Raw genomic sequence first — 110,969 nt, 5'->3', positions numbered from 1 at the left:
AGGTAGACAAGCACACCCCCTTCACTATGGCGCGCGTTATTCTACGTGAAATCACGCTAAACGGCAGATCAAACCGAGTATCTTTGCGAATATTTTTTCACATTTGTGTCAAGTGGCTGTGAGGCGGCAAAAAATTCCCCCTGACCACCCGTGACACCGCACTGAGACAGCACCTGCCACTCACTGCGACTGCGAACGCCGGTTGCAAAAACCTGGACCGGCATGCCCTTACAGGCCTCCACCAGGCTCTGAACCAGCAGCTGGTTCTCACTGCGCTTTTCGATATTGCGCGACAGCCCCTGGTGCAGCTTAATCACTTCGACATCCAACTGCTTGATCCAACTGGTTCCAACCAGCGTTAATCCGGCCTGCACGACGGCGACACGAATACCCAGAGCATTGACCAGGCGCATTACCGGTTGTAAGCGGCCGATATATTGACAAACATCTGCCTCTGCAAGTTCAAAAATAATCCGTCGACGTTGCGATTTTTCACTCTGCATCAAGGTATCACGCAGCCAGCGCTGAAATCTCGGCCGGATCAATGACTCCACCGTCACCTGCAGCGCGAGGTTTTCCTCCGGCCAAAAACTTAAAAATGGCAGTAACCGCGTGATCTGCAGGCGGTCGTACTCTTCCGCCAGACCAAATTGTTGCACCATTGGCATATATTCTGCCGCGATCACCTCTTCCTTTCCGTCATACAACCGCGACATCAGTTCACGATGATGGACGCGTCCATCGCGGGTAACGGCCGGCTTCTGGTACAGTCGCGGCCCGCCGCGGCTGAGCATTTGTTCAATCAGCGTACGCCAGCGGACGTTACCGCGCCCTTTCTCCGGTAACGAGTCATCGTAGACGGCCCAGCTATTGCTGCCCTGTAGCACCGCATTGCGCGTCGCGGCCTCGGCGCGTTCCATCACCTGGGCCGTTGTCTGCCCGCTGCGGAAAGCGCAAAGACCGATGTGCATCATGTCATCGCGGTCAAGAATCCGCGTCGGCGGCAGCGCATCCACCGCTTTTAACAGCAACCCGGCGATGCTATCGGCCTCTTTTAAGGTACGGTGAGGAAGGAGTACGGCAAAATCACTGCGGTGGTAGCGCGCCAGCAGCGCCCCGGGATAGCGCATAATAAAAGTCGACAGCAGGTTGATGAGCGTGAAGTAGTGTTCTTCGGCAGCGGCTCGTCCCCAGTTATCACGTAGCAGATCGAACTCCGGCAGGCGAATCATCATCACGATACCGTGCGAACCCACTTTTTCCTGATCTTCCAGCAGAGTTGCCAGCTGATTATCAAAGAACAGACGATTATTCAGCCCGGTTTTCGAGTCTTGTGCAGCATAAGAACGAATCAGCGTATCCATACGACTACGCTGATCGCTGGCAAACTGCAGTTCGGAAAGCAGCATATCCAGCGCGCTGCTGGTGCTGGCCGGCCACTCATGTACCGACCCTCGAACCTGCGGCCCGCGTTCGCCGTTGAGGATTCGCGCAGCGCGCACCTCCAGCAGCTCCTGGCCTGCAAGCTGACGGCGAATCCAGCGTACGGAGAAAAAGATAACCAGAACCATCAGACCGATAGCTATCGATAAGGGCCCGGTGATGTGCAGCGAGCGGAAATAATTCACCATCGGGTCGAGGTAGACCACGTGAATCGTCATACCGGGATGTTTTAACGACGGTACCGTTATTTCACGATACTGATTCTTACTCCCCGGCGGACGATAGCTGTCGCTACGCGAGTGACCGTACACCGGCTTGCCGTTAAGCAGAAAATCGACCTGCACAATCTCCACCGGCGTCATCAACTCATCCATTTGCGGTTCGAGCTTATCGAAAGAGGATGAGATCAGGCGGTTATCCAGCATTGTCGCCACGGCCTGGACGCGATTCTCCATCTTCAGCTGGATACCGTTATAAAAACTCAGCGAAGCACCGATGAGCGTGACAAAGATGGTCAGGCTGGTAAGCAGCGTGACAAATGCTGAGAACTTCGTCGTTAATCGCATCCCTGTGTTAACTCCGCGAGTGAATGACCGCCCGATAGATTTTCAGGCTCGTGTACTGGCGCTTTACCTAAAGTAAGCACTAACTTTCTAAAGCGCGAGGCATACTATCAAAGCTGGCGTTTCTGGCAATTTATTGCGTTATATCGGCGTAATAATGTCGATAGCGAGTATAGTCTGCAGAAAAATTTTTCCAATCTTTGTACAAATAAGGACCCGCATATGCAGGCTTTAATATTAGAACAGCAGGATGGTAAAACAATCTCTTCGGTGCAAACCATCGACGCCGACCAGCTGCCGCCGGGCGATGTCACCGTCGATATTCACTGGTCGAGCCTTAACTATAAAGATGCGCTGGCGATCACCGGCAAGGGAAAAATCATCCGCAACTTTCCGATGATTCCTGGCATCGATTTCGCCGGTAGCGTTCACTCAAGCGAAGATCCGCGCTTCCACAGCGGCCAGAAAGTGCTGCTGACCGGCTGGGGCGTCGGTGAAAACCACTGGGGTGGTCTGGCCGAGCGTGCGCGCGTGAAAGGCGACTGGCTGGTCGCAATGCCGGAAGGTCTTGATGGCCGTAAAGCGATGGCGATCGGTACCGCCGGCTTCACCGCAATGCTGTGCGTCATGGCGTTGGAAGATGCCGGTATCCGTCCGCAGGATGGTGAAATCATTGTCACCGGCGCCAGCGGCGGCGTCGGCAGTACCGCCATTGCGCTGCTGCATCAGCTCGGCTATTCGGTCGTCGCAGTCTCTGGCCGCGAAAGCACCCATGAATATCTGAAAAGCCTCGGCGCGCAGCGCATTCTCGGTCGCGAAGAGTTTGCCGAAACCCGTCCGCTGGAAAAACAGCTGTGGGCTGGCGCGATCGATACCGTCGGGGACAAGGTGCTGGCGAAAGTGCTGGCGCAGATGAACTATGGCGGCTGCGTCGCCGCCTGTGGTCTGGCCGGAGGCTTTGCGCTGCCGACGACGGTAATGCCGTTTATTCTGCGCAATGTTCGCCTGCAGGGCGTCGATTCCGTCATGACGCCGCCCGCGCGTCGCGCTGAAGCCTGGCAACGTCTGGTGCGTGACCTGCCGGAATCCTTCTATTCAGCGAGCGCCACGGAAATTACCCTCGCAGAGGCCCCGGCATTCGCCGCTAAGATCATGAACAATCAGATCCAGGGGCGGACGCTGGTGAAGATCGCCTAATCTGCAATTTTTCGTGACATATTCGCGATAAATCGCCGCCTCCGTCATGCTTAGAAAAAAGCATGTCGGAGGATGTCATGAAACCTAAAAAACTCACGGAAGCCGATGTCACGGCAGAATCCGTATTTATGCTGCAGCGCCGCCAGGTGCTGAAGTCACTCGGGATCACCGCAACGGCCCTTTCTCTTTCCCCCACGGCGCGGGCCGATCTCCTGGACTGGTTTAAAGGTCACGACCGCCCGCCGGCCCCGGCAGGTAAAGCCCTGACGTTCAATAAACCCGCGGAGTGGCAAAGCTCGCTCACGCTGACGCCGGAAGATAAAGTCACCGGCTATAACAACTTCTATGAATTTGGTCTTGATAAAGCAGACCCCGCGGCCAATGCCGGCAGCCTGCGTACCGATCCCTGGACCCTCACGATTGGCGGAGAGGTGGCCAAACCGCTGACGCTCGATCATGACGATCTGACCCGGCGCTTTCCGCTAGAAGAGCGTATTTACCGGATGCGCTGCGTGGAAGCCTGGTCAATGGTGGTGCCCTGGGTCGGCTTCCCGCTACATAAACTGCTGGCGTTGGTTGAACCCACCAGCAACGCCCGTTTTGTCGCATTTAAAACCCTCTATGCACCGGATCAAATGCCGGGGCAAAAAGATCGCTTTATCGGCGGGGGACTGGCTTATCCTTATGTAGAAGGTCTGCGGCTGGATGAAGCCATGCACCCTCTGACGCTGCTAAGCGTCGGCGTTTACGGTAAAGCGCTGCCGCCGCAAAATGGCGCCCCTGTCCGGCTGACCGTCCCATGGAAATACGGTTTTAAAGGTATTAAATCCATCGTCAGTATCGAGCTGACGCGCGAGCAGCCCCCCACCACCTGGAATCTCGCCGGGCCGCAAGAATATGGCTTCTACGCTAACGTCAATCCGCACGTCGATCATCCGCGCTGGTCGCAGGCTACAGAGCGTGTTATCGGCTCTGGCGGCGTACTTGATGTTAAGCGCCAGCCGACGCTGTTGTTTAACGGCTATGCTGACGAGGTGGCATCGCTCTATCGGGGACTGAATCTGCGGGAGTATTACTAGTGCGTCTGAGCGTAAAACAGATTACCTGGCTGAAGGTGGTCCTCCATCTGGCCGGCCTCTTGCCCTTTATCTGGCTCTTCTGGGCCGGACAACAGGGCTACTTTAGCGCCGATCCGGCAAAAGATATCCAGCATTTTACCGGTAGGATGGCTCTTAAATTTTTGCTTGCGACCTTGCTCGTCTCACCGCTCGCGCGCTACGCTAAACAACCTTTGTTGATTCGTACCCGGCGTTTACTCGGGTTGTGGTGCTTTGCCTGGGCAACGCTGCATCTCACCAGCTACACGCTGCTGGAGTTAGGTATCAACAATCTGGCGCTGCTGGGTTCGGAGTTAGTCAGCAGACCTTACCTGACTTTGGGTTTTATCAGCTGGTTGATTTTGCTGGCGCTGGCCGCCACTTCAACACAAGCGCTGCAGAGAAAACTGGGTCGCCGATGGCAAACTTTGCACAACTTCGTCTATCTGGTGGCAATCCTTGCTCCCATTCACTACCTGTGGTCGGTGAAGATTTTATCCCCGCAGCCGGTGATTTATGCCGTGCTGGCCGCGTTGCTTTTAGCATGGCGTTACAAGAAGTTCCGTCAGTGGTGGCGATAATCATCGGATATGTGCAGTTTCCCGCAGATCTTTTATCAACCGCGATGCTTTGAACGATAGCGGTTGATAATCTTCCCTGATAAGACCAGTATTTAGCTGCCAAATGCTACGAAATCGTTATAATGTGCGACTTTGGTTTTCCTGACGGGGTTTTCGAGCCCTGAAAAGGTGACAAGCGCGCTTCGAAGGTATATTTTGTTTTTTACCCGAGAATGGCAGGAGATAGCCACACAATGGCTGACAAGTTTCGCATTTTGCTTTTAAACGGACCCAACCTTAACATGCTCGGCACCCGTGAGCCTGAGAAGTATGGCACCCTTAAGCTTTCTGAGATTGTTAACCGTCTGGAATCAGAAGCTTCGGCTCTGAACGTGGCGCTGGATCACCTGCAGTCCAATGCGGAGTTCGCGCTAATCGACCGAATTCATCAGGCTAAAGACACCGTGGACTATATCCTGATTAATCCGGCCGCGTTTACGCACACCAGCGTGGCTATCCGCGATGCATTGCTTGCGGTCAGTATCCCGTTTATCGAGATTCACCTGAGCAACGTACATGCACGCGAACCGTTCCGTCACCACTCCTATCTGTCGGATATCGCCTCGGGCGTCATCTGCGGACTCGGTGCGGACGGCTATTCATACGCTTTACAGACGGCGGTAAAACGCCTGTCACAATCACACTAAACAAAGAGTACGGAACCCACTCATGGATATTCGTAAGATTAAAAAGCTGATCGAGCTGGTTGAAGAATCAGGCATCTCCGAACTGGAAATTTCTGAAGGCGAAGAGTCTGTACGCATCAGCCGTGCCGCGCCAAATGCGGGCTACCCGGTCATGCAGCAGGCTTATGCCGCGCCGATGATGCAGGCTCAGGCACCGGTTGCAGCAGCACCGGCCGCCGCCGCTCAGGCAGACGCGCCGGCGAAAGCAGAAATCAGCGGTCACATCGTACGTTCCCCGATGGTCGGTACTTTCTACCGCACCCCGAGCCCGGACGCAAAAGCGTTCGTGGAAGTCGGTCAGAAAGTTAACGTGGGCGACACCCTGTGCATCGTAGAAGCGATGAAAATGATGAACCAGATCGAAGCCGATAAATCCGGCGTGGTGAAAGCCATTCTGATCGAAAGCGGCCAACCGGTAGAATTTGATGAGCCGCTGGTAGTCATCGAGTAACGAGGCGAACATGCTGGATAAAATTGTTATCGCTAACCGAGGCGAGATTGCACTGCGTATCCTGCGTGCCTGTAAAGAACTGGGCATCAAGACCGTCGCTGTGCACTCCACTGCGGATCGCGATCTAAAACACGTACTGTTAGCGGATGAGACGGTCTGTATTGGCCCGGCTCCGTCCGTAAAAAGCTATCTGAATATCCCGGCAATCATCAGCGCAGCGGAAATTACCGGCGCGGTGGCCATCCATCCGGGTTATGGCTTCCTGTCCGAAAACGCCAACTTTGCTGAGCAGGTTGAACGTTCAGGCTTCATCTTCATCGGCCCGAAAGCCGACACCATTCGTCTGATGGGCGATAAAGTGTCTGCGATCACCGCGATGAAGAAAGCGGGCGTACCGACCGTTCCGGGGTCTGACGGCCCGCTGGGCGACGATATGGATGCGAACCGCGCTCATGCAAAACGCATCGGCTATCCGGTTATCATCAAAGCCTCCGGCGGCGGCGGCGGACGCGGTATGCGCGTTGTACGCAGCGATGCTGAACTGGCCCAGTCCATCTCCATGACCAAAGCTGAAGCAAAAGCTGCATTCAGCAACGACATGGTATATATGGAAAAATACCTGGAAAATCCGCGTCACATCGAGATCCAGGTACTGGCTGACGGCCAGGGCAACGCTATCTATCTGGCGGAACGCGACTGCTCCATGCAGCGTCGTCACCAGAAAGTGGTCGAAGAAGCGCCGGCGCCGGGCATTACCCCGGAACTGCGTCGCTACATCGGCGAACGCTGCTCTAAAGCGTGTGTCGACATCGGCTATCGCGGCGCAGGCACCTTTGAGTTCCTGTTTGAAAACGGTGAGTTCTACTTCATTGAAATGAACACCCGTATTCAGGTTGAACATCCGGTCACCGAAATGATTACCGGCGTTGACCTGATCAAAGAACAGCTGCGTATCGCGGCTGGCCAGCCGCTGTCCATCAAGCAAGAAGAAGTCCAGGTTCGTGGCCATGCGGTGGAATGCCGTATCAACGCCGAAGACCCGAACACCTTCCTGCCGAGCCCAGGTAAAATTACCCGCTTCCACGCGCCAGGCGGTTTCGGCGTACGTTGGGAGTCTCATATCTACGCAGGCTACACCGTACCTCCGTACTATGACTCAATGATTGGTAAGCTGATTTGTTACGGCGAAAACCGTGATGTCGCGATTTCACGCATGAAAAATGCGCTGCAGGAGCTGATCATCGACGGCATCAAAACCAACGTCGATCTGCAGATCCGCATTATGAATGACGAGCATTTCCAGCATGGTGGAACCAACATCCACTATCTGGAGAAAAAACTCGGCTTACAGGAAAAATAATCCTGTATTCGCAGCAAAAGGCCGGATTATCCGGCCTTTTTTCTTTTTCTCTCCTCTTGCCAGCCCCTTAAGGTACAATCCCCGCTTTAAATTGACCCCGGGAGCCTTATGGACGCGCGTTTTGTTCAGGCCCACAAAGAAGCCCGCTGGGCGTTGTGGCTTACCCTCCTCTATCTTGCAGCATGGTTAGCAAGTGCTTACATTCCAGGTTCTCAGCAGGGCTTTACCGGCCTGCCGCGCTGGTTTGAAATGGCTTGTCTGCTGATCCCCCTGATTTTCATTCTGCTGTGCTGGGCGATGGTGAAGTTTATCTACCGCGATATTCCGCTGGAGGATGATGATGCAGCCTGAAGTGATCCTGCCGCTTATTGCCTACCTGCTGGTGGTGTTTGGCCTGTCGATTTATGCGATGCGCAAGCGTTCGACCGGGGCATTCCTCAACGAGTATTTTCTCGGCAGCCGTTCGATGGGCGGCTTCGTGCTGGCCATGACCCTGACGGCCACCTATATCAGCGCCAGTTCGTTCATTGGCGGCCCGGGCGCGGCATATAAATACGGGCTCGGATGGGTGCTGCTGGCGATGATCCAGCTGCCTGCCGTGTGGCTGTCGCTCGGGGTACTGGGGAAAAAATTCGCTATTCTGGCCCGCAGGTATAACGCGGTAACGCTCAACGATATGCTGTTCGCCCGCTATCAGAGCCGTCTGCTGGTATGGCTGGCGAGCCTCAGTCTGTTGGTTGCGTTTATCGGTGCGATGACCGTGCAGTTTATCGGCGGCGCACGACTGCTGGAAACCGCCGCAGGCATCCCTTACGAAACCGGTTTGCTGATTTTCGGTATCAGTATCGCGCTCTACACCGCTTTCGGCGGTTTCCGCGCCAGCGTATTGAATGATGCGATGCAGGGGCTGGTGATGCTGATAGGCACCATCGTGCTGCTCGTCGGTATCGTTCATGCTGCGGGTGGTCTGAACATGGCAGTGCAGACCTTGGAACATATCGATCCAAAGCTGGTGTCTCCCCAGGGAGCGGACGATATTCTGTCACCGACGTTTATGACCTCTTTCTGGGTTCTGGTCTGCTTTGGCGTTATCGGCCTGCCGCACACGGCAGTGCGCTGTATCTCCTATAAAGACAGCAAGGCGGTGCACCGCGGGATTATTCTCGGCACCATCGTGGTCGCTATCCTGATGTTTGGCATGCATCTCGCCGGTGCGCTGGGTCGCGCGGTGATCCCGGATCTGACCATCCCGGATCTGGTCATCCCTACGTTGATGGTGAAAGTACTGCCGCCGTTTGCCGCCGGGATCTTCCTTGCCGCGCCAATGGCGGCGATCATGTCGACAATCAACGCGCAGTTATTGCAGAGTTCCGCTACGATCATTAAGGATTTATACCTGAACCTGCACCCGGAACAGCTGAATAACGAGAAACGCCTGAAGCGGATGTCGGCGATGATCACGCTGATCCTCGGCGCGCTGCTGTTGCTGGCCGCATGGCGTCCGCCTGAGATGATCATCTGGCTGAACCTGCTCGCGTTTGGCGGGCTGGAAGCGGTCTTCCTGTGGCCACTGGTTCTGGGCCTGTACTGGGAGCGTGCCAACGCGGCAGGAGCCCTGAGCGCGATGATCGTCGGCGGCGTGCTGTATGCCGTGCTCGCCACCCTGAAAATTCAGTACCTGGGCTTTCATCCTATCGTGCCCTCGCTACTGCTAAGTTTGCTGGCTTTTGTGGTGGGCAACCGTTTTGGTCAGCCCGTTCCACCCGCCCCTGTTATGACTACTGACAAATAAAGAGTTTTGCTATGCCATGGATCCAACTGAAACTGAATACCACCGGCGCACATGCTGAAGACCTCAGCGACGCGCTAATGGAGGCCGGTGCGGTCTCCATCACCTTCCAGGATACCCACGATACGCCGGTATTCGAGCCGCTGCCGGGTGAAACTCGCCTGTGGGGAGACACCGACGTTATCGGCCTGTTCGATGCTGAAAGCGATATGCATGACGTGGTGGCTATCCTCGAGCAGCATCCGCTGCTGGGCGCCGGTTTCACACATAAAATCGAGCAGCTGGAAGATAAAGACTGGGAACGTGAATGGATGGATAATTTCCACCCAATGCGTTTCGGCGAGCGGCTGTGGATTTGCCCAAGCTGGCGTGAAGTACCGGATGCAAACGCGGTCAACGTGATGCTCGACCCGGGCCTGGCGTTTGGTACCGGCACGCACCCGACCACCTCGCTCTGCCTGCAATGGCTGGACGGACTGGATCTGACGGGCAAAACGATTATCGATTTTGGCTGTGGTTCGGGCATTCTGGCGATTGCGGCGCTGAAGCTGGGTGCCGCAAAAGCGATCGGTATTGATATCGACCCACAGGCAATTCAGGCCAGCCGTGATAACGCCGAGCGTAACGGTGTCTCCGATCGTCTGGAGCTCTATTTACCGCAGGATCAGCCAGAAGCGCTCAGCGCCGATGTGGTGGTCGCCAACATCCTGGCAGGGCCATTACGTGAGCTGGCCCCGTTAATCAGCGTGCTGCCCGTTTCAGGCGGTTTGCTGGGCCTTTCTGGTATTCTCGCCAGCCAGGCGGAAAGCGTCTGCGAAGCCTATACCGAACGCTTTGCCCTCGACCCGGTGGTGGAGAAAGAAGAGTGGTGCCGGATCACCGGCCGCAGAAAGTAACTCTGGAAAGCGGCCTGCGGGCCGCTTTTTTGTTTCCAGTAACCGCTGAATGACGTCAAGAAATGGGAGCCAGATCGCATTACGATGCGCTTTTTTGACTACAAAAACAGCGTTTTATGCCGTTAACAGTCCCATTTTTCTAAGAAAAATCGAGAAGTTTTGCGATTTTATAAATGGACACAAATTATCCACCATCGATTAAGATGATGATTAATAGGATAATTTATCCATCTCTTTTCTCCCGATGTGGGATTCATTGATCTGTGACAGAGGATTGCTCAAAGTTTGGCCTTTCATCTCGTGCAAAAAATGCGTAATATACGCCGCCTTGCAGTCACAGTATGGTCATTTCTTAACTCATGCGCATCGGACACTATCAGCTCAGAAATCGCCTGATCGCAGCGCCTATGGCTGGCATTACTGACAGACCATTCAGGACGCTGTGCTACGAGATGGGAGCAGGTTTAACCGTTTCCGAGATGATGTCCTCCAACCCGCAGGTTTGGGAGAGCGACAAATCCCGTTTACGGATGGTGCACGTGGATGAGCCCGGTATTCGTACCGTGCAAATCGCCGGTAGCGTACCGGAAGAGATGGCCGCAGCCGCCCGTATTAACGTGGAAAGCGGTGCCCAGATTATTGATATTAATATGGGGTGCCCGGCGAAAAAGGTGAATCGCAAGCTCGCAGGTTCAGCCCTCTTGCAGTATCCCGATCAGGTGAAGTTAATCCTGACGGCGGTCGTCAAGGCAGTGGACGTTCCCGTGACACTCAAGATTCGCACCGGTTGGGAGCCGGAACACCGTAACTGTGTAGAAATTGCCCAACTGGCTGAAGAGTGTGGCATTCAGGCTCTGACTATTCACGGACGCACCCGCGCCTGTTTGTTTAACGGAGACGCTGAATACGACAGTATTCGGGCAGTTAAGCAGAAAGTTTCCATTCCGATTATCGCGAATGGTGACATTACTGACCCGCTTAAAGCCAGAGCTGTGCTCGACTATACGGGGGCTGATGCCCTTATGATAGGCCGCGCAGCTCAGGGAAGACCCTGGATCTTTCGGGAAATCCAGCATTATCTGGACACTGGGGAGCTGCTGCCCCCGCTGCCATTGGCAGAGGTTAAGCGTTTGCTTTGCGCGCATGTTCGGGAATTGCATGACTTTTATGGCCAGGCAAAAGGGTACCGAATTGCACGTAAACACGTCTCCTGGTATCTACAGGAGCACGCCCCAAATGACCAGTTTCGGCGCACATTCAACGCCATAGAGGATGCCAGCGATCAGCTGGAGGCGTTGGAGGCATACTTCGAAAATTTTGCGTAAACAGAAATAAAGAGCTGACAGAACTATGTTCGAACAACGCGTAAATTCTGACGTACTGACCGTTTCTACCGTTAACTCTCAGGATCAGGTAACTCAAAAACCCCTGCGTGACTCGGTTAAACAGGCACTGAAGAACTATTTTGCTCAACTGAATGGTCAGGATGTGAATGACCTGTATGAGCTAGTACTGGCTGAAGTTGAACAGCCCCTGTTGGACATGGTGATGCAATACACCCGTGGTAACCAGACCCGTGCGGCCCTGATGATGGGCATCAACCGCGGTACTCTGCGTAAGAAACTGAAAAAATACGGCATGAACTGATACTAATCAGTTAATTGCTTGTTATAAAAGGCGCTCTTCGGCATGGGGAAGCGCCTTTTTATTATCTGACGTATTGAATTTCTCCGGCCGCCAGGCGGACATCGGTATTTCGCATCGCTGAAGTGCAGACCACTGATCAGCAGCCTGACTCTGCAATGCCACTTTGTCGAAGAGCGTGATATCAAATCCGGGCAGCCGTTTTATCAAATCACACCTGCCAGACCGTATACCCGAACATAATAGTCGATGAAGCGAAAGCAGAAGCCGCTGCACATCTCTCGCCTGTTGAGCATTAAGCGCTATCACAACTCAATATATCAGCCGGGAGAATGAGACTCCTGTTCCTGCCTGCTGATCATTATTGAACCCGCCAGGGCTACCAGTTTTAACTTTGCGCTTATCGTTCGGGTAACCCGACTCATCGCGCACTGACACCGTGCCGACAATCCACGTCCCGGTATCAATATCCGGACCCGCCAGTACGCATACCACCAAACGGGCTTGAGGGCACGTCGCATCTCCGGTGCGATATGCGCCTGGAACAGACTGGCTCCTCAGGTTGCGACAAAACCCTCTCTGATGCACCAGGAGCGCGCTGATGGCCTGCCGTTAAAGGAGATTCAGGTTGGTTCTGGCATCCTGTTGTGGTGGCTTCTGTGGCTGTATTCCAGGGGGGCGGCATTTGGCCCTGATGTTAAGTCACGGCCAGCAAGCGGGGTAGAAAATATTGCCAGCATAAGTAAGCACTCCGTTCACGCGCAGCGGTCGCTTCACACTTTTTTCGCCAGGCGGCAAATAGATGGATATGTTAAAAATCAATTTGTTATATTCTCGGCCGACGAATAATATGGCTCTCACTTCTCTTTCGTTATTTTATTCTGCATATTTTCCTCATCATTCCATCGCGATCTCCACGATATTTACGCTGAACATAAATTGATATTATTTCGGCCGCTGGCCTTGATATTACCGATGGTAAAATAGGCTATTCCGTCATATATCGACACCGGTACAACCCGACGGATTATTCAGAGGCCTACCATGAAAAAATTTATTTTAGTGACGCTGCTGACGACACTGCTCGCCGGCTGTGCCCATGACTCTCCCTGCGTACCGGTCTATGATTCTCAGGGGCGATTAGTCCATACTAATACCTGTATGAAAGGGACCACTCAGGATAACTGGGAGACAGCAGGCGCCATTGCAGGCGGTGCTGCAGCCGTTGCAGGCCTGACGCTGGGTATTGTGGCCCTGACCCGCTAAATTTTCATCTTAGCAGTATGCTGCACAATAAACGGCAGCTAAAACAAAGGGCCCAGTCGAAGACTGGGCCCTTTCTAGTTTAATAATCGTTCGTTTATCAGAATATTTGTGGCGACCATACGGGCCTGGCCGGGAGATATCCGGCTGCTTTACAGGGTGTACGCACGGTGCTGAAAATCAGAAAAGCAAAAAGGCCCAGTCTTTCGACTGAGCCTTTTGCTTTATTTGATGCCTGGCAATTCCCTACTCTCACATGGGGAGACCCCACACTACCATCGGCGCTACGGCGTTTCACTTCTGAGTTCGGCATGGGGTCAGGTGGGACCACCGCGCTCTCGTCGCCAGGCAAATTCTTTCTAAGTGCCAAACTTTAACCTAATAACTGGTGCTGATACCCAGAGTCGAACTGGGGACCTCACCCTTACCAAGGGTGCGCTCTACCAACTGAGCCATATCAGCACGCTAAATTTGATGCCTGGCAGTTCCCTACTCTCACATGGGGAGACCCCACACTACCATCGGCGCTACGGCGTTTCACTTCTGAGTTCGGCATGGGGTCAGGTGGGACCACCGCGCTATCGCCGCCAGGCAAATTCTGTTTTCACCCCGCATTCCTGCGCGATGATTTAATCTGTCATCAAGCTGAACATTCGTCTCTTCGCCAAAACAGCTTCGGCGTTGTAAGGTTAAGCCTCACGGTTCATTAGTATCGGTTAGCTCAACGTATCGCTACGCTTACACACCCGACCTATCAACGTCGTCGTCTTCAACGTTCCTTCAGGACTCTCAAGGAGTCAGGGAGAACTCATCTCGGGGCAAGTTTCGTGCTTAGATGCTTTCAGCACTTATCTTTTCCGCATTTAGCTACCGGGCAATGCCATTGGCATGACAACCCGAACACCAGTGATGCGTCCACTCCGGTCCTCTCGTACTAGGAGCAGCCCCCTCAATTCTCCAGCGCCCACGGCAGATAGGGACCGAACTGTCTCACGACGTTCTAAACCCAGCTCGCGTACCACTTTAAATGGCGAACAGCCATACCCTTGGGACCTACTTCAGCCCCAGGATGTGATGAGCCGACATCGAGGTGCCAAACACCGCCGTCGATATGAACTCTTGGGCGGTATCAGCCTGTTATCCCCGGAGTACCTTTTATCCGTTGAGCGATGGCCCTTCCATTCAGAACCACCGGATCACTATGACCTGCTTTCGCACCTGCTCGCGCCGTCACGCTCGCAGTCAAGCTAGCTTATGCCATTGCACTAACCTCCTGATGTCCGACCAGGATTAGCTAACCTTCGTGCTCCTCCGTTACTCTTTGGGAGGAGACCGCCCCAGTCAAACTACCCACCAGACACTGTCCGCAACCCGGATCACGGGTCTACGTTAGAACATCAAACATTAAAGGGTGGTATTTCAAGGTTGGCTCCATGCAGACTGGCGTCCACACTTCAAAGCCTCCCACCTATCCTACACATCAAGGCTCAATGTTCAGTGTCAAGCTATAGTAAAGGTTCACGGGGTCTTTCCGTCTTGCCGCGGGTACACTGCATCTTCACAGCGAGTTCAATTTCACTGAGTCTCGGGTGGAGACAGCCTGGCCATCATTACGCCATTCGTGCAGGTCGGAACTTACCCGACAAGGAATTTCGCTACCTTAGGACCGTTATAGTTACGGCCGCCGTTTACCGGGGCTTCGATCAAGAGCTTCTCCTTACGGATAACCCCATCAATTAACCTTCCGGCACCGGGCAGGCGTCACACCGTATACGTCCACTTTCGTGTTTGCACAGTGCTGTGTTTTTAATAAACAGTTGCAGCCAGCTGGTATCTTCGACTGATTTCGGCTCCATGAGCAAGTCACTTCACCTACCATCAGCGTGCCTTCTCCCGAAGTTACGGCACCATTTTGCCTAGTTCCTTCACCCGAGTTCTCTCAAGCGCCTTGGTATTCTCTACCTGACCACCTGTGTCGGTTTGGGGTACGATTCGTTGTTACCTGATGCTTAGAGGCTTTTCCTGGAAGCAGGGCATTTGTTACTTCAGCACCGTAGTGCCTCGTCATCACACCTCAGCGTTAAAAGAAGTCCGGATTTACCTAAACTTCCCGCCTACATGCTTAAACCGGGACAACCGTCGCCCGGCTAACATAGCCTTCTCCGTCCCCCTTCGCAGTAACACCGAGTACAGGAATATTAACCTGTTTCCCATCGACTACGCCTTTCGGCCTCGCCTTAGGGGTCGACTCACCCTGCCCCGATTAACGTTGGACAGGAACCCTTGGTCTTCCGGCGAGCGGGCTTTTCACCCGCTTTATCGTTACTTATGTCAGCATTCGCACTTCTGATACCTCCAGCAACCCTCACAGGCCACCTTCAACGGCTTACAGAACGCTCCCCTACCCAACAACACATAGTGTCGCTGCCGCAGCTTCGGTGCATGGTTTAGCCCCGTTACATCTTCCGCGCAGGCCGACTCGACCAGTGAGCTATTACGCTTTCTTTAAATGATGGCTGCTTCTAAGCCAACATCCTGGCTGTCTGTGCCTTCCCACATCGTTTCCCACTTAACCATGACTTTGGGACCTTAGCTGGCGGTCTGGGTTGTTTCCCTCTTCACGACGGACGTTAGCACCCGCCGTGTGTCTCCCGTGATAACATTCTTCGGTATTCGTAGTTTGCATCGGGTTGGTAAGTCGGGATGACCCCCTAGCCGAAACAGTGCTCTACCCCCGAAGATGAATTCACGAGGCGCTACCTAAATAGCTTTCGGGGAGAACCAGCTATCTCCCGGTTTGATTGGCCTTTCACCCCCAGCCACAAGTCATCCGCTAATTTTTCAACATTAGTCGGTTCGGTCCTCCAGTTAGTGTTACCCAACCTTCAACCTGCCCATGGCTAGATCACCGGGTTTCGGGTCTATACCCTGCAACTTAACGCCCAGTTAAGACTCGGTTTCCCTGCGGCTCCCCTATACGGTTAACCTTGCTACAGAATATAAGTCGCTGACCCATTATACAAAAGGTACGCAGTCACCTAACAAGTAGGCTCCCACTGCTTGTACGTACACGGTTTCAGGTTCTTTTTCACTCCCCTCGCCGGGGTTCTTTTCGCCTTTCCCTCACGGTACTGGTTCACTATCGGTCAGTCAGGAGTATTTAGCCTTGGAGGATGGTCCCCCCATATTCAGACAGGATACCACGTGTCCCGCCCTACTCTTCGAGTTCACAACGTGTGCATTTTAGTGTACGGGGCTATCACCCTGTACCGCCGGACTTTCCAGACCGTTCCACTAACACACGCGCTGATTCAGACTCTGGGCTCCTCCCCGTTCGCTCGCCGCTACTGGGGGAATCTCGGTTGATTTCTTTTCCTCGGGGTACTTAGATGTTTCAGTTCCCCCGGTTCGCTTCGTTAAGCTATGTATTCACTTAACGATAGTGTGACGAATCACACTGGGTTTCCCCATTCGGAAATCGCCGGTTATAACGGTTCATATCACCTTACCGACGCTTATCGCAGATTAGCACGTCCTTCATCGCCTCTGACTGCCAGGGCATCCACCGTGTACGCTTAGTCGCTTAACCTCACAACCCGAAACTGTTTCGTAAAACAGTCCGCGTTGCGAAAATTTGAGAGACTCGAACACACCGCTTTTCCTCTCTTATTACGGAGAAAGGAAACAGTGTGTCGTTTCAATTTTCAGCTTGATCCAGATTTTTAAAGAGCAAAATTTCACAATGCACTTCTCAGTACATTTTGAAATTTATCATTCATCAGACAATCTGTGTGAGCACTACAAAGGCAGGTTCTTTCAGGTAAGGAGGTGATCCAACCGCAGGTTCCCCTACGGTTACCTTGTTACGACTTCACCCCAGTCATGAATCACAAAGTGGTAAGCGCCCTCCCGAAGGTTAAGCTACCTACTTCTTTTGCAACCCACTCCCATGGTGTGACGGGCGGTGTGTACAAGGCCCGGGAACGTATTCACCGTAGCATTCTGATCTACGATTACTAGCGATTCCGACTTCATGGAGTCGAGTTGCAGACTCCAATCCGGACTACGACATACTTTATGAGGTCCGCTTGCTCTCGCGAGGTCGCTTCTCTTTGTATATGCCATTGTAGCACGTGTGTAGCCCTACTCGTAAGGGCCATGATGACTTGACGTCATCCCCACCTTCCTCCAGTTTATCACTGGCAGTCTCCTTTGAGTTCCCGACCGAATCGCTGGCAACAAAGGATAAGGGTTGCGCTCGTTGCGGGACTTAACCCAACATTTCACAACACGAGCTGACGACAGCCATGCAGCACCTGTCTCAGAGTTCCCGAAGGCACCAAAGCATCTCTGCTAAGTTCTCTGGATGTCAAGAGTAGGTAAGGTTCTTCGCGTTGCATCGAATTAAACCACATGCTCCACCGCTTGTGCGGGCCCCCGTCAATTCATTTGAGTTTTAACCTTGCGGCCGTACTCCCCAGGCGGTCGACTTAACGCGTTAGCTCCGGAAGCCACTCCTCAAGGGAACAACCTCCAAGTCGACATCGTTTACAGCGTGGACTACCAGGGTATCTAATCCTGTTTGCTCCCCACGCTTTCGCACCTGAGCGTCAGTCTTTGTCCAGGGGCCGCCTTCGCCACCGGTATTCCTCCAGATCTCTACGCATTTCACCGCTACACCTGGAATTCTACCCCCTCTACAAGACTCAAGCCTGCCAGTTTCAAATGCAGTTCCCAGGTTGAGCCCGGGGATTTCACATCTGACTTAACAGACCGCCTGCGTGCGCTTTACGCCCAGTAATTCCGATTAACGCTTGCACCCTCCGTATTACCGCGGCTGCTGGCACGGAGTTAGCCGGTGCTTCTTCTGCGAGTAACGTCAATCGCCAAGGTTATTAACCTTAACGCCTTCCTCCTCGCTGAAAGTACTTTACAACCCGAAGGCCTTCTTCATACACGCGGCATGGCTGCATCAGGCTTGCGCCCATTGTGCAATATTCCCCACTGCTGCCTCCCGTAGGAGTCTGGACCGTGTCTCAGTTCCAGTGTGGCTGGTCATCCTCTCAGACCAGCTAGGGATCGTCGCCTAGGTGAGCCATTACCCCACCTACTAGCTAATCCCATCTGGGCACATCTGATGGCATGAGGCCCGAAGGTCCCCCACTTTGGTCTTGCGACGTTATGCGGTATTAGCTACCGTTTCCAGTAGTTATCCCTCTCCATCAGGCAGTTTCCCAGACATTACTCACCCGTCCGCCGCTCGTCACCCGAGAGCAAGCTCTCTGTGCTACCGCTCGACTTGCATGTGTTAGGCCTGCCGCCAGCGTTCAATCTGAGCCATGATCAAACTCTTCAATTTAAGTTTGATGCTCGTGAATTAAACTTCGTAATGAATTACGTGTTCACTCAGAGACTTGGTATTCATTTTTCGTCCGAGGACGTTAAGAATCCATGTCACTTTGAGTGCCCACACAGATTGTCTGATAAATTGTTAAAGAGCAGTGCGACGGCGCTGAGCGCTCTGTCGCGAGGTGGCGTATATTACGCTTTCCTCTTTCAGAGTCAACCCTGAATTTCAGAATTTTTTCTCTGCCGACCCGGCTTACTCTGTGAACTCGTTCACATGTGCCGTGTCAGTGGGAGCGCATTATAGGGATCCCATTTTATTGCACAAGTCTTTTATCGATCTTTTTTTCCAAGTGATGTTTTTTCGCCCTTTTCGCGGCGTTATTGTTCAGATTGCTCAATTTTCACCACAATAAGGGGTTGCAGGTGGCAGCAAAAGCCACCAAAGTCTTCGTACAACCCAGGTTTATTGAGGTAACCATGTCCGCTAATTTACGTCCTTATAAAGATTTATTCCCACAAACCGGCCAGCGAGTGATGATCGATGCCACCAGCGTAGCGATCGGCGATGTCCGAATGGCCGATGATGTCAGCATCTGGCCGCTGGTCGCTATTCGCGGAGATGTTAACTACGTGGCAATCGGTGCCCGCACTAACATTCAGGACGGTAGCGTGCTGCATGTCACCCACAAATCCTCCTCTAACCCTGAGGGGAATCCGCTGATCATTGGCGAAGAGGTCACCGTCGGTCACAAGGTCATGCTGCACGGTTGTACTATTGGCAATCGGGTGCTGGTTGGCATGGGTTCGATTTTACTGGATGGCGTTGTGGTAGAAGACGATGTGATGATTGGCGCCGGTAGCCTGGTCCCGCAAAACAAACGGCTGGAAAGCGGCTATCTCTATTTTGGCAACCCGGTGAAACAAATCCGCCCCCTGACGGAGGCGGAGCGGGCAGGTCTGCTCTATTCAGCAAACAACTATGTGAAATGGAAAAACGATTATCTGGATCAGGAGACCCACACCCAGCCCTGATCATCTTCCTGCTGGTCGCGGATCAATGCTTCAGCTTCTTCTTCCAGATCCCAGCGATGGAGACAAAACGCGGCCAGCCACTGCTCAGGAGTATCACCGCCGAAGCGCTGCTGTAACGTTGCGCCTCTGATTGCACAGGTGAGCTGCATACCATTAACCAGCGCGGGAAAGGTGACACACTGCCGGTCGGCCTCCCACTCTTCTCTGTCAGGAAACTGAATCGCCTGATTCACGTATTCAGTTCCTTATGCAAAGCCTGAATAACCGGCGTAATCTCTGGCAGGACCCCATGCCAGAGCAGAAATGCGTGGGCGGCCTGCGCCACCAGCATACCCAGCCCATCGGCACACATTTTCGCACCATGACTCTGGCACCAGTGTAAAAACGGTGTGCAGCCCTTCTGATAAAACATGTCATAACAATAGACGTGCGTATCGATTAAGGACGCGGGAACTGCCGGCACATCACCGCTGATACCGCTGGAAGTTGCATTAATAATGAGATCGAACTCATGCCCAGCCAGCGATTCCATCTCAAGCGCGCATACACTACCGGTATGCGCAAAGAGCGTCGCCAGCTCCTGCGCGCGGGAATAAGTCCGGTTGACGATAGTGACAGCGCAATCCAGTGATAGCAGGGGTAACAAGACCCCCCGCGATGCGCCGCCGGCCCCAATAAGCAATACCCGATAGCCCGGTTTAATGAACTCCAGCCGCTCCAGATCGCTCAGCAGTCCAATCCCGTCGGTGTTGTCCCCCAACAAACGCCCATCATCCAGCCTCTTTAGGGTATTCACCGCCCCCGCCAGAGCCGCGCGCTCAGTCAGTTCATCCGCTCGGGCAAATGCTTCTTCCTTGAACGGAACGGTAACGTTAGCGCCCTTTCCCCCTTCGGCGAAGAAGGTATCCAGGGTATGGATAAAATCGTCCAGCGGCGCCAGAACCCGCCCATACGGATGTACAATCTGCAGCTGTTGCGCAAAGCGCTGGTGAATAGAGGGGGACTTACTGTGGGCGATCGGATTTCCGAAGACAGCGTAGGTTTGCATAAATTACCCCTGGCGAAAGAGTTCGCCCGTCAGGGCATCGCGAATTTCAGACGGATTCTGACGCCCCCCCGTTGCACCATCGACAACCGGGAAACTGGCGCCAAACTGAGCCAGAACTTCAGCCGTGGTGCGGCAAGGCGGCTGACCGGATAAATTCGCGCTAGTTGAAACCAGCGGTTTGCCATAGGCCTCACACAATTCGACCACCAGCGGATGATCGCTGACGCGTACCGCCAGGGAATCGAAGCGCCCGGTCAGCCAGCGTGGCGTTGTGGCACGAGCCGGAAAGACAAAAGTGACCGGCCCCGGCCAGCAGGAGAAGATCGCCGCTCGCTGTGTATCATTAAGCTGCGAATCATCAATATAAGGTATCAGCTGTTCGTAGCTGGCCGCGATCAGGATGAGCCCCTTCTCAACGGGGCGTTGTTTAAGCGCCAGCAGGCGCATGACCGCCGCTTCGCTGTCAGGATCGCAACCTACGCCAAAAACGGCTTCTGTTGGATAGGCGATGACATGTTCGTTATGCAGTACCGTCACGGCATGGGCGACGGTTTCTGAGTGCAGGTTCTTATTCACTGATTTGTTCCGCCGGGATCGGCTTTCCACATTGTTTACTGGCACAAAAGCGTCTGACGCCCTGCGCCGTTTTCTTTTCGATTAATAGCGGATAGTGGCATTCAGGGCATTCACCCGCTACCGGTTTGAAGTTGATAACGAACTGGCAATCGGGGTAACGATCGCAGGAATGAAAGGTTTTGCCGAAACGAGAACGGCGCTGAACCAGCTGCCCTTGCCCACACTGCGGGCAGGAAATTGCTGTTTCGTCAGGCTTATCAATAGTTTCAGTATGCTCACATTCCGGATAACGGCTGCAACCAATAAACATACCGAAGCGCCCCTGGCGCAACACCATAACGGCACCGCAAGACGGACACTCCTGCCCCTCCAGTACCTTTACGATATGTCCGTCCGCCTGATTTTTCAGCGGACGGACATAGTCACAGTCCGGATAGTGCGAGCAGCCGAGAAACGGCCCGTGTTTCCCGGAGCGGATTACCAGTTCAGCCCCGCACTGTGGGCAGGGCTCATTTTTACGCACCGAAAACAGTGCTGATTTGGTCATAACAACTCGATGTTGCCGCAATAAGATTAGTGCAGCATACCTTCATTTACTTCGAAGAGTAATTCTTCCATTTGTTGATAGGCATTTTCGCAGCCCGGAATATTAAACAGTACCATCAGGATCACCCATTTCAGGTCTTCCAGATCAAATTCTGCTGTATCCAGAGCCAGCACACGCTCTATCACCATTTCCCGCGTTTCGAGGTTCAACACCTGAATCTGCTCGAGGAATAATAAAAATCCCCGGCAACTGGCATCCAGACGCAGACACTCTTCTTCGGTATAAATCCGCAAAGAGAGCGGGTCAGAAGCAAGCTGCATGGGAGCAACGAGCCCCTCCTGATAGTCAGCCAGTTTCTCGAGCCACATCAACGCGTTGTAGATATCTTCCCGATCGAATCCTGCATCGGTGAGATCCCGGGTCAGTTTATCCTGGTCCACGCGCATTTCTGCTTCGTTTTGGATGTAAGTCTCAAACAAATACATGAGTACGTCGAACATGGCTTGCCCTCCTTAATCGGACATAGCCGCCGGGTACAGCTGCGATCCAGCCTGCTAACTCCAGTTCAAGTAGCTGAGCTACGGTCACTGGCACAGATTGGCCGGCACGTTCAGCGACAACGTCAACAGGTGTTACCTCATCTCCTACGTTAGCCAGGAGCTCTGGAAATGGCAATGCTACGGGAGGCGGATCCATGCAATTATTTATCTTGTCAGGCACATCCTGGAGCCATCGCAGCTCCTGCTGGCAATGGTCGATGATATCTTGCGCTGATGTCACGGGGATGGCGCCTTGTTTAATCAGCCAGTGTGGACCTTCGGAACCCGGATTACCTACCGGCCCGGGTAATGCAAAAACCTCTCTTCCTTGTTCCAGCGCACAGCGAACCGTCACCAGCGAGCCGCTTTTCAGAGCGGCCTCAATCACCAGCACGCCAATACTGAGTCCGCTGATAATTCGATTCCGACGAGGGAAATTTCCCGGCCACGGGGAGGTTGAAAGGGGAAACTCAGACAGCAATGCTCCTCCGCTTTCCACTATCTTTCCGGCTAATGCATGATGACGACGTGGGTAGATTGCGCCTAACCCATTGCCAAGTACGCCGATTGTCTTCCCGCGCGCCTCAAGTGCGCCGCGGTGAGCGACGCCGTCAATGCCGATCGCCAGGCCGCTGGTAATGGTGATACCAAGATGCGCCAGGTCTTCACTGAACTGTTTCCCCCACCGGGCACCGTACCAGGAGTGGGAGCGGCTGCCGACAACGGCCAGCTGTAAACTGCTTAACACGGCTAAATCCCCACAAACGAAAAGCGCGCCGGGATAGTCAGCGATGGCGCGCAGTCGGGGTGGATAATAAGGACTATCGGCCAGCAGCAGGTGGCGCCCGGGTTGCTCCAGCCACAATAGGGTAGACTCAAGCTCTCGTTGGCTAACGGATAGAAATTGCTTCGCTTGCGCTGCGCTCAGACCGCAGACGTACAATACTTCGCTATCTGGCACCGGGGCTGCATGCAGTATTCTGGCAGCCATCACCATCCCGTCACCATAAAGGCCGTTCACCTTCATCAGACGCAGCCAGATCTCCGTAGGTGCCATCCCTGTCCCCTGCCATAAGTGGCTTTAACAATCTTTGCGATTGGACAGCGAGACTGTCAATTACAGGGGGTTTTGTCTAGAATAGAGCTAATAATCTTATCAACTCCTGAATACGACTCTGGATCTTTATGGCAGTTTTGCAAGTGTTACATATCCCGGACGAGCGCCTTCGCAAAGTCGCTGAACCGGTAAAAGAAGTTAATGCGGAAATTCAACGTATCGTCGATGATATGTTCGAGACGATGTACGCGGAAGAAGGTATTGGTCTGGCCGCTACCCAGGTGGATATTCATCAGCGCATTATCGTTATCGATGTCTCAGAAAACCGTGAAGAGCAGCTGGTGTTAATCAACCCGGAGCTGTTGGAAAAAGACGGTGAAACGGGCATCGAAGAAGGTTGCTTGTCTATCCCGGAACAGCGTGCACTGGTGCCACGTGCCGAAACCGTGAAGATTCGTGCATTGGATCGCGAAGGCAAGCCGTTTGAACTGAATGCTGACGGCCTGCTGGCTATCTGTATCCAGCATGAAATGGATCACCTGGTAGGCAAACTGTTTATCGATTATCTGTCGCCGCTAAAACAACAGCGTATTCGGCAGAAAGTTGAAAAACTGGACCGTTTGCGTACGCGTGCCTGAGGACAAGGACTAACGTGTCACAATCACTACGTATTATCTTTGCGGGAACCCCCGATTTTGCAGCGCGTCATCTCGATGCGCTGCTGTCGTCTGGGCACCAGATCGTTGGCGTATTTACCCAGCCCGATCGCCCCGCTGGCCGCGGTAAAAAGCTCATGCCGAGCCCGGTAAAAGTGCTGGCTGAAGCTAACAATTTGCCGGTATTCCAGCCGGCATCCCTGCGTCCACAGGAAAACCAGCAGCTGGTCTCCTCGCTTAATGCCGATGTCATGGTCGTCGTCGCGTATGGACTGATTCTGCCAAAAGCGGTTCTGGATATGCCGCGCCTTGGCTGTATTAACGTCCACGGTTCTCTTCTGCCGCGCTGGCGCGGAGCGGCGCCTATACAGCGCTCACTCTGGGCGGGTGATGCCGAAACCGGTGTGACCATCATGCAGATGGATGTCGGTCTGGATACAGGAGACATGCTGCATAAACTCTCCTGCCCGATCGCTGCGCAAGATACCAGCGCCAGTCTGTATGACAAGCTGGCAGAGCTCGGCCCACAAGGGTTACTGGAAACGTTAACTCAGCTCGCAGACGGCTCAACTCAGCCGGAAGTCCAGGATGAGGCATTGGTGACCTACGCTGAGAAGCTCAGTAAAGAAGAAGCGCGCATTGACTGGTCTCTTTCCGCTGCGCAGCTCGAACGTTGTATTCGCGCCTTCAACCCGTGGCCCATGAGCTGGCTGGAAATTGATGAGCAACCGGTGAAAGTGTGGCAGGCATCCGTCATTGCTGAAACCAGCGGTGCTGAACCTGGTACGATCGTGGCCGCTGGCAAGCAAGGCATTCAGGTGGCAACCGGCAATGGCATCCTGAACCTCGAGTCATTGCAGCCGGCAGGTAAAAAAGCAATGAGCGCCCAGGACTTGCTAAATTCTCGCCGGGAATGGTTTATCCCCGGTAACCGTCTCTCCTGACGGTAGTCATTTCTAAGGCCCGGGTTTACCGGGCATTTTTATTTTGCGGTTATGAAAAAAAATCTAAATTTACGCAGTCTGGCGGCGAAAGCCGTTGAGCAGGTTGTCGAGCAAGGTCAGTCATTAAGTAACGTTCTGCCGCCATTACAGCAAAAGGTCGGGGAAAAGGACAAAGCGCTGCTGCAAGAGCTGTGCTTTGGTGTCCTGCGTACCCTCAGCCAGCTGGACTGGCTGGTTAACAAACTGATGGCTCGCCCGATGACGGGCAAACAGCGAACCGTTCACTATTTAATTATGGTGGGGTTTTATCAGCTGCTCTATACCCGCATTCCGGCCCATGCTGCGCTGGCAGAAACGGTGGAAGGCGCGGTAGCTATCAAACGCCCGCAGTTGAAGGGACTTATCAACGGCGTTTTACGCCAGTTTCAGCGCCAGCAGGAAGCTTTGTTGGCCGAATTTGCCCAAAGTGAGAGTCGTTTTCTTCATCCGGCATGGCTGCTCAAGCGTCTGCAAAAATCATGGCCGCAGCAATGGCAGGCTATTGTCGATGCAAATAACCAACGCCCGCCCATGTGGCTGCGCGTAAACCGCAGTCATCATTCACGCGATGAGTGGCTTGCGCTGCTGGAAGAGGCCGGACTGCACGGGTTTACCCACCCTGATTATCCGGATGCGGTGCGTCTGGCCACGCCGGCCCCCGTTCAGGCATTACCAGGATTCGACCCGGGCTGGGTTACCGTCCAGGATGCTTCAGCCCAGGGCTGTATGCGCTACCTGACCCCGGAAAACGGCGAGAGAATCCTCGACCTGTGTGCTGCCCCCGGCGGTAAAACGACGCATATTCTGGAAGTTGCGCCGCAGGCCAGCGTCCTGGCGGTTGATATTGATGAGCAGCGCCTGTCGCGTGTCTATGACAACCTGAAGCGACTCGGCATGAAAGCGCAGGTGAAGCAGGGTGATGGCCGCTATCCCGCTCAGTGGTGCGAAGACGAACAGTTCGATCGCATTCTGCTCGATGCCCCCTGTTCAGCAACCGGCGTCATTCGTCGTCATCCGGATATTAAATGGCTACGCCGCGATCGCGACATTGCCGAGCTGGCCCAGCTGCAGGCGGAGATTCTTGACGCCATCTGGCCTCACCTGAAACCTGGCGGAACACTGGTCTACGCGACCTGCTCAATTCTTCCGGAAGAGAATAGCCAGCAAATTGCTGCATTCCTGAAGCGTACGCCAGATGCAGAGCTCAGCCTCACCGGCACGCCTGAGCAGCCGGGCGTGCAAAATTTGCCCGGCGCAGAAGAGGGTGACGGGTTCTTTTACGCTAAGCTGATCAAACATCGGAAATAATGGATCACTGCTGATGAAGATTATTATTCTGGGCGCCGGTCAGGTAGGCGGAACTCTCGCGGAAAACCTCGTGGGAGAGAACAACGATATCACCCTGGTCGACACCAATGGTGACCGCCTGCGCAGCCTGCAGGATAAATTCGACCTTCGCGTTGTTCAGGGGCACGGTTCCCATCCACGCGTGCTGCGTGAAGCAGGCGCCGATGATGCCGACATGCTGGTTGCCGTAACCAGTTCAGATGAAACCAATATGGTCGCCTGCCAGGTTGCCTATTCACTGTTCAATACGCCTAATCGTATTGCGCGTATCCGTTCTCCGGATTATGTACGGGATGCCGAAAAACTGTTCCACTCGGAAGCGGTGCCTATCGATCATCTGATCGCCCCTGAACAGTTAGTTATCGACAACATCTACCGACTTATTGAATACCCGGGAGCACTGCAGGTCGTAAACTTTGCCGAAGGTAAAGTCAGCCTCGCGGTGGTAAAAGCCTACTACGGCGGTCCACTGGTGGGGAATGCGCTCTCGACAATGCGCGAACACATGCCGCATATCGATACTCGCGTAGCGGCCATTTTCCGCCACGACAGGCCCATTCGCCCGCAGGGTTCGACAATCGTTGAAGCCGGCGATGAAGTATTCTTCATTGCCGCATCGCAGCATATTCGTGCCGTCATGAGTGAGCTACAGCGCCTGGAAAAACCCTATAAGCGCATCATGCTGGTTGGCGGGGGGAATATCGGCGCAGGTCTTGCTCGTCGTCTTGAGAAAGATTACAGCGTTAAGCTGATCGAACGCGATCAGCAACGCGCCGCCGAGCTTGCGGAGAAACTACAGAATACGATCGTCTTCTATGGCGATGCCTCGGATCAGGAGCTGCTGGCGGAAGAACACATCGATCAAGTGGATCTCTTTATTGCCGTCACCAACGACGATGAAGCTAATATCATGTCCGCAATGCTGGCCAAACGGATGGGCGCTAAAAAAGTCATGGTGTTGATCCAGCGGAAAGCCTACGTCGATCTGGTGCAGGGTAGCGTGATCGATATTGCTATATCGCCGCAGCAAGCCACGATCTCCGCCCTGCTGAGCCATGTCCGTAAGGCTGATATTGTTGGCGTCTCCTCACTGCGCCGCGGTGTCGCGGAGGCCATTGAAGCTGTGGCTCACGGCGATGAAAGTACCTCCCGTGTAGTAGGTCGCGCGATCGATGAGATCAAGCTACCGCCGGGCACGATCATCGGTGCTGTCGTCCGTGGCAATGACGTAATGATCGCGAATAATAACCTGCGTATTGAACAGGGCGATCACGTCATTATGTTTCTGACCGACAAAAAATTTATATCCGACGTCGAGCGTCTTTTCCAACCCAGTCCTTTCTTCCTCTAATTGCACGGGCGCCTGTATGGCGCCCTTTTTGATTATCCTTTATATATCAGGGGATAATATTTTTTAGCAATTATTCAACAGCAATGGCAAATGGAAATACATTTGATAAACTTACTTCTGTTAGCGGGTTTATGGAGAATAAAATGAGTATTTTAAAAGAGTTTCGCGACTTCGCGATGCGCGGGAATGTTGTTGATTTGGCAGTGGGTGTCATCATTGGTGCGGCATTTGGTAAAATTGTATCGTCACTGGTTGCCGATATTATTATGCCGCCACTTGGCCTGCTGATTGGTGGAATTGATTTTAAATCGTTCGCCGTCACGTTACGCGATGCACAGGGCGATGTCCCGGCTGTTGTAATGCATTATGGGGTGTTTATCCAGAACGTGTTTGATTTCGTGATCGTGGCCTTTGCCATTTTTATGGCAATCAAGCTGATGAATAACCTGAATCGCAAAAAGGCAGAAGCTCCTGCTGCGCCACCGGCACCAACGAAAGAAGAAGTCTTGTTGAGTGAGATTCGCGATCTGCTGAAAGAACAGAATAACCGTTCGTAATCAGGCAACAGAAAGCAGAAGGCCAGTGGTAAAAAAGTGATTCACTCTTTTGCCACTGGCCTCCCGGTCATTCCGCCCCACATGTTTATCTTTACGTTGGTAGCTGCCTTTCCCCTTCCGGTTTTTCTCTACTCTCTGTCTGAATAACGGGTCATGTAGCAACGCCTCAATGGCATTGTCTTTTATTTGCCCTTTCGTATGTTGATAGCGGCTCATAATAGCTCCTGAATGTGAATGAGATCGGCGCGAGTGTAGATCCGCGCGATGAAAAAATCAACGTTCCACCGTAGCACTACTGGCTCCTTGCTCAAGGGCCTCGAGAATAGAACAATACACGCTGCTATGAGCTGTGCCGCAGCAGGCCTCATTGAGTCGTTGCAATGAACGGCGCATTGTTTGTAGCTCTTTAATTCGTGCGTCGACTTCGCTCAGGCGTGCCTGAACAATGCCTTTTGACTCCTGACAGGTATGATGCTCCGGATCGACACGGATCGACAATAATTCGCGGATCGCTTCAAGGGTAAACCCGAGCTGACGGGCATAGCGGATGAAACGCAGGCGCTGAAGGTCGTTCTCGGTATAGAGGCGAAATCCACCTTCTGTACGTACATCGTGAGCCATCATCTGCTGTTTTTCATAGTAGCGAATGGTATCGGGTGTGACATCAGCCAGCTTTGCGAGTTCACCAATACGGTACATACCTACTCCTCATCAATTTTATTCTGAAGCCTGTCAGCATATTCACCGCGTAAAAAATCAGTATTCAATCCTGCCTGGCGTAACTTCAGTTCCAGTAACGCAAGTCGGCGGCTGAGCTCTGCATAGTGCGGATCGTCCGGACGGGCCGCTTTTAATAAATCGACCAGCGCAACGGCTTCTCGTCGTTGCTCAAGTTCAGGAGGCAGACAGCCGGCATTTTTGAGTAAGCGGTAGCCCGCGCGTAGTTCAGGTGGCACATGCAGGTCATCGTCCAAAGTCAGTGGCTCTCCACGACCAGGAAGATCATCAAACTCGCCTTTGGTTTGTGCGTCAAGGATATGGCGTTCTGCCCACTGATCCAGCAACCACATCATTCTGCTCCGGGGATGAACAAAAAGAATACAGATATTGTAGTGAAGCAGCCGTAGCGAGGATATAAAAAAACCCGCCGAGGCGGGTTTTTTTACGTTACTACAGATTACTCTGCAGCAGCTTCTGCTTTCAGCTCAGCACGATCAACCAGCTCGATGTATGCCATCGGCGCGTTGTCGCCTGCACGGAAGCCACACTTCAGAATGCGAGTGTAACCACCGGCGCGGCTCGCGAAACGCGGGCCCAGCTCGTTAAACAGTTTTGCCACGATCTCGTTATCACGAGTACGGGCGAATGCCAGACGACGATTAGCAACGCTATCAGTCTTGGCAAGAGTAATCAGCGGCTCAACTACGCGACGCAGTTCTTTCGCTTTCGGCAGGGTCGTCTTGATGATTTCATGACGAACCAGCGAACCAGCCATGTTACGGAACATAGCCTGGCGATGGCTGCTGTTGCGGTTCAGTTGACGACCACTCTTACGATGGCGCATGACCTTATCCTTCTCAGTAAAACCTTAACCTGTGATCCGGTTACTCGTCAGCAATGCTTGCCGGTGGCCAGTTTTCCAGGCGCATGCCCAGAGACAGACCACGTGAAGCCAGCACGTCTTTAATCTCGGTAAGAGATTTTTTACCCAGGTTCGGCGTTTTCAGCAACTCAACCTCGGTACGCTGTACCAGATCACCGATATAGTGGATAGCTTCTGCCTTGAGGCAGTTAGCAGAGCGGACAGTCAATTCGAGATCGTCAACAGGGCGCAGCAGGATCGGATCGAATTCTGGTTTCTCTTCTTTCACTTCCGGCTGACGTACATCACGTAAGTCAACGAAAGCTTCCAGTTGTTCTGCCAGGATGGTTGCCGCACGACGAATCGCCTCTTCAGGATCGATTGTGCCGTTGGTTTCCATTTCGATGACCAGCTTGTCCAGGTCGGTACGCTGTTCTACACGCGCTGCTTCAACATTGTAGGCAATACGCTCTACCGGGCTGTAGCATGCGTCGACCAGCAGACGGCCGATTGGGCGCTCATCTTCTTCCGAATGAATTCGGGCAGAAGCCGGCACATAACCGCGACCGCGCTGAACTTTGATACGCATGCTAATAGCAGCGTTCTCATCGGTCAGGTGGCAGATCACATGTTGCGGCTTGACGATTTCGACATCACCGTCATGGGTAATGTCGGCTGCGGTCACAGGGCCAATGCCAGATTTATTCAAAGTAAGGATGACTTCATCTTTACCCTGAACTCTCACCGCAAGCCCTTTCAGGTTGAGCAGGATTTCAAGGATATCTTCCTGAACGCCTTCTTTGGTGCTGTACTCGTGCAGTACACCATCAATCTCAACCTCGGTCACCGCGCAACCCGGCATCGATGAGAGCAGAATACGGCGCAGTGCGTTACCCAGAGTATGGCCAAAGCCACGCTCTAAAGGCTCAAGGGTCACCTTGGCGTGCGTCGAACTCACTTGCTCGATATCGACCAGGCGCGGTTTTAGAAACTCTGTCACAGAACCCTGCATTGTGTCCTCTCTTTGGTACTAAGCTTTACTTGGAGTAAAGCTCGACGATCAGGTGTTCGTTAATGTCCGCAGACAGATCAGAACGTTCCGGCTGACGCTTGAACGTACCTTCCATCTTGCCAGCATCAACTTCCAGCCAGGTTGGCTTTTCACGCTGCTCAGCCAGCTCCAGAGCGGCTTTCACGCGAGATTGCTTTTTCGCTTTCTCACGAATGCTAACAACGTCGTTCGCTTTAACCTGATAAGAAGCAATGTTAACAACACGACCGTTTACCATGATAGCTTTGTGGCTAACCAGCTGACGTGATTCAGCACGAGTCGCGCCGAAGCCCATACGGTATACAACGTTGTCCAGACGACCTTCCAGCAGAGCTAACAGGTTTTCACCGGTGTTGCCTTTCAGACGTGCTGCTTCTTTATAATAGTTACGGAACTGACGCTCCAGCACACCGTACATACGGCGAACTTTTTGCTTTTCACGCAACTGCACACCATAGTCAGACAGACGCGGCTTACGCGCACCGTGCTGGCCAGGAGCTTGTTCAATTTTACACTTGGTATCGATCGCGCGAACGCCAGACTTAAGGAATAAGTCGGTGCCCTCACGACGGCTCAGCTTGAGCTTAGGACCCAAATATCTTGCCATTTTCTTTCTCCAACAATCCTAGAAACGAGCGCGTTATACGCGACGTTTTTTCGGCGGACGACAACCGTTATGAGGGATCGGAGTCACATCAGTAATATTAGTGATGCGGAAACCAGCGGCGTTCAGTGCACGAATGGTAGATTCGCGACCCGGACCCGGACCTTTGACCATAACTTCCAGATTCTTGATGCCGTATTCTTTTACGGCTTCAGCGCAACGCTCTGCTGCAACCTGAGCTGCAAACGGAGTGGATTTGCGAGAACCACGGAAACCGGAACCACCGGCTGTTGCCCAACCCAGTGCGTTACCCTGACGATCGGTAATGGTAACGATGGTGTTGTTAAAAGAAGCATGGACATGAGCCACGCCATCAGAGACTTGTTTTCTTACACGCTTACGTGCACGAACTGGTGCCTTTGCCATTATTCAATCACCCCGATTATTTCTTGATCGGTTTACGCGGACCCTTACGGGTACGTGCGTTGGTCTTAGTACGCTGACCGCGAACCGGAAGACCACGACGATGGCGTAAACCACGATAGCAACCAAGGTCCATCAGACGCTTGATGCTCAGGGTGATTTCACGGCGCAGATCACCTTCAACGACAAATTTACCTACTGCTTCACGCAGGGATTCAATTTGTTCTTCAGACAGCTCACTGATCTTAACATTTTCAGCGATACCCGTGTCAGCACAGATGGCTTTAGAGCGGGTCTTGCCGATACCGAAAATAGCAGTTAATGCGATTACGGTATGTTTCTGATCAGGAATGTTAATGCCTGCTATACGGGCCACTATGCACTCCTACTATTTAATATGTACGCACCATGCTGAAAAGCCCGTTTTCAGGATACTCAAATGGAAACGCACAGACATACAAAAGATTGGCTGGCTAATCTAGCCAGCTCAATCCAACTTTGCAAGAAAAATATGCGAAAAAATCAGCCTTGGCGCTGTTTATGCTTTGGCTCGGCACTGCAAATCACGCGGATGACGCCATCACGCTTAACGATTTTGCAGTTACGGCATAATTTCTTGACGGAAGCACGAACTTTCATTTTTACTCTCCGTAACTTCTCGGGCGCCCTGTTAGCGGCCGTAGCCTTTCAGGTTCGCCTTCTTCAATGCAGACTCGTACTGACTTGACATCATCAGAGTTTGCACTTGAGCCATAAAGTCCATAATCACAACGACAACAATAAGCAGCGAGGTTCCACCGAAGTAGAACGGCACTTTCATTGCATCACGCATGAACTCCGGGATCAGGCAGATAAAGGTAATGTATAACGCACCAACCAAGGTCAGGCGAGTCATCACTTTATCAATATACTTCGCCGTTTGCTCTCCCGGACGAATTCCTGGTACAAATGCACCGGACTTCTTCAGGTTATCTGCTGTTTCACGCGGGTTGAAAACCAACGCCGTGTAGAAGAAACAGAAGAATATGATTGCAGACGCATAGAGTAACACATAAAGCGGTTGCCCAGGCTGCAAATACAGCGAAATTGTTGTCAGCCAGTTCCAACCGGTTCCGCCCCCGAACCATGACGCGATGGTCGCAGGGAACAGAATAATACTGGAAGCGAAGATTGCCGGGATAACCCCTGCCATATTCACTTTCAGCGGTAAATGTGTGCTCTGTGCAGCATAGACACGACGACCTTGTTGACGCTTCGCGTAGTTCACCACAATGCGGCGTTGACCACGTTCTACGAATACAACAAAGAAGGTCACGGCAAATACTAATACTGCAACCAACAGCAACAGGAGGAAGTGCAGGTCGCCTTGACGCGCTTGCTCGATAGTATGGGCGATGGCTGGCGGGAGACCCGCAACAATACCAGCGAAGATAATGATCGAAATACCGTTACCGATACCACGTTCAGTAATCTGTTCGCCGAGCCACATCAGGAACATCGTCCCTGTGACCAGACTTACAACAGCGGTGAAATAGAATGCAAAGCCTGGATTCATCACCAGGCCCTGCATACCAGGCATATTCGGCAGACCGGTAGCAATACCGATCGACTGGAATATCGCCAACACCAGAGTACCGTAGCGGGTGTACTGGCTGATCTTACGACGACCAGACTCCCCTTCTTTCTTTATTTCTGCCAGCGGCTGATAAACAACCGTCAACAGTTGGACAATAATCGATGCCGAAATATACGGCATGATACCCAAAGCAAAGATAGAAGCACGGCTGAGAGCACCACCAGAGAACATGTTGAACATTTCAATGATGGTGCCTCGCTGTTGCTCAAGCAGTTTGGCAAGTACAGCGGCATCAATACCAGGGATCGGAATAAAAGAACCAATACGGAACACAATCAGCGCACCGATAACAAACAAAAGTCTGCGTTTCAGTTCGCCAAGTCCACCTTTGGCACTTTGAAAATCTAATCCCGGTTGCTTAGCCATCTGCTACTTATTCCTCAATTTTACCGCCAGCAGCTTCGATAGCAGCACGAGCACCTTTAGTCACACGCAGGCCACGAACAGTTACCGGACGAGCTACCTCACCAGACAGGATCACTTTCGCGAACTCAATCTGAATACCGATAATGTTAGCTGCTTTCAGCGTGTTCAGGTCGACTACATCGCCTTCTACGTGAGCCAGATCAGACAGACGAACTTCTGCAGTGATCATCGCTTTACGAGAAGTGAAGCCGAATTTCGGCAGACGACGGTACAGAGGCATCTGACCACCCTCGAAACCGCGACGTACGCCACCGCCAGAACGAGAGTTCTGACCTTTGTGACCACGACCACCGGTTTTACCGAGGCCAGAACCGATACCACGACCAAGGCGTTTACCCGCCTTTTTGGAGCCTTCGGCCGGAGACAGAGTATTTAAACGCATCTCTTACTCCTCAACTTTAACCATAAAGGAAACCGCGTTGACCATACCACGAACAGCAGGAGTATCCTCGCGTTCTACGGTGTGACCAATACGACGCAGACCCAGGCCAAGCAGCGTTGCCTTGTGTTTCGGCAGACGACCGATTGCACTGCGGGTTTGAGTAATTTTAATAGTCTTTGCCATGGTTTATTTCCCCAGAATTTCTTCAACGGATTTACCACGCTTGGCAGCGACCATTTCTGGAGAATTCATATTTTCCAGGCCATCAATAGTTGCACGAACCACGTTGATCGGGTTGGTGGAACCATATGCTTTAGCCAGAACGTTATGAACTCCAGCAACTTCCAGAACGGCGCGCATTGCACCACCGGCGATGATACCGGTACCTTCGGAAGCTGGCTGCATGAATACACGAGAACCCGTGTGAACACCTTTAACCGGGTGTTGCAGGGTGCCGTGGTTCAGCGCGACGTTAATCATATTGCGACGGGCTTTTTCCATCGCTTTCTGGATCGCTGCTGGAACTTCACGCGCTTTACCGTAACCAAAACCTACGCGGCCATTACCATCACCAACTACAGTCAGAGCTGTGAAGGAGAAAATACGACCACCTTTAACGGTTTTAGATACGCGGTTAACCGCGATCAGCTTTTCCTGCAGTTCGCCAGCTTGTTTTTCGATGTGAGCCATCTTACACCTCTACCTTAGAACTGAAGGCCAGCTTCACGGGCAGCATCTGCCAGTGCCTGGACACGACCATGATATTGGAACCCGGAACGGTCAAAGGAAACATCTTTGATGCCTTTTTCCAGAGCGCGTTCAGCAACAGCTTTACCCACAGCTGCAGCCGCGTCTTTGTTACCGGTGTACTTCAGTTGTTCAGCGATAGCTTTTTCTACAGTAGAAGCAGCTACCAGAACTTCAGAACCGTTCGGTGCAATTACCTGTGCGTAAATATGACGCGGGGTACGATGTACCACCAGGCGAGTTGCACCCAGCTCCTGGAGCTTGCGGCGTGCGCGGGTCGCACGACGGATACGAGCAGATTTCTTATCCATAGTGTTACCTTACTTCTTCTTAGCCTCTTTGGTACGCACGACTTCGTCGGCGTAACGAACACCCTTGCCTTTATAAGGCTCAGGACGACGGTAGGCGCGCAGATCTGCTGCAACCTGACCGATCACCTGCTTATCAGCGCCTTTCAGCACGATTTCAGTTTGAGTCGGGCATTCTGCAGTGATACCGGCCGGCAGTTTGTGTTCAACAGGATGAGAGAAACCTAAAGCCAGGTTTACTACATCCCCTTTAACCGCTGCACGATAACCTACACCAACCAGCTGAAGCTTTTTAGTGAAGCCTTCGGTAACACCGATAACTACTGAGTTAAGCAGGGCACGCGCGGTACCAGCCTGAGCCCAACCGTCTGCGAAACCATCACGCGGACCGAAGGTCAGTGCATTATCTGCATGTTTAACTTCAACAGCATCGTTGAGAGTACGAGTCAGCTCGCCATTCTTACCTTTGATCGTAATAACCTGACCGTTGATTTTTACGTCAACGCCGGCAGGAATAACGACCGGTGCTTTAGCAACACGAGACATTTTTTCCTCCGATTAGGCTACGTAGCAGATAATTTCGCCACCAAGACCAGCTTGGCGCGCTGCACGATCAGTCATAACACCTTTAGAGGTAGAAATAACTGCGATACCCAGACCCGCCATAACTTTTGGCAGCTCATCTTTACGCTTATAGATGCGCAGACCTGGGCGGCTGACACGCTGAATGCTTTCTACAACAGCTTTACCCTGGAAATACTTAAGAGTCAGTTCCAGTTCCGGCTTGATGTCGCCTTCAACTTTAAAATCTTCAATAAAGCCTTCTTCCTTCAGCACGTTGGCAATTGCCACTTTCAGCTTGGAGGAAGGCATGGTGACCGCAGCTTTATTCGCGGCCTGACCGTTACGGATACGGGTCAGCATATCCGCGATCGGATCTTGCATGCTCATCTGTCTTTACTCCCGTGATTCAATTGGTGACAATTACCAGCTAGCCTTTTTCAGACCCGGGATTTCACCGCGCATTGCGGCTTCACGGACCTTGATACGGCTCAACCCGAACTTCCGCAGGAAACCATGCGGACGACCTGTTTGACGGCAGCGGTTACGCTGACGAGACGGGCTGGAATCACGCGGCAGAGTCTGCAGCTTGAGAACGGCATTCCAACGATCTTCGTCGGTTGCGTTCACATCAGAGATGATAGCTTTCAGTTCAGCGCGTTTAGCGAAGAATTTATCAGCTAAAGCCACGCGCTTTACTTCGCGTGCTTTCATTGATTGCTTAGCCATTAAGTAACCCTACCTTACTTGCGGAACGGGAAGTCAAAGGCAGCCAGCAGAGCGCGGCCTTCTTCATCAGATTTCGCAGTAGTGGTAATGGTAATATCCAAACCACGAACGCGGTCGACTTTATCGTAGTCGATTTCTGGGAAGATGATCTGCTCACGGACACCCATGCTGTAGTTACCACGACCGTCGAAAGACTTAGCGGACAAGCCACGGAAGTCACGGATACGCGGTACAGCAATAGTGATCAGGCGCTCAAAGAACTCCCACATGCGTTCGCCACGCAGAGTTACTTTACAGCCGATCGGATAGCCCTGACGGATTTTGAAGCCTGCAACTGATTTGCGTGCTTTGGTGATCAACGGCTTTTGACCGGAGATTGCTGTCAGATCAGCTGCTGCGTTATCCAGCAGTTTCTTGTCAGCGATCGCTTCACCAACACCCATGTTCAGGGTGATCTTCTCGACCCGAGGGACTTGCATGACAGAATTGTAGTTAAACTCAGTCATGAGTTTATTAACTACTTCGTCTTTGTAGTAATCATGCAGTTTCGCCATCGTACTACTCCAAATTACTTGATAGTTTCGCTGTTAGACTTGAAGAAACGGACTTTTTTGCCGTCTTCGAATCTAAAGCCTACACGGTCAGCCTTGCCGGTTGCCGCATTGAAGATTGCAACGTTAGAAACCTGAATAGCAGCTTCTTTTTCAACGATGCCGCCTGGTTGGTTCAGAGCCGGAACCGGCTTCTGGTGTTTCTTAACCAGGTTGATACCTTCAACAATGAGCTTGCCGGAAGACAAGACATTCTTAACTTTACCGCGTTTACCTTTATCTTTACCGGTTAACACGATAACTTCGTCATCACGACGGATTTTCGCTGCCATGATTCGCTCCTTAGAGTACTTCTGGTGCCAGAGAGATAATTTTCATGAACTTCTCGGTACGAAGCTCACGAGTTACCGGCCCAAAAATACGCGTACCGATGGGCTGCTCGCTGTTATTGTTCAGAATAACGCATGCATTACCATCGAAGCGAATGACAGAACCGTCCGGGCGACGAACACCCTTCTTGGTGCGCACCACTACCGCCTTCAGCACATCACCTTTCTTGACCTTACCACGCGGAATTGCTTCCTTGATGGTGATCTTGATGATGTCGCCTACGCCTGCGTAGCGACGGTGCGAGCCACCCAGAACCTTGATACACATTACGCGACGTGCACCGGAGTTGTCGGCGACGTTCAGCATAGTCTGTTCTTGGATCATTTTAGTGCTCCGCTAATGTCAACTACTACTGAGACCCAAAGTCGGGCCGTTAAAAATCCCCATATCGAGGGCGCGGCATTATAACACCGGAAATCGGATATGGGTAGAAAAAATAAACGGCTCATCGCTGAGCCGTTTATCCGTTGAGAATGCAGGCTCTATTACAGAACTGCTTTCTCTACAACGCGAACCAGCGTCCAGGACTTAGTCTTGGACAGCGGACGGCATTCGTGGATTTCGACCACGTCGCCGATACCGCATTCGTTGTTCTCGTCATGTACGTGCAGTTTGGTCGTACGCTTGATGAATTTACCGTAGATCGGGTGTTTCACAAAACGTTCGATAGCAACAACGATGGATTTATCCATTTTATTGCTAACTACGCGACCTTGCAGAGTACGGATTTTATCGGTCATTACGCACCCGCCTTCTCAGTCAGTAAAGTCTTAACGCGTGCAACATCACGACGCACTTGCTTCAGCAGATGAGTCTGTTGCAGCTGGCCACTTGCAGCCTGCATACGCAGGTTGAACTGCTCACGCAGCAGGTTCAGCAGCTCAGCGTTCAGCTCTTCAACGCTTTTTTCACGCAGCTCTTTTGCTTTCATTACATCACCGTCTTAGTTACAAAGGTGGTTTTGATAGGCAGTTTCGCTGCTGCCAGGCCGAAGGCTTCACGGGCCAGCTCTTCCGGTACGCCGTCCATTTCATAAAGGACTTTACCCGGCTGAATCAAGGCAACCCAGTACTCCACGTTACCTTTACCTTTACCCATACGAACTTCCAGCGGCTTCTCGGTGATCGGTTTGTCCGGGAATACACGGATCCAGATCTTACCTTGACGCTTAACTGCACGGGTCATAGCACGACGTGCTGCTTCGATCTGACGTGCAGTCAGACGACCACGGCCAACAGCTTTCAGACCGAAAGTGCCGAAGCTAACATCCGTACCCTGCGCCAGACCACGGTTGCGGCCTTTGTGCACTTTACGGAATTTTGTACGCTTTGGTTGTAACATCAGCGACGCTCCTTATTTACGGCCTTTACGCTGCTGCTTTTTAGGTTGAGCAGCCGGTTCCGGTTGTTCAACAGCAGCCATACCACCCAGGATCTCGCCTTTGAAGATCCATACCTTAACGCCGATTACACCGTAAGTGGTGTGCGCTTCAGAGGTGTTGTAGTCGATGTCAGCACGCAGAGTGTGCAGCGGTACGCGACCTTCACGGTACCATTCGGTACGTGCGATTTCCGCGCCGCCCAGACGGCCGCTAACTTCAACTTTGATACCTTTAGCGCCCAGACGCATTGCGTTCTGTACAGCACGCTTCATCGCACGACGGAACATAACGCGACGTTCCAGCTGAGAAGTGATGCTGTCAGCAACCAATTTAGCGTCCAGTTCTGGCTTACGAACTTCGGCGATATTGATCTGTGCAGGAACGCCAGCGATATCCGCTACGACCTTGCGCAGTTTTTCTACGTCTTCGCCTTTCTTACCGATCACGATGCCCGGGCGAGCAGTGTGAATAGTCACACGGATGCTCTTAGCCGGACGCTCGATAACGATACGAGATACGGACGCTTTAGCCAGTTCTTTAGTCAGGAACTGACGTACTTTAAAATCGCTGTCCAGGTTGTCAGCGAATTCTTTGGTGTTCGCGAACCAGGTAGAGTTCCATGGTTTGACAATACCCAGGCGAATACCATTAGGATGTACTTTCTGACCCATTGCTAGTCTCCAGAGTCTCAGCGATCGGACACAACCACAGTGATGTGGCTGGTGCGCTTCAGGATGCGATCTGCACGACCTTTCGCACGCGGCATAATGCGCTTCATGCTCGGGCCTTCGTCTACGAAAATTTTCGCAACTTTCAGATCGTCAATGTCAGCGCCATCGTTGTGTTCAGCGTTAGCAATGGCAGATTCCAGTACCTTCTTGACCAGTACAGCAGCTTTCTTGTTGGTGTAGGTCAGAATATCCAGGGCCTGCGACACTTTCTTACCGCGAATCAGGTCAGCTACAAGGCGAACCTTCTGAGCAGAAGAACGAGCATGGCGATGTTGAGCTAAAGTTTCCATCTCTTCCTCCTACCTTATTTCTTCTTCGCTTTTTTATCAGCAGCGTGGCCGCGATAAGTACGAGTCGGTGCGAATTCACCCAGTTTGTGACCAACCATTTCGTCGGAAACAAAAACTGGAACGTGCTGACGACCATTATGGACAGCGATGGTCAAACCGATCATGTTAGGAAAGATCGTTGAACGACGGGACCAAGTGCGCAGGGGCTTCTTGTCTCCGCTTTCCACCGCTTTCTCTACCTTCTTCAGCAAGTGCAGGTCAATAAAAGGACCTTTCTTGAGAGAACGTGGCATGGCTTATCCTCTAAAATTATTTGCTACGGCGACGTACGATGAATTTATCAGTACGCTTGTTGCTGCGGGTCTTCTTACCTTTGGTCTGCAGGCCCCACGGGGATACCGGGTGCTTACCAAAGTTACGACCTTCACCACCACCATGTGGGTGGTCGACTGGGTTCATCGCAGTACCGCGAACGGTAGGACGAACACCACGCCAGCGTGCAGCACCTGCTTTACCCAGTACGCGCAGCATATGCTCAGCATTGCCAACTTCGCCCAGAGTAGCGCGGCAGTCTGCTTCGACTTTACGCATTTCACCAGAACGCAGACGCAGGGTGACATAAGCACCGTCGCGAGCAACGATCTGAACGTAAGTACCAGCGGAACGAGCCAGCTGACCGCCTTTACCTGGTTTCATTTCTACGTTATGAACGGTAGAACCAACCGGGATATTGCGCATCGGCAGGGTGTTGCCTGCTTTGATTGCAGCATCAACGCCAGACTGAATCTGGTCGCCAGCTTTCAGGCCTTTAGGGGCCAGGATGTAACGGCGTTCGCCATCTTTGTACAGAACCAGCGCGATGTTCGCGGAACGGTTCGGATCGTACTCAAGACGCTCAACAACTGCCGGGATACCATCTTTGTTGCGTTTGAAGTCAACAATACGGTAAGCCTGCTTGTGGCCACCACCGATATGACGGGTGGTGATACGGCCATTGTTGTTACGACCACCGGATTTGCTGTTTTTTTCCAGCAACGGAGCAAAAGGTTTGCCCTTGTGCAGCTCAGGGTTAACCACTTTAACAACGTGGCGACGACCCGGAGATGTCGGTTTACATTTAACAACTGCCATTGTATTACTCCTCCGACTTACTCAGCGCCGCCAACGAAGTCCAGATTCTGGCCTTCTTTCAGGGTGACGTAAGCTTTTTTCCAGTCGCTACGACGACCGATACGCTGTCCGTGACGTTTAACTTTCCCTTTAACTACCAGGGTGTTAACGACTTCGACTTCGACTTCAAACAGTTTCTGCACAGCAGCTTTGATTTCTGCTTTGGTCGCGTCTTTAGCAACTTTGAGAACGATGGTGTTTGTTTTTTCCATCGCAGCAGACGCTTTTTCAGAAACGTGCGGTGCACGCAGCACCTTCAGCAGACGTTCTTCACGAATCATGCCAGCATCTCCTCAACTTGCTTAACAGCATCAGCAGTCATTACGACTTTGTCGAAGGCGATCAGGCTAACCGGGTCGATACCAGTTGCATCGCGTACGTCAACCTTGTGCAGGTTGCGCGCAGCCAAGAACAGGTTCTCGTCCAGCTCACCGGTGATGATCAGCACATCTTCCAGAGCCATGTCTTTCAGTTTCTGTGCCAGCAGCTTAGTTTTAGGCGCTTCAACAGAGAACTTCTCGACAACGATCAGACGATCCTGACGTACCAGTTCGGACAGAATGCTTTTCAGCGCGCCGCGGTACATCTTTTTGTTAACTTTTTGACTGTGGTCCTGCGGACGAGCAGCGAAGGTTACGCCACCGGAACGCCAGATCGGGCTCTTGATAGAACCTGAACGCGCACGGCCGGTACCTTTCTGGCGCCACGGCTTTTTGCCTGAACCAGTTACTTCAGCACGAGTCTTCTGAGCACGAGTACCCTGACGAGCACCAGCTGCATAAGCAACTACAACCTGGTGAACCAGCGCTTCGTTGAAATCACGACCGAAGGTAGTTTCGGAAACAGTCAGCGCGCTCTGCGCGTCTTTCAATACTAATTCCATTGCTATCCCCTTACGCCTTCACAGCTGGTTTAACGATCAGGTCGCTACCGGTTGCACCCGGGACCGCACCTTTAACCAGCAGCAGGTTGCGCTCAGCGTCAACACGTACTACGTCCAGGCTCTGAACGGTGACACGCTCATTACCCAGCTGACCTGCCATTTTCTTGCCTTTGAACACTTTGCCCGGAGTCTGGTTCTGACCGATAGAACCCGGAACGCGGTGGGACAAGGAGTTACCGTGAGTAGCGTCCTGGGTACGGAAGTTCCAGCGCTTAACGGTACCAGCAAAACCTTTACCTTTAGAGGTACCGGTTACGTCAACTTTTTTAACGTCAGCAAACAGTTCAACGCTAATGCTCTGACCTACGGTGAATTCTTCGCCGTCAGCAAGACGGAATTCCCACAGACCACGGCCAGCTTCTACGCCAGCTTTAGCGAAGTGACCAGCTTCCGGCTTGGTTACACGGTTAGCTTTTTTAGCACCGGTGGTAACCTGAATTGCGCGGTAACCATCGTTAGCCAGGTCTTTGACCTGAGCAACACGGTTTGCTTCAACTTCGATTACGGTTACTGGGATAGATACGCCATCTTCAGTGAAGATGCGGGTCATGCCCACTTTTTTACCGACTAAACCAATCATTGTTTCAACCTCTCAATCGCTCGATGACCTGATTAACCCAGGCTGATCTGCACGTCTACACCGGCAGCCAGATCCAGACGCATCAGAGCATCAACGGTTTTCTCAGTTGGCTCAACGATGTCAACCAGACGCTTGTGAGTGCGGATTTCGTACTGATCGCGCGCATCTTTGTTGACGTGCGGAGAAATCAGAACGGTAAAGCGCTCTTTGCGGGTCGGCAGCGGGATCGGACCACGGACCTGCGCACCAGTGCGCTTGGCAGTCTCGACGATTTCCGCGGTTGATTGATCGATCAGACGATGATCAAACGCTTTAAGACGGATACGGATTCTTTGGTTCTGCATGAGACCAGAGCTCCAATTATTTATAGACGAAATGGTTACTCCTCATACCCATTACGATTGATGGGAGAGTGTAACCGTTCTTACATAGTTCCCCAATTGGGAACATTGTTTGATAGCTAAAAGCTCTATCAGGGTTCATATCGAACCAGCCTGCCAATTTTGACAGGCCCGCGCATTATACGCAAATTCGGGCTCGACGCAAGTGCTGCATACAAAATCAGCAATCATTTTTGCGTGCCGCGGCGAGCGGGCATAGAAAGTAGTGAAAACTGAGTTAATACCGCGGATGGCGCCTCGCGATAATGAATACGGGCCTTTGCTATCCCTCTCTTTTTCGACCAGACTCCGCGCATATCCCCATCGCCAGGGAACCTTATCGATGATGCCCCTCTTATTACTTCTCTATAGCGGTCTGTCGCTCGCCCTCTGCTGGTACGATCTGCGCTACGGCCTGCTTCCCGATCGCCTGACCTGCCCCCTGCTCTGGAGCGGGCTGTTCTATTATCTTTACTACGCTCCGCTACAGCTGGAGTATGCCGTTGGCGGCGCCATCGGCGGCTATCTGGCTTTCACGTGCCTCTATTGGCTCTATCGGGGGATTCGCGGTTATGAAGGGCTTGGCTATGGCGATGTCAAATTTCTGGCCGCACTTGGCGCGTGGCACGGTTGGCAAATGCTGCCGCAGCTGGTTTTTATGGCGACGGTCTTCGCCGGTGGAGTCATGCTGCTATTGATGATTCTCGGGAAAGTACAGCGCTCATTGAACAACCCGCTGCCTTTTGGCCCTTTTTTGGCTGCAGCGGGTTTTTGGTGCGGGTGGCAAACGCTAGTCAGTCAGCCACTTTGATTTGTGACTGGAGATAGTTTTGCAGTCCTAATTTACCAATCAGATCCAGCTCCGTTTCCAGCCAGTCAATATGGCCTTCTTCGTCTGTCAGGATTTCAATAAGCATGTCGCGACTGACATAGTCATGGACGCTGTCGGCATAAGCGATCGCCTCACGTAGATCTTTTGCGCCTTCGAGTTCCAGTCGTAAATCAGATTGCAGCATCTCCTCGACATCTTCACCGATGCCCAGCTTGCCAAGATCCTGCAGATTGGGGATACCTTCAAGGAAGAGAATGCGCTCGATGTACTTATCGGCGTGTTTCATTTCATCGATGGATTCATGATATTCAACATCATTGAGGCGCATCAGGCCCCAGTTCTTGAACATTCTGGCGTGAAGAAAGTACTGATTTATTGCGACAAGCTCATTTCCCAACAATTTATTGAGATAACTTATGATTTTGACATCACCTTTCATTATATAGTCCCTCCGCTTCCACTTATTGAAGCGTAGTTCGGGCTATAAAGATGTCAAAGAAAAGCCTGAGCTCTTAAGCGCTCTCCTGGTATTCCGGCATGCGGGTTAATTCATCTTCCATAATCTCACGGGCGGCACGGACACATTTACCGCATTGATTTCCAACAGGAATGAATTTGCGCAATTGCTGAAAAGACTGTGGATGAAATTGACGAACGGCCTGACGAATTTTTTTATCGTTTACACCATTACACAAACAAACGTACATACCGACTCCCGTTCAATTTATGCTCAAAAGTGTAAATGAGAATAGTTATAATTACAATAGTGCGTTGATTAAATACTCAAAGAGATGTTCTTTTTTCATACAAACATGATTTTGCTCGACGCCAGATGACGAGCAGCAAAAAGGGCGCCGAAGCGCCCTTTTTCATTCAGAACTAATAATTAGCCCAGAACTTTAGCTACAACGCCCGCGCCAACGGTACGGCCGCCTTCACGGATTGCGAAACGCAGACCGTCGTCCATCGCGATCGGGTGAATCAGGGTAACAACCATTTTGATGTTGTCGCCCGGCATGACCATCTCTACGCCTTCCGGCAGTTCGATGGTGCCAGTCACGTCAGTTGTACGGAAGTAGAACTGCGGACGGTAGCCTTTGAAGAACGGAGTATGACGGCCGCCTTCGTCTTTGGACAGAATGTACACTTCAGATTCGAACTTGGTGTGCGGCTTGATAGAGCCCGGCTTAGCCAGTACCTGACCACGTTCGATTTCTTCACGTTTGATACCACGCAGCAGAACACCAACGTTCTCACCAGCACGGCCTTCGTCCAGCAGTTTGCGGAACATTTCAACGCCAGTACAGGTAGACTTCGCAGTCTCTTTGATACCAACGATTTCAACTTCTTCGCCCACTTTGATGATACCGCGCTCTACACGACCGGTAACAACGGTACCACGACCGGAGATGGAGAATACGTCTTCGATCGGCAGCAGGAACGGCTTGTCAATCGCACGCTCTGGTTCCGGGATGTAAGAATCCAGGTAGCCAGCCAGTTCGATGATTTTCGCTTCCCAGTCTGCTTCGCCTTCCAGCGCTTTCAGAGCGGAACCACGAACGATCGGCGTGTCGTCGCCCGGGAAGTCGTACTGAGACAGCAGCTCACGGACTTCCATTTCGACCAGTTCCAGCAGCTCTTCGTCATCAACCATGTCGCATTTGTTCAGGAACACGATGATGTACGGAACGCCTACCTGACGACCCAGCAGGATGTGCTCACGAGTCTGCGGCATCGGGCCGTCAGTCGCAGCAACAACCAGGATCGCACCATCCATCTGAGCAGCACCGGTGATCATGTTTTTAACATAGTCGGCGTGGCCCGGGCAGTCTACGTGTGCGTAGTGGCGAGTCGGGGTGTCATATTCAACGTGAGAAGTGTTGATGGTGATACCACGAGCTTTTTCTTCCGGCGCGTTATCGATCTGGTCGAATGCACGAGCAGAACCACCGTAGGTTTTAGCCAGAACGGTAGTGATTGCAGCGGTCAGAGTAGTTTTACCATGGTCAACGTGGCCGATAGTACCGACGTTGACGTGCGGTTTTGTACGTTCAAATTTTTCTTTAGACACGGCTATATTCCTTACTATAGCGCTCTCCCCTTCAGGAGAGAGCACGGGATTTTGGTTTTAACCCTACGGCTTATTTACCACGGGCTTCAATTACGGCCTGAGCAACGTTGTTCGGCGCGTCATCATACTTCAGGAACTCCATGGAGTAAGAAGCACGACCTTTGGTCAGAGAACGCAGCTGAGTTGCATATCCGAACATTTCGGACAGCGGAACTTCAGCGTGAATCACAACGCCAGTAACGTTGGATTCTTGACCACGCAGCATACCACGACGACGGCTAAGGTCACCGATGACGTCACCAGTGTTCTCTTCCGGAGTTTCTACTTCAACCTTCATGATCGGCTCAAGCAGAACTGGTTTCGCTTTCTTAAAGCCATCTTTGAAGGCAATAGAAGCGGCCAGTTTAAACGCCAGTTCAGAGGAGTCAACGTCATGGTAAGAACCGAAGTGCAGACGCACGCCGAGATCAACTACCGGGTAACCTGCCAGCGGACCAGCTTTCAGCTGTTCCTGGATGCCTTTATCAACGGCCGGGATGTATTCGCCAGGAATTACACCACCTTTGATGTCGTTGATGAACTCGTATCCTTTCGGATTTGAGCCCGGCTCCAGCGGGTACATGTCGATAACAACATGACCATACTGACCGCGACCACCAGACTGCTTGGCATGTTTACCTTCGATATCGGTAACTTTCGCACGAATCGCTTCGCGGTAAGCAACCTGAGGTTTACCGACGTTCGCTTCAACGTTGAATTCACGCTTCATACGGTCAACGATGATGTCGAGGTGCAGCTCACCCATACCGGCGATAATGGTCTGGTTAGATTCTTCGTCAGTCCATACGCGGAATGACGGGTCTTCTTTCGCCAGACGACCCAGAGCCAGACCCATTTTTTCCTGGTCAGCTTTGGTTTTCGGTTCAACAGCGATGGAGATTACCGGCTCAGGGAATTCCATACGCTCCAGAATGATCGGGTGATCCGGGTTACACAGGGTGTCACCAGTAGTCACGTCTTTCAGACCGATAGCAGCAGCGATGTCGCCCGCGCGAACTTCTTTGATCTCTTCACGTTTGTTAGCGTGCATCTGTACGATACGACCGAAACGCTCACGTGCAGATTTCACGGAGTTCAGGATGGTATCACCAGAGTTAACCACACCGGAGTAAACGCGGAAGAAGGTCAGGTTACCCACGAACGGGTCGGTAGCGATTTTAAATGCCAGAGCAGCAAACGGCTCTTCATCGCTAGCGTGACGTTCAGCCGGGGTATCTTTACCGTCGTCCAGAATACCGTTGATCGCAGGTACATCAACCGGGGATGGCAGGTAATCAATTACCGCATCCAGCATCGCCTGAACACCTTTGTTCTTGAACGCAGAACCACAGGTTACCAGGATGATTTCGTTGTTCAGAACACGCTGACGCAGAGCTTTTTTGATCTCTTCTTCAGTCAGTTCTTCACCACCCAGGTATTTCTCCATCAGCTCTTCTGAAGCTTCTGCAGCGGACTCGATCAGGTTCTGGTGCCATTCTTCAGCCAGATCCTGCATGTCAGCCGGGATATCTTCATAGGTGAAGGTTACGCCTGCGTCTTCTTCGTTCCAGTTGATGGCTTTCATTTTCACCAGGTCAACAACACCGGTGAAACCTTCTTCAGCACCAATTGCCAGCTGCAGCGGAACCGGGTTCGCGCCCAGACGGGTTTTGATCTGACCAACAACTTTCAGGAAGTTCGCACCCATGCGGTCCATTTTGTTAACGAACGCAATGCGCGGAACTTTATATTTGTTTGCCTGACGCCATACGGTTTCAGACTGCGGCTGAACACCACCAACTGCGCAGTAAACCATTACCGCACCATCAAGCACACGCATGGAACGTTCTACTTCGATAGTGAAGTCAACGTGCCCCGGGGTGTCGATGATGTTAACGCGATGCGGTTCATACTGCTTAGCCATACCAGACCAGAATGCAGTAGTCGCTGCGGAGGTGATAGTGATACCACGCTCCTGCTCCTGCTCCATCCAGTCCATGGTTGCTGCGCCGTCATGAACTTCACCGATTTTGTGGTTTACACCGGTGTAGAACAGAATACGTTCGGTAGTAGTGGTTTTACCGGCGTCGATGTGCGCACTGATACCGATGTTACGGTAGCGTGCGATGGGTGTTGTACGAGCCATTTGATTCCTCGTTTATTTCTTTAGGCGTTCAGTTAAGTTATCCAGCACGGGCGACTTACCTGAAGCGCCCGCCTGGTGACTATGACTCCGAAGGGATTACCAACGGTAGTGAGCGAACGCCTTGTTGGCTTCTGCCATGCGGTGAACGTCTTCACGTTTCTTAACTGCAGTACCTTTGTTGTCTGCAGCGTCAGAAAGTTCGTTCGCCAGACGCAGAGCCATGGATTTATCACCACGTTTACGAGCAGCTTCTACGATCCAACGCATTGCCAGGGCATTACGACGAACCGGACGGACTTCAACTGGAACCTGGTAAGTAGAACCACCTACGCGGCGGGACTTAACTTCGACGGTCGGACGGACGTTGTCCAGAGCGACTTCGAAAGCTTCCAGTTCATTTTTACCAGAGCGCTGAGCCAGGGTCTCCAGCGCGCTGTATACGATAGCTTCTGCAGTAGATTTTTTACCATCTACCATCAGGATGTTTACAAATTTTGCCAGCAGTTCTGATCCGAACTTAGGATCTGGAAGGATTTTACGCTGACCAATGACGCGACGACGTGGCATGGAAATACTCCGTTGTTAATTCAGGATTGTCCAAAACTCAAAGAGTTTAGTTTGACATTAATATAAAACGTTTGGCCTTACTTAACGGAGAACCATTAAGCCTTAGGACGCTTCACGCCATACTTGGAGCGAGCTTGCTTACGGTCTTTAACGCCGGAGCAGTCAAGCGCACCACGAACGGTGTGGTAACGAACACCCGGAAGGTCTTTAACACGACCGCCACGGATCAGGATCACGGAGTGTTCCTGCAGGTTGTGACCTTCACCGCCGATGTAGGAGGTGACTTCGAAACCGTTAGTCAGACGAACACGGCAAACTTTACGCAGTGCGGAGTTCGGTTTTTTAGGAGTGGTAGTATATACGCGAGTACATACGCCACGTTTCTGCGGGCAGGCTTCCAGTGCAGGCACGTTGCTCTTTGCAACTTTGCGTGCGCGTGGTTTGCGTACCAGCTGGTTAATTGTTGCCATTAAATAGCTCCTGGTTTTAGCTTTTGCTTCGTAAACACGTAATAAATCGCCTCATATAATATGAGGACGCAGAATTTTAGGGCGGTGCCGAAAAGGTGTCAAGAAATATACAACGATCCCGCCATTACCAGGACAACTGTCCAGGATGTTTGACCGACATTCTGACGAAATCAGTATAGCCAACCCTGACGACACTGTCCGCAATTTGACCAGCCAGCCCGCGGGCATCGATATCGTCTTGCAGAGCATGAATGGTTATGGGGGCAGAGCGCAGGATTTCAAGGAAAGGTCCGCCGGCGATGGCCGCAATCACGCCATCAGAAAGCAGCAGGAGATCGTCGCCATCCTTTACCAGGCGTAGCATCGCGCGGAGATCGGTGTGCCACGGGGACGAGCTGAGTGTGTGGAGCATTCGGGCCTCAGAAACGTAAAATCACGTTGAAATCATCGAGTCGGGCGCGCAGCGCTTCGGGCTCAAGCCACTCGGCATCCACCACCCACGCCGTCCCGGCATTCAGGCCGCGTTCGCGGGCAGACGCTGCACATATCCAGCACGCGTCAATATCGTACAGCGGCAAGAGTTTAAAGGTCGCGATGTAATCGCGGGCAAGTACCGCCGACGGTTGTTGCCCGGGCAGCAGCTGAAAGACGCCGTCGCCGACAAAGAATACGCCGATCTCATCGCTCAGCGCGGAGGTCGCCAGCAGCGCATCCAGACCTTCCCGACCCGAAGCAGAACCATGCGGGGCAGAAGAAAAAACAAAAGCAACGCGTTTCATCAGAACTGCACCATCCGATCGCAGGTTAATGAGGCTTCCGCCAGCGCGCCCAGGCCGCTCAGCGTAAATCCGGGCTGCAGATTATGACCCGGTAACCCCAGCTGCTGAGCTTCTTGTTCATCGGTGACACCGCGACGCAGGGCCGCCGCCACGCAGATGTGCAGCGCGACAGCATGATCGTCATGCAGCCGCTGCCACGCGCGTACCAGATCAAATTCATCGCTGGCGGGCGCCGTCAGCTGGTTTGCGTTGTAGACACCTTCACGATAGAAGAAGACACAGACCAGATCATGACCCTCTTGCAAAACGGCCTGGGCAAACTGCCAGGCGCTGCTGGCCTGCTGCGTACCGTAGGCTGGCCCCGTTACCGTAATGGCAAAACGCATTACTTATCCAGCCCCTGGAAATCGCCGCTCTTGAACTGGCGAATATAGAGATAGACCGTATGTTTGGAAATATTCAGCCGATCGGCAACCTGGTTGATGGCATCTTTGATATCAAAGATCCCTTTCTCGTAGAGATTCAGGACAATCTGGCGATTTTTAGCATTGTTGGAAACATTACGATCGGCATTCACTTCTTCGATAGTGAACTCAAGGGTTTGAGCGACCAAATCATCGACGGACGAGGCAAAGTTAACCTGAGAGTTCACCTCCGGCGTTTCCGGCGGAATAAAGGTGCTCATTATCTGTGAGAACGGCACATCAAGGTTCATGTTGATGCACAGCAGACCGATGACCCGATGCTCACGGTTGCGAATGGCGATCGTGACGGACTTCATCAGGACTCCGCTCTTAGCCCGCGTAAAGTAGCACTTGGATACGCTGCTATCGGCCCCCGTCATATCATGCAGCATGCGCAGCGCAAGATCGGTTATCGGCGAGCCGATTTGGCGCCCGGTATGCTCACCGTTGGCGATGCGGATGGCGGAGCATTTCAGATCCTGTAAAGAATGCAGCACGATCTCACAATGGGAACCAATGAGCATCGCTAACCCGTCCACAACCGCTTCATAGGATTTGAGGATATCGAAGTCGGTCTGGTCGAAAGGACGTTGATCCAGCAGGTCAAGCTCACTGGTTTCGTTGGTTAAAAGCGACCTGGACATGAAAAAAAGCACTCCTTTTCAGGAGCCTGTCATTTTTTACACAAAACCGTTCAAGGTGCGCTGAGGGGTGCACGTCCGAGACATTCGTCACAACGAATTTGACCAGCCGTAAGCTGGCGAGGTAAGAGGCAAACATGTCTCTTATCACGTCTCAGGGCTGACTCCAGTGCGTAACCGGAATAAGCGGATGCAGCCAATGCAGAGGCAGCTTGAAAGATGAGGTGTAGCTTGTCAGGGCAGGCTCATCATCATTATTAAGCTAACTAAAGTAATACAGCGCTTGAGGCACTTTCCAGTTTTAATTATATCTGCCCCAAATAAAAAAGCCGCCGCCTTTAACGGCGGCGGCTTAGACCAGATTACTTCTTCGCGTCTGCGCTTTGCGCGTCAGCTTTGGCATCCGCCGCCGCTTCAGGCTTGGCATCGGCTTTCGGTGCCGGTTTGATATCCAGCAGTTCTACGTCGAAGACCAGCGTGGAGTTAGCCGGAATACCCGGGACGCCAGTTTTGCCGTAAGCCAGATCCGGTGGGATGACCAGCTTGATTTTGCCGCCTTTCTTGATATTTTTCAGGCCTTCGGTCCAGCCCGGGATAACGCCGTCCAGACGGAAGGAGAGCGGCTCACCGCGGGTGTAGGAGTTATCGAACTCTTTACCGTCAATCAGCGTACCTTTGTAGTTCACGACAACAGTGTCACTGTCTTTCGGCGCGTCGCCGGTCCCTTCTTTCTCAACTTTGTACAGCAGGCCAGATTTAGAGGTTTTTACGCCCTTCTCTTTTGCGAAGGTATCGCGATAGGCTTTGCCTTTAGCATCGTTTTCAGTCGCGTCTTTTTCCATTTTCTGCTGAGCAGCAGTTTTTACGCGGGTTTCGAAGGTTTGCAGAGTCTGCTCGATTTCTTGATCGGACAGTTTGCTTTTATTCGCAAACGCATCCTGAACACCGGCGATCAGCTGATCTTTATCCAGCTTGATACCCAGTTTTTCTTGTTCTTTCAGGGAGTTTTCCATGTAACGTCCCAGTGAAGCACCCAGCGCATAAGCAGATTTTTGATCGTCATTTTTAAATGCCGCTTTGCTATCCGTTGCAGGTGCCGTCTTCGCGGCAGTATCAGCCGCAAAGGTCAGCGGTGCATTCAGGGCGACAGCCATCGTGGTCGCCAGCAGCGTTACTTTAAACAGTGATTTCATCCATTTCTCCAGGGCCGGGGCATCTCACCCCAGGGTTATCGTAAAAAGCAAAAAAGGTACTATAGAACGTTGCAGAGCAAATCTACATACAGACCTTCCTGAATATCGCCAGTTTTGAGACTATTTTTGTATAAATAAGTTTCCTGTCTTACGCGAGGTTGCTGCGCGAAGGGTGAAAGTTGAGTAGAATCCGCTCGCGAGATAAGACAGAAGAGGTTACTCATGCACGACAGTACACTGGAGACTCGCCTGGCGGAGCTGGAAAGCCGGCTGGCGTTTCAGGAAATCACCATTGAAGACCTCAACAAGACCGTCACCGCCCATGAGATCGAAATGGCGAAGATGCGTGAACATATGCGCTTGATGGTTGAAAAACTGAAAGCGACCCAATCATCGCACATCGCATCACAGGCAGAAGAAACGCCCCCGCCACATTATTGAGGCGTAAAAAAAGCGGGTTTCCCCGCTTGACTATCTCCGGCAGCACTATGTCTACCGGATTGAATACCCTAAGAATGTCGAGTCGCAGAATGGCGGCAGGCTTGAGAACTCCCGGCAGCATAGAGAACGATGTCACCGGGGTTTGAAAGCCAGGCCAACGCGCCTGCGGCCTGAAAGACGATGGGTATTAGTGGCAACCGCAGCCGCCGTTACCACAACCACCTTTGCCATGTTCATGACCGTGGTCGTGATCGTGGCCGTGGCCGCCGCAGCAACCTTCATGATCGTGGTCATGATCGTGGCCGTGGGCACCGTGCACGTGACCGTGCTCCAGCTCTTCTGCAGTCGCTTCGCGAATCGCAACAACTTCAACGTTGAACTTCAGATTCTGGCCAGCCAGCATGTGGTTACCATCAACCACGACGTGCTCGTCGTCCACTTCGGTGATTTCAACCGGCACTGGACCCTGGTCGGTTTCCGCCAGGAAACGCATGCCAACCTGCAGTTCATCAACGCCCATGAAGACGTCTTTAGGAACACGCTGAACCAGATTTTCGTCGTACTGGCCGTACGCATCGTTCGCGCCGACTTCTACGTCAAATTTGTCGCCCACTTCATGGCCATCCAGCGCATTTTCCAGGCCGGAAATCAGGGAGCCGTGACCATGCAGGTAGTCCAGCGGCGCGCTTACCGGAGACTCATCAACCAACACACCGTCTTCTGTACGTACCTGATAGGCCAGGCTGACCACCAGGTCTTTTGCTACTTTCATGATATCTCCTGAGCATGGGAAGAATAGTGGCGCAGATTGTAGCGGAATTCTGCAGCCGTGTACCCTCTAGCTTAAAAAAAGGCGACAGATAACGCTAGTCCGGATGAAAAATGCCAATCACTTGTTCATCTTTACGGACGTGCTCCTGCGCCTCTTTATCCGCCTCACGCATCTGGTGGCCACACTTAACACACTCAACAATATCGACATTATTCTCACGCCACATTGCCAGAGAATCCTGCGCCTGACACGCCGGACATTTTGCGCCGGCAATAAAACGTTTACGCACTGCCATCATTATTTGACCCTTATTCAAACTCATCCCAACCGTCAAGCTGCCTGCTCTCTTTCTGCATCTCGCGCTGGAAAATCTCTTCCAGCTCCCGGCGAGCCTCCCGCACGCGTGATATCTGCAGCGTATCAGTATTCACGGGCATTAACTCACGCAGCATTCGCATATCCAGACGACGGAAGTGCAGCTGCGCGCGCTGCGCCTGATGCGGGTGCATGCCCAGGGTAATCAATGCTTTGCGCCCCAACTCCAGCGCGCTGGAAAACGTTTCACGCGAGAACTGCTTCACGCCGGCCTGCAGCAATTCATGCGCCTCAACACGCCCCCGGGCGCGCGCCAGAATATTCAGATGCGGAAAGTGTTGCTGACACATCTCCACCAGCTTCATGGTATCTTCCGGCTCGTTGCAAGTGATAACAATCGACTGCGCATCCTCCGCCCCCGCCGAGCGCAGCAGCTCCAGCTGCGTCGCATCGCCAAAATAGACTTTATAGCCATATTTACGCATCAGGTTAACCGCACTGATATCGCGCTCCAGCACGGTAATCCGCATTTTATTGGCCATCAGCAAACGACCAATAACCTGCCCGAAGCGGCCAAAGCCGACAATAATCACCTGCGGTTTATCGTCCTCAACCCACGGCGCTTCATCCTCTTCTTCCGGTTGGTTAAAGCGCCGGGAGAGAATTTGATCGATAAGCGTCATCAACAGCGGCGTTGTCATCATCGATAGCGTGACCGTGACCAGCAGCAGCGCCATCTGATCGTTTTCGAACAGTCGCAGCGAGGCCGGCAGTGAGAACAGCACAAACGCAAACTCGCCCCCCTGGCTCAGCACTCCCGCAAACTGCATCCGTTCCGAGCTACGCACCCCGTATACCCGCGCCAGGCCGTACAACACGAAACTTTTTACCGCCACCAGCACGGCAACGCTTGCCGCCACCCACAGTAAGTGGGTATAGAGCACGCCCAGATTCAATGCCATGCCGACGGAAATAAAGAACAACCCAAGCAAGAGCCCTTTAAACGGCTCGATGGCGATCTCCAGCTCATGGCGATACTCGCTTTCAGCCAGCAGAACGCCGGCGATAAAAGTACCGAGCGCCATAGACAGACCGAGCGCATCCATAAACAGGGCCGAACCCAGTACCAGCAGCAGCGTTGCGGCGGTAAATACTTCTCGCACCCCGGAGCCGGCGATAAACCGAAAAACAGGTCGCAGCAGAAAACGGCCGCCAATAAGCATCCCGGCGAAGGCCAGAACCTTCAGCCCGACGGTCACCCAGTTAAGATGGTCATCACCGGAACCGGCCAGCAGCGGTACCAGAGCCAGCGCGGGGATCACCGCCAGATCCTGAAACAGCAGCACCGAAAACCCCAGCTGTCCGGACTCGCTGCGACTCATTCCTTTCTCACGCATCAACTGCAGCGCCATTGCCGTAGACGACATCGCCAGACCAATACCGCCGACCACCGCCGCCTGCCAGGAAAACCCGGTCACAATGAGTAATCCGCCAAGAATACCCGCGCTGAGCACAACCTGCGCCGCCCCGACGCCAAAAATGGAGCTGCGCAGGCGCCAGAGCTTAGACGGATTCAACTCCAACCCGATGATGAACATCAGGAACACGACGCCCAGTTCGGAGAAGTGCAAAATCTCATCAACATCGCTAATAAAACCCAGCCCCCAGGGGCCAATCGCAATGCCGGCCAGCAGATAGCCTAATACCGCGCCGATGCCGAGCCGGGCGGCCAACGGCACCGCCACCACGGCAGAAAACAGAAACAGGACTCCCGCTAAAAGCAGATCAGCGCCCTCCATTTATGCCTCCTGCCGCGATGGGATTAGCCAGCCAGTCGCGATAAGCACGCGCGTGATTTTTCAGATCGGCAGGCGATTGTCGGCGAGCCCAGTAGACAATAATCGGGCTCATCCAGTGCATCCGGCACATGCCGGCAGTCAGTTCAAATGGGCGCAGGATGTCGTTCATGGGATAGCGATTGGCATCGCGTCGGTAGGCGCTCTCGGGCTCACCGGTGGTAATCACGCTACGCCAGTACTTTCCCGCAAGCTGGTTCCCTCCGGCGCCGCTGGCAAAGCCGCGGGTCAGCACTCTGTCCAGCCACTCCTTCAGCAATGCCGGGCAGCTCCACGTATAGAGCGGATGCTGGAAAACAATCACCTCATGCTGGCGCAACAGCTCCTGCTCGTGGGTAATATCGATAAAAAAATCTGGGTAGTGTGCATAGAGATCGTGCACGGTGACATTTGGCAACTGTAAAGCCGGTTCAAGTAAAACCCGGTTGGCCACGGAATCCTGGGATTCTGGGTGGGCATACAGCAGCAAAACCTTCGCTGTCTGAGACATCATTCCCCTCCCGAACGTCTTCTGGTGGCCTGCACAACGGCTGCGTCCCGACGCAACCAGAATGACTTTGTGTATCGTCTTCGTTTTGGGCTACCATTGCGGCCCGGTGGAGCAATTTGCTACCACATTACATTATCATAATGACAAACTAACATAGTCAGAACATACGGCGCCTTATGATTGTTTTCTCCTCGTTACAAATTCGTCGCGGCGTACGGGTCCTCCTGGACAACGCCACCGCCACCATCAATCCTGGCCAGAAGGTCGGCCTGGTGGGCAAAAACGGCTGCGGCAAATCCACGCTGCTGTCGCTTTTGAAAAACGAGATTAGCGCCGACGGCGGCAGTATGACCTTTCCGGGTAACTGGCAGCTGGCGTGGGTTAATCAGGAAACCCCTGCGCTGCCGCAGCCAGCCATTGATTATGTTATTGATGGCGATCGCGAATATCGCCAGCTCGAAGCCGATTTAAAACTGGCCAACGAGCGCAATGACGGCCACGCCATCGCGACGGTGCACGGCAAACTGGATGCCATCGATGCCTGGACCATCCGTTCGCGCGCCGCCAGTCTGCTGCACGGGCTGGGATTCAGTAATGAGCAGCTTGAAAGCCCGGTCAGCGACTTTTCCGGCGGTTGGCGTATGCGCCTGAACCTCGCGCAGGCGCTGATTTGTCGTTCCGATCTGCTGCTGCTCGATGAACCGACTAACCACCTCGATCTCGATGCAGTCATCTGGCTGGAAAAATGGCTGAAAGGCTACACCGGCACGCTGATTCTGATTTCTCACGATCGTGACTTCCTGGATCCGATCGTCGATAAAATTATTCATATCGAACAGCAAACGATGTTCGAATACACCGGCAACTACAGCTCGTTTGAAGTGCAGCGCGCAACCCGCCTGTCACAGCAGCAGTCGATGTATGAAAGCCAGCAGCTGCGCGTCGCCCATCTGCAAAGCTATATCGACCGCTTTCGCGCCAAGGCCACCAAGGCCAAGCAGGCCCAGAGCCGCATTAAAATGCTGGAACGCATGGAGCTTATCGCACCGGCTCACGTCGATAACCCGTTCCACTTTAGTTTCCGCGCGCCGGAAAGCCTGCCAAACCCGCTGCTGAAAATGGAAAAAGTCAGCGCCGGCTACGGCGAACGGGTGATTCTGGACTCTATCAAACTAAACCTGGTGCCCGGTTCACGCATTGGCCTGTTAGGGCGAAACGGCGCCGGCAAGTCGACGCTGATCAAGCTGCTGGCCGGCGAACTCCAGCCGCTGCATGGCGAGATTGGCCTCGCTAAAGGCATTAAGCTCGGCTACTTCGCTCAGCATCAGCTGGAGTTTCTGCGCGCTGACGAATCCCCGTTACAGCATCTGGCACGCCTGGCGCCTCAGGAGACAGAGCAGAAACTGCGCGACTATCTCGGCGGATTTGGTTTCCAGAGCGATAAGGTCAACGAAGAGACGCAGCGTTTCTCCGGTGGTGAAAAAGCCCGCCTGGTGCTGGCGTTGATCGTCTGGCAGCGACCTAACCTTCTGCTGCTCGATGAACCGACGAACCACCTCGATCTCGATATGCGTCAGGCCTTGACCGAAGCGCTGATTGATTTCGAAGGCGCGTTGGTGGTGGTCTCGCACGATCGCCACCTGATCCGTTCCACCACCGACGATCTCTATCTGGTGCATGACGGTAAAGTCGAGCAGTTCGATGGCGACCTGGAAGATTATCAGCAGTGGCTCAGCGACTCGCAGAAACAGGAGAGCTCGTCGTCTGACGTTGCGAAAGAGAGCGGTAACAGCGCACAGGCCCGCAAAGACCAGAAACGTCGGGAAGCGGAATTACGGACGCTCACTCAGCCGCTGCGTAAAGAGATTAGCCGCCTCGAAAAAGAGATGGATAAGCTCAACGCGCAGCTCGCCCAGGCGGAAGAGAAGCTCGGCGACAGCGGGCTGTATGATGCCTCCCGCAAAGCAGAGCTGACCAGCTGTCTGCAGCAACAGGCCAGTGCCAAATCCGGTCTCGAAGAGTGTGAAATGGCCTGGCTGGATGCACAAGAGCAGCTGGAACAGATGCTACAGGAAGGTTAAAACGGGTTATGATAGGGCAGGGAGTATAAACGCAGTGGCGCTGAGTTATGGGAACGCGCCGTTATATGCCCCTGCTATAAACCGCAACACTCATCTGCGAAGAGGCATTGCCATGGTAAAAAAAACGCTTATCTCCCTCTCACTGCTTTGTGCCCTGACCCACTCCGCTTTTGCCGCCTACAGCGCGAGCGAATTGAAAAACAAAGAAAACGTCATCGCTTTTTATAATAAAGCGTTGAACGATAAAGACTTTGATGCCGCAAAAACCTACCTCGGAAACGAGTATATCCAGCATAATCCTGGTGCGAAGGATGGGCCCGAAGGCTTTCGTCAATTCATCGCCTTTCTGAAAGAGAAATTCCCCGACTCTCACAGCGAGATTAAACGCGTGATTGTCGACGGCGACTATGTCGTTCTGCACGTTGCGTCCACCGGCCGCGAGCCGGGCGTCACCCGGGCGATTATCGATATTTTCCGCCTCGATGCGCAGAACAAGATCGTTGAGCACTGGGATGTTATTCAGACGGTTCCGGAAAAAACCGCCAGCGGCAACAGCATGTTTTAAGCCAGCCCCACAGCCATTCGCTCCTGGCGGTGGCTGTTTCCCCTTCCAGCCTTCCCGGGCAGCGTGCCATCTTTATCCCGCAAGAGCAGTCCTCATCCGGCTTCAATTTCGTGTAACCTATAGCACAGGCCGCAAGACCACATATTGGATAACCTGCGCACTTCATGCGCGGTATACTGTTTTATAAGATGATTAACTGCTCTGGTGCTATGGTTGAAATCACCCCCACAGAAATGACGCCCCCCGAAAACGACTCGCGTGAGTTTCACCCTATGCGCGGCGTGGGCAATCGTCATCTGCAGACCATGCTGCCGCGCCTGATTCGCCGTAAGCTGGGATTCACGCCGCACTGGCAGCGACTTGAGCTCCCGGACGGTGATTTTGTCGATCTGGCGTGGAGCGAAGACCCCGCCGGGGCGCAACACAAACCGCGACTGGTGGTGTTCCACGGGCTGGAGGGTAGCCTGCACAGCCCCTATGCTCATGGCCTTATCCATGCAGCCATGCAGCGCGGCTGGCTGGGCGTGGTGATGCATTTCCGCGGCTGTAGCGGCGAACCCAACCGCAATAACCGCATCTATCATTCGGGTGAAACCGAAGATGGCCGCTGGTTCCTGCACTGGCTACAACGCGAATGGGGTGCGGTGCCGACCGCTGCCGTCGGCTATTCGCTGGGCGGGAATATGCTGGGCTGCCTGCTGGCCGAAGAAGGCGATAATGTCCCGCTTGATGCCGCGGTTATTGTCTCAGCCCCGTTCATGCTCGAAGCCTGCAGCTATCATATGGACAAGGGCTTTTCCCGGGTCTATCAGCGTTATCTGCTCAATCTGTTAAAGGCCAACGCCGCGCGTAAGCTGAAAGCCTATCCCGGCTCGCTACCGGTTGATCTCCGCCAGCTCAAAGGTATGCGCCGCATCCGCGAGTTTGACGATATGATCACCGCCAGGATTCACGGATTCGCCGATGCGCTGGACTACTATCGCCAGTGCAGCGCCATGCCGCGCCTCAGCGACATTACGAAACCGACGCTGATCATTCATGCGAAGGACGATCCTTTTATGGACCACCACTCCATTCCGCCGCAAGAGCAGCTCCCGGTAAACGTCGAGTATCAGCTGACCGAAAATGGCGGACACGTCGGATTCGTCGGCGGCACGCTGCGCAAACCGGAAATGTGGCTGGAAAAGCGTATCCCGGACTGGTTAACCCGTTGGTTGGGAGCACAAAAATGATTATTCCCTGGCACGATCTGGATCCCGAAACGCTGGATAACCTGATCGAAAGCTTTGTGTTGCGTGAAGGCACCGATTATGGTGAACATGAACGCTCGCTGGCGGATAAAGTCGCCGACGTCAAACAGCAATTGAAAAGCGGAGAAGCCGTGCTGGTGTGGTCAGAACTGCACGAGACGGTCAACATCATGCCCCGCAAGCAGTTTCACGGCTAAGGCGGCGCCACACATCGTTTAATCTGGGAGTTGTTATGTCTGCCAAACATCCGGTGATTGCCGTCACGGGCTCCAGCGGCGCGGGAACCACGACCACCAGCCTCGCCTTTCGTAAAATTTTCGCCCAGCTAAACCTGCGTGCCGCGGAGGTAGAAGGCGACAGCTTCCATCGCTATACCCGCCCGGAAATGGACATGGCGATCCGCAAAGCGCGCGATCAGGGGAAACACATCAGCTACTTCGGCCCGGAAGCCAACGACTTCGGCCTGCTGGAAAACACCTTCCTTGAGTACGGGCGTAACGGTAGCGGCCAGTCGCGCAAGTATTTGCATACCTATGATGAGGCGGTGCCGTGGAATCAGGTACCGGGCACATTCACACCGTGGCAACCGCTACCGGAACCGACCGATGTCCTGTTTTATGAAGGGCTGCACGGCGGGGTTGTCACGCCGCAGTATAACGTCGCGCAGAATGTCGACCTGCTGGTTGGCGTGGTGCCTATCGTCAACCTGGAATGGATTCAGAAGCTCATCCGCGATACCAGTGAACGAGGTCACTCCCGTGAAGCGGTGATGGATTCCGTGGTCCGTTCAATGGAAGACTATATCAACTTCATCACACCGCAGTTTTCGCGCACCCATATCAACTTCCAGCGCGTCCCCACTGTCGACACCTCCAACCCGTTTGCGGCGAAGGGCATTCCGTCATTGGATGAAAGCTTTGTAGTGATCCACTTCCGCAACCTACCGGATATCGATTTTCCCTGGCTGCTGGCGATGCTACAGGGCTCGTTTATCTCGCATATCAATACGCTGGTGGTGCCTGGCGGGAAAATGGGGCTGGCGATGGAGCTCATCATGACGCCGCTGGTGGAGCGCTTGATGGAAGGCAAAGCAATTTAAATTCGCGGCCGGCGCTACGCTTGCGCCGGCCTGCAAGACGGTGTCAACCCGGTAAGCATCGCGCCACCGGGTATCTGGCATTACGCCTCTACCACCTCAAACGAGTGGGTGATGTTCACCGCTTTTTGCAGCATCAGCCCCACCGAGCAGTATTTCTCCGCCGACAGATCCACCGCACGGGAGACGGCCGCATCTTTCAGCTCCTTGCCGGTGACAATAAAATGCATGTTGATATGGGTAAACAGACGCGGCGCCTCTTCCCGACGTTCAGACGTCAGCTTGACTTCACAGTTAGTCACGTTGTGACGACCTTTCTGCAAAATAGACACGACATCGATCGCGCTGCATCCGCCCGCCGCCATCAGCACCATCTCCATTGGGCTTGGCGCTTTATCTCCGGAGTTGCCGTCCATCAGAATCTGGTGACCTGACGCCGACTCTCCGATGAAGGTTAACCCTTCAACCCATTTCACACGAGCTTGCATAAAATTTAACTCCAAGGTTGCAATTTTCCTGACAGATTACGCGTACATAACAATTCTCGCAACGGAAGGCGACCTGCATCATGCTGAAGCGAGACACCAGGAGACATGCGGCAAAAGCTATGCTAAAACAGTCGGGATGCTACAGTATTACATTGATGTACTGCATGTATGCAGAGGAGTTCACATTACAGGCTGAAGAAAAATCACCAGCCCGTTTCCCAGGCATAGGGAAACAATACGATTGCATGCCCGGATGCCGTGTAGTGTCGGCACCCGGAGATAGCTTATAACAGAGGATAACCGCGCATGGTGCTTGGCAAACCGCAAACAGACCCTACCCTCGAATGGTTCTTGTCTCATTGCCACATTCATAAGTACCCATCTAAAAGCACGCTGATCCACCAGGGTGAAAAAGCAGAAACGTTGTACTACATCGTCAAAGGCTCTGTGGCTGTGCTCATCAAGGATGAAGAAGGTAAAGAGATGATCCTCTCTTACCTCAACCAGGGCGATTTCATCGGTGAATTAGGCTTGTTTGAAGAAGGCCAGGAGCGTAGCGCCTGGGTACGTGCGAAAACCGCATGTGAAGTGGCCGAAATCTCCTACAAAAAATTCCGTCAGCTCATTCAGGTTAACCCGGATATCCTGATGCGCTTGTCGTCGCAGATGGCTCGCCGTCTGCAGGTGACCTCAGAAAAAGTGGGTAACCTTGCCTTCCTCGACGTCACCGGGCGCATCGCTCAGACGCTGTTGAACCTGGCAAAACAGCCGGATGCGATGACCCACCCTGATGGTATGCAAATTAAAATTACCCGTCAGGAAATTGGTCAGATTGTTGGCTGTTCCCGCGAAACCGTTGGCCGTATCCTGAAGATGCTGGAAGATCAGAACCTGATCTCCGCACACGGTAAAACTATCGTCGTATACGGTACGCGTTAAGTCGATAAAACGGCGTATTGCTTGCGCAATACGCCGTTTTTGTTTTCCCTCTATGTGGCGCAGGCTGATTTACCACCCGGAAGTCAACTATGCACTGCGGCAAACGCTGGTGTTGTGTTTGCCTGTCGCAATCGGCCTCCTCCTCGGTCATTTACAGCAAGGTCTGCTGTTCTCGCTGGTGCCCGCCTGCTGTAACGTCGCCGGTCTGGATACGCCGCACAAACGTTTTTTTAAACGCTTGATTATTGGCGGTTCGCTGTTCGCCGGCTGTAGTCTGGTCGTCCAGCTTCTGCTTCAGCAGGCGATCCCGCTACCTTTGATTCTCAGCGGCCTGGCGCTGCTGCTCGGCGTAACGGCGGAGATCAGCTCTCTGCACGCCAGGCTTCTGCCCGCTTCGTTGATTGCCGCGATCTTTACCCTGAGCCTTGCCGGAAACATGCCCGTCTGGGAGCCACTGCTGATCTACGCCCTCGGGACGCTGTGGTACGGTCTGTTTAACTGGTTCTGGTTTTGGCTATGGCGCGAGCAGCCGCTGCGCGAATCGCTGAGCCTGCTCTATCGCGAGCTGGCTAACTACTGCGAAGCCAAATACAGCCTGCTGACCCAGCATATCGATCCCACCACTTCACTGCCGCCGCTGCTCACGCGCCAGCAGAAGGTGGTGGACCTGATCACCCAATGCTACCAGCAGATGCATATGCTGGCGGCGAACCAGCGCAATGACCACAAGCGCCTGCTGCGGGCGTTTCAGATGGCGCTGGATTTGCAGGAACATATCTCCGTCAGCCTGCACCAACCCGAAGAAGTACAAAAACTGGTAGAGCGCAGCCATGCCGAGGCGGTGATCCGCTGGAACGCGCAAACCGTTGCCGCTCGCCTGCGGGTGCTGGCCGATGACATCCTGTACCACCGCTATCCGCAGCGCTTTAACATGGATAAGCAGATCGGCGCGCTGGAGAAAATTGCCTGGCAGCATCCGGACAACCCGGTAGGGCAGTTCTGCGCCTGGCACTTCAGCCGAATAGCCCGGGTGCTGCGTACCCAGCGCCCGCTGTACGCTCGCAACCTGATGGCGGATAAAGAGCGCCGTCTGCCGCTGCTGCCCGCGCTAAAAAACTATCTCTCGTTAAAATCACCGGCGTTACGTAACGCTGCGCGTATCTGCGTGATGTTAACGGCCGCGAGCCTGATGGGAAGTGCCCTGAACCTTCCCAAGCCTTACTGGATCCTGATGACGGTGCTTTTTGTAACCCAAAACGGCTACGGCGCGACGCGGGTACGTATCGTCCATCGGGCGGCAGGTACGCTTGCCGGTCTGGCCATCGCCGGACTGGCGTTGCACTTCCATGTCCCGGAGGGTTATACGCTCTCCGCGATGCTGCTCGTCACGCTGCTGAGCTACCTGATTATCCGCAAGCATTATGGCTGGGCGATGGTTGGCTTTACCGTGACGGCGGTGTATACCCTGCAGCTTCTGACGCTCAACGGCGAGCAGTATATTGTCGCCAGGCTTATCGATACGCTTATCGGCTGCCTTATCGCCTTTGGCGGCATGGTCTGGCTATGGCCGCAATGGCAAAGCGGGCTACTGCGTAAGAACGCTCACGACGCGCTGGAAGCCGATCAGGAAGCGATCAGGCTGATTCTTAGCGACGATCATCAGGCTCCGGCGCTGGCCTATCGCCGGATGCGCGTCAATCAGGCACATAACTCGCTGTATAACTCGCTGAATCAGGCCATGCAGGAACCCGGTTTTAACACACACTATCTTGACGACATGAAACTGTGGGTCACCCACAGCCAGTTTATTGTTGAGCATATCAACGCGATGACCACCCTGGCCCGCGAGCATACGATGCTGACGCCGGAGCTGGCCCGACGCTATCTGGAATCTTGTGAGATTGCGCTCCAGCGTTGCCAGCAGCGGCTGGATTCCGATGGTCCCGGCAGCGCTGGCGATGTCAATATTATGGAGTCGCAGGATGTGGAGGTGAGCCGGGGGCCGTTAAGTACGATGGAGCAGCATCTGCAGCGGATCCTCGACCATCTGAACACCATGCACACCATCTCCTCGGTGGCATGGCGTCAGCGCCCGCATCACGGCATCTGGCTACGCGCGATTAAGCGTTAAGAACCTGCTTTACCGCCTGGGCAAAGCGGGCCATGCCTTCGGCAATATCCTGCTCGTCGATGACCAGCGAAGGGACAAAGCGCATCACATCCGGCCCGGCATTCAGCACCATCACGCCGGCATCTGCCGCGGCATAGAGAAAATCACGAGCCCGGCCCTTATACTGCGGCTTAAGCTCCGCGCCAATCAACAGCCCCATACCGCGGATATCGCTGAACAGGTCAAACTGCGCGTCAATTTGCTGGAGATGCTGCACAAACAGCTCGCGCTTCGCCTTCACGCCCTCCAGCACCTCCGGGGTATTAATCAGGTCAAATGCCGCCCCGGCCACGGCGCAGGCCAGCGGGTTACCGCCGTAGGTCGAACCGTGGGAACCGGCGTGGAATGCGCTGGCAATATCGTTGGTGGTCAGTACGGCGCTGATCGGGAAGCCACCGCCCAGCGCTTTGGCGCTGGTAAGAATGTCCGGCGTCACGCCATAGTGCATATATGCAAACAGCGAACCGGTACGCCCCATGCCGCACTGAACTTCATCAAATACCAGCAGCGCCTGATGCTCATCGCAGAGTTCGCGCAGTCCTTTCAGGAACGCCGGCGTCGCCGCCATCACGCCGCCTTCTCCTTGAATCGGCTCCACAACCACCGCGCAGGTATGATCGTCCATAACGGCCTTAACCGCATGCAGATCGTTAAACGGCACGTGGATAATGTCCGCCGGTTTCGGGCCGAAGCCATCAGAATATTTTGGCTGCCCGCCCACCGATACCGTGAACAGCGAACGGCCGTGGAAGGCATTATGGAAGGCGATGATTTTGGTCTTATACGGACTGTGACGGGTAATGGTGTAGTGGCGCGCCAGCTTGAACGCCGTTTCGTTCGCTTCGGTGCCGGAGTTCATGAACACCACGCGTTCGGCGAAGGTGGCCTCCACCAGCTTACGACCCAGACGCAGCGCCGGCTCGTTGGTAAAGACATTGCTGGTATGCCACAAGGTTTCGCCCTGCTCATGCAGCGCCGCGACCAGAGCCGGATGACAATGACCTAACGCCGTCACCGCAATCCCGCCCGCGAAATCAACGTACTCTTTGCCCTGCTGATCCCATACGCGGCTACCTTTACCTTTGACCGGGATGAATTCTGCCGGTGCATAAATCGGCAGAATAACTTCATCGAATGTGGCGCGGGTAATTACCGGTTGCTCAGTTGCCATGTCATGCCATCCTTCTTCGTTATGCGGTCATTATTGTGATAATCTAATCACAAAATATGCATAAAAAATCAGTCAATGGCAACTACAAATCATCGATTGAGGAAGTTTGCCAGCAGTTGATGTCCCTGCTCGCTGAGAATACTTTCCGGGTGGAACTGTACCCCTTCGAGATCCCACTCCCGATGGCGAATCGCCATAATCTCTCCGCTTTCACTGCGGGCCGTCACCTCAAAGCATTCAGGAAGCGTCGCGGGATCAATCAGCAGAGAGTGGTAGCGAGTAACGGTCAGCGGATTATTCAGCCCCTGAAAGACCCCCTGCCCGTTATGATAGATGGGAGAAGTTTTGCCGTGCATCACTTTCGCCGCTCGCACGATAGTGGCCCCAAAGACCTGGGCGATGGCCTGATGGCCAAGACAAACGCCCAGCAGCGGAACCTGACCGGCATAACGAGCAATCACCGCCAGCGAAATGCCTGACTCATTTGGCGTACAGGGCCCGGGAGAGATCACGATTTTCTCCGGCATCAACGCCGCGATCTCCTCAAGCGTCAGCTCATCATTGCGCCTGACCAGCACTTCCGCCCCCAGTTCACAGAAGTACTGGTACAAGTTCCAGGTGAAAGAATCATAGTTGTCGATAAGCAGGATCATAGCGGCTCCGGAAAGAATAAAACCGGGCTATTCTACTCAGATTCTCACGCTTCGCTTACCACTTTGCGAAAGATCCGCTCAAGGGGTTCGGGATCGCCCATCGCCCCCAGCTGGTTAGCCTGGCTCCAGCTATCGGGGTCGATATCCCGCCAGTCGAGCACAAACCCGGCGTGAAGAGCCAACTGTTCAAAGAAAATTCGCTGAACCAGGCCGCTACCGACGCGAAACGGGTGCAGGACGTTGATTTCCCCGTAGTACCAACTCAGACGCGTGACGAACGCCGCGCGGCTGATTCCGCTGAGGTAGCCCTCTTCCTCCAGCGCCCGCATCAGCGCATTGCCCTCTTTCTCAATCCACGCAAAATGGCAGAAAGGAGTATCCCCCTGATAGATATCGACTTCTCTGAATTGCCCCGCCCAGTCGAAGATATCCTGATAGAGCTGATGATGAATGAAACAGAGGTAGGGTAGCCCGCGGCCGCGCGGTCCCAGCGGCAGCGTCGCCGCACGCAGGGAGGTGATTTCCCAGGCCGTTTGCTCCAGCCGCTGCGCCTGACGAATACCGAGACGGTTACGCATCACATTGAGCGCAGGGTAGAGGTAAGGGTCGCGATCGTCGCCATATTTACTGCTCATGGCGCCTCCTGATCTCGGCAAGACGCGCCAGCGCTTGCTCGGCAGTCAGCGTCACCAGCGGGATCGCTGCCCCCTCCAGGCGACGGCTGGCCTGAAAATTCACATTGCGGGTCTGTTCCCAGAGCTGGGCTTTTTGCTTATCGGTGAGTGAACGCATGGTCGCCTCCCTTATCGTCCCCTGTTTGCCACAAGTATAAGCAGCAATTTCAGGTTACGCAGAGAGGCCGACGAGGCGCGGGCAATGTTACCCGCGCACAGAAAGGCTTACGGCAGGACTTTCGCTGAGAGGATAACGACAGGTTTGGACGGTACATTCTGGTACGGTCCGACGTTGTGCGTCTGAACCTGGGAAATCTTATCCGCCACGTCCATGCCTTTCACCACTTTGCCGAAGACCGCATAGCCAAAATCACGCTGCCCGTGGTCAAGGAAGGCGTTGTCCGCAATGTTAATGAAGAACTGGCTGGTAGCGCTGTCCTGATCGGCGGTACGCGCCATTGCGATAGTACCGCGGGTATTGCGCAGACCGTTATCGGCTTCGTTTTTAATCGGCGGGTTCGGCTGCTTCTGCTGCATCTGTTCGTTAAAGCCGCCGCCCTGCACCATGAAGCCCGGAATCACGCGATGGAAGGTCGTATTGTTATAGAAGCCGCTGTTCACGTACTTCAGGAAGTTATCCACGGAAATCGGTGCTTTCTGGCTATTTAACTCCAGCTCAATATTGCCCGCAGACGTCGTCAGCAGTACATGAGGATCGCCCTTCGCTGCCATTGCCGGAGAGAAAGCTGAAATGGCGAAAACGGCAACCACCGCCGCCAGAGTTGATTTGAGCATGGGAATTCCTTAACGGAGCAGAATAAAAAGCAAGTGCTTTGATTCTAAAGAGCCTTTGCATCCTGGGCCAGCCTTTTACCTAATTTTACGTAGCTGAAATAGTTGTTACGGCGCACGCATTGACCAGCGCGATAAATAAAGGCGATCCAAATCACACTAATCCATGCAAAAAGCATTTCATTGCATAATAAACGTTTGCTTACATCACTCGAATGAATAAAATCTGTCCGCCCTGGCGCAGTCAATGCGCTTTACATTTCTATTCACAGGCCAGTCATGACTAACAGCAATCGTATCAAGCTCACATGGATCAGCTTCTTTTCCTACGCCCTCACCGGCGCGCTGGTGATCGTCACCGGAATGGTGATGGGAAATATCGCCGATTATTTCCATTTGCCCGTCTCCAGTATGAGCAACACCTTTACTTTCCTCAACGCCGGTATCCTGATCTCTATCTTCCTGAACGCCTGGCTGATGGAAATTGTGCCGCTGAAAACCCAGCTGCGTTTTGGCTTCATTCTGATGGTCCTGGCCGTTGCCGGGCTGATGTTTAGCCACAGCCTGGCTCTGTTCTCCGCGTCCATGTTCGTTCTGGGGCTGGTCAGCGGGATCACCATGTCGATCGGGACCTTCCTGATCACCCATATGTATGAAGGCCGCCAGCGTGGCGCGCGTTTGCTGTTTACCGACTCCTTCTTCAGCATGGCGGGGATGATCTTCCCGATGGTCGCCGCATTCCTGTTGGCCCGCAGTATCGAGTGGTACTGGGTTTATGCCTGCATTGGGCTGGTCTACGTTGCCATTTTTATTCTGACCTTCGGCTGTGAGTTCCCGGTTCTTGGCAAAAAAGCACAGCAGGATAACCAGCCGGTCGTGAAAGAAAAATGGGGCATCGGCGTGCTGTTCCTCGCAATTGCGGCGCTGTGCTACATCCTCGGTCAGCTGGGCTTTATCTCCTGGGTACCGGAGTATGCCAAGACCCTGGGCATGAGCCTGGCCGATGGCGGTAAGCTGGTGAGTGATTTCTGGATGTCGTACATGATTGGTATGTGGTCGTTCAGCTTCATCCTGCGCTTCTTCGACCTGCAGCGCATCCTGACCGTACTGGCTGGTCTCGCCACCGTGCTGATGTACCTGTTCATCAACGGTTCACCGGAGCATATGCCGTGGTTTATTCTGACCCTCGGCTTCTTCTCCAGCGCGATTTACACCTCGCTTATTACGCTGGGTTCGCTACAAACCAAAGTCGCGTCGCCGAAACTGGTGAACTTTGTACTTACCTGCGGCACCATCGGCACAATGCTGACCTTCGTGGTGACCGGTCCGATTGTGGCTGCCAGCGGCCCGCTGGCAGCGCTGCACACCGCTAACGGCCTCTACGCCGTGGTCTTTGTGATGTGCTTAATCCTTGGCTTCGTCTCCCGCCACCGCCAGCACAACGCGGCTGCGGCCTCCCACTAAGCCTTTGTTGGCCCCTTTGCGTCAGTGAAGGGGCTGTTTCGACTAAAGAACAGCTCCTCTCCTCCTCTGTCGGTCTGGATCCAGGTCTGCGCCAGTTGCGTTGTGGCAATCACCCGTCCCTGACGAATCGACCAGCGAACCGGTACCTGACAGCGAACCGCTTCAAAGCCATTCTCCGCCGGCAGAATAACCAGATTCGCGGGATAGCCCGGCACAATACCGTAATCGTGCAGACCAAAGGTGCGGGCGCTGTTGTCGGTAATCAGCTTCAGCCCATCGTTAATCTGCTGATAGCCCATCAGTTGACAGACATGTAACCCCATATGCAGCACCTGCAGCATATTGCCGGTGCCCAGCGGGTACCACGGGTCGAAAACATCATCGTGACCGAAACAAACGTTAATACCCGCCGCCATCAGCTCCTTCACCCGGGTGATGCCACGGCGCTTTGGATAATCGTCAAAACGCCCCTGGAGATGAATATTGACCAGTGGGTTAGCAACAAAGTTGATTCCCGAGAGCTTTAGTAACCGAAACAACCGCGAAGTATAGGCGCCGTTATAGGAGTGCATCGCGGTGGTATGGCTGGCCGTAACCCGTGGGCCAATGCCCTCTTTCAACGCCAGAGCCGCCACCGTTTCGACAAACCGCGACTGCTCGTCGTCAATTTCATCGCAGTGAATATCCAGCGGGCGTTGATACTGCTGCGCCAGACGGAACGCGATATGCAGCGATTCCACGCCATACTCGCGGGTAAACTCAAAGTGCGGAATGGCGCCGACCACATCGGCCCCGAGCCGCAGGGCCTCCTCCAGCAAGGCCTCACCATTGGGGTAGGATAAGATCCCCTCCTGGGGGAAGGCGACTATCTGCAAATCTACCCATGGCGCTACCTCCTGTTTCACCTCCAGCATCGCCTTTAATGCCGTCAACGTCGGGTCAGACACGTCAACGTGCGTGCGGACAAACTGAATCCCGTTGGCGATTTGCCATTTCAGCGTCTTCCACGCCCGGGCCTTCACATCTTCGTGACTCAATAGCGCCTTACGTTCTGCCCAGCGCTCAATCCCCTCAAACAGCGTCCCGGACTGGTTCCAGTTTGGCTCGCCGGCAGTTTGGGTGGTATCGAGATGAATATGCGGTTCAATAAATGGCGGGATCGCGAGCCCACCGCGGGCATTGAGCACTTCATAACTTTCGCTGCGCGCATCGCCCATCGGGGTGATATCGCCAAAACAGCCTTTATCTATCGCGATCTGCCATAGCCCTTCGCGATCGGGCAAACGTACGTTCTCAATCAACCAAAGCGGAACTGCTGTCATCTTGATGACTCCCGTGAATATGCCGTTTTTTCGCCCAACCCATAAACATTCCCCCGCATCCATTTTGTACACAAAAGCAACAACAAGGAAAAGCCTGAGTTTTCCATAACTTATAAAAATCCAGGAAAATCATAAGCATACCCATTAAGTGGTAGGCGCGGGCGATCTTGATTTGTATCAATAAGTGTACTGGCTGAATCGTTAAGGTAGGCGGTAATAGAAAAGAAATCGAGGCAAAAATGAGCAAAGTCAGAATCGCTATTATCGGTAACGGCATGGTTGGCCATCGCTTTATCGAAGAGCTTCTTGATAAGGCGCCTGCCGGACAGTTCGACATTACCGTGTTCTGTGAAGAACCCCGTATCGCTTACGACCGCGTCCACCTGTCGTCTTACTTCTCCCATCACACCGCCGAAGAGCTCTCGCTGGTCCGTGAAGGTTTTTACGAGAAACATGGCGTTAAAGTCCTGATCGGTGAACGCGCTATTACCATTAACCGCCAGGAGAAAGTGATTCACTCCAGCGCGGGACGCACCGTATTTTACGACAAGCTGGTGATGGCGACGGGTTCCTATCCGTGGATCCCGCCAATCAAAGGCGCGGACACTCAGGACTGCTTTGTGTACCGCACCATTGAAGATCTGAACGCGATTGAATCCTGCGCGCGTCGCAGCAAACGCGGCGCCGTCGTCGGCGGCGGCCTGCTGGGCCTCGAAGCCGCCGGCGCGCTGAAAAACCTCGGTGTGGAAACCCATGTCATCGAATTTGCCCCCATGCTGATGGCCGAACAGCTGGATAATATGGGCGGCGAGCAGCTGAAGCGTAAAATCGAAAGTATGGGCGTGAAGGTCCATACCAGCAAAAACACCAAAGAGATTGTCCAGCAGGGCAGCGAGGCCAGAAAAACCATGCAGTTCGCCGATGGCAGCGAGCTGCAGGTTGATTTTATCGTCTTCTCAACCGGTATTCGTCCACGCGATAAGCTGGCGACCCAATGCGGTCTGGCCGTGGCGCAGCGTGGCGGTATCGTGGTCAATGACACCTGCCAGACCTCCGATCCGGATATCTATGCTATCGGCGAATGCGCCAGCTGGAACAACCGCGTCTACGGTCTGGTGGCGCCGGGTTATAAAATGGCCCAGGTGACCGTCGACCATCTCCTCGGCAACGACAACCGCTTTATCGGGGCCGATCTCAGCGCCAAACTGAAGCTGCTTGGCGTTGACGTGGGCGGCATCGGCGATGCGCATGGCCGCACGCCTGGCGCCCGCAGCTACGTCTATCTTGATGAAAGCAAAGAAGTCTATAAACGACTGATCGTCAGCGAAGACAATAAAACCCTGCTTGGCGCGGTGCTGGTCGGAGACACCAGCGATTACGGCAATCTGCTGCAGCTGGTGCTCAACGGTATTGAACTGCCGGAAAACCCGGACTCGCTGATTCTGCCGGCACACGCCGGCAGCGGTAAGCCGTCAATCGGCGTCGATAAACTGCCGGACAGCGCGCAAATCTGCTCCTGCTTCGACGTGACTAAAGGGATGCTGATTTCCGCCATCAACAAAGGCTGCCATACCGTCGCCGCGCTGAAAGCAGAAACCAAAGCCGGTACCGGCTGCGGCGGCTGTATTCCGCTGGTGACCCAGGTGCTGAACGCGGAGCTGGCGAAACAGGGGATCGAAGTGAACCACAATCTGTGCGAACACTTTGCCTACTCCCGCCAGGAGCTGTTCCACCTGATTCGCGTAGAAGGGATTAAAACCTTCGAAGAGCTGCTGGCGAAACACGGAAAAGGCTACGGCTGCGAAGTGTGTAAGCCGACCGTTGGCTCTCTGTTGGCCTCCTGCTGGAATGAGTACATTCTCAAGCCTCAGCATACGCCGCTGCAGGATACGAACGATAACTTCCTCGCCAATATCCAGAAAGACGGGACCTATTCGGTTATCCCGCGCTCCGCCGGCGGCGAAATTACGCCGGAAGGTCTGGTGGCCGTAGGGCGCATCGCGCGCGAATATAATCTCTACACCAAAATCACCGGTTCCCAGCGTATCGGCCTGTTCGGCGCGCAAAAAGACGACCTGCCTGAAATCTGGCGTCAGCTGATTGAAGCGGGCTTCGAAACCGGCCACGCGTATGCCAAAGCGCTGCGTATGGCGAAAACCTGCGTCGGCAGCACCTGGTGCCGCTACGGCGTCGGCGACAGCGTGGGCTTCGGCGTCGAGCTGGAAAATCGCTACAAAGGCATCCGTACGCCGCATAAAATGAAGTTTGGCGTCTCCGGCTGTACCCGTGAATGTGCGGAGGCGCAGGGTAAGGATGTGGGGATTATCGCCACCGAGAAGGGCTGGAATTTATATGTCTGCGGCAACGGCGGGATGAAGCCGCGTCACGCCGACCTGCTGGCTGCCGATCTCGACCGCGAAACGCTGCTCAGCTATCTCGATCGCTTTATGATGTTCTATATCCGTACCGCCGATAAGCTGACGCGTACCGCGCCGTGGTTAGACAACATGGAAGGCGGCATCGACTACCTGCGTAGCGTCATTATCGACGACAAGCTGGGCCTGAACGCCCACCTGGAAGAAGAGCTGGCGCGTCTGCGTGCCGCTGTCGCCTGTGAGTGGACCGAGACGGTCAACAATCCGGCGGCACAAACCCGCTTCAAACACTTTATCAACAGCAACCAGCGCGACCCGAATGTCCAGGTCGTACCGGAACGCGAGCAGCACCGTCCGGCGACGCCGTATGAGCGTATCCCGGTCACTCTGGTGGAGGAGAACGCATGAGCCAGTGGGTAAACATCTGCAAGATTGACGATATTCTGCCTGCAACCGGCGTCTGTGCGCTGCTGGGTCAGCAGCAGGTCGCCCTGTTCCGGCCTTACCATGACGATCGGGTCTATGCGATCAGCAATATCGACCCGTTCTTCAATGCCAGCGTGCTGTCGCGAGGCATCATTGCCGAGCATGAGGGTGAGCTGTGGGTCGCCAGCCCATTGAAGAAACAGCGCTTCCGTCTGCGCGACGGCCTGTGCATGGAAGATGCAAGCCACTCCATTGCGCATTTCGATGCGCGCGTGAAAGACGGCAACGTTCAGCTGAAGGCATGATGCCCTGAGGTTCCCGCCGCGCTCCGGCGGGAACCATATTTTCTTCTTATGCCAACTAAGCGGTAGGCGCCCGAAAAATCGTATATTGTGCCAACCCTCTGCTGCTATGCTACGACCGCTTATCCCTCTCCCACTGCTTGCTGCGAGGATGTTCCGTGGATCACTTACCTATTTTTTGTCAGCTGCGCGGCCGCGACTGCTTACTGGTCGGCGGCGGTGATGTTGCCGAACGCAAGGCGCGCCTGCTGCTCGATGCCGGCGCCAGAGTCACGGTCAACGCGCTGGGGTTCTCGCCGCAGTTCCATGTGTGGGCCGATTCACAGATGCTGACCCTGGTGCAAGCGCCGTTCACCCCGACGCTTCTCGACACCTGCTGGCTGGCCATCGCCGCCACCGACGATGAGGATGTCAATCAGCAGGTCAGCGACGCGGCAGAGGCACGGCGGATATTCTGTAACGTGGTCGATGCGCCGCAGCAGGCCAGCTTTATTATGCCGTCGATCATTGACCGCTCGCCGCTGATGGTCGCGGTCTCCTCTGGCGGTACCTCACCGGTGCTGGCGCGGCTGCTGCGGGAAAAGCTGGAGTCGATTCTGCCGCTCCACTTAGGCCAGCTGGCCCACTATGCCGGCCAGCTGCGGTCGCGGGTGAAAAAACAGTTTGCGACGGTCGGCGAACGTCGACGTTTCTGGGAAAAGCTGTTCATCAACGACCGTCTGGCGCAATCGCTGGCCAATGAAGACCGCCAGGCCGTTGCCGATACTACCGAGCAACTGTTAACAGAGCCGCTGGATCACCGTGGCGAAGTGGTGTTGGTCGGCGCCGGTCCCGGCGATGCCGGACTGCTGACTCTCAAAGGGCTCCAGCAGATCCAGCAGGCGGACGTCGTGGTGTATGACCGCCTGGTCTCTGACGACATTATGAATCTGGTACGTCGCGACGCCGATCGGATTTTCGTCGGTAAACGCGCGGGCTATCACTGCGTGCCGCAGGAAGAGATTAACCAGATCCTGCTGCGCGAGGCGCAGAATGGACGTCGCATCGTGCGCCTGAAAGGTGGCGATCCCTTTATTTTTGGCCGCGGCGGCGAAGAGCTGGAAACCCTGTGCAACGCCGGGATCCCCTTCTCGGTGGTACCAGGAATTACCGCGGCTTCAGGCTGTTCCGCCTATTCAGGTATCCCGTTAACCCATCGCGATTTCGCCCAGGGCGTCCGCCTGATCACCGGCCATCTGAAGACAGGCGGCGAGCTGGATTGGGAAAACCTGGCGGTAGAGAAGCAGACGCTGGTGTTTTATATGGGGCTGAACCAGGCCTCTGCTATCCGGGAGAACCTGATTGCTCACGGCATGGCGGCGGATATGCCCGCGGCTATCGTTGAGAACGGCACGGCGGTCAGCCAAAGAGTCGTCGCCGGCACCTTAGATCGGCTGGATGTTCTGGCGCAGCAGATGGCCAGCCCGGCGCTGATTATCGTTGGCCGCGTGGTCAGCCTGCGCGACAAGCTGAACTGGTTCTCCCATCACTGATACTGACGTTTCGGGTTCGGCTCGCGAACCCCGAGAAACTGACCGGCAAACGTCACATATGCTGAAAATACAAAAGGGCGGGATTGACCCGCCCTTTTCTGTTTCTCTCCCGGCTATCGCTTACGGCTTAGCCACAAAACCAATGGCTTCATAGACCGCTTTCAGCGTTTGCGACGCGCGAGCGCTGGCTTTTTCCGCCCCGTCTCTCATCACCTGATTGAGGAACGCTTCGTCGTTACGGAAGCGGTTATAGCGCTCCTGCAGTTCCAGCAGCATACCGGACACCGCATCAGCCACTTCGCCTTTCAGGTGACCATACATTTTGCCTTCGAAATGTTGCTCCAGCTGCGGAATACTCTGCCCGGTGACGCCCGAGAGGATATCCAGCAGGTTGGAAACACCGGCTTTATTCTGCTGGTCATAGCGAACAACAGGCGGCTCGTCACCGTCGGTCATTGCACGCTTAATCTTCTTCACCACCGATTTCGGGTCTTCCAGCAGGCCGATCACGTTATTGCGGTTGTCGTCTGACTTGGACATTTTCTTTGTCGGTTCAAGCAGGGACATCACGCGAGCGCCGGAGGCAGGAATAAACGGCTCAGGCACTTTAAACACCTCGCCGTAAAGGGCGTTGAAGCGCTGCGCGATATCGCGGCTCAGCTCCAGGTGCTGTTTCTGATCTTCGCCAACCGGAACCTGGTTGGTCTGATACAGCAGAATGTCCGCCGCCATCAGCACCGGATAGTCAAACAGACCGGCGTTAATGTTTTCCGAATAGCGCGCGGATTTGTCTTTGAACTGGGTCATACGGCTCAGTTCACCGAAATAGGTGTAGCAGTTCAGCGCCCAGCCCAGCTGCGCGTGCTCCGGCACGTGCGACTGAACGAAGATGGTGCTTTTCTCCGGGTCGATACCGCATGCCAGGTAAAGCGCCAGAGTATCCAGCGTCGCTTTACGCAGTTTCTCAGGATCCTGACGCGCGGTGATGGCATGCAAATCTACGATACAGTAGATGCAGTGATAATCATCCTGCATGCTCACCCATTGACGCAGCGCACCCATATAGTTGCCAATGGTCAATTCACCTGAGGGCTGTGCGCCACTAAAAACGATGGGCTTAGTCATTTTTCAATTCCTGAGTTTCACTATACGGTAGCCCAAGAGCGGGCAAGAGTTCATTAAACTGGTCAAAGATGTAGTCCGGTTCGCTGAGCGCGATCGACTCGCCGTAGTTATATCCGTAGGTCAGCCCGATGGAGCGGCAGCCCGCGGCTTTAGCCGCCTGGATATCATTACGCGAATCACCAACGAACAGCAGCTCAGCAGGCGCCAGGCCCAGCTTCTGCGCCACAAGCAGCAGGGGATCCGGATGGGGTTTTTTATTCTTCACATCATCGCCGCCGATGACGACCGTAAAATACTTCGCGATATCCAACGCGTCCAGAATTGGCGCAACGAACGGCGTCGGCTTATTGGTCACCAGCGCCAGCGGCAGGCCTTTCGCATGCAGTGCGCCAAGCGTATCAGCCACCGCCGGGAACAGAAAACTGCCTTCTTCCGCCGCTTCAGCATAGTAGCGATCGAACAGCTTACGCAGCACCATCAACTGCTCTGCCTGTGGAATATCGTCATGATCGACGGAGGGTTTCCCCATCGCAGCACGCTGGGTTGCGCGTTCCTGACGCGCCCAGCTCAGGGCCCGCTCCATCAGAACATCCGCACCGTTGCCGATCCAGGTTACGACGCGCGCCTCGCCGGCCATCGGTAGCTCCAGCGCATAGAGCGCGCTATCAACCGCCGCCGTCAAACCCGGCGCGCTATCGACCAGCGTGCCGTCAAGGTCAAAGGCGACACCGCGAACAGAGTGTAATTTATCCATGACTAACCTTTGCTAATTCACTACGCATTTGATCGATAACCTCCTTGTAGTCCGGACGATCGAAAATCGCCGAACCGGCAACAAACATATCTGCGCCTGCCGCCGCAATATCCGCAATATTACTGACCTTCACGCCGCCGTCGACTTCCAGACGAATATCATAACCCGACGCATCGATGCGCTGACGCACTTCGCGCAGTTTATCCAGAGTCTGGGGGATGAAGGACTGACCGCCGAACCCCGGGTTAACGGACATCAGCAGGATAACGTCCAGCTTATCCATCACATAATCAAGGTAGCTCAGCGGCGTGGCCGGGTTAAACACCAGACCGGCTTTACAGCCATGTTCTTTGATCAGCTGCAGGCTGCGATCGACGTGCTCAGAGGCTTCCGGGTGGAAGGTGATGATGCTGGCGCCCGCCGCGGCGAAATCAGGAATGATGCGGTCGACCGGTTTCACCATCAGGTGCACGTCGATCGGGGCGGTGATGCCATAGTTGCGTAGCGCTTTCAACACCATAGGGCCGATGGTCAGATTCGGCACGTAGTGGTTGTCCATCACGTCAAAGTGCACAACGTCCGCACCTGCAGCCAGCGCTTTGGCGGTATCCTCGCCCAGGCGGGCAAAATCAGCCGACAGAATCGAAGGGGCAATCAAATACTGCTTCATCCGCATCTCCTTGAAATTATTTAGTCTTGGGCGGACGGTAAAGAGCCAGAAGCTCGTCCACCTTCTTTCGTGTACCACCGTTGCTGCTGATACTGCGTCGAACTTTGACGACATGCAGTTTAGCCTGACGATACCATTCGCGCGTGAGCGCCGTATCGTGGTTGGAAATCAGAACCGGAACCCGCTGCTCCAGCAGGTTCTCCGCCAGCTGCGCCAGATGGGCCTGCTGCTCGGCGTTAAAGCTGTTCGTATGATAGGCCGTAAAATTGGCGGTAGACGATAACGGCGCATACGGCGGATCGCAATAGACCACCGAAGAACCGTCCGCGCGCGCCATACTGTCGGCATACGACTCACAGTAGAAGTACGCATTCTGCGCCTTCTGGGCAAAATGATACAGCTCAGCTTCCGGGAAGTAGGGCTTCTTATAACGGCCGAACGGTACGTTAAATTCGCCGCGCAGATTATAGCGACACAGGCCATTGTAGCCATGGCGGTTCAGATACAGGAACAGCACCGCACGACGCAGCGGATCCTGACTTTGGTTGAATTCAGTACGGAACTGATAGTACTGCTCTGCCGCGTTATTCTCGGGCGTAAACATTTCACGCGCCGCCGCAACGTACTCATCCGTCCGCAATTTAACGATGTTGTAAAGACCGATCAGGTCGCTGTTGATGTCCGCCAGAATATAACGAGAAAAGTCGGTATTAAGAAATACCGACCCTGCGCCAACAAAGGGCTCAATCAGACAATCGCCTTGCGGCAAGTGTTTCTTTATATCGTCAAGCAGGGGGTATTTACCCCCTGCCCATTTCAGAAAAGCGCGATTCTTTTTCATGCTGCCTAACTAATTACCACATTCTCCGGCTGTGGAGAAAGCTCCGACAGCACCCTGCGCTTAAGACTACACCGCACTTACTTCAGATCGGCCTGAACCTGATGCAGCGGTTTCGCCCACGGGTTTTTCGCCTGCACATCCGCTGGCAGAGTGGCTACAGCACGCTTCGCTTCATCTTTCGAAGCGTAGATACCGCTGACCAGTACATACCATGGCTGACCGTTACGCGTGGTCTCGTAGACGACATATTTATCCAGCTTCTCTTTCTTCGCCCAGCTATTCAGGTTGTTGTAGTTGGAGGAGCTGCTGAGTTGCAGAGTGTAGTTACCCGACGGCGCCGCTTTCATCGAGCTGACATCACCCGCAGTTTTACCCCCGGCAGTTGCAGCCGGAGCCGCCGTCGCCGCAGCGGTAGCCGCTGGTGCGGTCGCGGTTGTCGTTGTCGTTGTCGTTGTCGTCGGAGCCGGCTTCGTCGTCTGTGCGGTGGCAACAGGTTTGCTCGGCTGAGCGACAGGCGCTTTCACCGGCGCAGCCGCAGCGGTGCTTTCAACACGCTTCGGCTGAACAGGTTTCGCTTCAACCGGCGCTTTCGCCACTGGTTTCGGCTCAATCACCGTATGCTTACGCTCTACCGGACGCGGAGCGGCGGCAGTCTGACGTTCAGTTGTTGCCTGACGCGGGGCGGCGCCATTACGGACAGGAGCAACGGTCGCCGGTTCAGTCGGCAGCGTAGAGTTCGCTACGGCGCTGTCAATCTGGCCCTGCTGCTGAGTCAAGGCATTATTCAGGTCGCCCTGCACCTCAACACGCTGCTGTCCCTGCGGCTCAGCGCTAGTCTGACCCTGAGTCGGATTAGAGGCGATCGGCGGCAGAGAAACATCCTGCTGCGGGTTGTTTGCCGTGGTCTGGTCCTGAGCGACAGGCTGGCCATTGCCAGACTGTCCATTGTCAGACTGATCGCCTGACAGGTTAATGCTCTTTTCGCCTGACGCGGTTTGTTCACTGGAAGAGGATGGCGATTTCAGTGCAGAGCCAATGCCAACGATCAGCAGCAGCAGCACGAGAATCCCCACCCCCATCATAATATACTGGCGGGAGGCTGGCTTCGCGGGCGCTTTCTTACGCTTGCGCGGACGACGCTCAACCTGCTGCTCTTCCGACTCTTCGTCTTCTTCAGACTCTACGTCCGCTTCATACTCTTCTTCATCGCGCTCACGGCGTGCTTTGCTGGCGCGCGTCGGACGGCTGTCGTCCGCATCAAGATCGACATCATCAAAATTGATCTGCGGATCGCTATCGCGCTCGGAAGATTGACGGGAACGACCAGTACGACGATCGCTGCGATCGGCTTTCAGATCATCTTCTGGTTTTAATTCATCCATTTAACACCCCACTAAAAGGCTTATGCTCACGACTATTGCATGTCACCTGAAATGATAACGCCGCGCGGACGCGGCTAGACCTTCTTATTGTTGCGCTAGCTGAGTATCAGCAATCGCGCCAAGAACAACATCATGCGACACTCCGCCGCGAACTTCGCTTTTCCCTATTGCCAGCGGTAGCACCAGCCGCATTTCGCCTGCCAGCACCTTTTTATCACGCATCATGTGGGGCAAATACGCCTGCGCAGTCATCTCCTGCGGCCCACGTACCGGCAAGCCCGCACGCTGCAGCAGCGTCACGATACGCTGTGTATCCTGTGCGCTGAACTGCCCTAATCGCTCGGACGTATGCGCGGCCATCACCATACCGGCAGAAACAGCTTCACCGTGTAGCCAGTTACCGTAGCCCATTTCGGCTTCGATAGCATGACCAAAAGTATGTCCAAGATTGAGTAAAGCACGTAACCCGGTTTCGCGCTCGTCGGCCGCAACAACTTCGGCTTTCAGCTCACAGCAACGACGAATACAGTACGCCATCGCCTTCTCATCAAGCGCCATCAGCGCATCGATATTGCTTTCCAGCCAGCTGAAGAATTCACCGTCGAGGATAATGCCGTATTTGATCACTTCGGCCAGTCCGGAAGAGAGTTCACGGGCCGGCAACGTCTTAAGACAGTTGAGATCGACGACCACGGAAACCGGCTGCCAGAAGGCACCAATCATGTTTTTACCAAGAGGGTGATTGACGGCCGTCTTGCCGCCGACCGAAGAGTCCACCTGCGACAGCAGGGTGGTTGGAACCTGGATAAAACGCACGCCGCGCTGATAGCTAGCCGCGGCAAAGCCGGTTAAATCACCGACCACGCCGCCGCCGAGCGCCACCAGAGTGGTGTCACGGCCGTGCGGTTTTTGCAGTAAAGCGGTAAAGACCGAGTCCATCACCGTCAGGCTTTTGTACTGCTCGCCGTCGGGTAGAATGACGCTATCTACGTTAACCCCCGCCTGCTCCAGTACAGAGCGAACGTTATCCAGATAAAGCGGCGCCAGCGTTTCATTGGTGACCAGCATAACCTGGTCGCCTGATTTCAGTGGCTGGAAGGAAGCTGGATCGTTAAACAAACCAGCCGCGATGGTAATCGGGTAACTACGTTCCCCGAGGGTTACAGTAAGCCTCTCCATAACGCGACGTCCACCTCAGTTGCTTTTTACTCTGACGCTCTTTATTAAGCCAGAATCAATTGCTTTCCAGCATATGAATAATCTGGTTTGCCACTACTTTTGCGCTCTGATCGTCGGTACGGATAGTGACGTCAGCAATCTCTTCATACAGTGGGTTGCGTTCGTCGGCCAACGCTTCAAGAACTTCGCGAGGCGGCGCTTCAACTTGTAAGAGAGGACGCTTTTTATCGCGCTGCGTACGGGCAAGCTGCTTTTCGATCGTTGTTTCCAGGTACACCACCACGCCGCGGGCGGAGAGACGGTTACGCGTTTCACGGGATTTCACAGAGCCGCCGCCAGTCGCCAGCACAATTCCCTGTTTTTCCGTCAACTCATTGATGATCTTTTCTTCACGGTCGCGGAAGCCGTCTTCACCTTCGACATCGAAAACCCAGCCCACATCTGCGCCAGTGCGTTTCTCAATCTCTTGATCAGAATCGTAAAATTCCATATTGAGCTGTTGGGCTAACTGGCGCCCAATAGTGCTTTTGCCGGCACCCATAGGCCCAACCAGAAAGATATTGCGTTTCTCTGCCATTTTTTCGGTACTACTAAGACTATTCGTTAATGGTAAACCCGCTTCGCGAATACCCAGCGCAGCAGGACATGAACTGAAACCTCATATGCAATAGAGCGAGAGTCAGACTAAAAATTATCTCAATACTCAGGCAGGTTTGGCAACTGAATATACTCGTCATTATTCAAACTACCTCGCCGTCGGCTGCACTCATCCGCCTCCAGGTGCATAGTTATCTATGTTTCTGGGGGTAAACCAGCTTACCGCCTCGACGCATCCTGAATGATCTTGTGGATAAATCACCGGACAAAAAGGGAGGATTGATGCCGAACCCGACTCTCAAATCGGTACCCCTTGTATGCTAAATCCGTCCTCACGTCAAACACCTGAAACGTGTTTAGCAAGAAAAACCGCTTAATGCACTGCCAGAATTCGTGGGGTAATGAAGACAACCAGTTCACGCCGTTCGTTATCTTTGCCGTCGCGACGAAACAGCTGGCCGAGCAGCGGAATGTCGCCCAGTAGCGGAATACTGTCGCGGGCAGATTTCTTTTTTTGCGAAAAGATTCCGCCCAGAGCCAGCGTTTCGCCGCTTTTCACTTCAACCTGGGTCTCAATTTCCTGTTTATCGATAGCCAACGCTTCGCCATTTTCCTGCTTCAGAACCTGACCTGGCGTATTCTCCGTAATGCGTAGTTTCAGGCGCACACGATTCTGTTGCAGAACCGTTGGCGTGACCTCCATTCCCAGTACCGCCTCTTTGAACTCAATCGATGTTGCACCGCTTTCCCCGCGCGAGACCTGATAGGGAATTTCACTCCCCTGCTTAATGCTGGCAGACTGCATATGAGAAGCCAGCAAGCGCGGGCTGGCGATGATTTCCACCTGCTGTTTTTGCTCCAGCGCCGAAAGCTCCAGCTCCAGCAAGCGCCCGCTCAGGCGGCCGATATTAAACCCCACGCGATTGCTGGCATTGTTCAGCGCCTGATGGCTGCTTAAGGTCGTCAGCTTACCGGAACCCGGCATGCTGCTGGCTTCGGCCATGCTCCATTTCACCCCCAGTTCACGCAGGCTGGTTTCGCTCATCGAGACAATATGCGCCGCCAGCTCGACCTGACCGACCGGCAGATCCATCTCCTGGGCCCACGCGGTCAATGCCGACAGATGCGCGGCATCGTCGTGAATGAACAGTCGATTGGTGCGTTTATCCACCGTCAGGCTACCCCGGGCGCTGAGCAATTTATCCCCGGACTTCGCCAGCTCGCTCGCATCAGCATGCTGCAGCATCACGCTATGCCTTTGCAAAGGCAGGTTCTGCAATTGCTTCGCGCGCGCCGCCTCTTGTTGCGCCTGCCGCGCATTTTGCCAGACCAGCGTATGCACATGCAGTACCGTGCCCTGTTGGTTATACATCAGCCCGGCGCTATCAATCACCGCGCGCAATGCCTGCTGCCAGGGAACGTTCTTCAGATGAAGCGACACCGTACCGCTGACGTCAGGCGCCACAACCAGATTTTTTTGCTGCATCTCGGCCAGCGTTTGCAGTACCTGGGCAACCGGCACATCGTCCACCACCAGCGACACGAGTTTCTCATTTTTTGCCGTCGCTATTGCTGGCAACAGCAGAAACAGCAGGCTTATCCATCGCATCATATTTTGTTCCTTTTTCCCGCAGCCATTCCCAATGCGCAGGTTCGCATCCAGGCCCTGTTGTTATTGCAACTCGCTCCGCCGTCAGCAAATGGATTCGCCAGCCTCCCGGCAAAGCGTCCTCTTTTCGCACCCGGCGCCATTGGTTACGATGATCCAGTAAATAACCCACCCAATAGTGCCGATGACCGACCGCGCCGCCATAGCGCCATTGCGCCAGCTGTGCCGTCTGGCAGCGATCCTCCGGAGGCAGAAACGGATCGCGATCGCCGGCCAGCAAGGATAGCGGCAGCGGAAGCAGCCACAGAAAACGCCAACCCTTACCCCACATCTTCGGCCTCCAGCTGTAGCGTCATCAGGAGCGTCTTTTTTTCCGGACGCAGTGAAAAGCCCGTTACACGCATTCCGCACTCCGCCAGCCAGGAAAACAGCGGCGGGACCGCCTGCCAGCGGACCTCCAGCAGCAGCTCGCCGCCGCGCCCCGACGGGCGCCAGCTCACCAGCATGGCGCCTGATACCGGCAGCGTAATCGGGGAGAACAGCGCACGCTTTTGTTCATCCGGGAAGGCATTTTGCAAGGTAGTCTGCAGCGGTATTAACCGAAGCCACTGCTGGCGCAGACGGAGATGTCCGTCGGTTTCTGCCGGTGGAGGCGAAGCTGAGAGCCGGGAAAAAATCACCGCGATCAGCCCCAGAACAATCGGCAGCGCGAGCCGCCCGCCGCGCAGAGAAAAAAATGCCGTCATTCCACGTTCAATGAGTGCCTGCATCAGCGTGCTCTCCGCTCAGGGAAAAGCGAAACTGCCAGCGCCCCTGCTCACCGCGGCGCGTTTCATCGGCTCTGGCCGGTTTGAATCCGGCAACCGCGCTCAGCGCTTTTTCCAGCCCCGCCACGGCCTTAAGATTCAGCGCCAGACCGCTCAACATCAAGGTATCGCGCTGATACTCCAGCCGGGTTAACCAGGCCTGCTCCGGTAGCTGCGCGGCGATTGCCCATAACCGGGACTGCCAGGCCTCGGTTAATGCCCTTTTTTGCTGTCTCAGGCGCAGCCGCTGTCCTTGCTGCTGTCGCTCCAGCATCATGCTTTCGCGCTGCCGGAGTGCGGACCAGAGCTGGTTTTCAGCCGCGGCTCTCACCGCAGTCAGCGCCTCAACCGCGTGACGCTCAGCCCGCTTAACCTGAGCAATCGTCAGCAAGATCAGTAGAAATCCCACCGCGTACAACAGCACGATACGCAGCCGCTGGCGGCGACGCGCTTCACGCCAGGGCAAAAAATTCACCGCCGTCGTCATCGTTGCCGCCCTCCTAATGCCAGCCCAATCGCCACGGCATAGCGCTCTCCACAGTCCGGCAGCGGTGGCTGCAGGCGATGAATCACGCGCCAGGGGTCAAAAGAGGTCTCATCGCCAGAACGCGTGGTGCAGCGCTGGAGTGATTTGGCATCGATCAACCGGGAGAGCTGTGAAAACGAAGAGGCTTCAGCGCACGGCAAACTGCCCCAGCCTTCCCGCGTTGCCCACAGCCAATGAGGATCGTTGCGCCACGCGAGGCCTTGCGAGCCAGACGGCAGCCAGGGGAGGAATGCTGCCAGCGCGCAGGCATCCGGTACAATGCCTGCGATGCTCAGTTTCAGGCGGGCGGCGAGCTGACGCAGAGCGTCGATATCCAGGCGTTGTGCTGCCGTCACCCGCCATTCGTTCTTTGCCGGCGCGGCGGAATAATCGACACATAGCGAGGCGGCCGGCATCTCCAGCTGTTGCGCCATCACGCTGGCTATCCAGGTTGCCCGCTCCTTATCGCGCAGAGACAGCTGCGGACGCGGCAGCTGCTTTTGTAACGTTCGGCTGGCCGGAAACGCAATGCTGACCTGATGTTGCAAAGGCAGTTCCCGCCGCCAGTTCTGCAACCGTTCAGCCAGCGCAGCCACGTCAACCACCATGCCATGGCGCACGATGCCGGGCGCCAGTTCGATATCCCACCAGCGGCATAACGCCCAGCGGGAACGCGCGTAGCGCAGTGCGACCAGCACTATTGCGTCCTGTTGAATATGCATCCCGATTCGCCAGTTGCTGAAAGCCATGCTTACGATCTCCTTGTCCACCATTACGGCTCGACTCTATCAATGCACCAGGCTTGCCTTTATACTACCGCGCGTTTGTTTATAAACTGCCCAAATTAAACTTAATGGGAAATCTCCGGTGAAGTTCGTAAAGTATCTATTGATCCTTGCAGTCTGTTGCGTACTGCTGGGAGCAGGCTCGGTTTTTGGCCTCTATAAATATATTGAGCCGCAACTCCCTGACGTCGCGACCCTGAAGGATGTGCGTTTGCAGATCCCGATGCAGGTCTATAGCGCGGATGGCGAGCTTATTGCACAGTATGGCGAGAAACGCCGTATTCCCGTCACGCTGCAGCAAATGCCGCCCGAGCTGATCAAAGCGTTTATTGCCACCGAAGATAGTCGTTTCTATGAACATCACGGCGTCGATCCGGTCGGTATTTTCCGTGCAGCCAGCGTCGCCATGTTCTCAGGCCATGCCTCACAGGGCGCCAGTACCATCACCCAGCAGTTAGCGCGTAACTTCTTCCTGAGCCCGGAGAAGACGCTGATGCGTAAGATCAAAGAGGCCTTCCTGGCGATTCGCATCGAGCAGTTGCTGAATAAAGACGAAATCCTTGAGCTGTACCTGAATAAAATCTATCTCGGCTACCGCGCCTATGGCGTCGGCGCGGCGGCGCAGGTTTACTTTGGTAAATCTGTCGACCAGCTTAGCCTGAGCGAAATGGCCGTTATCGCCGGCCTGCCTAAAGCACCATCGACATTTAACCCGCTCTATTCCATGGACCGCGCGACCGCGCGTCGTAACGTTGTTCTGGCACGTATGCTGAGCGAAGGCTATATCACGCAGACGCAATACGATCAGGCGCGCAACGAAGCCATTGACGCCCGCTACCACGCACCGGAAATCGCTTTCTCGGCGCCTTATCTCAGTGAAATGGTCCGCCAGGAGATGGTCAATCGCTATGGCGAGCAGGCGTATGAAGATGGCTACCGCGTTTACACCACTATCACGCGCAAAAACCAGCAGTCCGCTCAGCAGGCCGTCCGCAATAACGTGCTCGATTACGATATGCGCCATGGCTACCGCGGCCCGGCTAACGTGCTGTGGAAAGTGGGCGAAACACCCTGGGATCAGGCGAAAATTATCGCATCGCTGAAAAGCCTGCCCGGCTACGGGCCGCTTGCTCCGGCGGTGATTACCTCGGCAAATCCCCAGGAAGCGGTCGCGCTATTAAGTAATGGAACGTCGGTCACGCTGAACATGGAGGGCGTCCGCTGGGCGCGTCGCTTTATCTCCGATACCCAGCAAGGAGCGACTCCGCGCAAGGTCACCGATGTCCTGCAGTCCGGGCAGCAAATTTGGGTCCGTCAGGTCGGCGACCGCTGGTGGTTGTCGCAGGTACCGGATGTGAACTCGGCGCTGGTTTCCATTAACCCGCAGAACGGCGCCATTATCGCCCTGGTCGGCGGGTTCGACTTCAATCAAAGTAAATTCAACCGCGCGACCCAGGCCCTGCGCCAGGTAGGCTCGAACATTAAGCCGTTCCTCTACACCGCGGCGATGGATAAAGGCCTGACGCTGGCCAGTATGCTTAACGATGTGCCGATTTCCCGTTGGGACGCCGGTGCCGGTTCCGACTGGCAGCCGAAAAACTCCCCGCCGCAGTACGCCGGCCCGATTCGCTTGCGTCAGGGACTGGGGCAGTCGAAGAACGTCGTGATGGTTCGCGCCATGCGTGCCATGGGCGTGGATTACGCGGCGGAGTATCTACAGCGTTTCGGTTTCCCGGCGGGGAATATCGTGCATACCGAGTCGCTGGCGCTGGGGTCCGCATCCTTTACGCCGCTGCAGGTTGCGCGCGGTTATTCGGTGATGGCCAACGGCGGCTTCCTGGTCACGCCATTCTTTATCAGCAAAATCGAGACCGATCAGGGCGGCGTGATCTTTGAGGAGCGGCCTAAAGTTGCCTGTCCGCAGTGCAACCTGCCGGTCATTTACGGCGATACGCCGAAATCCGACGTGCTGGAAAATAAGGATGTCGAAGATGTCGCGACCTCGACAACACCGCAGAACTCCGCGGTGCCGCCGCAGCCAGAGCTTGAACAGGTCAACCAGGCGCTGGTTGCCCAATCCGGCGCCCAGGAATATGCGCCGCATGTGATTAGCACGCCATTGTCATTCCTGATTAAAAGCGCCCTGAACAGTAACATCTTCGGCGAACCGGGCTGGATGGGTACCGGCTGGCGCGCCGGGCGCGATCTGCAGCGCCACGATATCGGCGGTAAAACGGGGACCACCAACAGCTCAAAAGATGCGTGGTTCTCCGGCTACGGCCCGGGCGTCGTGACGTCGGTATGGATTGGTTTTGACGATCACCGCCGCGATCTGGGGCGGACTACCGCATCCGGCGCGATTAAAGATCAGATTTCCGGCTATGAGGGGGGAGCCAAAAGCGCTCAGCCAGCCTGGGATGACTTTATGAAACGCGTGCTGGAAGGCGTACCTGAAGAGCCATTAACCCCGCCGCCTGGCGTGGTAACGGTCAATATCGACCGCAGCACCGGTCAGCTGGCGAGCGGCGGTAACAGCCGCGCCGAATACTTCATTGATGGCACACAGCCGACCCATCAGGCGGTGCATGAAGTGGGGACCACGATCACCGATGGTGGCGGTGAAACCCACGAACTGTTCTGACAAAAAAGCGCCTGCGGGCGCTTTTTCTGCTTCTCTCTGCAGGCCATGGTGACAGGCCGGATGTTTGGCAAAGCGCCGGGCGGTCTACAGGCGTCCCTGAGCCTTCAGCCACTCGCGGACCAAAAACAGGGCGCTGACGTTGCGCGCTTCGTTAAAATCTTCATCATCCAACAGCGCCATTAACTGCGACAGCGGCCAGCGCACCTGCGGTAAAGGTTCCGGCTCATCGCCAGGCAGCGATTCCGGGTACAGATCTTCAGCCACCAGGATATTCATCTTGCTGGAGAAATAAGAGGGTGCCATGCTCAGTTTTTTCAGGAACGTCAGCTTATTGGCGCCGAAACCGACCTCTTCTTTCAGTTCACGGTTAGCGGCTTCCATGACGGTTTCACCCGGATCAATCAGCCCTTTAGAAAAACCAAGCTCATAAGATTCGGTGCCAACGGCATATTCACGAATCAGAATGAGATGGTCATCGACAATCGGTACAATCATCACGGCTTCACGCGTCGAAGGGCGCATGCGTTCATAAACGCGACGCACGCCGTTGCTGAATTCCAGGTCCACGCTTTCAACGTTAAAAAGACGCGAGCGCGCTACTGTTTCAACATTGAGAATGGTGGGTTTTTGTAATGATTTGCTCATTGTTATCGATCTATGCTGTGATTCCAGAAGTCATTGTGCGATACGCAGCACGGTTTCGGCAATTCAATTCGCCACTTATTTACATAGTTGCAACCTGCACTCGCAAAACGAGAGAATCAGAAAGATAAAAAAGTCAATAGGTTGAAATGTTTTTGAGAATTTACTGATTCCTGGATTTTAACGATTTTGATAAGCTTGTATGCTGCTGTATCGCACAATAAATTTTCCCGTATACATACGATATCTGCCGAGAGCACACTGCAGGTTCACGCAAAGTGTTAAGCAACTAAAGACACCTGTAAGAAAAGAATAACTACGATGGGATGGGCATGGGCACCTTTCTGATTTCTTTCACAGCTCTGCTAATCTGCGCATTGCTTATCGGGTGGTGGTATCGATCGCATGCCAGACGTCGCCGCCTCCCTCTCCTGCATGCCTTTAGCGATGCCGTCACCCGCAAGCTTTCTGAGCAAGAACGCCGCGCGGTGGAAAAGTACCTTGAAGGTCTCAACCACGCCCGACAAATGCCGGCATCGGGGGCAAGCGTTGCCCCTGCCGTACTGTCTCTCACCCAACAGAGCGATACTGTTTTCACGGTGACCCGCGCCATTACGCGCTATGGCATTACCACCGATGACCCGAACAAATGGCGCTACTTCCTCGACTCGGTGGAGGTGCATCTGCCGCCTTTCTGGGAGCAGTATATCAATGACGAAAATAGCGTTGAGCTGATACCCACCGACAGCCTGCCGCTGGTCATTGCCCTCAATGGCCATGCGCTCAGCGACTACCCGCAGGAGAGCCGCAGTTATGCCCTCGAACGGGCGTCGTCAACCCAGGCGTCAATCCGCGGGGAAGAGAGCGAGCAGATCGAGCTGTTGAGCATTCGCCAGGAAACGGCAGAGGAATACGCGCTGAGTCGGCCGGATGGGCTGCGTGAAGCGATCTTTATCGTCACCTCGTTCCTGCTGTTTTACTTCAGCCTGATAAGCCCCTATGTTTTTACCCCGTGGCTACTGCTCGGTGGACTACTGTTCCTGGCTGCGGGCCTGTGGGGTATCTACGCGCCGCCGCGTAAAGCGGCGCTCCGGGAGATCCACTGCCTGCGCGGGATGCCCAAACGCTGGGGTCTGTTTGGCGAAAATGACCAGGAGCATATCAATAATATCTCCCTGGGTATTATCGATCTGATCTATCCGCGCCACTGGCAACCCTGGATTGCCCAGGATCTCGGCCAGCAGACGGATATCGATATCTATCTCAGCCGTCACGTCGTGCGTCAGGGGCGCTTCCTGTCGTTGCACGATGAAGTGAAAAACTTCCCGCTTCAGTACTGGCTGCGTAGCGCCATTATCGCTATCGGCGCACTGCTGGTGGTGGTGATGCTGTGGGCCAGCGTCCCGCTGAATATGCCGTTTAAGTTTACGCTTTCATGGCTGAAAGGGGCGCAAACCATTGAAGCGACTACCGTTGCCCAGCTGGAGAAGTCGCAGGTTCGCCTCGGCGATACGCTGCGATTGAAAGGTACCGGAACCTGCAATATCCACTCGCCGGATAGCTGGACGGCGAAAGAGAACTCGCCGTTTATGCCGTTTGATTGCTCGCAGATCATCTGGAATGACGCGCCTCCCCTACCGCTTCCGGAGTCCGACGTCGTCGGCAAAGCCACGGCGCTGATGCAATCCGTGCAGCGCCAGCTACATCCCGATCCGGACGATGACTCGCACGTCAGCCCCGCGCTGCGCTCGGCGATTCAGAAATCAGGCATGGTGCTGCTGGATGATTTTGGCGATATCGTCATAAAAACCAACAACCTGTGTGCGGCAAAAGATGACTGTACCCGTTTGAAAAACGCGCTGGTTAACCTGGGCAATACGCGTAACTGGGAAGCGCTCACCAAACGCGCCAACTCGGGCAAGCTGGATGGCGTCAACGTTCTGCTGCGCCCGGTTAGCGCCGAGTCGCTGGAAAATCTGGTCACCACCTCAACGGCACCGTTTGTCATTCGCGAAACCTCACGCGCAGCGCAGGCCCTTAACAGTCCGGCTCCCGGCGGTTTCCTGATTGTCAGTGATGAAGGCAGCGATCTGGTCAATCAGCCGTGGCCGACCACCAGCTTGTATGACTATCCGGCGCATGAACAGTGGGGCGAACTGCAGCGTCTGGCCAGAATGCTGATGCATACGCCGTTCCACGCCGAGGGGATTGTGACCAATCTCTATACCGATGCCAATGGCACGCAGCACATCAACCTGCATCGTATTCCAGACCGTTCAGGTCTGTGGCGCTATCTGGGGACGACGCTGCTTCTGCTGACCATGCTGGGCTGCATGTCGTGGCACGGGATCCTGACGATTCGTCGCTACCAGCGTCATCGCCAGCGAATGGAAGATATTCAGAAATACTACGAAAGCTGCCTGAATCCGGTACTCATCCCCTCGCCGGAACATCAAGAGTAATTCCCTGCGCGGCGGGGTGTGATACCCTGTCGCGCATTTCCCCTCGCTGGAGACTCACCATGCATTTTGATATCGCCTGGCAGGAGGTTGATACCGTTCTGCTGGATATGGATGGCACGCTGCTCGACCTCGCCTTCGACAACTATTTTTGGCAAAAGCTGGTGCCGGAAACCTGGGGAGCGGCACGCGGGCTCAACCTGCAGGAGGCCAAAGAGGCGATGCACCAGGAGTATCACGCGGTGCAGCATACGCTAAACTGGTACTGTCTGGACTACTGGAGCGAGCGCCTGAATTTGGATATTCGTGCGATGACCAGCGAGCAGGGGCCAAGAGCAGCCCTGCGTGAAGATACCGTCCCGTTCCTTGATGCGCTCAAGGCCAGCGGCAAGCGGCGCATCCTGCTGACCAACGCCCATCCGCATAATCTGGCGGTAAAGCTTGAACATACCGGTCTCGACGCACACCTTGATTTATTGCTTTCTACCCACACATTTGGTTATCCGAAAGAAGATCAGCGTCTGTGGCGTGCGGTGGCGGAAGAAACCGGCTTCGATGCGCGCAAAACGCTCTTTGTTGACGATAGCGAGGCGATTCTCGATGCCGCGGCTCAGTTTGGTGTTCGCTACTGCCTGGGCGTCACGAATCCGGATTCCGGACTGGCGGAAAAAAGCTATGCCCGACATCCGGGATTGAACGACTACCGGCGCCTGATCCCTTCGCTGACTCCAAAGGAGAGGCCATGAAAGAGAAGCCCGTCGAAGCCGTCAGGCTGGACAAATGGCTTTGGGCAGCCCGCATTTATAAAACCCGTGCGCTGGCGCGCGAGATGATTGAAGGCGGCAAGGTGCATTACAACGGACAGCGCAGCAAGCCGGGTAAAATCGTTGAGCCGGGCGCCACTCTGACGCTACGCCAGGGCAACGACGAACGTATTCTGCTGGTCAAAGGGATAACCGAACAGCGCCGACCTGCCAGTGAAGCCGTCGCCTTGTATGAAGAGACGGCAGAGAGCATCGAAAAACGCGAGAAAATGGCGCTGGCGCGCAAAATGAACGCGCTGACCATGCCGCATCCCGACAGACGTCCGGACAAGAAAGAACGCCGCGACCTGATGAGATTTAAACACGGCGACAGTGAGTAACCGCCTATACCTGTAGGCACCGCTGTTGCCAGCAAGAGAGACCATTATGACTCAACACGATCAATTACATCGTTATCTGTTTGAAAACTATGCCGTACGCGGTGAACTGGTTACCGTTTCGGAAACCCTGGAACAGATTCTGGCGAACCACAGCTACCCGCAGCCGGTCAAAACCGTGCTGGCAGAGCTGCTCGTTGCCACCAGCCTGCTGACCGCGACGCTGAAGTTTGCCGGCGATATCACCGTGCAGCTGCAGGGCGATGGTCCTCTGTCTCTGGCGGTAATCAACGGGACGAATCAGCAGCAGCTGCGCGGCGTCGCGCGGACTCAGGGCGACATTCCGGAAGATGCGGACCTGAAAACGCTGGTCGGTAACGGGTATCTGGTCATCACCATCTCTCCGGATGAAGGCGAGCGCTATCAGGGCGTGGTCGGTCTGGAAGGCGACACCCTGGCGGCTTGCCTGGAAGATTATTTCCAGCGCTCAGAACAGTTGCCGACGCGCCTTATCATTCGCACCGGCGAACATGAAGGGAAACCGATGGCGGGCGGCATGCTGCTTCAGGTGATGCCGGCACAAGAGACCCAGGCCAATGATTTCGACCATCTGGCTACGCTCACTGAGACCATCAAAGCCGAGGAACTGTTCACCCTCTCCGCGACTGACGTCCTGTGGCGTCTGTATCACGAAGAAGAAGTGACCGTGTACGATCCGCAGAATGTGGAATTTAAGTGTACCTGTTCCCGCGAACGCTGCGCCGGGGCGCTGAAAACGCTGCCGGATGAAGAGATCGACAGCATTCTCGCTGACGAAGGTGAAATTGATATGCACTGCGATTACTGCGGCAATCATTACCTGTTCAACGCCATGGATATCGCCGAGATTCGCAATAATGCCTCTCCGGCCGACCCGCAGGTTCACTGATAATCCTGCCCACCAGAGCTCGCGGCGGAGGTTTTCTGCCTTCGCCGCGCCTGCCGTCAACTATTTCCTCGCGTGATGAATCGATTTTCACTGAAAGAGTTACGTAATTTTCTTTCAAGAAAGCGATTACATTCACAATTCAGCAGTTTTTTTAATTACTTTTTAACCAATAAGAAACATCTATCCCCACCAACGGCCAATTTCCTGAGATAATCACGCATGTTTCGTGACAGGAGTCACCGTGTTTTTCGTAAGTAAGGCGTTTGTCGAGATACGTAAATCTATGAGCCTGGTCGCGGTCTATACCCCGAAAGAACCCCTACAATTTAAAGCAGTATATATTATTGGCTAAGGAGCAGTGACATGCGCGTTAATAATGGTTTAACCCCGCAGGATCTCAAGGCTTATGGTATCAATGACGTCCAGGATATCGTCCACAACCCCAGTTACGATACGTTGTATCAAGAAGAACTCGATCCCACTCTGGAAGGGTATGAGCGCGGCGTACTCACCAATCTGGGCGCGATCGCCGTCGATACCGGTATCTTTACCGGTCGTTCGCCGAAAGATAAATATATCGTTCGTGACGATACAACCCGCGATACCGTGTGGTGGTCTGATAAAGGCAACGGTAAAAACGACAACAAACCGCTCTCGCAGGAAACCTGGCAGCACCTGAAAGATCTGGTCACTCATCAGCTTTCCGGCAAGCGTCTGTTCATCGTTGATGCGTTCTGCGGCGCCAATGCCGACACGCGTCTGAGCGTACGCTTCATTACCGAAGTGGCCTGGCAGGCACACTTCGTCAAGAACATGTTTATTCGCCCATCCGATGAAGAACTGGCCAACTTTAAGCCGGATTTCATCGTGATGAACGGCGCCAAATGCACCAACCCGCAGTGGAAGGAGCAGGGACTCAACTCTGAAAACTTCGTTGCCTTCAACCTGACCGAGCGGATCCAGCTGATTGGTGGTACCTGGTACGGCGGCGAAATGAAGAAAGGGATGTTCTCTATCATGAACTACCTGCTGCCGCTGCAGGGGATCGCATCAATGCACTGTTCCGCTAACGTGGGCGAGAAAGGCGACGTGGCGGTCTTCTTTGGCCTCTCCGGCACCGGCAAAACCACCCTTTCCACCGATCCGAAACGCCGTCTGATCGGCGATGACGAGCACGGCTGGGATGACGATGGCGTCTTCAACTTCGAAGGCGGCTGCTATGCCAAGACCATCAAACTCTCCGAAGCCGCAGAGCCAGATATCTATCACGCGATTCGTCGTGATGCGCTGCTGGAAAACGTGGTGGTTCGCGCGGACGGCACGATTGATTTCGACGATGGGTCGAAAACCGAGAACACCCGTGTCTCCTACCCGATCGATCATATCGAGAACATCGTTAAGCCGATCTCGAAAGCGGGCCATGCCACCAAAGTTATCTTCCTGACGGCGGATGCATTCGGCGTACTGCCGCCGGTATCGCGCCTGACGGCAGACCAGACCCAGTATCACTTCCTCTCTGGCTTTACCGCTAAGCTGGCCGGTACCGAACGTGGCGTCACTGAACCGACGCCAACCTTCTCCGCCTGCTTCGGTGCCGCGTTCCTGTCGCTGCACCCGACGCAGTATGCTGAGGTTCTGGTGAAGCGCATGCAGGCATCCGGTGCGCAGGCTTATCTGGTCAACACCGGCTGGAACGGCACCGGCAAACGTATCTCGATTAAAGATACCCGCGCCATTATCGATGCCATTCTCGACGGGTCGCTGGACAATGCGGAAACCTTCACGCTGCCGATGTTCGATTTGCAGATCCCAACCTCGCTGCCAGGTGTCGATACGCACATCCTCGACCCGCGTAACACCTACGGTTCGCCAGAGCAGTGGCAGGAGAAAGCCGAGCAGCTGGCGAAGCTGTTCGTAGAGAACTTCGAGAAGTACACCGATACGCCAGCGGGCGCCGCGCTGGTCGCTGCCGGTCCGAAGCGCTAACCGTGTATTTATAAAGAATAAGCCGGGCAATGCCCGGCTTTTTTATGCTCTCGCGCCGACCCGCGCGATTCAGACTGCCGCGAGCGGCCGCTTAACTCTCTTTGCTCTGTTTCGTCGGCGTTAGCGCACGTTGAACCGGAACCGGCAGCCAGGCGCGAATCAACAGCCCGCCCCGCTCGCTGGAGCCAATCTCCAGACGACCGTTATGGTTATCGATAATACGCTGCACAATCGCCAGCCCCAGCCCGGTACCGCTGGTGCTGCGGGCGCTATCGCCACGCACAAACGGCTGGAACAGATGCTCGCGTTGTTCTGGCTTAATCCCCGGGCCATCATCCTCGACCTGGAACCAGGCGCTGCTGGCTTCGCTACCGCTGCTGACCTTAATCCAGCCGTTGCCATAACGCGCGGCGTTAACCACCATATTGGCCAGCGCGCGCTTGATAGAGAGCGGATGAATGCGCAGCGGGATCTCGCCGGCCTGCAGGTCCGTCGCGATTTCACGTTCGTAACCGCTTTCCGCCGCGATAACTTCACCGAGCACCGAGTTAAGATCCGCCAGCTCCATCGGCATCTCCTGGCCCGTGCGCAGGTAATCAATAAACTGCTCGATGATGGCGTTACACTCTTCAATGTCTTTGTTGATCGACTCGGCAAGGTAACCGTCTTCTTCCCCCATCATCTCCGTCGCCAGGCGAATACGCGTCAGCGGCGTACGCAGATCGTGGCTGACGCCGGCCATTAACAGCGTACGATCGTCTGCCAGCTGTTTTACGCCTGCGGCCATGTGGTTAAAGGCCCGGGTGACCGAACGCACTTCGGATGCACCGTACTCCCGCAGCGGCGGCGGAATGATGCCTCGCCCGACCTGCAGCGCCGCATGCTCAAGATCGACCAGCGGCCGGTTTTGAATACGGATAAACAGCCAGGCGCCGCCGATCGCCAGCAGCATAATCGCCAGGGTATAGCGGAACAGCGGCGAGAAGTCGCCCTGGTGGATTTCCGTCAGCGGTACGCGCACCCAGATATTCGGCGACAGCCAGGTTTTCAACCACACCACGGGGGAGCTTTTGTTGACCTCGACCCGCACTTCGGTTGGCCCACCGAGCTGGTGCGCCATCTGCTGACTTAAAAACTCATAGTGCTGCGCCCAGCGCAGGCCTGCGTCTTCCGCCGCTTCATTGGAATAGAGCGAAATGCCCAGTTCGCGATAAATTTCGCGACGAAACGCCGGCGGCACCACCAGCTGGGTGCCATCCTCCAGCTGCAGTTTATCGGTCATCAGCATACGCACTTCGTATGCCAGCACCTTATTAAACTGCTGGAGACTCGGTAGAATCGCAAAATTCAGCACCACCAGATAGGTCGTCACCAGGCTGACAAACAGCAAGGTGACAATCAATAACAGGGTGCGAGCAAACGAGCTTCGCGGCGAAAAACGCACGCGTTTCATGCCTTAGAGCCGTCCGGTACGAAGACGTAGCCTAGCCCCCACACGGTCTGGATGTAACGCGGATGGGCCGGATCCTCTTCGACCATGCGGCGCAGACGGGAAATTTGTACATCGATGGAACGCTCCATCGCGGAATATTCGCGACCGCGAGCAAGGTTCATCAGTTTATCGCGGGAGAGCGGCTCACGCGGATGGCTAACCAGCGCTTTCAGTACCGCAAATTCACCGCTGGTCAGCGGCATCGGTTCATCTTCACGGAACATCTCGCGGGTGCCGAGATTCAGCTTGAATTTACCAAAGGCGATGACCGCCTCTTCCTGTGACGGCGCACCCGGCAGCTCATTCGCCTGGCGACGCAGCACGGCGCGGATACGGGCCAGCAGCTCACGCGGGTTGAACGGTTTTGGAATATAGTCGTCCGCACCGATTTCGAGGCCCACAATACGGTCAACCTCTTCCCCTTTCGCCGTAACCATAATGATCGGCATCGGGTTGCTTTGGCTACGCAGACGACGACAAATGGAGAGACCATCTTCGCCCGGCAGCATCAAATCCAGCACCATCAGGTGGAAGGACTCACGAGTCAACAGACGATCCATTTGTTCAGCGTTGGCGACGCTTCGAACCTGGAAGCCTTGCTCGGTCAGATAACGTTCGAGCAGCGCACGCAGGCGCATGTCGTCGTCGACAACCAGAATCTTATAATTCTCTTGCATTGTTTATACTCCCAAAGGTTCACTGCAATTGTCAGTGCGTATTCTCAAAAAAGCCCGGGTCGCCGACCAGCTAAATCTGGTATATATTCCAGGCTAAATTGTTACAAAGCATATTTAACAGCAGCTTAAGTATACATTTAATCATAAGACACATTATTTATCCTGTCGGTATTATTACGCACTACGAATTGTGCGCAACCGCACACCGCCGCGTACAGTGTCCGACAATCAGAAGGTAGAACGATAAATGAAAACGCCGCTGATCACCCGTGAAGGGTATGAAAAACTTAAAAAAGAAATGGACTATTTGTGGCGTGAAGAACGTCCTGAGGTCACCAAAAAAGTGACCTGGGCGGCCAGCCTTGGCGATCGTAGCGAAAATGCCGATTACCAGTACAACAAAAAACGGCTGCGTGAAATCGACCGCCGGGTACGCTATCTCACCAAATGTCTGGAAAATCTGAAAATCGTCGATTACTCCCCGCAGCAGGAGGGCAAGGTGTTTTTCGGCGCGTGGGTTGAAATCGAAAACGATGATGGCGACACCAAGCGCTTTCGCATCGTCGGTTACGATGAGATTTTCGGACGTAAAGACTACATCTCTATCGACTCGCCGATGGCTCGCGCGCTGCTGAAAAAAGAGGTCGGCGACCTGGCGGTGGTCAACACGCCCGCCGGCGAAGCCAGCTGGTACGTCAACAATATCGAATATGTGAAATAGCGCGTCCGGAACAATCTGAGAGCCTCGTGCCACGACTGGCATTTTGCCGTGCCAGTCCGTATAACTATCCCCTGATTTTCGATCCACAAGATGAAATAGACATGATGAATGATTCGCTCTGCCGCATTATTGCGGGTGAACTTCAGGCCAGGTCTGAACAGGTAGAAGCTGCCGTTCGCCTGCTTGATGAAGGGAACACCGTGCCGTTTATCGCACGCTATCGTAAAGAAGTCACCGGCGGTCTGGATGACACGCAGCTGCGTAATCTGGAAACCCGCCTTGGTTATCTGCGTGAACTGGAAGACCGTCGTCAATCGATCCTCAAATCGATCGGCGAACAGGGTAAGCTGACCGATGCGCTGGAAAAGGCGATTACCACCACGCTGAGCAAAACCGAGCTCGAAGACCTTTACCTGCCATATAAACCGAAACGCCGCACCCGCGGGCAAATCGCCATTGAAGCCGGGCTGGAGCCGCTGGCGGATCTGCTATGGAACGAACCGTCCCACGATCCGGAAACAGAAGCGGCGAAGTTTGTCGATGCCGATAAAGGCGTCGCCGATACCAAAGCCGCACTGGATGGCGCGCGTTATATCCTGATGGAGCGCTTTGCTGAAGACGCCGCGCTGCTGGCGAAGGTGCGTGACTACCTGTGGAAGAATGCGCACCTGGTTGCCACGGTAGTGGGCGGCAAAGAAGAGGAAGGGGCAAAATTCCGCGACTACTTCGATCACCATGAGCCTATCGCTACCGTCCCTTCGCACCGCGCTCTGGCGATGTTCCGCGGCCGTAATGAAGGCATTCTGCAGCTGGCCCTGAATGCCGACCCGCAGTTTGACGAGCCGCCGAAAGAGAGCCACTGCGAACAGATTATTATCGACCATCTCGGTTTACGCTTGAACAATGCCGCAGCCGACAGCTGGCGCAAAGGGGTTGTCAGCTGGACATGGCGCATTAAGGTGCTGATGCACCTGGAAACCGAGCTGATGGGCACCGTGCGCGAACGCGCGGAAGATGAAGCCATCAACGTGTTTGCCCGTAACCTGCACGATCTGCTGATGGCCGCCCCCGCCGGGTTGCGCGCCACCATGGGTCTCGACCCAGGCCTGCGTACCGGCGTGAAAGTCGCCGTGGTAGATGGCACCGGTAAACTGGTCGCCACAGACACCATCTATCCGCACACCGGACAGGCCGCCAAAGCGGCATCTGTCGTCGCCGCGCTGTGTGAAAAGCACAACGTTGAACTGGTCGCTATCGGCAACGGCACCGCCTCCCGCGAAACCGAGCGCTTCTTCCTCGATGTGCAGCAACAGTTCCCGAAAGTCACCGCGCAGAAAGTGATCGTCAGCGAAGCCGGGGCTTCCGTCTACTCAGCTTCCGAACTGGCGGCCCTGGAGTTCCCGGACCTCGATGTTTCTCTGCGCGGCGCCGTTTCAATTGCCCGTCGTCTGCAGGATCCGCTGGCCGAGCTGGTTAAAATCGATCCGAAGTCCATCGGCGTGGGCCAGTACCAGCACGACGTCAGCCAGTCACAGCTGGCGCGCAAGCTGGATGCGGTGGTCGAAGATTGTGTTAACGCCGTCGGCGTGGATCTGAACACCGCTTCCGTGCCGCTGCTTACCCGCGTGGCGGGCCTGACGCGGATGATGGCGCAGAACATCGTCGCCTGGCGTGATGAAAACGGCCAGTTCCAGAACCGTCAGCAGCTGCTGAAAGTCAGCCGCCTCGGTCCCAAAGCCTTCGAGCAGTGCGCCGGGTTCCTGCGCATCAACCACGGCGACAACCCGCTGGATGCCTCCACCGTTCACCCGGAAGCATATCCTATCGTCGAGCGCATTCTGGCCGCCACCCGGCAGGCGTTAAGCGATCTGATGGGCAACAGCAGCGAATTACGCAATCTGAAAGCGGCCGACTTCACCGATGAGAAATTCGGTGTGCCAACCGTCACCGACATTATCAAAGAGCTGGAAAAACCCGGCCGCGACCCGCGTCCGGAGTTTAAAACTGCGAAGTTCGCCGATGGCGTGGAAACCATGAACGACCTGCTGCCGGGCATGGTACTGGAAGGTGCGGTTACCAACGTCACCAACTTTGGCGCCTTTGTCGATATCGGCGTTCACCAGGATGGCCTGGTGCATATTTCGTCGCTGTCGAATAAATTCGTCGACGATCCGCATACCGTCGTCAAAGCTGGCGATATCGTGCAGGTTAAAGTGATGGAGGTCGACCTGCAGCGTAAACGCATCGCACTGACCATGCGTCTTGACGAGCAGCCGGGCGAGAGCAACGCCCGGCGCGGCGGCGGGGGCGATCGTGCGCAGGGCAACCGCCCGGCGGCAAAAGCGGCGAAACCGCGCGGCCGTGAGGCGCAGTCCGCTGGCAACAGCGCCATGATGGACGCGCTGGCAGCAGCCATGGGTAAAAAACGCTAACCCTTTTCCGGCCCCTCATTGCAGGGGCCGCTTTCTCCGCCTTATTCTCTGACCCCATGTTGGTATACTCCGGAAACCGATTAGCTCCGGCTAATAAAGGCGAGTAAATAAGTCATTTATTAAGGTTTCATTTTGTTAACCAATGAAACCTTAATTAAACATTAAATGACAAAATAAATATTACCCTTATTTAGCGCTACAGTGCAGACCTTGCGTCATATCAAAAAAACAGCATATTTCCGGCAAATGTCGATTATTAAACCATTTATGTATTGATGATAAAAACCATTATCATTATCATCATTCATAGTAAATATATCTTCTTCTCCGTTGACTATGCTCCCCGGTACTGTGCGATGACCGCACACGGTAAACTCTCGTTCAGTTAGCGATTACAGGTAGGCCCTATGCAATTCACTCCTGATAGTGCGTGGAAAATCACGGGTTTCTCTCGTGATATTAGTCCGGCTTATCGTCAGAAACTATTGTCTCTTGGCATGCTGCCAGGTTCCTCTTTTAATGTGGTCCGCGTCGCGCCGCTCGGCGATCCCGTGCATATCGAAACCCGACGTGTAAGTCTGGTATTACGCAAAAAAGATCTCGATTTAATAGAACTGGAAGCGGTTGCACAATAACACCTGACCCGGTACTCAGAGTCTGAAATATGAAAAAGTTAACTCTTGGTTTAATTGGTAATCCGAACTCCGGCAAAACAACATTATTTAATCAGCTTACCGGCGCTCGTCAGCGCGTCGGCAACTGGGCCGGGGTCACCGTCGAACGCAAAGAAGGAGCCTTTACCACCACCGACCACCAGGTCACGCTGGTAGACCTGCCCGGCACCTATTCGCTGACGACGATCTCTTCACAGACCTCTTTAGATGAGCAGATCGCTTGTCACTATATCCTCAGCGGCGATGCCGACATGCTGATTAACGTGGTCGACGCCTCAAACCTGGAACGCAACCTCTATCTGACGCTGCAGCTGCTGGAGCTGGGCATCCCCTGCATCGTTGCGTTGAATATGCTGGATATTGCCGAAAAGCAAAAAATCCGGATCGACGTTGACGCGCTGGCAGCCCGCCTGGGTTGCCCGGTGATCCCGCTGGTCTCGACTCGCGGACGCGGTATCGAAGCCTTAAAAATGGCCGTCGACCGCCACCAGCAAAATACGTCGCTTGAGCTGGTGCACTACCCGCAGCCGCTGCTGCGTGAAGCCGAAAAGCTGGCTCAGGAGATGGCGCCAGAAATTCCGCAACGTCAGCGTTGCTGGCTGGGTCTGCAGATGCTGGAAGGCGATATTTACAGCCGCGAGTACGCCGGAAACGCTGCGCATAAGCTCGACGATGCCCTGGCGAATCTGAGTGCGGAAATTGCCGATCCGGCGCTGCACATCGCGGATGCTCGCTATCAGAGCATTGCCGCCATCTGCGACGCCGTCAGCAACACGCTCACCGCTGAACCGAGTCGTTTCACCACCGCGATGGACAAAATCATCCTCAGCCGCGTGCTGGGGCTGCCCATCTTCTTATTTGTCATGTACCTGATGTTCCTGCTGGCGATCAACATCGGCGGCGCGTTACAACCCATCTTTGACGCCGGGTCCGTGGCTATCTTTATTCACGGCATTCAGTGGCTGGGCTATACCCTGCATTTCCCGGACTGGCTAACCGTTTTCCTTGCCCAGGGGCTGGGCGGCGGTATCAACACCGTGCTGCCGCTGGTGCCGCAAATCGGCATGATGTATCTGTTCCTCTCCTTCCTTGAGGATTCCGGCTATATGGCGCGAGCGGCATTCGTCATGGACCGCTTGATGCAGGCGCTGGGGCTACCGGGGAAATCTTTCGTGCCGCTGATTGTCGGCTTCGGCTGCAACGTGCCGTCGGTGATGGGGGCGCGCACGCTGGATGCACCGCGCGAACGCCTGATGACCATCATGATGGCGCCGTTTATGTCCTGCGGCGCGCGCCTGGCGATCTTCGCCGTGTTCGCCGCCGCGTTCTTTGGTCAGAATGGCGCGCTGGCGGTCTTCTCGCTGTATCTGCTCGGGATCGTGATGGCTATCCTGACCGGCCTGATGCTCAAACACACCATTATGCGCGGCGAAGCATCGCCGTTCGTAATGGAGCTACCGGTCTACCACGTCCCGCATATCAAAAGTCTGGTCATCCAGACCTGGCAACGGCTGAAAGGCTTTGTGCTGCGCGCGGGTAAAGTTATCGTCATCGTCAGTATCTTCCTTAGCGCCCTGAACAGCTTCTCGCTTAACGGTAAGCTGGTGGACAACATTAACGATTCGGCGCTGGCCTCCGTCAGTCGTATTATCACGCCGATTTTTAAACCTATTGGCGTGCATGAAGATAACTGGCAGGCCACCGTCGGACTGTTTACCGGCGCAATGGCGAAAGAGGTGGTCGTCGGGACGCTGAACACGCTCTACACCGCCGAAGATATTCAGAATGAAGCGTTTAATCCGCAGGAGTTCCACCTCGGCGACGAACTGCTGGCCGCGCTGGACGAAACCTGGCAGAGCCTGAAAGATACCTTCAGCCTGAGCGTTCTGGCTAACCCTATCGAAGCCAGCAAAGGCGATGGTGAAATGGAAGCCGGCGCCATGGGGGTCATGGGCAGCAAATTCGGCAGCGCGGCGGCCGCCTACAGCTACCTGATTTTCGTTCTGCTCTATATTCCGTGCATCTCGGTGATGGGGGCTATCGCTCGCGAATCCAGCCGCGGTTGGATGTCATTCTCCATCTTATGGGGACTGAACATCGCCTACTCGCTCTCTACGCTGTACTACCAGACCGTGAGTTTCAGCCAGCATCCGCGCTACAGTCTGGTGTGTATCCTGGCGGTGGTGCTGTTTAACATCATGGTCTTTGCTCTGTTACGCCGGGCACGCAGTCGGGTTGATGTCTCCCTGCTGGCGACGCGTAAAACGCCGTCATCCTGCTGCCAGAGTCCGGCAGGTGATTGTCACTAAGGAGTTATCATGGCGTCGTTGATTGAAGTACGCGATATGCTGGCCCTGCAGGGGCGTATGCAGGCGACACAGCTCAGCGCTCGCCTGCATGCTCCGCAGCCGCTGGTCGATGCCATGCTGAGTCGTCTGGAAGCCATGGGGAAAGCCGTGCGCATAACGGAAGACGCGAACGGCTGTTTGTCCGGCAGCTGCAAAAGTTGCCCTGAGGGAAAAGCCTGCTTGCAAGAGTGGTGGGCGCTGCGCTGATACCGCTGGGCAATAAACCTATGAGCAATAAAACCAAAGCGGGTCCTGAGACCCGCTTTTGCTTATTTGTAGACGTCGGCGTTTGCGTGAACGGTTTTCTCGTTTTTCGAACCGGCAATCACCACAAAGTACTTGCCGCCCAGCTCATCCGCCTTCTTCGACAGATCGCGCTTTGCATCCATCGGTGACGTTGTTTTTGAGGTCGTAATGCTGCCGATTTTCGTCAGCTTCATTGACGCCACTTCATCTTTTTGAATCTCTTTCGCTGCAAACGCGCCAAAAGACAGGGACCCAATCACCAGAGATGCAACAATACCCGTAATAAGTTTCATAGCCTCAACTCTCCATAAGGTTGTTTTTATAGGCCACGGCGGCGACAGAAACGCATGCTCCCCGTGACAACCTAAGTATTGCTATGGTCGGGATTTTTGCCACAGCCTGCTAAAAATAATTGCGCAGGCGATTTTTCAACGCCACCAGTGGCTCACAGAACGCCTGCGGGTGCGAGATGAACGGGGCATGGGCCGCTTTTTCAAATACCATGGATTCACTCTGCGGCCATAATGCATCCAGAACCGGAACAATTTTGCGCGGCACCAGGCCATCCAGTCGGCCATACAGCCGCAGGAATGGCTGTGTGAATGCGGCCAGCGGCTGGCGTAAATCGGCCGTTTTAAGGATCTCCAGCCCGCCGTTCAACGCTTCTGAGGATGGCATCGGCAACGACAGCACGGTACTTTTCAACGCCCGGGCATCCTGACGAGCGCTTTCCGTCCCCATCGTTTGCAGCGCCAGAAACCGCTCCACGGTGCGCTGGAAATCTTGGCTCAGCTGCTGCTGAAACCCACTCAGCACCTCCGCTTTGATCCCGGGCCAGTCGCCATCGGCGCCAAAACAGGGCGAAGAGGCCACGGTGACCAGCGCCTGTACGCGCCCGGGATGTTGCACGGCAATCTGACTGGCCACCAACCCACCCAGGCTCCAGCCCAACCAGATAGCCTGCTCCGGGGCCTGGCTCAGTACCTGCTGCGCCATCTCCTCCAGCGACAGGGCGCCAAAGCCGCTGCTACGACCATAGCCCGGCAGGTCAACCAGATGCAGGGTAAAGTGCGAGGCCAGTTCCGGCGTCACGCAATCCCATACCCTGGCATTCAGCCCCCATCCGTGCAGGAGCACAAGATGACAATTTCCTTCCCCCACGGTTTGCCACCAGATGTCGTTCATCAGTTACTGTTCTCTTTCCACCATTACGAGGTGAAATATGCTAACAGCACACAGCTTATGCTGGCTATGCCAAATGCCGGTGGCGATCGCCCGCTGGGGAATCTGCTCCCGCTGCGCCACCTCTCTGGCGTTTGCCCATTCGCTTTGCCCACGGTGCGGGCTGCCTGCAGCGGTCAGCAGAGTCTCCTGCGGCCGCTGCCTGCGGGATCCTCCGCCGTGGCAACGGCTGGTGACGGTCAATGATTACCGGCCACCGCTGAGCGGTTTGATACATCAGCTTAAGTTTTCCCGCCGACCGGAGCTGGCGCCAGCGCTGGCGCGTCTGCTGCTGTTACGCGTTCGCCAGAGGGAAGGATTTCCCCGGCCAGACCGTCTCGTCAGCGTCCCGCTGTGGCAGCGACGTCAATGGCGGCGAGGCTTCAATCAAAGCGACCTGCTATGCCGACCGTTGGCGCACTGGCTGCAGTGCGCCTGGCACCATGACGCTTTGCGGCGCAACCGACGCACTGCGACCCAGCACCATCTCTCCGCACGCTTGCGTAAACAGAACCTGAAAAATGCCTTTCAGCTTGAAATATCGGTGCGCGGCCTCCATATCGCCATTGTGGATGATGTCGTCACAACCGGAAGCACCGTCGCTGAAATATCCCGCCTGCTTTTGCAAAACGGCGCCGCGACGGTTCAGGTATGGTGTATATGCCGTACCTTGTAGACCCCTGCTGATGGGCGTATTATAACCAAGTAAAATAGTCAACTATTAGGCCAACGCTATGATCCGTATTTCCGATGCTGCACAAGCGCACTTTGCCAAATTGCTGGTAAATCAGGAAGAAGGGACACAAATTCGCGTATTTGTGATTAATCCCGGCACCCCAAACGCTGAGTGCGGCGTATCCTACTGCCCACCGGATGCGGTGGAAGACACCGACACGGCGCTGAAGTTTGAGCAACTGACTGCGTATGTCGACGAACTCAGCGCGCCGTATCTGGAAGACGCTGAAATTGACTTCGTCACCGATCAGCTTGGCTCTCAGCTGACGCTGAAAGCACCGAATGCCAAAATGCGCAAAGTTTCCGACGATGCTCCGCTGATGGAACGCGTTGAATACATGCTGCAATCCCAGATTAACCCACAGCTGGCCGGCCACGGCGGACGCGTCACGCTGATGGAAATCACCGAAGACGGTCTGGCCATCCTGCAGTTCGGCGGCGGTTGTAACGGCTGTTCAATGGTCGATGTGACCCTGAAAGAAGGGATCGAGAAACAGCTGCTAAACGAATTCCCTGAGCTGAAAGGCGTGCGCGATCTGACCGAACACCAGCGCGGCGAGCACTCTTACTACTAAGTACGCCCCTCTTCCCGATGTTAAGCCCGGCGGCATTTGCCCGGCCGGGCCGCCCCTGTCAATGTTACCGCACAACATTTCCCCCTGAGCCACCCGGTAAAAACCCGGGAAAGAGTATGACTTAAGTCTCATATTTAAAATTTTACCCCGGCGGGTGATTCTCAACCCGCCCATGTTACCCGTATCATCTCTTTCAGGCACCGCTGCTATAAAAATAGCCAGCTATCCTTTCCTACAGGAGTGATAGTCGATTTTATGGCGCCATACCGTTTGCCGGCTCAGGCAGAGCAAACGAAAAAGATTGAAATTTGACGTTACCCATAACAAATGTAAGGCCAGGTAAATTATGCCATTAGTCATCGTTGCTATCGGGGTTGCCCTGCTGTTACTGCTGATGATCCGTTTCAAAATGAACGGCTTCATCGCTCTGGTTCTGGTGGCACTCGCCGTCGGACTTATGCAAGGCATGCCTCTGGATAAAGTCATCGTATCCATTAAAAACGGCGTTGGGGGAACCCTCGGCAGCCTCGCGCTGATCATGGGCTTTGGCGCTATGCTCGGTAAGCTGCTGGCGGATTGCGGCGGCGCTCAGCGCATTGCCACAACCTTAATCGCTAAGTTCGGTAAAAAGCACATCCAGTGGGCCGTCGTGCTGACCGGTTTTACCGTCGGCTTCGCGCTGTTCTACGAAGTGGGCTTCGTCCTGATGCTGCCGCTGGTGTTCACCATTGCCGCGTCTGCCCGCATCCCGCTGCTGTACGTCGGCGTTCCGATGGCGGCCGCGCTATCCGTGACTCACGGTTTCCTGCCTCCGCACCCGGGCCCAACGGCGATTGCCACAATCTTCCATGCTGATATGGGTAAGACCCTGCTGTACGGTACGATTCTGGCTATTCCGACGGTTATCCTTGCCGGTCCGGTTTTCGCTCGCTTCCTGAAAGGCATCGATAAACCGATTCCGGAAGGCCTGCACAACCCGAAAACCTTCACCGAAGAAGAGATGCCAGGCTTTGGCGTCAGCGTCTGGACCTCACTGGTACCGGTGATCCTGATGGCGATGCGCGCCGTTGCCGAGATGATCCTGCCGAAAGGCCACGCCTTCCTGCCGGTTGCCGAGTTCTTCGGCGACCCGGTAATGGCGACCCTGATTGCGGTTCTCATCGCCCTGTTCACCTTCGGCCTGAACCGTGGACGTTCCATGGAGCAGATCAACGACACGCTGACCTCTTCGATCAAAATTATCGCTATGATGCTGTTGATCATCGGCGGCGGTGGCGCCTTCAAACAGGTGCTGGTGGATAGCGGCATGGATAAATACATCGCCTCTATCATGCATGAATCCAACATGTCCCCGCTGTTTATGGCCTGGTCTATCGCGGCGGTACTGCGTATTGCGCTCGGTTCTGCGACCGTTGCCGCCATCACCGCCGGCGGGATTGCCGCACCGCTGATTGCCACCACCGGCGTCAGCCCGGAACTGATGGTCATTGCGGTTGGTTCCGGCAGCGTTATCTTCTCTCACGTGAACGATCCGGGATTCTGGCTGTTTAAGGAATACTTCAACCTGACCATCGGCGAGACCATCCGGTCGTGGTCGGTGCTGGAAACCATTATCTCAGTCTGCGGCCTGGTTGGCTGTCTGCTGCTGGGGATGGTGGTGTAAGCCAGGCGTCAGCATAAAAAAGGCCGGGTCCGCATACGCGACCCGGCCTTTTTATTGGCTTTTTTCACAGCTTTTCCCCGGCGTCACCGGGGAAACGGCGACACTATTTCTTCTTAGCGACCGCTTTGCGCCGCTTATCCAGATCCTTAATCAGCTTATTCACCCGCTCATCGGCAAACATCTGCTCAAGGGTCGTGGAGAGCTTACGCCGCCAGTTCGGATATTCGCTGCTGGTGCCCGGGATATTGACCGGGGTCGCCATTTCCAGCCAGTCTTCCGGCTGTAACCCCAACAATGCGCTGTTGCTGTCCGCAATGTAACGCTGCATCCCGCGATTGAGGGTCGACGTCATCGCCATCAGCGAGGCATTATGCCCGGCGCGTTTTGGCAGGCAGCCATATTGATGCAGCGCATCCAGCAGCCCCTGTTTCGCCCGTTCACGATCCTGATACAGGCCACGCAGAACCACTTCATCAGGATACAGACCTAACGATTTACCCAGCGTCAGGTCTCCGCTTTCCCAGTAACCGCGCAGCGTTGGCAGGTCATGCGTTGTCGCCACCGCCATTGATTGTTCCGGATACGTCTGCGGCGCGCGGAACGTCTTCTCATGGTCATTTTCGAAATAGAGCACTTTGTAGGAATAGACGCCGCTCTTACGCAGCTTGCCGACAATCTCCACCGGGACGGTACCCAGATCTTCGCCAATCACCATACAGCGATGACGCTGGCTCTCCAGCGCCATAATCGACAGCAGATCGTCGACCGGGTACTGCACATAGGCGCCGTGGTCAGCGGTTTCACCATACGGAATCCACCACAGACGCAGAACCGACATCACGTGGTCGATGCGCAATGCACCGCAGTTTTGCATGTTGGCACGCAGCAGCTCGATAAACGGCTCATAGGCACGGGCGACGATGATATGCGGATCCATCGGCGGCAGACCCCAGTTTTGCCCCAGCGGGCCAAGAATGTCCGGCGGCGCCCCGACGGAGGCTTTCAGACAATACAGCTCGCGGTCGCACCAGGTTTCCGAACCGCCTTCCGCCACGCCCACCGCCAGATCGCGGTACAGACCAATCGGCATCGCGTCGTGCTGGCTGGTGTGCCAGCATTCGGCGAACTGGCAATACGCCAGCCACTGCAGCCAGAGGTAGAAACTCACCTCGTCGGCCTGCTCGGTGCAGAATGCTTTCACTTCCGGACTGCTGATATCCTGATACGCTTTTGGCCAGGCAGGCCAGCCCCAGCGGAGCGGATCTTGCTGTACGTGCCAGGCGTGCAGGGCATCATACGCCGCCTGCCAGTACAGGCTTTCGCCTTCACGAAGCACGAACTGACGGAACTCCGCCATCGCCTCATCGTGACGGGTGGAAAATCGCTTCCAGGCCATGCGCAGCGCGGTCATTTTCAACGCGGTCACCGCGGTATAATCCACATCCTCGGTTTGACGCGCGGCTTGTAATGCCCGCTGCGTCTCCGGTGATTGCCACCAGGCCTGCGCCTCTTTGCTCAGACGAAAATCATCGACCGCGTTAACGTCAATATAGATAACGTTCAGCCAGCGGCGTGAGGATGGGCTGTAGGGACTGGCGCTCTCCGGGTTTGCCGGATAGAGCGCATGAATCGGGTTAAGACCGATAAACGCGCCGCCGCGCCGGGAAATCTCCGGCAGCATCGCGCGTAAATCACCAAAATCGCCGATTCCCCAGTTTTTCTCCGAGCGCAGCGTATAAAGCTGTACGCAGGCGCCCCACAGTTTTTGCCCCTCTTTAAGGGCCTGTGGTTCATAGCAACGCACCGGCGTCACAATCGCCCGACAATGCCAGCGTTCGCCATCCTGAGTCAGGGTCAGCGAATGATAGCCTTCCGGCAGTTTGGCCGGCAGCGGGAGGAGCTCTCCTCCACGCACTTTGCCTTGATACTGTTTCCCCTCTTCGGTGGTGAGGATCCACTGGAATTCCCCACGACCGGCTACCGGCAGCGACATTTTCTTGCCGTGTGTGAAAACCTGCACCGGCGGCAGCGGGTCAACCGCCACTTTCGTGGCGGTTGTTGTACGATGCATCGCATCCAGCAGACGTTGTTTAGTCGCCGCAGCAATCGACTGCGGCTTACCGTGCGCATTGATGTAGTCGGGACTTATTCCCGCCGCCAGCGCGGCGTTATCAAGGCGTTTAGTCTCCATAGGCCTGTCCTTAGCGTTTTGCCTGCCAGATACGTTGTTGATAGTCGCGAATTGAGCGGTCGGAGCTGAACATGCCGCAGCGCGCGGTATTCAGAATCGTCGCACGAGTCCAGGCTTCCTGATCGCGGTACAACTCATCCACCTGCTTCTGCGCAGCAACATACGCTTCGAAGTCAGCCAGCACCAGGTACGGGTCGCCGCCTTTCAGCAGGCTGTGCAGCATCTGGTCGAAAGCATGCTTGTCGCCATCGCTATACTTGCCGCTTTCCAGCTCTTTCAGGACCGCATCCAGCAGCTTGTCCTTTTTACGCCATTTCAGCGGGTCATAACCTTTCGCTTTCAGCGCCTTAACTTCTTCAACGGTATTACCGAAGATAAAGATATTCTCTTCGCCGACCTGTTCGGCGATTTCAACGTTCGCACCGTCCAGGGTCCCGACGGTCAATGCGCCGTTCAGCGCCAGCTTCATGTTGCCGGTACCGGAGGCTTCTTTCCCCGCCGTGGAGATCTGTTCAGAGACATCCGCCGCTGGAATCAGCATTTCCGCCGCAGAGACGCAGTAATCCGGCAGGAAGACCACTTTCAGCTTGTCGCCCACCAGCGGATCGTTATTCACCGCCTGCGCCACCTT

Annotated in this window: 124 protein-coding genes, 1 tRNA gene and 4 rRNA genes (1 of these 129 running past the window's edge); 45 read left to right on the top strand and 84 right to left on the bottom strand. The window is 54.5% G+C overall.

Translation table 11 applies throughout. The features are described 5' to 3' along the window. Positions 1-68: 68 nt before the first annotated feature. Positions 69-2,009 (bottom strand): RNase E specificity factor CsrD, encoded by a 1,941-nt coding sequence (gene csrD / locus OQV00_RS02450; protein ID WP_004868284.1) that lies wholly within the window; start codon positions 2,007-2,009, stop codon positions 69-71. Between the two features lie 219 nt (positions 2,010-2,228). Between csrD and acuI the strand changes: the two genes are divergently transcribed. The 12 genes from acuI (at position 2,229) to OQV00_RS02390 (ending at position 13,012) form a co-directional block, all read left to right on the top strand. Further along, positions 2,229-3,203 carry an acrylyl-CoA reductase (NADPH) gene (acuI, locus tag OQV00_RS02445; RefSeq protein ID WP_004868287.1) on the top strand — a complete coding sequence of 325 codons (975 nt, stop codon included), beginning with the start codon at positions 2,229-2,231 and terminating at the stop codon, positions 3,201-3,203. Positions 3,204-3,280: 77 nt separating this feature from the next. Beyond that, positions 3,281-4,282 (top strand): protein-methionine-sulfoxide reductase catalytic subunit MsrP, encoded by a 1,002-nt coding sequence (gene msrP / locus OQV00_RS02440; RefSeq protein ID WP_004868291.1) that lies wholly within the window; start codon positions 3,281-3,283, stop codon positions 4,280-4,282. Beyond that, a complete protein-coding gene (gene msrQ / locus OQV00_RS02435; protein WP_015585637.1) occupies positions 4,282-4,881 on the top strand; it encodes a protein-methionine-sulfoxide reductase heme-binding subunit MsrQ in 600 nt (199 codons plus the stop codon). The genes msrP and msrQ overlap by 1 nt, the downstream gene beginning before the upstream one ends. A gap of 233 nt (positions 4,882-5,114) precedes the next feature. Beyond that, on the top strand, positions 5,115-5,567 hold the full coding sequence (aroQ, locus tag OQV00_RS02430) for a type II 3-dehydroquinate dehydratase (protein ID WP_004868300.1): 453 nt from the start codon (positions 5,115-5,117) through the stop codon (positions 5,565-5,567). 22 nt (positions 5,568-5,589) lie between these two features. Further along, a complete protein-coding gene (gene accB, locus OQV00_RS02425) occupies positions 5,590-6,057 on the top strand; it encodes an acetyl-CoA carboxylase biotin carboxyl carrier protein (protein WP_004868302.1) in 468 nt (155 codons plus the stop codon). Between the two features lie 10 nt (positions 6,058-6,067). Next, positions 6,068-7,417, top strand: coding sequence for an acetyl-CoA carboxylase biotin carboxylase subunit (gene accC / locus OQV00_RS02420; protein WP_004868303.1), 1,350 nt, complete (start codon positions 6,068-6,070; stop codon positions 7,415-7,417). Between the two features lie 108 nt (positions 7,418-7,525). After that, positions 7,526-7,768, top strand: a complete 243-nt coding sequence (locus OQV00_RS02415; RefSeq protein ID WP_004868304.1) for a YhdT family protein — start codon at positions 7,526-7,528, stop codon at positions 7,766-7,768. Beyond that, a complete protein-coding gene (gene panF, locus OQV00_RS02410; RefSeq protein WP_004868305.1) occupies positions 7,758-9,209 on the top strand; it encodes a sodium/pantothenate symporter in 1,452 nt (483 codons plus the stop codon). Before OQV00_RS02415 ends, panF begins: the two co-directional genes overlap by 11 nt. Positions 9,210-9,220: 11 nt before the next feature. Continuing rightward, positions 9,221-10,102 (top strand): 50S ribosomal protein L11 methyltransferase, encoded by an 882-nt coding sequence (gene prmA / locus OQV00_RS02405; RefSeq protein ID WP_004868307.1) that lies wholly within the window; start codon positions 9,221-9,223, stop codon positions 10,100-10,102. Positions 10,103-10,461: 359 nt separating this feature from the next. Next, positions 10,462-11,427: a tRNA dihydrouridine synthase DusB gene (gene dusB / locus OQV00_RS02400; RefSeq protein ID WP_004868308.1), complete on the top strand. Its 966-nt coding sequence runs from the start codon at positions 10,462-10,464 to the stop codon at positions 11,425-11,427. Between the two features lie 25 nt (positions 11,428-11,452). Further along, positions 11,453-11,749: a DNA-binding transcriptional regulator Fis gene (gene fis / locus OQV00_RS02395; RefSeq protein ID WP_000462905.1), complete on the top strand. Its 297-nt coding sequence runs from the start codon at positions 11,453-11,455 to the stop codon at positions 11,747-11,749. Between the two features lie 1,041 nt (positions 11,750-12,790). Next, a complete protein-coding gene (locus OQV00_RS02390; RefSeq protein ID WP_004868310.1) occupies positions 12,791-13,012 on the top strand; it encodes a lipoprotein in 222 nt (73 codons plus the stop codon). 230 nt (positions 13,013-13,242) lie between these two features. Here OQV00_RS02390 and rrf (OQV00_RS02385) read toward each other — a convergent pair. From rrf (OQV00_RS02385) to OQV00_RS02365, 5 genes are all read right to left on the bottom strand, one after another. Then, positions 13,243-13,358 (bottom strand): 5S ribosomal RNA (gene rrf / locus OQV00_RS02385). A gap of 37 nt (positions 13,359-13,395) precedes the next feature. Beyond that, positions 13,396-13,471, bottom strand: a tRNA-Thr gene (locus tag OQV00_RS02380). A 14-nt stretch (positions 13,472-13,485) separates the two neighbouring features. Then, positions 13,486-13,601: ribosomal RNA gene (gene rrf, locus OQV00_RS02375) — 5S ribosomal RNA — on the bottom strand. A 93-nt stretch (positions 13,602-13,694) separates the two neighbouring features. Further along, positions 13,695-16,598, bottom strand: a 23S ribosomal RNA gene (locus OQV00_RS02370). Between the two features lie 232 nt (positions 16,599-16,830). Beyond that, positions 16,831-18,368: ribosomal RNA gene (locus OQV00_RS02365) — 16S ribosomal RNA — on the bottom strand. The 16S, 23S and 5S rRNA genes sit together here with 1 tRNA gene alongside, the layout of an rRNA operon. Before the next feature lie 467 nt (positions 18,369-18,835). On the opposite strand from OQV00_RS02365, the gene OQV00_RS02360 reads away from it, so the two are divergent. Next, a complete protein-coding gene (locus tag OQV00_RS02360) occupies positions 18,836-19,390 on the top strand; it encodes a gamma carbonic anhydrase family protein (RefSeq protein ID WP_004868312.1) in 555 nt (184 codons plus the stop codon). On the opposite strand, the gene OQV00_RS02355 is transcribed toward OQV00_RS02360, so the two are convergent. From OQV00_RS02355 to dprA, 6 genes are read right to left on the bottom strand one after another with little or no spacing between them, the layout of a single operon-like run. Continuing rightward, positions 19,366-19,623 (bottom strand): DUF1488 family protein, encoded by a 258-nt coding sequence (locus OQV00_RS02355; protein ID WP_104896042.1) that lies wholly within the window; start codon positions 19,621-19,623, stop codon positions 19,366-19,368. The genes OQV00_RS02360 and OQV00_RS02355 overlap by 25 nt on opposite strands. Next, on the bottom strand, positions 19,620-20,438 hold the full coding sequence (gene aroE, locus OQV00_RS02350) for a shikimate dehydrogenase (protein WP_104896041.1): 819 nt from the start codon (positions 20,436-20,438) through the stop codon (positions 19,620-19,622). Before aroE ends, OQV00_RS02355 begins: the two co-directional genes overlap by 4 nt. Before the next feature lie 3 nt (positions 20,439-20,441). Further along, positions 20,442-21,014 (bottom strand): L-threonylcarbamoyladenylate synthase type 1 TsaC, encoded by a 573-nt coding sequence (gene tsaC, locus OQV00_RS02345; RefSeq protein WP_004868318.1) that lies wholly within the window; start codon positions 21,012-21,014, stop codon positions 20,442-20,444. Next, entirely contained in the window at positions 21,007-21,561 is a 555-nt protein-coding gene (locus OQV00_RS02340; RefSeq protein WP_004868321.1) for a DNA topoisomerase family protein, read from the bottom strand. The genes tsaC and OQV00_RS02340 overlap by 8 nt, the downstream gene beginning before the upstream one ends. A 26-nt stretch (positions 21,562-21,587) precedes the next feature. Continuing rightward, entirely contained in the window at positions 21,588-22,061 is a 474-nt protein-coding gene (smg, locus tag OQV00_RS02335) for a DUF494 family protein Smg (protein ID WP_004868322.1), read from the bottom strand. Further along, positions 22,033-23,157 (bottom strand): DNA-protecting protein DprA, encoded by a 1,125-nt coding sequence (gene dprA, locus OQV00_RS02330; RefSeq protein ID WP_004868325.1) that lies wholly within the window; start codon positions 23,155-23,157, stop codon positions 22,033-22,035. The genes smg and dprA overlap by 29 nt, the downstream gene beginning before the upstream one ends. Positions 23,158-23,285: 128 nt before the next feature. Here dprA and def point away from each other — a divergent pair, with 128 nt between their 5' ends. The 5 genes from def (at position 23,286) to mscL (ending at position 28,051) form a co-directional block, all read left to right on the top strand. After that, a complete protein-coding gene (gene def / locus OQV00_RS02325) occupies positions 23,286-23,795 on the top strand; it encodes a peptide deformylase (protein WP_004868326.1) in 510 nt (169 codons plus the stop codon). Positions 23,796-23,809: 14 nt separating this feature from the next. After that, complete coding sequence (gene fmt / locus OQV00_RS02320; protein ID WP_015585632.1) at positions 23,810-24,757, top strand: methionyl-tRNA formyltransferase; 948 nt, start codon at positions 23,810-23,812, stop codon at positions 24,755-24,757. 51 nt (positions 24,758-24,808) lie between these two features. Beyond that, positions 24,809-26,104 carry a 16S rRNA (cytosine(967)-C(5))-methyltransferase RsmB gene (gene rsmB / locus OQV00_RS02315; protein ID WP_104896040.1) on the top strand — a complete coding sequence of 432 codons (1,296 nt, stop codon included), beginning with the start codon at positions 24,809-24,811 and terminating at the stop codon, positions 26,102-26,104. 13 nt (positions 26,105-26,117) lie between these two features. Continuing rightward, entirely contained in the window at positions 26,118-27,494 is a 1,377-nt protein-coding gene (gene trkA / locus OQV00_RS02310) for a Trk system potassium transporter TrkA (RefSeq protein ID WP_004868333.1), read from the top strand. Between the two features lie 143 nt (positions 27,495-27,637). Beyond that, complete coding sequence (gene mscL, locus OQV00_RS02305) at positions 27,638-28,051, top strand: large-conductance mechanosensitive channel protein MscL (protein ID WP_004868336.1); 414 nt, start codon at positions 27,638-27,640, stop codon at positions 28,049-28,051. On the opposite strand, the gene OQV00_RS02300 is transcribed toward mscL, so the two are convergent. The 31 genes from OQV00_RS02300 to rpsJ all read right to left on the bottom strand — a co-directional run bounded on the left by OQV00_RS02300 (position 28,052) and on the right by rpsJ (position 42,880). Further along, positions 28,052-28,267, bottom strand: a complete 216-nt coding sequence (locus OQV00_RS02300) for an alternative ribosome-rescue factor A (RefSeq protein WP_004868338.1) — start codon at positions 28,265-28,267, stop codon at positions 28,052-28,054. Between the two features lie 57 nt (positions 28,268-28,324). Further along, a complete protein-coding gene (gene zntR, locus OQV00_RS02295; protein WP_015585629.1) occupies positions 28,325-28,750 on the bottom strand; it encodes a Zn(2+)-responsive transcriptional regulator in 426 nt (141 codons plus the stop codon). 2 nt (positions 28,751-28,752) lie between these two features. Continuing rightward, complete coding sequence (locus OQV00_RS02290; RefSeq protein WP_004868343.1) at positions 28,753-29,121, bottom strand: DnaJ family domain-containing protein; 369 nt, start codon at positions 29,119-29,121, stop codon at positions 28,753-28,755. 107 nt (positions 29,122-29,228) lie between these two features. Next, the gene (gene rplQ, locus OQV00_RS02285) at positions 29,229-29,615 is read right to left on the bottom strand and encodes a 50S ribosomal protein L17 (protein ID WP_004868344.1); all 387 of its coding nucleotides are present in this window, start codon (positions 29,613-29,615) and stop codon (positions 29,229-29,231) included. Between the two features lie 40 nt (positions 29,616-29,655). Then, positions 29,656-30,645 (bottom strand): DNA-directed RNA polymerase subunit alpha, encoded by a 990-nt coding sequence (locus OQV00_RS02280; RefSeq protein ID WP_002919219.1) that lies wholly within the window; start codon positions 30,643-30,645, stop codon positions 29,656-29,658. Positions 30,646-30,670: 25 nt separating this feature from the next. Continuing rightward, entirely contained in the window at positions 30,671-31,291 is a 621-nt protein-coding gene (gene rpsD / locus OQV00_RS02275; protein ID WP_004868345.1) for a 30S ribosomal protein S4, read from the bottom strand. Positions 31,292-31,324: 33 nt separating this feature from the next. Further along, positions 31,325-31,714: a 30S ribosomal protein S11 gene (gene rpsK, locus OQV00_RS02270; protein WP_004138423.1), complete on the bottom strand. Its 390-nt coding sequence runs from the start codon at positions 31,712-31,714 to the stop codon at positions 31,325-31,327. Between the two features lie 16 nt (positions 31,715-31,730). Next, a complete protein-coding gene (rpsM, locus tag OQV00_RS02265) occupies positions 31,731-32,087 on the bottom strand; it encodes a 30S ribosomal protein S13 (RefSeq protein WP_004868349.1) in 357 nt (118 codons plus the stop codon). 146 nt (positions 32,088-32,233) lie between these two features. Beyond that, a complete protein-coding gene (gene rpmJ / locus OQV00_RS02260) occupies positions 32,234-32,350 on the bottom strand; it encodes a 50S ribosomal protein L36 (RefSeq protein ID WP_000868187.1) in 117 nt (38 codons plus the stop codon). Positions 32,351-32,381: 31 nt separating this feature from the next. Then, positions 32,382-33,713, bottom strand: a complete 1,332-nt coding sequence (gene secY / locus OQV00_RS02255) for a preprotein translocase subunit SecY (protein WP_004868351.1) — start codon at positions 33,711-33,713, stop codon at positions 32,382-32,384. A 7-nt stretch (positions 33,714-33,720) separates the two neighbouring features. Next, positions 33,721-34,155, bottom strand: coding sequence for a 50S ribosomal protein L15 (gene rplO, locus OQV00_RS02250; RefSeq protein ID WP_004868352.1), 435 nt, complete (start codon positions 34,153-34,155; stop codon positions 33,721-33,723). A gap of 3 nt (positions 34,156-34,158) precedes the next feature. Further along, positions 34,159-34,338 (bottom strand): 50S ribosomal protein L30, encoded by a 180-nt coding sequence (gene rpmD, locus OQV00_RS02245; RefSeq protein WP_001140434.1) that lies wholly within the window; start codon positions 34,336-34,338, stop codon positions 34,159-34,161. A gap of 3 nt (positions 34,339-34,341) precedes the next feature. Beyond that, the gene (gene rpsE / locus OQV00_RS02240) at positions 34,342-34,845 is read right to left on the bottom strand and encodes a 30S ribosomal protein S5 (protein WP_004106339.1); all 504 of its coding nucleotides are present in this window, start codon (positions 34,843-34,845) and stop codon (positions 34,342-34,344) included. Positions 34,846-34,859: 14 nt separating this feature from the next. Continuing rightward, positions 34,860-35,213, bottom strand: coding sequence for a 50S ribosomal protein L18 (gene rplR / locus OQV00_RS02235; RefSeq protein WP_000358960.1), 354 nt, complete (start codon positions 35,211-35,213; stop codon positions 34,860-34,862). 9 nt (positions 35,214-35,222) lie between these two features. Beyond that, positions 35,223-35,756 (bottom strand): 50S ribosomal protein L6, encoded by a 534-nt coding sequence (gene rplF / locus OQV00_RS02230; protein ID WP_004868354.1) that lies wholly within the window; start codon positions 35,754-35,756, stop codon positions 35,223-35,225. 12 nt (positions 35,757-35,768) lie between these two features. Beyond that, positions 35,769-36,161 (bottom strand): 30S ribosomal protein S8, encoded by a 393-nt coding sequence (gene rpsH / locus OQV00_RS02225; RefSeq protein ID WP_004106343.1) that lies wholly within the window; start codon positions 36,159-36,161, stop codon positions 35,769-35,771. A gap of 33 nt (positions 36,162-36,194) precedes the next feature. Then, a complete protein-coding gene (gene rpsN / locus OQV00_RS02220) occupies positions 36,195-36,500 on the bottom strand; it encodes a 30S ribosomal protein S14 (protein ID WP_002919667.1) in 306 nt (101 codons plus the stop codon). 14 nt (positions 36,501-36,514) lie between these two features. Continuing rightward, a complete protein-coding gene (rplE, locus tag OQV00_RS02215) occupies positions 36,515-37,054 on the bottom strand; it encodes a 50S ribosomal protein L5 (protein WP_001096206.1) in 540 nt (179 codons plus the stop codon). Positions 37,055-37,068: 14 nt separating this feature from the next. Next, on the bottom strand, positions 37,069-37,383 hold the full coding sequence (gene rplX, locus OQV00_RS02210; RefSeq protein WP_004106345.1) for a 50S ribosomal protein L24: 315 nt from the start codon (positions 37,381-37,383) through the stop codon (positions 37,069-37,071). Positions 37,384-37,393: 10 nt separating this feature from the next. Further along, the gene (gene rplN, locus OQV00_RS02205; protein WP_002919748.1) at positions 37,394-37,765 is read right to left on the bottom strand and encodes a 50S ribosomal protein L14; all 372 of its coding nucleotides are present in this window, start codon (positions 37,763-37,765) and stop codon (positions 37,394-37,396) included. A 161-nt stretch (positions 37,766-37,926) separates the two neighbouring features. Then, the gene (gene rpsQ / locus OQV00_RS02200; RefSeq protein WP_249086941.1) at positions 37,927-38,181 is read right to left on the bottom strand and encodes a 30S ribosomal protein S17; all 255 of its coding nucleotides are present in this window, start codon (positions 38,179-38,181) and stop codon (positions 37,927-37,929) included. Further along, positions 38,181-38,372: a 50S ribosomal protein L29 gene (gene rpmC, locus OQV00_RS02195; RefSeq protein ID WP_004868359.1), complete on the bottom strand. Its 192-nt coding sequence runs from the start codon at positions 38,370-38,372 to the stop codon at positions 38,181-38,183. Before rpmC ends, rpsQ begins: the two co-directional genes overlap by 1 nt. Next, complete coding sequence (gene rplP / locus OQV00_RS02190; protein WP_002919759.1) at positions 38,372-38,782, bottom strand: 50S ribosomal protein L16; 411 nt, start codon at positions 38,780-38,782, stop codon at positions 38,372-38,374. The genes rpmC and rplP overlap by 1 nt, the downstream gene beginning before the upstream one ends. Positions 38,783-38,794: 12 nt before the next feature. Next, entirely contained in the window at positions 38,795-39,493 is a 699-nt protein-coding gene (rpsC, locus tag OQV00_RS02185; RefSeq protein WP_002919766.1) for a 30S ribosomal protein S3, read from the bottom strand. A 17-nt stretch (positions 39,494-39,510) separates the two neighbouring features. Next, positions 39,511-39,843: a 50S ribosomal protein L22 gene (gene rplV / locus OQV00_RS02180; protein ID WP_002919773.1), complete on the bottom strand. Its 333-nt coding sequence runs from the start codon at positions 39,841-39,843 to the stop codon at positions 39,511-39,513. A 14-nt stretch (positions 39,844-39,857) separates the two neighbouring features. Continuing rightward, positions 39,858-40,136, bottom strand: coding sequence for a 30S ribosomal protein S19 (rpsS, locus tag OQV00_RS02175; protein WP_001138115.1), 279 nt, complete (start codon positions 40,134-40,136; stop codon positions 39,858-39,860). A gap of 16 nt (positions 40,137-40,152) precedes the next feature. Beyond that, positions 40,153-40,974 (bottom strand): 50S ribosomal protein L2, encoded by an 822-nt coding sequence (gene rplB / locus OQV00_RS02170; RefSeq protein WP_002919786.1) that lies wholly within the window; start codon positions 40,972-40,974, stop codon positions 40,153-40,155. Positions 40,975-40,991: 17 nt separating this feature from the next. Next, positions 40,992-41,294, bottom strand: a complete 303-nt coding sequence (rplW, locus tag OQV00_RS02165; RefSeq protein ID WP_004868363.1) for a 50S ribosomal protein L23 — start codon at positions 41,292-41,294, stop codon at positions 40,992-40,994. Then, positions 41,291-41,896: a 50S ribosomal protein L4 gene (rplD, locus tag OQV00_RS02160; RefSeq protein ID WP_000424395.1), complete on the bottom strand. Its 606-nt coding sequence runs from the start codon at positions 41,894-41,896 to the stop codon at positions 41,291-41,293. The genes rplW and rplD overlap by 4 nt, the downstream gene beginning before the upstream one ends. Positions 41,897-41,906: 10 nt before the next feature. Then, complete coding sequence (gene rplC, locus OQV00_RS02155) at positions 41,907-42,536, bottom strand: 50S ribosomal protein L3 (RefSeq protein WP_004868374.1); 630 nt, start codon at positions 42,534-42,536, stop codon at positions 41,907-41,909. Positions 42,537-42,568: 32 nt separating this feature from the next. Continuing rightward, positions 42,569-42,880 (bottom strand): 30S ribosomal protein S10, encoded by a 312-nt coding sequence (gene rpsJ / locus OQV00_RS02150; RefSeq protein ID WP_001181005.1) that lies wholly within the window; start codon positions 42,878-42,880, stop codon positions 42,569-42,571. Between the two features lie 379 nt (positions 42,881-43,259). Here rpsJ and OQV00_RS02145 point away from each other — a divergent pair, with 379 nt between their 5' ends. Next, positions 43,260-43,727: a prepilin peptidase gene (locus tag OQV00_RS02145; protein WP_048024774.1), complete on the top strand. Its 468-nt coding sequence runs from the start codon at positions 43,260-43,262 to the stop codon at positions 43,725-43,727. On the opposite strand, the gene bfr is transcribed toward OQV00_RS02145, so the two are convergent. The 11 genes from bfr to fkpA all read right to left on the bottom strand — a co-directional run bounded on the left by bfr (position 43,711) and on the right by fkpA (position 52,118). Beyond that, positions 43,711-44,187, bottom strand: coding sequence for a bacterioferritin (gene bfr, locus OQV00_RS02140; protein ID WP_004868378.1), 477 nt, complete (start codon positions 44,185-44,187; stop codon positions 43,711-43,713). The genes OQV00_RS02145 and bfr overlap by 17 nt on opposite strands. 73 nt (positions 44,188-44,260) lie before the next feature. After that, the gene (gene bfd, locus OQV00_RS02135) at positions 44,261-44,455 is read right to left on the bottom strand and encodes a bacterioferritin-associated ferredoxin (RefSeq protein ID WP_004868381.1); all 195 of its coding nucleotides are present in this window, start codon (positions 44,453-44,455) and stop codon (positions 44,261-44,263) included. Positions 44,456-44,634: 179 nt separating this feature from the next. Further along, positions 44,635-45,819: an elongation factor Tu gene (tuf, locus tag OQV00_RS02130; protein ID WP_004118409.1), complete on the bottom strand. Its 1,185-nt coding sequence runs from the start codon at positions 45,817-45,819 to the stop codon at positions 44,635-44,637. Between the two features lie 70 nt (positions 45,820-45,889). Further along, a complete protein-coding gene (gene fusA / locus OQV00_RS02125; RefSeq protein ID WP_004868382.1) occupies positions 45,890-48,004 on the bottom strand; it encodes an elongation factor G in 2,115 nt (704 codons plus the stop codon). Positions 48,005-48,100: 96 nt separating this feature from the next. Beyond that, a complete protein-coding gene (gene rpsG / locus OQV00_RS02120; RefSeq protein WP_004106370.1) occupies positions 48,101-48,571 on the bottom strand; it encodes a 30S ribosomal protein S7 in 471 nt (156 codons plus the stop codon). Between the two features lie 95 nt (positions 48,572-48,666). Then, entirely contained in the window at positions 48,667-49,041 is a 375-nt protein-coding gene (gene rpsL, locus OQV00_RS02115) for a 30S ribosomal protein S12 (RefSeq protein WP_002920115.1), read from the bottom strand. A gap of 124 nt (positions 49,042-49,165) precedes the next feature. Then, the gene (tusB, locus tag OQV00_RS02110; protein WP_004868385.1) at positions 49,166-49,453 is read right to left on the bottom strand and encodes a sulfurtransferase complex subunit TusB; all 288 of its coding nucleotides are present in this window, start codon (positions 49,451-49,453) and stop codon (positions 49,166-49,168) included. A 7-nt stretch (positions 49,454-49,460) separates the two neighbouring features. After that, on the bottom strand, positions 49,461-49,820 hold the full coding sequence (gene tusC / locus OQV00_RS02105) for a sulfurtransferase complex subunit TusC (protein ID WP_004868388.1): 360 nt from the start codon (positions 49,818-49,820) through the stop codon (positions 49,461-49,463). Continuing rightward, positions 49,820-50,206, bottom strand: coding sequence for a sulfurtransferase complex subunit TusD (tusD, locus tag OQV00_RS02100; protein ID WP_015585626.1), 387 nt, complete (start codon positions 50,204-50,206; stop codon positions 49,820-49,822). Before tusD ends, tusC begins: the two co-directional genes overlap by 1 nt. Next, positions 50,206-50,928 (bottom strand): helix-turn-helix transcriptional regulator, encoded by a 723-nt coding sequence (locus OQV00_RS02095; protein WP_004868391.1) that lies wholly within the window; start codon positions 50,926-50,928, stop codon positions 50,206-50,208. The genes tusD and OQV00_RS02095 overlap by 1 nt, the downstream gene beginning before the upstream one ends. Before the next feature lie 359 nt (positions 50,929-51,287). Beyond that, a complete protein-coding gene (gene fkpA / locus OQV00_RS02090) occupies positions 51,288-52,118 on the bottom strand; it encodes an FKBP-type peptidyl-prolyl cis-trans isomerase (protein ID WP_015585625.1) in 831 nt (276 codons plus the stop codon). 222 nt (positions 52,119-52,340) lie between these two features. On the opposite strand from fkpA, the gene OQV00_RS02085 reads away from it, so the two are divergent. Continuing rightward, the gene (locus tag OQV00_RS02085) at positions 52,341-52,559 is read left to right on the top strand and encodes a protein SlyX (RefSeq protein ID WP_004868395.1); all 219 of its coding nucleotides are present in this window, start codon (positions 52,341-52,343) and stop codon (positions 52,557-52,559) included. A gap of 187 nt (positions 52,560-52,746) precedes the next feature. Here the strand turns inward: OQV00_RS02085 and slyD are convergent, their stop codons facing one another. The 4 genes from slyD to kefG all read right to left on the bottom strand — a co-directional run bounded on the left by slyD (position 52,747) and on the right by kefG (position 55,995). Next, positions 52,747-53,331, bottom strand: coding sequence for a peptidylprolyl isomerase (slyD, locus tag OQV00_RS02080; RefSeq protein WP_004868397.1), 585 nt, complete (start codon positions 53,329-53,331; stop codon positions 52,747-52,749). Between the two features lie 94 nt (positions 53,332-53,425). Next, the gene (locus OQV00_RS02075; RefSeq protein ID WP_015585624.1) at positions 53,426-53,626 is read right to left on the bottom strand and encodes a YheV family putative zinc ribbon protein; all 201 of its coding nucleotides are present in this window, start codon (positions 53,624-53,626) and stop codon (positions 53,426-53,428) included. Between the two features lie 13 nt (positions 53,627-53,639). Continuing rightward, positions 53,640-55,445 carry a glutathione-regulated potassium-efflux system protein KefB gene (kefB, locus tag OQV00_RS02070; protein WP_004868400.1) on the bottom strand — a complete coding sequence of 602 codons (1,806 nt, stop codon included), beginning with the start codon at positions 55,443-55,445 and terminating at the stop codon, positions 53,640-53,642. Further along, on the bottom strand, positions 55,432-55,995 hold the full coding sequence (kefG, locus tag OQV00_RS02065; RefSeq protein ID WP_032718310.1) for a glutathione-regulated potassium-efflux system ancillary protein KefG: 564 nt from the start codon (positions 55,993-55,995) through the stop codon (positions 55,432-55,434). The genes kefB and kefG overlap by 14 nt, the downstream gene beginning before the upstream one ends. Positions 55,996-56,168: 173 nt before the next feature. Here kefG and OQV00_RS02060 point away from each other — a divergent pair, with 173 nt between their 5' ends. The 5 genes from OQV00_RS02060 (at position 56,169) to OQV00_RS02040 (ending at position 60,987) form a co-directional block, all read left to right on the top strand. Next, positions 56,169-58,073 carry an ABC transporter ATP-binding protein gene (locus OQV00_RS02060; RefSeq protein ID WP_004868406.1) on the top strand — a complete coding sequence of 635 codons (1,905 nt, stop codon included), beginning with the start codon at positions 56,169-56,171 and terminating at the stop codon, positions 58,071-58,073. A 112-nt stretch (positions 58,074-58,185) separates the two neighbouring features. Next, the gene (locus OQV00_RS02055) at positions 58,186-58,638 is read left to right on the top strand and encodes a nuclear transport factor 2 family protein (RefSeq protein WP_004868408.1); all 453 of its coding nucleotides are present in this window, start codon (positions 58,186-58,188) and stop codon (positions 58,636-58,638) included. 209 nt (positions 58,639-58,847) lie between these two features. After that, the gene (locus OQV00_RS02050; RefSeq protein WP_015585622.1) at positions 58,848-59,870 is read left to right on the top strand and encodes a hydrolase; all 1,023 of its coding nucleotides are present in this window, start codon (positions 58,848-58,850) and stop codon (positions 59,868-59,870) included. Beyond that, the gene (locus tag OQV00_RS02045; protein WP_004868412.1) at positions 59,867-60,085 is read left to right on the top strand and encodes a YheU family protein; all 219 of its coding nucleotides are present in this window, start codon (positions 59,867-59,869) and stop codon (positions 60,083-60,085) included. Before OQV00_RS02050 ends, OQV00_RS02045 begins: the two co-directional genes overlap by 4 nt. 35 nt (positions 60,086-60,120) lie before the next feature. Then, positions 60,121-60,987 carry a phosphoribulokinase gene (locus tag OQV00_RS02040; RefSeq protein WP_004868415.1) on the top strand — a complete coding sequence of 289 codons (867 nt, stop codon included), beginning with the start codon at positions 60,121-60,123 and terminating at the stop codon, positions 60,985-60,987. A gap of 80 nt (positions 60,988-61,067) precedes the next feature. Here the strand turns inward: OQV00_RS02040 and OQV00_RS02035 are convergent, their stop codons facing one another. Next, positions 61,068-61,472, bottom strand: a complete 405-nt coding sequence (locus OQV00_RS02035; protein WP_266279774.1) for an OsmC family protein — start codon at positions 61,470-61,472, stop codon at positions 61,068-61,070. A gap of 306 nt (positions 61,473-61,778) precedes the next feature. Here OQV00_RS02035 and crp point away from each other — a divergent pair, with 306 nt between their 5' ends. Next, entirely contained in the window at positions 61,779-62,411 is a 633-nt protein-coding gene (gene crp / locus OQV00_RS02030) for a cAMP-activated global transcriptional regulator CRP (RefSeq protein ID WP_000242758.1), read from the top strand. A gap of 52 nt (positions 62,412-62,463) precedes the next feature. Then, the gene (locus tag OQV00_RS02025; RefSeq protein WP_004868420.1) at positions 62,464-64,542 is read left to right on the top strand and encodes a YccS/YhfK family putative transporter; all 2,079 of its coding nucleotides are present in this window, start codon (positions 62,464-62,466) and stop codon (positions 64,540-64,542) included. On the opposite strand, the gene argD is transcribed toward OQV00_RS02025, so the two are convergent. The 5 genes from argD to ppiA all read right to left on the bottom strand — a co-directional run bounded on the left by argD (position 64,532) and on the right by ppiA (position 67,874). Next, positions 64,532-65,752, bottom strand: a complete 1,221-nt coding sequence (gene argD / locus OQV00_RS02020; protein WP_004868421.1) for a bifunctional acetylornithine/succinyldiaminopimelate transaminase — start codon at positions 65,750-65,752, stop codon at positions 64,532-64,534. The genes OQV00_RS02025 and argD overlap by 11 nt on opposite strands. 89 nt (positions 65,753-65,841) lie before the next feature. Beyond that, positions 65,842-66,405: an aminodeoxychorismate synthase component 2 gene (gene pabA, locus OQV00_RS02015; protein ID WP_004868423.1), complete on the bottom strand. Its 564-nt coding sequence runs from the start codon at positions 66,403-66,405 to the stop codon at positions 65,842-65,844. Positions 66,406-66,449: 44 nt separating this feature from the next. Next, positions 66,450-67,040 carry a putative adenosine monophosphate-protein transferase Fic gene (locus OQV00_RS02010; protein ID WP_127673516.1) on the bottom strand — a complete coding sequence of 197 codons (591 nt, stop codon included), beginning with the start codon at positions 67,038-67,040 and terminating at the stop codon, positions 66,450-66,452. Continuing rightward, complete coding sequence (locus OQV00_RS02005) at positions 67,030-67,197, bottom strand: YhfG family protein (RefSeq protein ID WP_071359808.1); 168 nt, start codon at positions 67,195-67,197, stop codon at positions 67,030-67,032. Before OQV00_RS02005 ends, OQV00_RS02010 begins: the two co-directional genes overlap by 11 nt. Positions 67,198-67,304: 107 nt before the next feature. Then, the gene (gene ppiA, locus OQV00_RS02000; protein WP_004868429.1) at positions 67,305-67,874 is read right to left on the bottom strand and encodes a peptidylprolyl isomerase A; all 570 of its coding nucleotides are present in this window, start codon (positions 67,872-67,874) and stop codon (positions 67,305-67,307) included. Positions 67,875-68,150: 276 nt separating this feature from the next. On the opposite strand from ppiA, the gene tsgA reads away from it, so the two are divergent. After that, positions 68,151-69,335 (top strand): MFS transporter TsgA, encoded by a 1,185-nt coding sequence (tsgA, locus tag OQV00_RS01995; RefSeq protein ID WP_004868431.1) that lies wholly within the window; start codon positions 68,151-68,153, stop codon positions 69,333-69,335. Here the strand turns inward: tsgA and OQV00_RS01990 are convergent. Further along, positions 69,332-70,657: a cytosine deaminase gene (locus OQV00_RS01990; protein WP_015585619.1), complete on the bottom strand. Its 1,326-nt coding sequence runs from the start codon at positions 70,655-70,657 to the stop codon at positions 69,332-69,334. The genes tsgA and OQV00_RS01990 overlap by 4 nt on opposite strands. Before the next feature lie 239 nt (positions 70,658-70,896). Here OQV00_RS01990 and nirB point away from each other — a divergent pair, with 239 nt between their 5' ends. From nirB to cysG, 3 genes are all read left to right on the top strand, one after another. Next, the gene (gene nirB, locus OQV00_RS01985; protein WP_004868435.1) at positions 70,897-73,440 is read left to right on the top strand and encodes a nitrite reductase large subunit NirB; all 2,544 of its coding nucleotides are present in this window, start codon (positions 70,897-70,899) and stop codon (positions 73,438-73,440) included. Further along, positions 73,437-73,763 carry a nitrite reductase small subunit NirD gene (gene nirD / locus OQV00_RS01980; RefSeq protein WP_004868437.1) on the top strand — a complete coding sequence of 109 codons (327 nt, stop codon included), beginning with the start codon at positions 73,437-73,439 and terminating at the stop codon, positions 73,761-73,763. The genes nirB and nirD overlap by 4 nt, the downstream gene beginning before the upstream one ends. Before the next feature lie 155 nt (positions 73,764-73,918). After that, positions 73,919-75,292, top strand: a complete 1,374-nt coding sequence (gene cysG / locus OQV00_RS01975) for a siroheme synthase CysG (RefSeq protein WP_266279770.1) — start codon at positions 73,919-73,921, stop codon at positions 75,290-75,292. Positions 75,293-75,412: 120 nt separating this feature from the next. Here the strand turns inward: cysG and trpS are convergent, their stop codons facing one another. From trpS to OQV00_RS01915, 12 genes are all read right to left on the bottom strand, one after another. Then, the gene (gene trpS / locus OQV00_RS01970) at positions 75,413-76,417 is read right to left on the bottom strand and encodes a tryptophan--tRNA ligase (RefSeq protein ID WP_015585618.1); all 1,005 of its coding nucleotides are present in this window, start codon (positions 76,415-76,417) and stop codon (positions 75,413-75,415) included. After that, positions 76,410-77,171, bottom strand: coding sequence for a phosphoglycolate phosphatase (gene gph / locus OQV00_RS01965; RefSeq protein ID WP_004868442.1), 762 nt, complete (start codon positions 77,169-77,171; stop codon positions 76,410-76,412). The genes trpS and gph overlap by 8 nt, the downstream gene beginning before the upstream one ends. Next, on the bottom strand, positions 77,164-77,841 hold the full coding sequence (gene rpe / locus OQV00_RS01960) for a ribulose-phosphate 3-epimerase (protein WP_004868444.1): 678 nt from the start codon (positions 77,839-77,841) through the stop codon (positions 77,164-77,166). The genes gph and rpe overlap by 8 nt, the downstream gene beginning before the upstream one ends. 16 nt (positions 77,842-77,857) lie before the next feature. Further along, positions 77,858-78,682: an adenine-specific DNA-methyltransferase gene (dam, locus tag OQV00_RS01955; protein WP_004868446.1), complete on the bottom strand. Its 825-nt coding sequence runs from the start codon at positions 78,680-78,682 to the stop codon at positions 77,858-77,860. Between the two features lie 77 nt (positions 78,683-78,759). Further along, complete coding sequence (damX, locus tag OQV00_RS01950) at positions 78,760-80,064, bottom strand: cell division protein DamX (RefSeq protein WP_071359811.1); 1,305 nt, start codon at positions 80,062-80,064, stop codon at positions 78,760-78,762. 84 nt (positions 80,065-80,148) lie between these two features. Continuing rightward, positions 80,149-81,243: a 3-dehydroquinate synthase gene (gene aroB, locus OQV00_RS01945; protein ID WP_044347759.1), complete on the bottom strand. Its 1,095-nt coding sequence runs from the start codon at positions 81,241-81,243 to the stop codon at positions 80,149-80,151. A gap of 55 nt (positions 81,244-81,298) precedes the next feature. Beyond that, positions 81,299-81,820, bottom strand: coding sequence for a shikimate kinase AroK (gene aroK, locus OQV00_RS01940; protein ID WP_004868452.1), 522 nt, complete (start codon positions 81,818-81,820; stop codon positions 81,299-81,301). Positions 81,821-82,213: 393 nt separating this feature from the next. Next, the gene (hofQ, locus tag OQV00_RS01935) at positions 82,214-83,452 is read right to left on the bottom strand and encodes a DNA uptake porin HofQ (protein WP_015585617.1); all 1,239 of its coding nucleotides are present in this window, start codon (positions 83,450-83,452) and stop codon (positions 82,214-82,216) included. Beyond that, entirely contained in the window at positions 83,391-83,780 is a 390-nt protein-coding gene (locus OQV00_RS01930; protein ID WP_032718318.1) for a HofP DNA utilization family protein, read from the bottom strand. Before OQV00_RS01930 ends, hofQ begins: the two co-directional genes overlap by 62 nt. Beyond that, a complete protein-coding gene (locus OQV00_RS01925; RefSeq protein WP_004868458.1) occupies positions 83,770-84,219 on the bottom strand; it encodes a HofO family protein in 450 nt (149 codons plus the stop codon). Before OQV00_RS01925 ends, OQV00_RS01930 begins: the two co-directional genes overlap by 11 nt. Next, the gene (locus OQV00_RS01920) at positions 84,203-84,742 is read right to left on the bottom strand and encodes a PilN domain-containing protein (protein WP_015585614.1); all 540 of its coding nucleotides are present in this window, start codon (positions 84,740-84,742) and stop codon (positions 84,203-84,205) included. Before OQV00_RS01920 ends, OQV00_RS01925 begins: the two co-directional genes overlap by 17 nt. Continuing rightward, positions 84,739-85,530, bottom strand: coding sequence for a type IV pilus biogenesis protein PilM (locus OQV00_RS01915; protein WP_266279764.1), 792 nt, complete (start codon positions 85,528-85,530; stop codon positions 84,739-84,741). The genes OQV00_RS01920 and OQV00_RS01915 overlap by 4 nt, the downstream gene beginning before the upstream one ends. Before the next feature lie 118 nt (positions 85,531-85,648). On the opposite strand from OQV00_RS01915, the gene mrcA reads away from it, so the two are divergent. Then, on the top strand, positions 85,649-88,207 hold the full coding sequence (mrcA, locus tag OQV00_RS01910; protein WP_064359874.1) for a peptidoglycan glycosyltransferase/peptidoglycan DD-transpeptidase MrcA: 2,559 nt from the start codon (positions 85,649-85,651) through the stop codon (positions 88,205-88,207). Between the two features lie 84 nt (positions 88,208-88,291). On the opposite strand, the gene nudE is transcribed toward mrcA, so the two are convergent. Beyond that, positions 88,292-88,852 carry an ADP compounds hydrolase NudE gene (gene nudE, locus OQV00_RS01905; protein ID WP_004868466.1) on the bottom strand — a complete coding sequence of 187 codons (561 nt, stop codon included), beginning with the start codon at positions 88,850-88,852 and terminating at the stop codon, positions 88,292-88,294. Positions 88,853-89,181: 329 nt separating this feature from the next. On the opposite strand from nudE, the gene OQV00_RS01900 reads away from it, so the two are divergent. The 5 genes from OQV00_RS01900 to pckA all read left to right on the top strand — a co-directional run bounded on the left by OQV00_RS01900 (position 89,182) and on the right by pckA (position 95,363). Further along, positions 89,182-91,311, top strand: a complete 2,130-nt coding sequence (locus OQV00_RS01900) for an intracellular growth attenuator family protein (RefSeq protein ID WP_044347753.1) — start codon at positions 89,182-89,184, stop codon at positions 91,309-91,311. A 59-nt stretch (positions 91,312-91,370) separates the two neighbouring features. After that, a complete protein-coding gene (yrfG, locus tag OQV00_RS01895) occupies positions 91,371-92,054 on the top strand; it encodes a GMP/IMP nucleotidase (RefSeq protein ID WP_004868470.1) in 684 nt (227 codons plus the stop codon). Next, complete coding sequence (gene hslR / locus OQV00_RS01890; RefSeq protein WP_004868472.1) at positions 92,051-92,452, top strand: ribosome-associated heat shock protein Hsp15; 402 nt, start codon at positions 92,051-92,053, stop codon at positions 92,450-92,452. The genes yrfG and hslR overlap by 4 nt, the downstream gene beginning before the upstream one ends. Before the next feature lie 46 nt (positions 92,453-92,498). Further along, a complete protein-coding gene (hslO, locus tag OQV00_RS01885) occupies positions 92,499-93,377 on the top strand; it encodes an Hsp33 family molecular chaperone HslO (RefSeq protein WP_004868474.1) in 879 nt (292 codons plus the stop codon). Positions 93,378-93,740: 363 nt separating this feature from the next. Then, positions 93,741-95,363 carry a phosphoenolpyruvate carboxykinase (ATP) gene (pckA, locus tag OQV00_RS01880; protein ID WP_004868477.1) on the top strand — a complete coding sequence of 541 codons (1,623 nt, stop codon included), beginning with the start codon at positions 93,741-93,743 and terminating at the stop codon, positions 95,361-95,363. A 91-nt stretch (positions 95,364-95,454) separates the two neighbouring features. Here pckA and envZ read toward each other — a convergent pair whose 3' ends face one another. After that, positions 95,455-96,816, bottom strand: coding sequence for a two-component system sensor histidine kinase EnvZ (envZ, locus tag OQV00_RS01875; protein WP_004868479.1), 1,362 nt, complete (start codon positions 96,814-96,816; stop codon positions 95,455-95,457). After that, entirely contained in the window at positions 96,813-97,532 is a 720-nt protein-coding gene (ompR, locus tag OQV00_RS01870; RefSeq protein ID WP_001157751.1) for an osmolarity response regulator transcription factor OmpR, read from the bottom strand. The genes envZ and ompR overlap by 4 nt, the downstream gene beginning before the upstream one ends. Positions 97,533-97,779: 247 nt before the next feature. Between ompR and greB the strand changes: the two genes are divergently transcribed. From greB to feoC, 5 genes are all read left to right on the top strand, one after another. Continuing rightward, on the top strand, positions 97,780-98,253 hold the full coding sequence (greB, locus tag OQV00_RS01865; protein ID WP_004868482.1) for a transcription elongation factor GreB: 474 nt from the start codon (positions 97,780-97,782) through the stop codon (positions 98,251-98,253). Between the two features lie 101 nt (positions 98,254-98,354). Next, the gene (locus OQV00_RS01860; RefSeq protein WP_071359817.1) at positions 98,355-100,685 is read left to right on the top strand and encodes a Tex family protein; all 2,331 of its coding nucleotides are present in this window, start codon (positions 98,355-98,357) and stop codon (positions 100,683-100,685) included. 407 nt (positions 100,686-101,092) lie between these two features. After that, positions 101,093-101,320, top strand: a complete 228-nt coding sequence (feoA, locus tag OQV00_RS01855) for a ferrous iron transporter A (protein ID WP_004868486.1) — start codon at positions 101,093-101,095, stop codon at positions 101,318-101,320. A gap of 29 nt (positions 101,321-101,349) precedes the next feature. After that, positions 101,350-103,668 (top strand): Fe(2+) transporter permease subunit FeoB, encoded by a 2,319-nt coding sequence (feoB, locus tag OQV00_RS01850; RefSeq protein WP_266279760.1) that lies wholly within the window; start codon positions 101,350-101,352, stop codon positions 103,666-103,668. A gap of 9 nt (positions 103,669-103,677) precedes the next feature. Continuing rightward, positions 103,678-103,914 carry a [Fe-S]-dependent transcriptional repressor FeoC gene (gene feoC / locus OQV00_RS01845; protein ID WP_015585608.1) on the top strand — a complete coding sequence of 79 codons (237 nt, stop codon included), beginning with the start codon at positions 103,678-103,680 and terminating at the stop codon, positions 103,912-103,914. A gap of 62 nt (positions 103,915-103,976) precedes the next feature. Here feoC and OQV00_RS01840 read toward each other — a convergent pair whose 3' ends face one another. Both OQV00_RS01840 and bioH read right to left on the bottom strand, forming a co-directional pair. Then, a complete protein-coding gene (locus OQV00_RS01840) occupies positions 103,977-104,246 on the bottom strand; it encodes a YdgH/BhsA/McbA-like domain containing protein (RefSeq protein WP_004868491.1) in 270 nt (89 codons plus the stop codon). 109 nt (positions 104,247-104,355) lie between these two features. Then, positions 104,356-105,138, bottom strand: a complete 783-nt coding sequence (gene bioH / locus OQV00_RS01835; RefSeq protein ID WP_004868492.1) for a pimeloyl-ACP methyl ester esterase BioH — start codon at positions 105,136-105,138, stop codon at positions 104,356-104,358. Positions 105,139-105,175: 37 nt separating this feature from the next. On the opposite strand from bioH, the gene gntX reads away from it, so the two are divergent. The 3 genes from gntX (at position 105,176) to gntT (ending at position 108,147) form a co-directional block, all read left to right on the top strand. Then, positions 105,176-105,850, top strand: coding sequence for a DNA utilization protein GntX (gntX, locus tag OQV00_RS01830; RefSeq protein ID WP_004868494.1), 675 nt, complete (start codon positions 105,176-105,178; stop codon positions 105,848-105,850). Positions 105,851-105,908: 58 nt separating this feature from the next. Continuing rightward, positions 105,909-106,484 carry a Fe-S biogenesis protein NfuA gene (gene nfuA / locus OQV00_RS01825; protein ID WP_004868496.1) on the top strand — a complete coding sequence of 192 codons (576 nt, stop codon included), beginning with the start codon at positions 105,909-105,911 and terminating at the stop codon, positions 106,482-106,484. 346 nt (positions 106,485-106,830) lie between these two features. After that, a complete protein-coding gene (gene gntT / locus OQV00_RS01820) occupies positions 106,831-108,147 on the top strand; it encodes a gluconate transporter (protein WP_015585607.1) in 1,317 nt (438 codons plus the stop codon). Between the two features lie 103 nt (positions 108,148-108,250). On the opposite strand, the gene malQ is transcribed toward gntT, so the two are convergent. Both malQ and malP read right to left on the bottom strand, forming a co-directional pair. Beyond that, positions 108,251-110,338: a 4-alpha-glucanotransferase gene (malQ, locus tag OQV00_RS01815; protein WP_015585606.1), complete on the bottom strand. Its 2,088-nt coding sequence runs from the start codon at positions 110,336-110,338 to the stop codon at positions 108,251-108,253. Between the two features lie 10 nt (positions 110,339-110,348). Beyond that, positions 110,349-110,969, bottom strand: the 3' end of a protein-coding gene (gene malP, locus OQV00_RS01810; protein ID WP_004868504.1) for a maltodextrin phosphorylase. Its footprint extends 1,770 nt past the window's final position; 621 of the gene's 2,391 nt are visible here — the last part of the coding sequence; the start codon falls outside the window, past its right edge; its stop codon occupies positions 110,349-110,351.

The organism is Klebsiella sp. DY2415 (assembly GCF_026314315.1).
In the GTDB taxonomy this organism is placed as follows: domain Bacteria; phylum Pseudomonadota; class Gammaproteobacteria; order Enterobacterales; family Enterobacteriaceae; genus Klebsiella; species Klebsiella ornithinolytica.
Note: the sequence above shows the minus strand (reverse complement) of the source record. Positions and strands in the feature narration are given on the sequence as shown.

What these genes read in the sequence shown, in the direction of transcription:
- csrD (WP_004868284.1), bottom strand. Translation starts at nt 2,009, where the DNA reads ATGCGATTAACGACGAAGTTCTCAGCATTTGTCACGCTGCTTACCAGC.
- acuI (WP_004868287.1), top strand. Translation starts at nt 2,229, where the DNA reads ATGCAGGCTTTAATATTAGAACAGCAGGATGGTAAAACAATCTCTTCG.
- msrP (WP_004868291.1), top strand. Translation starts at nt 3,281, where the DNA reads ATGAAACCTAAAAAACTCACGGAAGCCGATGTCACGGCAGAATCCGTA.
- aroQ (WP_004868300.1), top strand. Translation starts at nt 5,115, where the DNA reads ATGGCTGACAAGTTTCGCATTTTGCTTTTAAACGGACCCAACCTTAAC.
- accB (WP_004868302.1), top strand. Translation starts at nt 5,590, where the DNA reads ATGGATATTCGTAAGATTAAAAAGCTGATCGAGCTGGTTGAAGAATCA.
- accC (WP_004868303.1), top strand. Translation starts at nt 6,068, where the DNA reads ATGCTGGATAAAATTGTTATCGCTAACCGAGGCGAGATTGCACTGCGT.
- OQV00_RS02415 (WP_004868304.1), top strand. Translation starts at nt 7,526, where the DNA reads ATGGACGCGCGTTTTGTTCAGGCCCACAAAGAAGCCCGCTGGGCGTTG.
- panF (WP_004868305.1), top strand. Translation starts at nt 7,758, where the DNA reads ATGCAGCCTGAAGTGATCCTGCCGCTTATTGCCTACCTGCTGGTGGTG.
- prmA (WP_004868307.1), top strand. Translation starts at nt 9,221, where the DNA reads ATGCCATGGATCCAACTGAAACTGAATACCACCGGCGCACATGCTGAA.
- dusB (WP_004868308.1), top strand. Translation starts at nt 10,462, where the DNA reads ATGCGCATCGGACACTATCAGCTCAGAAATCGCCTGATCGCAGCGCCT.
- fis (WP_000462905.1), top strand. Translation starts at nt 11,453, where the DNA reads ATGTTCGAACAACGCGTAAATTCTGACGTACTGACCGTTTCTACCGTT.
- OQV00_RS02390 (WP_004868310.1), top strand. Translation starts at nt 12,791, where the DNA reads ATGAAAAAATTTATTTTAGTGACGCTGCTGACGACACTGCTCGCCGGC.
- OQV00_RS02360 (WP_004868312.1), top strand. Translation starts at nt 18,836, where the DNA reads ATGTCCGCTAATTTACGTCCTTATAAAGATTTATTCCCACAAACCGGC.
- aroE (WP_104896041.1), bottom strand. Translation starts at nt 20,438, where the DNA reads ATGCAAACCTACGCTGTCTTCGGAAATCCGATCGCCCACAGTAAGTCC.
- OQV00_RS02340 (WP_004868321.1), bottom strand. Translation starts at nt 21,561, where the DNA reads ATGACCAAATCAGCACTGTTTTCGGTGCGTAAAAATGAGCCCTGCCCA.
- smg (WP_004868322.1), bottom strand. Translation starts at nt 22,061, where the DNA reads ATGTTCGACGTACTCATGTATTTGTTTGAGACTTACATCCAAAACGAA.
- dprA (WP_004868325.1), bottom strand. Translation starts at nt 23,157, where the DNA reads ATGGCACCTACGGAGATCTGGCTGCGTCTGATGAAGGTGAACGGCCTT.
- def (WP_004868326.1), top strand. Translation starts at nt 23,286, where the DNA reads ATGGCAGTTTTGCAAGTGTTACATATCCCGGACGAGCGCCTTCGCAAA.
- rsmB (WP_104896040.1), top strand. Translation starts at nt 24,809, where the DNA reads ATGAAAAAAAATCTAAATTTACGCAGTCTGGCGGCGAAAGCCGTTGAG.
- trkA (WP_004868333.1), top strand. Translation starts at nt 26,118, where the DNA reads ATGAAGATTATTATTCTGGGCGCCGGTCAGGTAGGCGGAACTCTCGCG.
- mscL (WP_004868336.1), top strand. Translation starts at nt 27,638, where the DNA reads ATGAGTATTTTAAAAGAGTTTCGCGACTTCGCGATGCGCGGGAATGTT.
- OQV00_RS02300 (WP_004868338.1), bottom strand. Translation starts at nt 28,267, where the DNA reads ATGAGCCGCTATCAACATACGAAAGGGCAAATAAAAGACAATGCCATT.
- zntR (WP_015585629.1), bottom strand. Translation starts at nt 28,750, where the DNA reads ATGTACCGTATTGGTGAACTCGCAAAGCTGGCTGATGTCACACCCGAT.
- OQV00_RS02290 (WP_004868343.1), bottom strand. Translation starts at nt 29,121, where the DNA reads ATGTGGTTGCTGGATCAGTGGGCAGAACGCCATATCCTTGACGCACAA.
- rplQ (WP_004868344.1), bottom strand. Translation starts at nt 29,615, where the DNA reads ATGCGCCATCGTAAGAGTGGTCGTCAACTGAACCGCAACAGCAGCCAT.
- OQV00_RS02280 (WP_002919219.1), bottom strand. Translation starts at nt 30,645, where the DNA reads ATGCAGGGTTCTGTGACAGAGTTTCTAAAACCGCGCCTGGTCGATATC.
- rpsD (WP_004868345.1), bottom strand. Translation starts at nt 31,291, where the DNA reads ATGGCAAGATATTTGGGTCCTAAGCTCAAGCTGAGCCGTCGTGAGGGC.
- rpsK (WP_004138423.1), bottom strand. Translation starts at nt 31,714, where the DNA reads ATGGCAAAGGCACCAGTTCGTGCACGTAAGCGTGTAAGAAAACAAGTC.
- rpmJ (WP_000868187.1), bottom strand. Translation starts at nt 32,350, where the DNA reads ATGAAAGTTCGTGCTTCCGTCAAGAAATTATGCCGTAACTGCAAAATC.
- secY (WP_004868351.1), bottom strand. Translation starts at nt 33,713, where the DNA reads ATGGCTAAGCAACCGGGATTAGATTTTCAAAGTGCCAAAGGTGGACTT.
- rplO (WP_004868352.1), bottom strand. Translation starts at nt 34,155, where the DNA reads ATGCGTTTAAATACTCTGTCTCCGGCCGAAGGCTCCAAAAAGGCGGGT.
- rpmD (WP_001140434.1), bottom strand. Translation starts at nt 34,338, where the DNA reads ATGGCAAAGACTATTAAAATTACTCAAACCCGCAGTGCAATCGGTCGT.
- rpsE (WP_004106339.1), bottom strand. Translation starts at nt 34,845, where the DNA reads ATGGCTCACATCGAAAAACAAGCTGGCGAACTGCAGGAAAAGCTGATC.
- rplR (WP_000358960.1), bottom strand. Translation starts at nt 35,213, where the DNA reads ATGGATAAGAAATCTGCTCGTATCCGTCGTGCGACCCGCGCACGCCGC.
- rplF (WP_004868354.1), bottom strand. Translation starts at nt 35,756, where the DNA reads ATGTCTCGTGTTGCTAAAGCACCGGTCGTTATTCCTGCCGGCGTTGAC.
- rpsH (WP_004106343.1), bottom strand. Translation starts at nt 36,161, where the DNA reads ATGAGCATGCAAGATCCGATCGCGGATATGCTGACCCGTATCCGTAAC.
- rpsN (WP_002919667.1), bottom strand. Translation starts at nt 36,500, where the DNA reads ATGGCTAAGCAATCAATGAAAGCACGCGAAGTAAAGCGCGTGGCTTTA.
- rplE (WP_001096206.1), bottom strand. Translation starts at nt 37,054, where the DNA reads ATGGCGAAACTGCATGATTACTACAAAGACGAAGTAGTTAATAAACTC.
- rplX (WP_004106345.1), bottom strand. Translation starts at nt 37,383, where the DNA reads ATGGCAGCGAAAATCCGTCGTGATGACGAAGTTATCGTGTTAACCGGT.
- rplN (WP_002919748.1), bottom strand. Translation starts at nt 37,765, where the DNA reads ATGATCCAAGAACAGACTATGCTGAACGTCGCCGACAACTCCGGTGCA.
- rpsQ (WP_249086941.1), bottom strand. Translation starts at nt 38,181, where the DNA reads ATGACCGATAAAATCCGTACTCTGCAAGGTCGCGTAGTTAGCAATAAA.
- rpmC (WP_004868359.1), bottom strand. Translation starts at nt 38,372, where the DNA reads ATGAAAGCAAAAGAGCTGCGTGAAAAAAGCGTTGAAGAGCTGAACGCT.
- rplP (WP_002919759.1), bottom strand. Translation starts at nt 38,782, where the DNA reads ATGTTACAACCAAAGCGTACAAAATTCCGTAAAGTGCACAAAGGCCGC.
- rpsC (WP_002919766.1), bottom strand. Translation starts at nt 39,493, where the DNA reads ATGGGTCAGAAAGTACATCCTAATGGTATTCGCCTGGGTATTGTCAAA.
- rplV (WP_002919773.1), bottom strand. Translation starts at nt 39,843, where the DNA reads ATGGAAACTTTAGCTCAACATCGCCATGCTCGTTCTTCTGCTCAGAAG.
- rpsS (WP_001138115.1), bottom strand. Translation starts at nt 40,136, where the DNA reads ATGCCACGTTCTCTCAAGAAAGGTCCTTTTATTGACCTGCACTTGCTG.
- rplB (WP_002919786.1), bottom strand. Translation starts at nt 40,974, where the DNA reads ATGGCAGTTGTTAAATGTAAACCGACATCTCCGGGTCGTCGCCACGTT.
- rplW (WP_004868363.1), bottom strand. Translation starts at nt 41,294, where the DNA reads ATGATTCGTGAAGAACGTCTGCTGAAGGTGCTGCGTGCACCGCACGTT.
- rplD (WP_000424395.1), bottom strand. Translation starts at nt 41,896, where the DNA reads ATGGAATTAGTATTGAAAGACGCGCAGAGCGCGCTGACTGTTTCCGAA.
- rplC (WP_004868374.1), bottom strand. Translation starts at nt 42,536, where the DNA reads ATGATTGGTTTAGTCGGTAAAAAAGTGGGCATGACCCGCATCTTCACT.
- rpsJ (WP_001181005.1), bottom strand. Translation starts at nt 42,880, where the DNA reads ATGCAGAACCAAAGAATCCGTATCCGTCTTAAAGCGTTTGATCATCGT.
- OQV00_RS02145 (WP_048024774.1), top strand. Translation starts at nt 43,260, where the DNA reads ATGATGCCCCTCTTATTACTTCTCTATAGCGGTCTGTCGCTCGCCCTC.
- bfr (WP_004868378.1), bottom strand. Translation starts at nt 44,187, where the DNA reads ATGAAAGGTGATGTCAAAATCATAAGTTATCTCAATAAATTGTTGGGA.
- bfd (WP_004868381.1), bottom strand. Translation starts at nt 44,455, where the DNA reads ATGTACGTTTGTTTGTGTAATGGTGTAAACGATAAAAAAATTCGTCAG.
- fusA (WP_004868382.1), bottom strand. Translation starts at nt 48,004, where the DNA reads ATGGCTCGTACAACACCCATCGCACGCTACCGTAACATCGGTATCAGT.
- rpsG (WP_004106370.1), bottom strand. Translation starts at nt 48,571, where the DNA reads ATGCCACGTCGTCGCGTCATTGGTCAGCGTAAAATCCTTCCAGATCCT.
- rpsL (WP_002920115.1), bottom strand. Translation starts at nt 49,041, where the DNA reads ATGGCAACAATTAACCAGCTGGTACGCAAACCACGCGCACGCAAAGTT.
- tusB (WP_004868385.1), bottom strand. Translation starts at nt 49,453, where the DNA reads ATGCTCCACACACTCAGCTCGTCCCCGTGGCACACCGATCTCCGCGCG.
- tusC (WP_004868388.1), bottom strand. Translation starts at nt 49,820, where the DNA reads ATGAAACGCGTTGCTTTTGTTTTTTCTTCTGCCCCGCATGGTTCTGCT.
- tusD (WP_015585626.1), bottom strand. Translation starts at nt 50,206, where the DNA reads ATGCGTTTTGCCATTACGGTAACGGGGCCAGCCTACGGTACGCAGCAG.
- OQV00_RS02095 (WP_004868391.1), bottom strand. Translation starts at nt 50,928, where the DNA reads ATGTCCAGGTCGCTTTTAACCAACGAAACCAGTGAGCTTGACCTGCTG.
- fkpA (WP_015585625.1), bottom strand. Translation starts at nt 52,118, where the DNA reads ATGAAATCACTGTTTAAAGTAACGCTGCTGGCGACCACGATGGCTGTC.
- OQV00_RS02085 (WP_004868395.1), top strand. Translation starts at nt 52,341, where the DNA reads ATGCACGACAGTACACTGGAGACTCGCCTGGCGGAGCTGGAAAGCCGG.
- slyD (WP_004868397.1), bottom strand. Translation starts at nt 53,331, where the DNA reads ATGAAAGTAGCAAAAGACCTGGTGGTCAGCCTGGCCTATCAGGTACGT.
- OQV00_RS02075 (WP_015585624.1), bottom strand. Translation starts at nt 53,626, where the DNA reads ATGGCAGTGCGTAAACGTTTTATTGCCGGCGCAAAATGTCCGGCGTGT.
- kefB (WP_004868400.1), bottom strand. Translation starts at nt 55,445, where the DNA reads ATGGAGGGCGCTGATCTGCTTTTAGCGGGAGTCCTGTTTCTGTTTTCT.
- kefG (WP_032718310.1), bottom strand. Translation starts at nt 55,995, where the DNA reads ATGATGTCTCAGACAGCGAAGGTTTTGCTGCTGTATGCCCACCCAGAA.
- OQV00_RS02060 (WP_004868406.1), top strand. Translation starts at nt 56,169, where the DNA reads ATGATTGTTTTCTCCTCGTTACAAATTCGTCGCGGCGTACGGGTCCTC.
- OQV00_RS02055 (WP_004868408.1), top strand. Translation starts at nt 58,186, where the DNA reads ATGGTAAAAAAAACGCTTATCTCCCTCTCACTGCTTTGTGCCCTGACC.
- OQV00_RS02050 (WP_015585622.1), top strand. Translation starts at nt 58,848, where the DNA reads ATGGTTGAAATCACCCCCACAGAAATGACGCCCCCCGAAAACGACTCG.
- OQV00_RS02045 (WP_004868412.1), top strand. Translation starts at nt 59,867, where the DNA reads ATGATTATTCCCTGGCACGATCTGGATCCCGAAACGCTGGATAACCTG.
- OQV00_RS02040 (WP_004868415.1), top strand. Translation starts at nt 60,121, where the DNA reads ATGTCTGCCAAACATCCGGTGATTGCCGTCACGGGCTCCAGCGGCGCG.
- OQV00_RS02035 (WP_266279774.1), bottom strand. Translation starts at nt 61,472, where the DNA reads ATGCAAGCTCGTGTGAAATGGGTTGAAGGGTTAACCTTCATCGGAGAG.
- crp (WP_000242758.1), top strand. Translation starts at nt 61,779, where the DNA reads ATGGTGCTTGGCAAACCGCAAACAGACCCTACCCTCGAATGGTTCTTG.
- OQV00_RS02025 (WP_004868420.1), top strand. Translation starts at nt 62,464, where the DNA reads ATGTGGCGCAGGCTGATTTACCACCCGGAAGTCAACTATGCACTGCGG.
- argD (WP_004868421.1), bottom strand. Translation starts at nt 65,752, where the DNA reads ATGGCAACTGAGCAACCGGTAATTACCCGCGCCACATTCGATGAAGTT.
- pabA (WP_004868423.1), bottom strand. Translation starts at nt 66,405, where the DNA reads ATGATCCTGCTTATCGACAACTATGATTCTTTCACCTGGAACTTGTAC.
- OQV00_RS02010 (WP_127673516.1), bottom strand. Translation starts at nt 67,040, where the DNA reads ATGAGCAGTAAATATGGCGACGATCGCGACCCTTACCTCTACCCTGCG.
- OQV00_RS02005 (WP_071359808.1), bottom strand. Translation starts at nt 67,197, where the DNA reads ATGCGTTCACTCACCGATAAGCAAAAAGCCCAGCTCTGGGAACAGACC.
- ppiA (WP_004868429.1), bottom strand. Translation starts at nt 67,874, where the DNA reads ATGCTCAAATCAACTCTGGCGGCGGTGGTTGCCGTTTTCGCCATTTCA.
- tsgA (WP_004868431.1), top strand. Translation starts at nt 68,151, where the DNA reads ATGACTAACAGCAATCGTATCAAGCTCACATGGATCAGCTTCTTTTCC.
- OQV00_RS01990 (WP_015585619.1), bottom strand. Translation starts at nt 70,657, where the DNA reads ATGACAGCAGTTCCGCTTTGGTTGATTGAGAACGTACGTTTGCCCGAT.
- nirB (WP_004868435.1), top strand. Translation starts at nt 70,897, where the DNA reads ATGAGCAAAGTCAGAATCGCTATTATCGGTAACGGCATGGTTGGCCAT.
- nirD (WP_004868437.1), top strand. Translation starts at nt 73,437, where the DNA reads ATGAGCCAGTGGGTAAACATCTGCAAGATTGACGATATTCTGCCTGCA.
- trpS (WP_015585618.1), bottom strand. Translation starts at nt 76,417, where the DNA reads ATGACTAAGCCCATCGTTTTTAGTGGCGCACAGCCCTCAGGTGAATTG.
- gph (WP_004868442.1), bottom strand. Translation starts at nt 77,171, where the DNA reads ATGGATAAATTACACTCTGTTCGCGGTGTCGCCTTTGACCTTGACGGC.
- rpe (WP_004868444.1), bottom strand. Translation starts at nt 77,841, where the DNA reads ATGAAGCAGTATTTGATTGCCCCTTCGATTCTGTCGGCTGATTTTGCC.
- dam (WP_004868446.1), bottom strand. Translation starts at nt 78,682, where the DNA reads ATGAAAAAGAATCGCGCTTTTCTGAAATGGGCAGGGGGTAAATACCCC.
- damX (WP_071359811.1), bottom strand. Translation starts at nt 80,064, where the DNA reads ATGGATGAATTAAAACCAGAAGATGATCTGAAAGCCGATCGCAGCGAT.
- aroB (WP_044347759.1), bottom strand. Translation starts at nt 81,243, where the DNA reads ATGGAGAGGCTTACTGTAACCCTCGGGGAACGTAGTTACCCGATTACC.
- aroK (WP_004868452.1), bottom strand. Translation starts at nt 81,820, where the DNA reads ATGGCAGAGAAACGCAATATCTTTCTGGTTGGGCCTATGGGTGCCGGC.
- hofQ (WP_015585617.1), bottom strand. Translation starts at nt 83,452, where the DNA reads ATGATGCGATGGATAAGCCTGCTGTTTCTGCTGTTGCCAGCAATAGCG.
- OQV00_RS01930 (WP_032718318.1), bottom strand. Translation starts at nt 83,780, where the DNA reads ATGTGGGGTAAGGGTTGGCGTTTTCTGTGGCTGCTTCCGCTGCCGCTA.
- OQV00_RS01925 (WP_004868458.1), bottom strand. Translation starts at nt 84,219, where the DNA reads ATGCAGGCACTCATTGAACGTGGAATGACGGCATTTTTTTCTCTGCGC.
- OQV00_RS01920 (WP_015585614.1), bottom strand. Translation starts at nt 84,742, where the DNA reads ATGACGACGGCGGTGAATTTTTTGCCCTGGCGTGAAGCGCGTCGCCGC.
- OQV00_RS01915 (WP_266279764.1), bottom strand. Translation starts at nt 85,530, where the DNA reads ATGGCTTTCAGCAACTGGCGAATCGGGATGCATATTCAACAGGACGCA.
- nudE (WP_004868466.1), bottom strand. Translation starts at nt 88,852, where the DNA reads ATGAGCAAATCATTACAAAAACCCACCATTCTCAATGTTGAAACAGTA.
- OQV00_RS01900 (WP_044347753.1), top strand. Translation starts at nt 89,182, where the DNA reads ATGGGCACCTTTCTGATTTCTTTCACAGCTCTGCTAATCTGCGCATTG.
- yrfG (WP_004868470.1), top strand. Translation starts at nt 91,371, where the DNA reads ATGCATTTTGATATCGCCTGGCAGGAGGTTGATACCGTTCTGCTGGAT.
- hslR (WP_004868472.1), top strand. Translation starts at nt 92,051, where the DNA reads ATGAAAGAGAAGCCCGTCGAAGCCGTCAGGCTGGACAAATGGCTTTGG.
- hslO (WP_004868474.1), top strand. Translation starts at nt 92,499, where the DNA reads ATGACTCAACACGATCAATTACATCGTTATCTGTTTGAAAACTATGCC.
- pckA (WP_004868477.1), top strand. Translation starts at nt 93,741, where the DNA reads ATGCGCGTTAATAATGGTTTAACCCCGCAGGATCTCAAGGCTTATGGT.
- envZ (WP_004868479.1), bottom strand. Translation starts at nt 96,816, where the DNA reads ATGAAACGCGTGCGTTTTTCGCCGCGAAGCTCGTTTGCTCGCACCCTG.
- ompR (WP_001157751.1), bottom strand. Translation starts at nt 97,532, where the DNA reads ATGCAAGAGAATTATAAGATTCTGGTTGTCGACGACGACATGCGCCTG.
- greB (WP_004868482.1), top strand. Translation starts at nt 97,780, where the DNA reads ATGAAAACGCCGCTGATCACCCGTGAAGGGTATGAAAAACTTAAAAAA.
- OQV00_RS01860 (WP_071359817.1), top strand. Translation starts at nt 98,355, where the DNA reads ATGATGAATGATTCGCTCTGCCGCATTATTGCGGGTGAACTTCAGGCC.
- feoA (WP_004868486.1), top strand. Translation starts at nt 101,093, where the DNA reads ATGCAATTCACTCCTGATAGTGCGTGGAAAATCACGGGTTTCTCTCGT.
- feoB (WP_266279760.1), top strand. Translation starts at nt 101,350, where the DNA reads ATGAAAAAGTTAACTCTTGGTTTAATTGGTAATCCGAACTCCGGCAAA.
- feoC (WP_015585608.1), top strand. Translation starts at nt 103,678, where the DNA reads ATGGCGTCGTTGATTGAAGTACGCGATATGCTGGCCCTGCAGGGGCGT.
- OQV00_RS01840 (WP_004868491.1), bottom strand. Translation starts at nt 104,246, where the DNA reads ATGAAACTTATTACGGGTATTGTTGCATCTCTGGTGATTGGGTCCCTG.
- bioH (WP_004868492.1), bottom strand. Translation starts at nt 105,138, where the DNA reads ATGAACGACATCTGGTGGCAAACCGTGGGGGAAGGAAATTGTCATCTT.
- gntX (WP_004868494.1), top strand. Translation starts at nt 105,176, where the DNA reads ATGCTAACAGCACACAGCTTATGCTGGCTATGCCAAATGCCGGTGGCG.
- nfuA (WP_004868496.1), top strand. Translation starts at nt 105,909, where the DNA reads ATGATCCGTATTTCCGATGCTGCACAAGCGCACTTTGCCAAATTGCTG.
- gntT (WP_015585607.1), top strand. Translation starts at nt 106,831, where the DNA reads ATGCCATTAGTCATCGTTGCTATCGGGGTTGCCCTGCTGTTACTGCTG.
- malQ (WP_015585606.1), bottom strand. Translation starts at nt 110,338, where the DNA reads ATGGAGACTAAACGCCTTGATAACGCCGCGCTGGCGGCGGGAATAAGT.